General features: G+C 51.4%; 111 protein-coding genes, 1 pseudogene and 1 riboswitch (1 of these 113 only partly in view). Of the genes and pseudogenes, 27 read left to right on the top strand and 85 right to left on the bottom strand.

Going from position 1 to position 103,671, the window contains the following annotated elements; translation table 11 throughout:
* Window positions 1–1,043: transposase (locus tag IT084_RS05560; protein ID WP_243276769.1), on the top strand; the 1,043-nt coding region annotated here is incomplete at its 5' end.
* Window positions 1,044–1,525: 482 nt separating this feature from the next.
* A complete protein-coding gene (locus tag IT084_RS05555) occupies window positions 1,526–1,774 on the top strand; it encodes an HAD hydrolase family protein (protein ID WP_195711839.1) in 249 nt (82 codons plus the stop codon).
* 25 nt (window positions 1,775–1,799) lie between these two features.
* Here IT084_RS05555 and IT084_RS05550 read toward each other — a convergent pair whose 3' ends face one another.
* Complete coding sequence (locus IT084_RS05550) at window positions 1,800–2,861, bottom strand: hypothetical protein (protein ID WP_195711838.1); 1,062 nt, start codon at window positions 2,859–2,861, stop codon at window positions 1,800–1,802.
* Window positions 2,862–2,993: 132 nt separating this feature from the next.
* Here IT084_RS05550 and IT084_RS05545 point away from each other — a divergent pair, with 132 nt between their 5' ends.
* The 3 genes from IT084_RS05545 to IT084_RS05535 all read left to right on the top strand — a co-directional run bounded on the left by IT084_RS05545 (window position 2,994) and on the right by IT084_RS05535 (window position 5,446).
* On the top strand, window positions 2,994–4,151 hold the full coding sequence (locus IT084_RS05545; protein WP_195711837.1) for a (Fe-S)-binding protein: 1,158 nt from the start codon (window positions 2,994–2,996) through the stop codon (window positions 4,149–4,151).
* Window positions 4,152–4,370: 219 nt separating this feature from the next.
* Entirely contained in the window at window positions 4,371–4,646 is a 276-nt protein-coding gene (locus IT084_RS05540) for a transcriptional regulator (protein WP_195711836.1), read from the top strand.
* 119 nt (window positions 4,647–4,765) lie between these two features.
* On the top strand, window positions 4,766–5,446 hold the full coding sequence (locus tag IT084_RS05535) for a Crp/Fnr family transcriptional regulator (RefSeq protein ID WP_195711835.1): 681 nt from the start codon (window positions 4,766–4,768) through the stop codon (window positions 5,444–5,446).
* 315 nt (window positions 5,447–5,761) lie between these two features.
* On the opposite strand, the gene IT084_RS05530 is transcribed toward IT084_RS05535, so the two are convergent.
* The gene (locus IT084_RS05530; RefSeq protein ID WP_195711834.1) at window positions 5,762–6,346 is read right to left on the bottom strand and encodes a DUF5317 domain-containing protein; all 585 of its coding nucleotides are present in this window, start codon (window positions 6,344–6,346) and stop codon (window positions 5,762–5,764) included.
* Window positions 6,346–7,602, bottom strand: a complete 1,257-nt coding sequence (locus tag IT084_RS05525; RefSeq protein WP_195711833.1) for an HD-GYP domain-containing protein — start codon at window positions 7,600–7,602, stop codon at window positions 6,346–6,348. Before IT084_RS05525 ends, IT084_RS05530 begins: the two co-directional genes overlap by 1 nt.
* A gap of 546 nt (window positions 7,603–8,148) precedes the next feature.
* On the opposite strand from IT084_RS05525, the gene IT084_RS05520 reads away from it, so the two are divergent.
* From IT084_RS05520 to IT084_RS05500, 5 genes are all read left to right on the top strand, one after another.
* Entirely contained in the window at window positions 8,149–9,069 is a 921-nt protein-coding gene (locus IT084_RS05520; RefSeq protein WP_195711832.1) for an ABC transporter permease, read from the top strand.
* Between the two features lie 14 nt (window positions 9,070–9,083).
* Window positions 9,084–10,016, top strand: a complete 933-nt coding sequence (locus IT084_RS05515) for an ABC transporter permease (RefSeq protein WP_195711831.1) — start codon at window positions 9,084–9,086, stop codon at window positions 10,014–10,016.
* Window positions 10,017–10,028: 12 nt separating this feature from the next.
* Window positions 10,029–11,024 (top strand): ABC transporter ATP-binding protein, encoded by a 996-nt coding sequence (locus IT084_RS05510; RefSeq protein ID WP_195711830.1) that lies wholly within the window; start codon window positions 10,029–10,031, stop codon window positions 11,022–11,024.
* A 2-nt stretch (window positions 11,025–11,026) separates the two neighbouring features.
* On the top strand, window positions 11,027–12,022 hold the full coding sequence (locus tag IT084_RS05505; protein ID WP_195711829.1) for an ABC transporter ATP-binding protein: 996 nt from the start codon (window positions 11,027–11,029) through the stop codon (window positions 12,020–12,022).
* A 128-nt stretch (window positions 12,023–12,150) separates the two neighbouring features.
* Window positions 12,151–13,773, top strand: a complete 1,623-nt coding sequence (locus tag IT084_RS05500; RefSeq protein ID WP_195711828.1) for a peptide ABC transporter substrate-binding protein — start codon at window positions 12,151–12,153, stop codon at window positions 13,771–13,773.
* A 71-nt stretch (window positions 13,774–13,844) separates the two neighbouring features.
* On the opposite strand, the gene IT084_RS05495 is transcribed toward IT084_RS05500, so the two are convergent.
* The 7 genes from IT084_RS05495 to IT084_RS05465 all read right to left on the bottom strand — a co-directional run bounded on the left by IT084_RS05495 (window position 13,845) and on the right by IT084_RS05465 (window position 19,586).
* Window positions 13,845–14,465: a CoA pyrophosphatase gene (locus tag IT084_RS05495; protein WP_195711827.1), complete on the bottom strand. Its 621-nt coding sequence runs from the start codon at window positions 14,463–14,465 to the stop codon at window positions 13,845–13,847.
* Between the two features lie 82 nt (window positions 14,466–14,547).
* On the bottom strand, window positions 14,548–15,579 hold the full coding sequence (locus tag IT084_RS05490; RefSeq protein WP_195711826.1) for a hypothetical protein: 1,032 nt from the start codon (window positions 15,577–15,579) through the stop codon (window positions 14,548–14,550).
* 99 nt (window positions 15,580–15,678) lie between these two features.
* Window positions 15,679–15,831 (bottom strand): hypothetical protein, encoded by a 153-nt coding sequence (locus IT084_RS05485; RefSeq protein WP_195711825.1) that lies wholly within the window; start codon window positions 15,829–15,831, stop codon window positions 15,679–15,681.
* 47 nt (window positions 15,832–15,878) lie between these two features.
* A complete protein-coding gene (locus IT084_RS05480) occupies window positions 15,879–16,766 on the bottom strand; it encodes an MBL fold metallo-hydrolase (RefSeq protein ID WP_195711824.1) in 888 nt (295 codons plus the stop codon).
* 15 nt (window positions 16,767–16,781) lie between these two features.
* On the bottom strand, window positions 16,782–17,714 hold the full coding sequence (locus IT084_RS05475; RefSeq protein WP_195711823.1) for an MBL fold metallo-hydrolase: 933 nt from the start codon (window positions 17,712–17,714) through the stop codon (window positions 16,782–16,784).
* A 70-nt stretch (window positions 17,715–17,784) separates the two neighbouring features.
* Window positions 17,785–18,900, bottom strand: coding sequence for a Nif3-like dinuclear metal center hexameric protein (locus tag IT084_RS05470; RefSeq protein ID WP_195711822.1), 1,116 nt, complete (start codon window positions 18,898–18,900; stop codon window positions 17,785–17,787).
* Window positions 18,891–19,586 (bottom strand): class I SAM-dependent methyltransferase, encoded by a 696-nt coding sequence (locus IT084_RS05465; protein ID WP_195711821.1) that lies wholly within the window; start codon window positions 19,584–19,586, stop codon window positions 18,891–18,893. Before IT084_RS05465 ends, IT084_RS05470 begins: the two co-directional genes overlap by 10 nt.
* A 355-nt stretch (window positions 19,587–19,941) precedes the next feature.
* On the opposite strand from IT084_RS05465, the gene IT084_RS05460 reads away from it, so the two are divergent.
* Entirely contained in the window at window positions 19,942–20,382 is a 441-nt protein-coding gene (locus IT084_RS05460; protein ID WP_195711820.1) for a universal stress protein, read from the top strand.
* Window positions 20,383–20,499: 117 nt separating this feature from the next.
* Complete coding sequence (locus IT084_RS05455; protein WP_207744416.1) at window positions 20,500–21,882, top strand: FMN-binding glutamate synthase family protein; 1,383 nt, start codon at window positions 20,500–20,502, stop codon at window positions 21,880–21,882.
* Window positions 21,883–21,937: 55 nt separating this feature from the next.
* Here IT084_RS05455 and IT084_RS05450 read toward each other — a convergent pair whose 3' ends face one another.
* The 3 genes from IT084_RS05450 to IT084_RS05440 are packed head-to-tail and all read right to left on the bottom strand — an operon-like array spanning window position 21,938 to window position 22,879.
* The gene (locus tag IT084_RS05450) at window positions 21,938–22,384 is read right to left on the bottom strand and encodes a demethoxyubiquinone hydroxylase family protein (RefSeq protein WP_195711819.1); all 447 of its coding nucleotides are present in this window, start codon (window positions 22,382–22,384) and stop codon (window positions 21,938–21,940) included.
* Between the two features lie 13 nt (window positions 22,385–22,397).
* A complete protein-coding gene (locus IT084_RS05445) occupies window positions 22,398–22,676 on the bottom strand; it encodes a hypothetical protein (protein WP_243276768.1) in 279 nt (92 codons plus the stop codon).
* A complete protein-coding gene (locus IT084_RS05440; protein ID WP_195711817.1) occupies window positions 22,622–22,879 on the bottom strand; it encodes a nickel-dependent hydrogenase large subunit in 258 nt (85 codons plus the stop codon). The genes IT084_RS05445 and IT084_RS05440 overlap by 55 nt, the downstream gene beginning before the upstream one ends.
* A 103-nt stretch (window positions 22,880–22,982) precedes the next feature.
* Between IT084_RS05440 and IT084_RS05435 the strand changes: the two genes are divergently transcribed.
* The 5 genes from IT084_RS05435 to IT084_RS05415 all read left to right on the top strand — a co-directional run bounded on the left by IT084_RS05435 (window position 22,983) and on the right by IT084_RS05415 (window position 28,018).
* Window positions 22,983–24,605, top strand: a complete 1,623-nt coding sequence (locus tag IT084_RS05435) for a spore germination protein (RefSeq protein WP_195711816.1) — start codon at window positions 22,983–22,985, stop codon at window positions 24,603–24,605.
* Between the two features lie 14 nt (window positions 24,606–24,619).
* Window positions 24,620–25,717, top strand: coding sequence for an endospore germination permease (locus IT084_RS05430; RefSeq protein WP_195711815.1), 1,098 nt, complete (start codon window positions 24,620–24,622; stop codon window positions 25,715–25,717).
* Window positions 25,714–26,937: a Ger(x)C family spore germination protein gene (locus IT084_RS05425; protein WP_195711814.1), complete on the top strand. Its 1,224-nt coding sequence runs from the start codon at window positions 25,714–25,716 to the stop codon at window positions 26,935–26,937. Before IT084_RS05430 ends, IT084_RS05425 begins: the two co-directional genes overlap by 4 nt.
* A 55-nt stretch (window positions 26,938–26,992) precedes the next feature.
* Window positions 26,993–27,211, top strand: a complete 219-nt coding sequence (locus IT084_RS05420; RefSeq protein WP_195711813.1) for a hypothetical protein — start codon at window positions 26,993–26,995, stop codon at window positions 27,209–27,211.
* A gap of 180 nt (window positions 27,212–27,391) precedes the next feature.
* Window positions 27,392–28,018, top strand: coding sequence for a flavodoxin family protein (locus IT084_RS05415; protein WP_195711812.1), 627 nt, complete (start codon window positions 27,392–27,394; stop codon window positions 28,016–28,018).
* A gap of 82 nt (window positions 28,019–28,100) precedes the next feature.
* On the opposite strand, the gene IT084_RS05410 is transcribed toward IT084_RS05415, so the two are convergent.
* Entirely contained in the window at window positions 28,101–28,826 is a 726-nt protein-coding gene (locus IT084_RS05410) for a response regulator transcription factor (protein ID WP_195711811.1), read from the bottom strand.
* Window positions 28,827–28,853: 27 nt separating this feature from the next.
* Window positions 28,854–29,000, bottom strand: a complete 147-nt coding sequence (locus tag IT084_RS05405) for a hypothetical protein (RefSeq protein ID WP_195711810.1) — start codon at window positions 28,998–29,000, stop codon at window positions 28,854–28,856.
* A 406-nt stretch (window positions 29,001–29,406) separates the two neighbouring features.
* Here IT084_RS05405 and IT084_RS05400 point away from each other — a divergent pair, with 406 nt between their 5' ends.
* Together IT084_RS05400 and IT084_RS05395 are read left to right on the top strand one after the other, a co-directional pair.
* On the top strand, window positions 29,407–29,565 hold the full coding sequence (locus IT084_RS05400; protein ID WP_195711809.1) for a hypothetical protein: 159 nt from the start codon (window positions 29,407–29,409) through the stop codon (window positions 29,563–29,565).
* A gap of 208 nt (window positions 29,566–29,773) precedes the next feature.
* Window positions 29,774–30,253 (top strand): Druantia anti-phage system protein DruA, encoded by a 480-nt coding sequence (locus IT084_RS05395; RefSeq protein ID WP_195711808.1) that lies wholly within the window; start codon window positions 29,774–29,776, stop codon window positions 30,251–30,253.
* Here IT084_RS05395 and IT084_RS05390 read toward each other — a convergent pair.
* The 45 genes and pseudogenes from IT084_RS05390 to rimP form a co-directional block, all read right to left on the bottom strand.
* Complete coding sequence (locus IT084_RS05390) at window positions 30,230–30,886, bottom strand: zinc metallopeptidase (RefSeq protein WP_195711807.1); 657 nt, start codon at window positions 30,884–30,886, stop codon at window positions 30,230–30,232. The genes IT084_RS05395 and IT084_RS05390 overlap by 24 nt on opposite strands.
* 45 nt (window positions 30,887–30,931) lie before the next feature.
* Window positions 30,932–31,093: a hypothetical protein gene (locus IT084_RS05385; protein WP_195711806.1), complete on the bottom strand. Its 162-nt coding sequence runs from the start codon at window positions 31,091–31,093 to the stop codon at window positions 30,932–30,934.
* A 21-nt stretch (window positions 31,094–31,114) separates the two neighbouring features.
* Window positions 31,115–31,336 carry a hypothetical protein gene (locus IT084_RS05380; RefSeq protein ID WP_195711805.1) on the bottom strand — a complete coding sequence of 74 codons (222 nt, stop codon included), beginning with the start codon at window positions 31,334–31,336 and terminating at the stop codon, window positions 31,115–31,117.
* Window positions 31,320–31,781: a hypothetical protein gene (locus tag IT084_RS05375; RefSeq protein WP_195711804.1), complete on the bottom strand. Its 462-nt coding sequence runs from the start codon at window positions 31,779–31,781 to the stop codon at window positions 31,320–31,322. The genes IT084_RS05380 and IT084_RS05375 overlap by 17 nt, the downstream gene beginning before the upstream one ends.
* Complete coding sequence (locus tag IT084_RS05370) at window positions 31,733–32,494, bottom strand: ParB/RepB/Spo0J family partition protein (RefSeq protein WP_195711803.1); 762 nt, start codon at window positions 32,492–32,494, stop codon at window positions 31,733–31,735. Before IT084_RS05370 ends, IT084_RS05375 begins: the two co-directional genes overlap by 49 nt.
* 327 nt (window positions 32,495–32,821) lie before the next feature.
* The gene (locus IT084_RS05365) at window positions 32,822–33,286 is read right to left on the bottom strand and encodes a DIP1984 family protein (protein WP_195711802.1); all 465 of its coding nucleotides are present in this window, start codon (window positions 33,284–33,286) and stop codon (window positions 32,822–32,824) included.
* A 334-nt stretch (window positions 33,287–33,620) separates the two neighbouring features.
* Window positions 33,621–34,946, bottom strand: a complete 1,326-nt coding sequence (locus tag IT084_RS05360) for a transposase (RefSeq protein ID WP_195711801.1) — start codon at window positions 34,944–34,946, stop codon at window positions 33,621–33,623.
* 2 nt (window positions 34,947–34,948) lie between these two features.
* Window positions 34,949–35,350: an IS200/IS605 family transposase gene (tnpA, locus tag IT084_RS05355; RefSeq protein WP_195711800.1), complete on the bottom strand. Its 402-nt coding sequence runs from the start codon at window positions 35,348–35,350 to the stop codon at window positions 34,949–34,951.
* Window positions 35,351–35,640: 290 nt separating this feature from the next.
* Window positions 35,641–35,970, bottom strand: a complete 330-nt coding sequence (locus IT084_RS05350) for a hypothetical protein (protein ID WP_195711799.1) — start codon at window positions 35,968–35,970, stop codon at window positions 35,641–35,643.
* A gap of 42 nt (window positions 35,971–36,012) precedes the next feature.
* Complete coding sequence (locus IT084_RS05345; protein ID WP_195711798.1) at window positions 36,013–37,035, bottom strand: M23 family metallopeptidase; 1,023 nt, start codon at window positions 37,033–37,035, stop codon at window positions 36,013–36,015.
* A 181-nt stretch (window positions 37,036–37,216) separates the two neighbouring features.
* A complete protein-coding gene (locus IT084_RS05340; protein ID WP_195711797.1) occupies window positions 37,217–38,248 on the bottom strand; it encodes a stalk domain-containing protein in 1,032 nt (343 codons plus the stop codon).
* A 116-nt stretch (window positions 38,249–38,364) separates the two neighbouring features.
* Complete coding sequence (locus IT084_RS05335) at window positions 38,365–38,832, bottom strand: putative toxin-antitoxin system toxin component, PIN family (RefSeq protein WP_195711796.1); 468 nt, start codon at window positions 38,830–38,832, stop codon at window positions 38,365–38,367.
* The gene (locus tag IT084_RS05330; RefSeq protein ID WP_195711795.1) at window positions 38,783–38,959 is read right to left on the bottom strand and encodes a hypothetical protein; all 177 of its coding nucleotides are present in this window, start codon (window positions 38,957–38,959) and stop codon (window positions 38,783–38,785) included. The genes IT084_RS05335 and IT084_RS05330 overlap by 50 nt, the downstream gene beginning before the upstream one ends.
* An 860-nt stretch (window positions 38,960–39,819) precedes the next feature.
* Complete coding sequence (locus tag IT084_RS05325; protein ID WP_195711794.1) at window positions 39,820–40,119, bottom strand: hypothetical protein; 300 nt, start codon at window positions 40,117–40,119, stop codon at window positions 39,820–39,822.
* Window positions 40,109–40,702, bottom strand: a complete 594-nt coding sequence (locus IT084_RS05320; protein ID WP_195711793.1) for an AAA family ATPase — start codon at window positions 40,700–40,702, stop codon at window positions 40,109–40,111. The genes IT084_RS05325 and IT084_RS05320 overlap by 11 nt, the downstream gene beginning before the upstream one ends.
* A 172-nt stretch (window positions 40,703–40,874) precedes the next feature.
* Window positions 40,875–41,339 (bottom strand): annotated as a pseudogene (locus IT084_RS05315) (ClpP family protease); the annotation flags it as partial.
* Window positions 41,340–41,440: 101 nt separating this feature from the next.
* Entirely contained in the window at window positions 41,441–43,105 is a 1,665-nt protein-coding gene (locus IT084_RS05310; RefSeq protein ID WP_195711792.1) for a ribonuclease J, read from the bottom strand.
* 292 nt (window positions 43,106–43,397) lie between these two features.
* On the bottom strand, window positions 43,398–44,282 hold the full coding sequence (dapA, locus tag IT084_RS05305) for a 4-hydroxy-tetrahydrodipicolinate synthase (RefSeq protein WP_195711791.1): 885 nt from the start codon (window positions 44,280–44,282) through the stop codon (window positions 43,398–43,400).
* Between the two features lie 35 nt (window positions 44,283–44,317).
* The gene (gene dapG / locus IT084_RS05300; protein ID WP_195711790.1) at window positions 44,318–45,544 is read right to left on the bottom strand and encodes an aspartate kinase; all 1,227 of its coding nucleotides are present in this window, start codon (window positions 45,542–45,544) and stop codon (window positions 44,318–44,320) included.
* A 5-nt stretch (window positions 45,545–45,549) separates the two neighbouring features.
* Complete coding sequence (locus IT084_RS05295) at window positions 45,550–46,569, bottom strand: aspartate-semialdehyde dehydrogenase (RefSeq protein ID WP_195711789.1); 1,020 nt, start codon at window positions 46,567–46,569, stop codon at window positions 45,550–45,552.
* Between the two features lie 55 nt (window positions 46,570–46,624).
* Window positions 46,625–47,212, bottom strand: coding sequence for a dipicolinate synthase subunit B (locus IT084_RS05290; RefSeq protein ID WP_195711788.1), 588 nt, complete (start codon window positions 47,210–47,212; stop codon window positions 46,625–46,627).
* Between the two features lie 30 nt (window positions 47,213–47,242).
* Window positions 47,243–48,124 (bottom strand): dipicolinate synthase subunit DpsA, encoded by an 882-nt coding sequence (dpsA, locus tag IT084_RS05285; protein ID WP_195711787.1) that lies wholly within the window; start codon window positions 48,122–48,124, stop codon window positions 47,243–47,245.
* A 90-nt stretch (window positions 48,125–48,214) separates the two neighbouring features.
* Window positions 48,215–49,015, bottom strand: a complete 801-nt coding sequence (gene dapB / locus IT084_RS05280) for a 4-hydroxy-tetrahydrodipicolinate reductase (protein ID WP_195711786.1) — start codon at window positions 49,013–49,015, stop codon at window positions 48,215–48,217.
* A gap of 254 nt (window positions 49,016–49,269) precedes the next feature.
* The gene (locus IT084_RS05275; protein WP_195711785.1) at window positions 49,270–49,452 is read right to left on the bottom strand and encodes a hypothetical protein; all 183 of its coding nucleotides are present in this window, start codon (window positions 49,450–49,452) and stop codon (window positions 49,270–49,272) included.
* A gap of 32 nt (window positions 49,453–49,484) precedes the next feature.
* A complete protein-coding gene (locus IT084_RS05270; protein WP_195711784.1) occupies window positions 49,485–50,471 on the bottom strand; it encodes an SDH family Clp fold serine proteinase in 987 nt (328 codons plus the stop codon).
* Between the two features lie 330 nt (window positions 50,472–50,801).
* Window positions 50,802–51,071, bottom strand: coding sequence for a YlmC/YmxH family sporulation protein (locus tag IT084_RS05265; RefSeq protein ID WP_195711783.1), 270 nt, complete (start codon window positions 51,069–51,071; stop codon window positions 50,802–50,804).
* A 29-nt stretch (window positions 51,072–51,100) separates the two neighbouring features.
* Window positions 51,101–51,439, bottom strand: a complete 339-nt coding sequence (locus tag IT084_RS05260; protein ID WP_195711782.1) for a hypothetical protein — start codon at window positions 51,437–51,439, stop codon at window positions 51,101–51,103.
* Between the two features lie 494 nt (window positions 51,440–51,933).
* Window positions 51,934–52,383 (bottom strand): dUTP diphosphatase, encoded by a 450-nt coding sequence (gene dut / locus IT084_RS05255; RefSeq protein ID WP_195711781.1) that lies wholly within the window; start codon window positions 52,381–52,383, stop codon window positions 51,934–51,936.
* 18 nt (window positions 52,384–52,401) lie between these two features.
* Entirely contained in the window at window positions 52,402–53,658 is a 1,257-nt protein-coding gene (locus tag IT084_RS05250) for a pitrilysin family protein (RefSeq protein WP_195711780.1), read from the bottom strand.
* Window positions 53,659–53,697: 39 nt separating this feature from the next.
* Window positions 53,698–54,885, bottom strand: coding sequence for a D-alanyl-D-alanine carboxypeptidase family protein (locus IT084_RS05245; protein ID WP_195711779.1), 1,188 nt, complete (start codon window positions 54,883–54,885; stop codon window positions 53,698–53,700).
* A 57-nt stretch (window positions 54,886–54,942) separates the two neighbouring features.
* Entirely contained in the window at window positions 54,943–55,590 is a 648-nt protein-coding gene (locus IT084_RS05240; RefSeq protein WP_243276767.1) for a polysaccharide deacetylase family protein, read from the bottom strand.
* Between the two features lie 345 nt (window positions 55,591–55,935).
* Window positions 55,936–56,610, bottom strand: coding sequence for a hypothetical protein (locus tag IT084_RS05235; RefSeq protein WP_195711778.1), 675 nt, complete (start codon window positions 56,608–56,610; stop codon window positions 55,936–55,938).
* Between the two features lie 80 nt (window positions 56,611–56,690).
* Entirely contained in the window at window positions 56,691–58,919 is a 2,229-nt protein-coding gene (locus IT084_RS05230; RefSeq protein WP_195711777.1) for a polyribonucleotide nucleotidyltransferase, read from the bottom strand.
* A 223-nt stretch (window positions 58,920–59,142) separates the two neighbouring features.
* A complete protein-coding gene (gene rpsO / locus IT084_RS05225) occupies window positions 59,143–59,412 on the bottom strand; it encodes a 30S ribosomal protein S15 (protein ID WP_195711776.1) in 270 nt (89 codons plus the stop codon).
* A gap of 92 nt (window positions 59,413–59,504) precedes the next feature.
* Entirely contained in the window at window positions 59,505–59,726 is a 222-nt protein-coding gene (locus IT084_RS05220; RefSeq protein WP_195711865.1) for a hypothetical protein, read from the bottom strand.
* Between the two features lie 12 nt (window positions 59,727–59,738).
* On the bottom strand, window positions 59,739–59,966 hold the full coding sequence (locus tag IT084_RS05215; protein ID WP_195711775.1) for a hypothetical protein: 228 nt from the start codon (window positions 59,964–59,966) through the stop codon (window positions 59,739–59,741).
* 116 nt (window positions 59,967–60,082) lie between these two features.
* A complete protein-coding gene (locus tag IT084_RS05210) occupies window positions 60,083–61,021 on the bottom strand; it encodes a bifunctional riboflavin kinase/FAD synthetase (protein WP_195711773.1) in 939 nt (312 codons plus the stop codon).
* Window positions 61,022–61,047: 26 nt separating this feature from the next.
* Window positions 61,048–61,968, bottom strand: a complete 921-nt coding sequence (gene truB, locus IT084_RS05205) for a tRNA pseudouridine(55) synthase TruB (RefSeq protein ID WP_195711770.1) — start codon at window positions 61,966–61,968, stop codon at window positions 61,048–61,050.
* Window positions 61,965–62,951: a bifunctional oligoribonuclease/PAP phosphatase NrnA gene (locus tag IT084_RS05200; protein ID WP_195711768.1), complete on the bottom strand. Its 987-nt coding sequence runs from the start codon at window positions 62,949–62,951 to the stop codon at window positions 61,965–61,967. The genes truB and IT084_RS05200 overlap by 4 nt, the downstream gene beginning before the upstream one ends.
* Window positions 62,944–63,291, bottom strand: coding sequence for a 30S ribosome-binding factor RbfA (rbfA, locus tag IT084_RS05195; RefSeq protein ID WP_195711766.1), 348 nt, complete (start codon window positions 63,289–63,291; stop codon window positions 62,944–62,946). Before rbfA ends, IT084_RS05200 begins: the two co-directional genes overlap by 8 nt.
* A gap of 33 nt (window positions 63,292–63,324) precedes the next feature.
* Complete coding sequence (infB, locus tag IT084_RS05190) at window positions 63,325–66,000, bottom strand: translation initiation factor IF-2 (RefSeq protein WP_195711764.1); 2,676 nt, start codon at window positions 65,998–66,000, stop codon at window positions 63,325–63,327.
* 18 nt (window positions 66,001–66,018) lie between these two features.
* Window positions 66,019–66,345 (bottom strand): ribosomal L7Ae/L30e/S12e/Gadd45 family protein, encoded by a 327-nt coding sequence (locus IT084_RS05185; protein ID WP_195711762.1) that lies wholly within the window; start codon window positions 66,343–66,345, stop codon window positions 66,019–66,021.
* Entirely contained in the window at window positions 66,345–66,611 is a 267-nt protein-coding gene (gene rnpM, locus IT084_RS05180; protein WP_195711760.1) for an RNase P modulator RnpM, read from the bottom strand. Before rnpM ends, IT084_RS05185 begins: the two co-directional genes overlap by 1 nt.
* Before the next feature lie 11 nt (window positions 66,612–66,622).
* Entirely contained in the window at window positions 66,623–67,705 is a 1,083-nt protein-coding gene (gene nusA, locus IT084_RS05175; RefSeq protein WP_195711758.1) for a transcription termination factor NusA, read from the bottom strand.
* Between the two features lie 79 nt (window positions 67,706–67,784).
* Entirely contained in the window at window positions 67,785–68,249 is a 465-nt protein-coding gene (gene rimP, locus IT084_RS05170; RefSeq protein ID WP_195711757.1) for a ribosome maturation factor RimP, read from the bottom strand.
* A gap of 363 nt (window positions 68,250–68,612) precedes the next feature.
* Between rimP and ylbJ the strand changes: the two genes are divergently transcribed.
* From ylbJ to IT084_RS05155, 3 genes are all read left to right on the top strand, one after another.
* Complete coding sequence (gene ylbJ / locus IT084_RS05165; protein ID WP_195711756.1) at window positions 68,613–69,842, top strand: sporulation integral membrane protein YlbJ; 1,230 nt, start codon at window positions 68,613–68,615, stop codon at window positions 69,840–69,842.
* Between the two features lie 160 nt (window positions 69,843–70,002).
* A complete protein-coding gene (gene acs / locus IT084_RS05160; protein ID WP_195711755.1) occupies window positions 70,003–72,105 on the top strand; it encodes an acetate--CoA ligase alpha subunit in 2,103 nt (700 codons plus the stop codon).
* Window positions 72,106–72,115: 10 nt separating this feature from the next.
* Entirely contained in the window at window positions 72,116–73,168 is a 1,053-nt protein-coding gene (locus tag IT084_RS05155) for a phosphotransacetylase family protein (protein WP_195711754.1), read from the top strand.
* A 157-nt stretch (window positions 73,169–73,325) separates the two neighbouring features.
* On the opposite strand, the gene IT084_RS05150 is transcribed toward IT084_RS05155, so the two are convergent.
* Genes IT084_RS05150 through rsmD form a run of 3 tightly spaced genes read right to left on the bottom strand, consistent with a single transcriptional unit; the run spans window position 73,326 to window position 74,849 of the window.
* The gene (locus IT084_RS05150) at window positions 73,326–73,781 is read right to left on the bottom strand and encodes an ATPase (RefSeq protein ID WP_195711753.1); all 456 of its coding nucleotides are present in this window, start codon (window positions 73,779–73,781) and stop codon (window positions 73,326–73,328) included.
* 19 nt (window positions 73,782–73,800) lie between these two features.
* Window positions 73,801–74,283 carry a pantetheine-phosphate adenylyltransferase gene (gene coaD / locus IT084_RS05145; RefSeq protein WP_195711752.1) on the bottom strand — a complete coding sequence of 161 codons (483 nt, stop codon included), beginning with the start codon at window positions 74,281–74,283 and terminating at the stop codon, window positions 73,801–73,803.
* A complete protein-coding gene (gene rsmD, locus IT084_RS05140) occupies window positions 74,274–74,849 on the bottom strand; it encodes a 16S rRNA (guanine(966)-N(2))-methyltransferase RsmD (RefSeq protein ID WP_195711751.1) in 576 nt (191 codons plus the stop codon). Before rsmD ends, coaD begins: the two co-directional genes overlap by 10 nt.
* A 205-nt stretch (window positions 74,850–75,054) precedes the next feature.
* Here rsmD and gpr point away from each other — a divergent pair, with 205 nt between their 5' ends.
* On the top strand, window positions 75,055–76,008 hold the full coding sequence (gpr, locus tag IT084_RS05135; RefSeq protein ID WP_395879473.1) for a GPR endopeptidase: 954 nt from the start codon (window positions 75,055–75,057) through the stop codon (window positions 76,006–76,008).
* A gap of 134 nt (window positions 76,009–76,142) precedes the next feature.
* On the opposite strand, the gene IT084_RS05130 is transcribed toward gpr, so the two are convergent.
* Both IT084_RS05130 and recG read right to left on the bottom strand, forming a co-directional pair.
* Window positions 76,143–76,400, bottom strand: a complete 258-nt coding sequence (locus IT084_RS05130; RefSeq protein WP_195711750.1) for an alpha/beta-type small acid-soluble spore protein — start codon at window positions 76,398–76,400, stop codon at window positions 76,143–76,145.
* 511 nt (window positions 76,401–76,911) lie between these two features.
* Window positions 76,912–78,999 carry an ATP-dependent DNA helicase RecG gene (gene recG, locus IT084_RS05125; RefSeq protein ID WP_195711748.1) on the bottom strand — a complete coding sequence of 696 codons (2,088 nt, stop codon included), beginning with the start codon at window positions 78,997–78,999 and terminating at the stop codon, window positions 76,912–76,914.
* A gap of 106 nt (window positions 79,000–79,105) precedes the next feature.
* On the opposite strand from recG, the gene rpmB reads away from it, so the two are divergent.
* Entirely contained in the window at window positions 79,106–79,297 is a 192-nt protein-coding gene (rpmB, locus tag IT084_RS05120; protein WP_195711745.1) for a 50S ribosomal protein L28, read from the top strand.
* 58 nt (window positions 79,298–79,355) lie between these two features.
* Here rpmB and IT084_RS05115 read toward each other — a convergent pair whose 3' ends face one another.
* From IT084_RS05115 to ribD, 5 genes are all read right to left on the bottom strand, one after another.
* A complete protein-coding gene (locus tag IT084_RS05115; RefSeq protein WP_195711743.1) occupies window positions 79,356–80,396 on the bottom strand; it encodes a nicotinate phosphoribosyltransferase in 1,041 nt (346 codons plus the stop codon).
* Between the two features lie 30 nt (window positions 80,397–80,426).
* On the bottom strand, window positions 80,427–80,894 hold the full coding sequence (ribE, locus tag IT084_RS05110) for a 6,7-dimethyl-8-ribityllumazine synthase (protein ID WP_207744413.1): 468 nt from the start codon (window positions 80,892–80,894) through the stop codon (window positions 80,427–80,429).
* Window positions 80,895–81,225: 331 nt separating this feature from the next.
* A complete protein-coding gene (locus tag IT084_RS05105; RefSeq protein WP_207744412.1) occupies window positions 81,226–82,431 on the bottom strand; it encodes a bifunctional 3,4-dihydroxy-2-butanone-4-phosphate synthase/GTP cyclohydrolase II in 1,206 nt (401 codons plus the stop codon).
* Window positions 82,432–82,482: 51 nt separating this feature from the next.
* The gene (locus tag IT084_RS05100; protein ID WP_195711739.1) at window positions 82,483–83,145 is read right to left on the bottom strand and encodes a riboflavin synthase; all 663 of its coding nucleotides are present in this window, start codon (window positions 83,143–83,145) and stop codon (window positions 82,483–82,485) included.
* Window positions 83,146–83,147: 2 nt separating this feature from the next.
* On the bottom strand, window positions 83,148–84,260 hold the full coding sequence (gene ribD / locus IT084_RS05095) for a bifunctional diaminohydroxyphosphoribosylaminopyrimidine deaminase/5-amino-6-(5-phosphoribosylamino)uracil reductase RibD (protein WP_243276766.1): 1,113 nt from the start codon (window positions 84,258–84,260) through the stop codon (window positions 83,148–83,150).
* 115 nt (window positions 84,261–84,375) lie between these two features.
* Window positions 84,376–84,502: riboswitch (FMN riboswitch) on the bottom strand.
* Window positions 84,503–84,938: 436 nt separating this feature from the next.
* On the opposite strand from ribD, the gene IT084_RS05090 reads away from it, so the two are divergent.
* Genes IT084_RS05090 through IT084_RS05080 form a run of 3 tightly spaced genes read left to right on the top strand, consistent with a single transcriptional unit; the run spans window position 84,939 to window position 87,880 of the window.
* Entirely contained in the window at window positions 84,939–86,141 is a 1,203-nt protein-coding gene (locus IT084_RS05090; RefSeq protein ID WP_243276765.1) for a glycine betaine/L-proline ABC transporter ATP-binding protein, read from the top strand.
* Window positions 86,131–86,949, top strand: coding sequence for a proline/glycine betaine ABC transporter permease (locus IT084_RS05085; protein WP_195711737.1), 819 nt, complete (start codon window positions 86,131–86,133; stop codon window positions 86,947–86,949). The genes IT084_RS05090 and IT084_RS05085 overlap by 11 nt, the downstream gene beginning before the upstream one ends.
* A 52-nt stretch (window positions 86,950–87,001) precedes the next feature.
* Window positions 87,002–87,880, top strand: coding sequence for a glycine betaine ABC transporter substrate-binding protein (locus tag IT084_RS05080; protein WP_195711735.1), 879 nt, complete (start codon window positions 87,002–87,004; stop codon window positions 87,878–87,880).
* Window positions 87,881–87,940: 60 nt separating this feature from the next.
* Here IT084_RS05080 and IT084_RS05075 read toward each other — a convergent pair whose 3' ends face one another.
* The 15 genes from IT084_RS05075 to IT084_RS05005 form a co-directional block, all read right to left on the bottom strand.
* Window positions 87,941–88,645, bottom strand: coding sequence for a hypothetical protein (locus tag IT084_RS05075; RefSeq protein ID WP_195711733.1), 705 nt, complete (start codon window positions 88,643–88,645; stop codon window positions 87,941–87,943).
* Window positions 88,646–88,744: 99 nt separating this feature from the next.
* Window positions 88,745–89,470 (bottom strand): amino acid ABC transporter ATP-binding protein, encoded by a 726-nt coding sequence (locus IT084_RS05070; RefSeq protein ID WP_195711731.1) that lies wholly within the window; start codon window positions 89,468–89,470, stop codon window positions 88,745–88,747.
* Window positions 89,467–90,126, bottom strand: a complete 660-nt coding sequence (locus IT084_RS05065) for an amino acid ABC transporter permease (protein ID WP_395879471.1) — start codon at window positions 90,124–90,126, stop codon at window positions 89,467–89,469. The genes IT084_RS05070 and IT084_RS05065 overlap by 4 nt, the downstream gene beginning before the upstream one ends.
* Window positions 90,127–90,495: 369 nt before the next feature.
* The gene (locus IT084_RS05060; RefSeq protein ID WP_243276764.1) at window positions 90,496–91,296 is read right to left on the bottom strand and encodes an ABC transporter substrate-binding protein; all 801 of its coding nucleotides are present in this window, start codon (window positions 91,294–91,296) and stop codon (window positions 90,496–90,498) included.
* A gap of 574 nt (window positions 91,297–91,870) precedes the next feature.
* Window positions 91,871–93,820, bottom strand: a complete 1,950-nt coding sequence (locus tag IT084_RS05055; RefSeq protein ID WP_195711727.1) for an acetate--CoA ligase — start codon at window positions 93,818–93,820, stop codon at window positions 91,871–91,873.
* Window positions 93,821–94,296: 476 nt separating this feature from the next.
* Window positions 94,297–94,956 (bottom strand): TrkA C-terminal domain-containing protein, encoded by a 660-nt coding sequence (locus IT084_RS05050; RefSeq protein WP_195711725.1) that lies wholly within the window; start codon window positions 94,954–94,956, stop codon window positions 94,297–94,299.
* 106 nt (window positions 94,957–95,062) lie between these two features.
* Window positions 95,063–95,695, bottom strand: a complete 633-nt coding sequence (locus tag IT084_RS05045) for a CBS and ACT domain-containing protein (protein ID WP_195711724.1) — start codon at window positions 95,693–95,695, stop codon at window positions 95,063–95,065.
* A gap of 27 nt (window positions 95,696–95,722) precedes the next feature.
* Window positions 95,723–97,432, bottom strand: a complete 1,710-nt coding sequence (locus tag IT084_RS05040) for an ABC-ATPase domain-containing protein (RefSeq protein WP_195711718.1) — start codon at window positions 97,430–97,432, stop codon at window positions 95,723–95,725.
* A 73-nt stretch (window positions 97,433–97,505) separates the two neighbouring features.
* Window positions 97,506–97,919 (bottom strand): chemotaxis protein CheW, encoded by a 414-nt coding sequence (locus IT084_RS05035; protein WP_195711717.1) that lies wholly within the window; start codon window positions 97,917–97,919, stop codon window positions 97,506–97,508.
* 86 nt (window positions 97,920–98,005) lie between these two features.
* Window positions 98,006–98,137 (bottom strand): RCKP-type rubredoxin-like domain-containing protein, encoded by a 132-nt coding sequence (locus IT084_RS05030; RefSeq protein ID WP_195711716.1) that lies wholly within the window; start codon window positions 98,135–98,137, stop codon window positions 98,006–98,008.
* A gap of 56 nt (window positions 98,138–98,193) precedes the next feature.
* Entirely contained in the window at window positions 98,194–98,850 is a 657-nt protein-coding gene (gene rpe / locus IT084_RS05025) for a ribulose-phosphate 3-epimerase (protein ID WP_195711715.1), read from the bottom strand.
* Between the two features lie 3 nt (window positions 98,851–98,853).
* Window positions 98,854–99,723 (bottom strand): ribosome small subunit-dependent GTPase A, encoded by an 870-nt coding sequence (gene rsgA / locus IT084_RS05020; protein ID WP_195711714.1) that lies wholly within the window; start codon window positions 99,721–99,723, stop codon window positions 98,854–98,856.
* An 8-nt stretch (window positions 99,724–99,731) separates the two neighbouring features.
* Window positions 99,732–101,609: a Stk1 family PASTA domain-containing Ser/Thr kinase gene (gene pknB, locus IT084_RS05015; protein ID WP_195711712.1), complete on the bottom strand. Its 1,878-nt coding sequence runs from the start codon at window positions 101,607–101,609 to the stop codon at window positions 99,732–99,734.
* Window positions 101,610–101,721: 112 nt separating this feature from the next.
* Entirely contained in the window at window positions 101,722–103,104 is a 1,383-nt protein-coding gene (locus tag IT084_RS05010) for a penicillin-binding protein 2 (protein ID WP_195711711.1), read from the bottom strand.
* Window positions 103,094–103,671, bottom strand: partial view of an FtsW/RodA/SpoVE family cell cycle protein gene (locus IT084_RS05005; RefSeq protein ID WP_195711710.1) — the end only. 682 nt of this gene lie beyond the right edge of the window; the window shows 578 of its 1,260 coding nt (coding positions 683–1,260); its start codon lies off the right edge, out of view; its stop codon occupies window positions 103,094–103,096. The genes IT084_RS05010 and IT084_RS05005 overlap by 11 nt, the downstream gene beginning before the upstream one ends.

The raw sequence follows: 103,671 nt of genomic DNA, 5'->3' as shown, positions 1-103,671 counted from the left end.
AGAAGCTGGATTCTTCAAAGCCCGGTGTGGTTGAACGTTTGGTAAACAGGGTCTTAAAATATGATAATTCCAAGCTCCCTGATAACCTGGAAACTACTTTAAACCATATCCTAAAAGACGTTTTTGTTATGCCTTCCTTAGCCATGGGTATCCTTGGAGACCCTAATAGGCTTAATATCGCCGCTGATGGCACTTGTATGCCTACTCATGCTTCTTATTATGGCAAGAAAGTCTGCGATTGTAAGTTAAAACCCGGCGAACGCTGCGATTGCCCCCGCTTGTTCGCTGATCCCACTGCCTCCTGGGGCTGGGATAGTTACAATGAGTGTTATTTTTATGGCCATACTTTTCATGGCTTTACAGCTTGTGACTCATTCTACAGTTTACCTATCCATATTAAATGTGTTACTGGTGAGCGTCATGATTCTGTAACTGGTGTTTATGAGCTTAAAGAGATTGTAGATTTGTATCCAGAGTTAAGTTTCTATTCTGCTGCTTTTGACTCTGCTTATGATGCCATTCCATTTTATCTTCTTAATATGTATTATGGCATCAAACCCATTATTGATCTCAACTCCCGTTCTTCTAAGCCTGAGGCTGTAGATGAGCTTATTGAATTTGATAAAAACGGGATCCCTCACTGCAAGTGTTTAGGACACCAATTACGTAACTGGGGTCTGATGTCCAAGTCCTACAGACGAAAGTGGCTTTTCCCTGTACAGTGCGATTCCTGTGACAGGTGTCATGCTTATAGCGAGAAATCATTTTATACTAAAACAAGTGATAACCTCAGGTTCTTTACTCCTATCTTAAGAGGCTCGGATGAGTGGAAGCTACTGTACAAAAGACGTTCTACCACTGAAAGGACTTGGGACAGAATTAATAATGATTTTCATGCTGAGTCTGCTGTTATTTATTCTAAAGAACGTAGAATAGTTAGGGTTTTTCTTGGTGCATTCTGTTGTTTTGTTGATGCTTGGGCTTGCGAGAGCACCTTATCCATTACTGATATATTTCCTGCTCTTTCAGGGTTTGCTGCATAACTGGGATTAAACTGTATTATTTTTTATCCAAGCTATATTTATCTGTTTAGGCTTTTTTAAAATGTTTTTAAAAAGGTCTATTTGTCATGCGCTTTTTTAGGCTCTTGCTTACTATGCTTGCTTATCATTACAAGTCTCCCTATATATTACATTTGGGATTTATTGTTTATCGAATACACTCTTAGTTTCTGTATTTTGTAACCTAATTCCTTTAACCAAGTGAATAAAATATCAATCAGCAAAATAAAATCATTTTTATGTTATAATAACCAACTGGAATACTTCGTCAAGGGGAAAATCCTATTTTGTTACGGGGGAGTTTAACCGGAAGGCCACAAACGGGCTGAAACTAATCGCCTTCGACATGGACGGCACCATCACCGAAGTGCGGAGTTCGTGGGAATACCTGCACCGCCGACCGGGTATTTGGAACAGGCAGGCGGAAAAATACCAGGAGCGCTTTCTGGCTGGCGAAATCAGCTATGAAGAATTTTGAAAAAATCATGACCGAAACCGGCGCCTCCCCCCTGGAAACGGCAGCGGTAGGCGACAGCATCGGGGACCTGGAAATGTTTATGGAAGCAGGCCTGGCCATAGCCATCAACCCCAGCGTCAAAGACCTGGCTGTTTTACGGGCGAATGTACCCCGCCTGGTGACGGTGAAAGGCCTGGAAGAGGCCGCCGTTATCCTGGAAAATCATTTCGACCGCGGCCGGGCGGTAAGCTTATGATACTAAAACATGCAAAACGGCGGGCCTAAAACACTCTGAGCACTCCCAGGATTATTTCCAGCATGATCAGAAGCACAATGGCTACTTCCAGCCAAGTGGATCGGGCGGTTACGATCTCATCGCTGAGCATGGCATAATTCTGCTGAATCACCGCAATTTTGCGTTGAATGCTATCCATCCAGGCCCTGGTGCGAAACAAGGTCAGCGCGGCGGAATAAATACGGGCATAGTAAATATCTTCCGTCACCTTGACTGAATTTTGAATGCGCTCGGTGATATCGGTTACCTCGGTCACCAGTTCCATCAACCTGCCCATGATGCGCCGGTAATGCCTCAAGCGCATGTAACTGCCCACCTGTCCCACCCGTTCCAATTCTTCATACATTTCTTCCATTGCTTCTGAAAGCAAACCGTCGTAATAGCGCAACTCCAGGAGCTGACAATTGGCAAACTCCAGGAGATCGGGCAAATCGGTACTTCCCGAGGCATCGTAAACAAGGGCCGAATCCCAGGTAATGATAACCAAATCACCGGGGAAGTAAGAATAAGAATTTTGGAGCGTTTCCCGCCTCACCCAGTCGCTGAAAGGGCCTTCCTCCCCCAACAACAGCGGAAGCGGGTCCCAATCATTTTGCCAGTTGGTAAAGAAAAAAACCGTAAAGTCCTCTACAAAGTTCCCCGACCCCTTCCCCACCAGGGCCGGCAGCAAAGTGCACTTCAATTTATCCAGTTGCCTTACAAAAACTTGTTCGTAATCATCTTGTTTTTCCAGATCTATGGCCAGCCGGTAAACATCATCATAGGAAATATCCGGTCCCAAATTAAAGCACATTACAATACTTATAACACCCAGGTCATATACACGGGCGGAAAATGAGACTTTATATTCGGTCCCGCCGATGGCGATTGTATCGTCACCCAATTCCAGGCGAACCGGAGGATTTTTTATATGAATCGATTTCGGAGGAATGCGGGACAACCTTAGGCGCGAAGTAGTCCTTTCTACGGATAATATTTTCTCCACAGCCTCAAGGTTTATCTCATCCGCTACATCATACAGGCGGTAAAGCAATATGGCCGATTCCACTAAAATTCACTCCTTCCTATTAAATCATTTTTTATATTTTAAAAGCAGGATTTTGTTTCAAAATTGACGAAAGCTTTAATAAACTTTGTGCTCACTATAACTAAAGTTTGGCAAGGGAAGAGGAGGAGTATCATGTCAGAAGCCATTAACTATTTCGACGAGGTAAGGGAAATTGTCCGGGAGATGGGCGGCCAAGATATTACCACCTGCATGCAGTGCGGCCTTTGCAGCGGCTCCTGCCCCTGGGGAAGAATGGAAAAAGAAAGTCCGTTCAGCATTCGCCAGATGATCTACATGGGCCGGCTGGGGCTGGAAGGTTTTGAAAGTGACGATATACTGTACGCCTGCACCACCTGCGGACAATGTGTTGTGCGCTGCCCCCGCGGAGTCAATATAATCGATGTCGTACGCGCCATGCGTTCCGTTGTATGTGAAACCGGTGGGATTCCCAAAAACCTGAAAGCCGTACTGGGCAGCATCAACAGTAACAGTAACCCATGGTCCCAGGACAGCGAAAAACGCACTTCCTGGACCGCAGGGCTGGATATTCCCGTATTCAGCGATCACGAGTACCTGCTTTATGTCTGCTGCACCTCCGCCTTTGACGGTCGCAGCCAGAAAATCGCCCGCGCCATCGCCGCCACTTTACAAAAAGCGGGGGTCAGCTTCGGCATCATCGGCAACGAGGAGAAATGTTGCGGCGAAGCCGTGCGCAAGATTGGCGCCGAAGAGGAATTCAGCAACCTGGCCGAATCCAATATTGAACTGTTTAAAAGCAAAGGGGTTAAGAAAATTATTACCACTTCACCTCACTGTTATTACACGTTCAAAAACGAGTATCCTGCATTTGGAGGCGACTTCGAAGTAATTCATTACACCCAGCTGTTTGCCGAACTGTTGAAAGAAGGCAAGATCAAGCCCGTCAAAGGGATCAACAAAAAAGTCATCTACCACGAACCCTGCTATCTCGGCAGGCACAGCAAAGTTTTCGAGGCGCCGCGGGAACTTTTAAGCGCCATTCCGGAATTGCAATTCACAGAATTTGATAAAAACAAGGACGACAGCATGTGCTGCAGTGGAGGCGGTGCCCGCATCTGGATGGAAACCGAAGCGGGACTGCGCTTCTCGGACACCAAGGTCAAAGAAGCCATGACCAAGGAAGTCGACTTGCTGGTAACCGCTTGCCCGTATTGCATCGTGATGCTGGAAGACAGCCTGAAAAATATAGATAAGGACGAAAAGATGGCTGTCAAAGACATCAGCGAATTAATCAGCGAAAGTTTGGAGTAATTGGTCGGCGGTCACAGGCACCGGTCGCCTGAGTGAAACCTCAACTTCTTATAGAGTTTGCCTAAAAATTACCATGTAACTCTAAAAACTATAGCAAAACCTGAAAATTTTTTAAGCCCGGTTGAAAAAATGTTTCAACCGGGCTTTTTTGCTTATTAATCAAGCAAAAAGTGCGCATAATATTATCAAAATTAGTTAAATAGGAGGTCAAGGAAAAACATGGTTTCCACTACGAGTTTGGTTGATTTTCTACGCAAAGCGAACGAAAGATTGCCTGATGAAGCGCAAAGGGTGCTACAGGCGCTGCTGGAACAGGGCAGCATGAACAAAGAGGAACTTTCCCTCACCGCCAGGGTAAAACGGGCTGTATTGGACCATATTATCATGCAGTTGTACGCCCTTGGTTTGGTCGAAATTTCAACCGAGGGCAAGAGCAAAATCTGCAGTGTTACGAAACTGGGCGATGAATTTTACAGCCTGGTCAAGGCCGGATAATATTATCCGGCCTTTTCACTTATTCTTTTTATTCTTTGGTTATATTTATTGAACGCCGTGTTTTACAACCGTTAATATGTTATAATGTGCATTAAAAATGCTTGACCAAGGAGCGCGCAATGACGAATAACCTGCATTATCTCAAAAAGATTCCCCTTTTCGCCTATCTCAACGAAGACCAGCTGGCTGAAGTGGAAAAAGTCATCATTGAACGTAACTACCAAAAAGGGCGGATTATTTTCATGGAAGGTGAGCCGGGGGAAGCGGTGTTTTTCGTTAAATCCGGCAGGATCAAGGTAACCAAACAGACCGGCGATGGGCGCGAACATATTCTTCATTTCATCAATCCGGGCGAAGTATTTGCAGAGGTTGTCATGTTCGATAACGGCACCTACCCCGCCACCGCCGAAGTAATTGAAGATTGCACCGTTGGCTTGATCAGAAACGCCGACATGGAAAAAATTATCAGCAATAACCCGGGCATCGCCCTGGGATTGCTGAAAATCATGGCCCGCCGCCTGCGCATATCCCAACAGCAGTTAATTGAACTGGCGCTGCTGGATACCACCCGGCGGGCCGCCAGCATGCTTTTGTTTTTGGCCTCGGAACAAGGTAGACAGACCGAACAGGGGATTTTAATCGACATTTCATTGACCAACCAGGACCTGGCCAACCTGATCGGCACCTCAAGGGAGACCGCCAATCGCATTCTTAACGATTTTAAACGGCAAAAAGCCATTGAGGTTAAACGAGGCCAGGTGACCATACTGGATAAGTACAAGTTGAAGTCCTGGCTGTAATACACAAAATGCATAACCCTGCTAATTGAAGCAGGATTATGCATTTTGTACATTGACTCCTTTCACTTATTGGATTACCACCTGTTGCCTGCGATGCTACTCAGTATAAAAGCAGCTATTACCAGCACGGGAAACCAACGACGCATGCCTAATCCCTCCTAACGTTCTCTTATTTTTTTTTACTTACATAGCTCAATTATTATGTACTCATTTTTTTCAGCTGATTAGTTTACCACCTGTTGCCTGCGATGCTGCTCAGTATAAAAGCAGCTATTACCAGCACGGGAAACCAACGACGCATGCCTAATCCCTCCTTCAATAATTAAAGTATTTTTTTGAAACAGGATAATTATGATATTTTAAATAATAGGTGACAAAGATTATTGCCCCAATGGTAATCAGAACATCACCAATGCTAAACAATCTTGTCATCGGCACCCACTCAGGCATTAGAAATATATCGCTCAATATTGCCAGCTTTGTATCCGGGGAGGTTAAAACAAAACTGTTAACCGGCAATCCGGACTCTAATAATTTTAATTCGTCACCGGTGGATGTTAAGTGCGCAAACTTTGCATTAATAGGCATGTTACCACCATTTAGAATAATAACCAGCGCATTACAAATTAAACCCAGGCCCACAAGAGGCACACCACGCAAGGAATAATTAAAGCCAACAAATAAAACCACCATCAATAAAGATAAAACTCGCAAATATGGAATAATATTATGTGACAACCCGACAACTTGGTAAAGGTTTGAGATGCTAATAATTTTCAATGTTACCGCAATTAACACCAACCACGAACACTTAAACGAACAATATTTTAAATTTTCCAATTTACCTCCACTAATAATAACAATTAATGCTACCACTATTACTATGATCAGAAAAAACATTACTGATACCTCTCCCTAACCGCTTTTTCTCTTTCCCAAACTTCGATAAAAGCATCAACCACTTTCGGATCAAACTGCGTTCCGCTATTTTTTTTCAGCTCCAGAAAAGCCTTTTCTTCGGACATAGCCTTTCTATAAGGCCTGTCACTGGTCATGGCATCGAAGCTATCCGCAACGGCCAGAATACGGGCACCCAACGGTATGGAGTTTGCGTTTAATCCATGGGGATACCCACAACCGTCCATGCGTTCATGATGATACAACACAAAGGATAACAAGTTTTCGTACATTTCTAAGGAGGAAAGGATATTATAACCAATTTTCGGGTGATTCTTCATCTGCTTGTACTCAATATCAGTAAGAGGCGCCGGCTTAAGAAGAATATCATCACTGACACCTATCTTGCCCAAGTCATGCACCCGACCGGCCATAATTACATTTTCAATCTGCTCATACGGCAACCCCATCTGTCTGGCTATTTGCTCAGCGTACTTGGCTACCCTAAAAGAATGGCTGGCCGTATAAGGGTCCCGTCTATCCACAACATCAGCTAGCAGTTCTATCGTTGTTCTGGTTTGCTGTCGTAATTTTAAATAATTTTTAAAACTATTATGAGACAGGGCAAGTGGCGGCAAAATCAATATTATACTCCAGGGTTCATTGATGTATAAGATTACCATCAATAAACTTAATGGCGCCAGGGATGTCAGAAAAAGAACGTTCATCCCCAAATCCATTTTAATAATATCAATTAAAGCTATTTTAAGGGACAACGATACAATTATCGCCACGAGAGTAATATTGAAAATAACAAATGTAAGCGTTGTGAAAATGAAGGGGACAATATATTGGTTGACAGCTAAAATATGCTGATCTGTAGGACTTAACTTTTCATATACCATACCGGCCGCAAACAAACTGATTGAATATTGAGCAGTATTAAAAACCATCTTTTGCCAGCCCCGCCTGCCGATAATATCTGCAAGAGCACTGCCGACACTTGTAATAACAATGCTGCTCGAGGTCCCGTAGATCATTAACATAGCCAGGTTTATCGCAAATCCGACGGATACTTGTCCACCTTTCACATCAAACGGGACAGTTTTCATTTCTGCTATAACAAAAACCGCTATCCAGAACAAATAGACGTAAATATTATCAGGGTTTAGATTTTGAAAAGCAAAAGCTAGTATTACTAAACCCGCTAAAGATACACCTGTAAAATATAAATTAAATAAAATCTTGTGCCAATCCAAGATGTCTGCCTCCCAGCATGTCAGTGTTTTACAACCTTTGCTGCTTATTGATAATGCATTGATTGGTACTTTGGCAGCAGGTTAAAAACACCTGCCCTTACAATTATGTTTGGTGACATGGTTGTCTGGGTGGCATGAATAAAAAATATTATTTAAAAAAATCCCATTTCAACCTGTTCAAAACCCAATATTTTTGAGATAATAAAATTTTAAGCAATTATACCACCCTACCATGTCCAAAGCAAGCCATAAATTACCAACTAGCTATAAAATTTACGACAAATTTCTGAATTATCATACAGACAGGCAAATAATTCCTCGAACTAAGTCATTCAAATTAAAATTAAAACACATCAAACATATTTTTGGAGGTAAAATGCAAAAAATATGGAAATTGTTAAAAGAAGATTTTATGTACCAGTGTTAGACATTTAATATTGAATCACCTTTTTCTTCTCGATAATTTTTTGCGTTCATTTCATCCTGAAATAACGCTTTTATAACTTAACTGTTCAGATTACATTGGAGTTAAACAAGGGGAATGCAATGCTCACTTACATAGTAAAAAGACTGGCGACATCTATTATAACCATTTGGTTGATTATCACCATTACTTTTGCGCTCATGCACGCCATTCCCGGCGGGCCCTTCACCAGGGAAAAAGTTCTTCCCGAGCCGGTGAAAAAAAACATTGAAAAAAGGTATCACCTTAACGACCCGCTGTGGAAACAGTATATCGACTACTTAAAAAACCTGGCCCGGGGGGATCTGGGACCTTCCTTCAAATACCAGGGAGTTACGGTTAATAAAATCATTGCCGACGGTTTTCCCGTTTCAGCCCAGCTTGGTTTGGCCTCACTGGCCATTATGCTGCTCATCGGCCTTCCGGCGGGCATTATTTCCGCATTAAGGCAAAATAAGTGGCAGGACCACCTGGCCATGTTCCTCGCCACCCTGGGTGTAGCCATGCCCAATTTCGTCATCGCCACCCTGCTTATTTATTTCGTCGGGGTAAAGTTGGGGTGGCTCCCCACCTCCAGGTGGATCTCCTGGAAAAGCGTAATTATGCCGGCCATAGCCCTGGCAGGCTACTATACCGCCTACATCGCCCGCCTTACCCGTTCCAGTATGCTGGAAGTTTTACAGCAGGATTATATCCGTACCGCCAGGGCAAAGGGTTTGCCCGAGCGGGTAGTAGTGTACAAACACGCTTTAAAAAACGCTTTAATTCCCATTGTTACCTACCTGGGACCTTTAATTGCCGGAATATTGACGGGTTCCTTCGTCATCGAAAAAATATTCGCCATTCCCGGTTTGGGACAGCATTTTGTAACCAGCATCAGTAACAGGGATTATACCACAATCATGGGGGTAACTGTTTTTTACGCTACTTTGCTGGTGCTGATGAATTTCATCGTGGACGTTGTATATAGTTTTATCGACCCGCGCATCCGTCTCGGAAAATAGGAGGAAGAACCAGGATGGAAAAGCTGCCGGTATTCGGTATCAGTCCCGACAAATTCAAACCTTTGCCCGCCGGCATAAAAGAAACCATTAAGTCGACAAGGCAGGGCGAAACTTACTGGCAGGACGCCCGGCGCAGGTTAAAACAAAACAAACTGGCCATGCTCGGCTTGTATACAATTATTTTCATTATCCTGCTCGCCATCTTCGGGCCGGTTTTTTCACCCTACTCCTATTCAGATCAATTTCTCGACAAACAAGGGCTCGGGCCTTGCAAAGAGTTTTGGTTCGGAACCGATACCCTGGGCCGCGATTTATTTGTGCGGGTGCTTTACGGAGCTAGAATTTCGCTTGCCGTCGGCTTTGTGGCCAGTTTAATCAACCTTACCGTGGGCGTGATCTACGGCGGCATCGCCGGTCTCGCCGGGGGTAAAGTGGATAATATCATGATGCGCATCGTGGACATTTTTTACTCCATCCCCCTGATCCTTTACGTTATTTTATTAATGGTTTTAATCGGGCCCGGGCTAAAAAGCATTTTCATCGCTCTGGGCCTGGTATACTGGATGGACATGGCCCGGATCGTACGGGCCCAGGTGCTCAGCCTGAAAGAGCAGGAATTTGTCATGGCCGCGCGGGTCCTGGGCGCAGATTCCAAAAGGATCCTGTTCAGACACCTGATTCCCAATTGCATCGGCCCCATCATTATCACCATATCCATGAATATCCCCATGGCTATTTTCACCGAAGCTTTTTTAAGCTTTCTCGGCCTGGGCGTGGCGGTACCCATGGCCAGTTGGGGTGTGCTGGCTTCCGACGCGCTCCCGGCCATCAGGTCGTACCCGCACATACTTTTCTTCCCGGCCATGGCCATATCGATCACAATGCTGGCGTTCAACTTTTTAGGGGACGGGCTCAGGGACGCCCTGGATCCCCGCTTGAGAAAATAGGAAGGAGCGGCCATGAAAAATATACTGGAAGTCAAAGACTTGCACACCTCCTTCTTTACTCACCTGGGAGAGGTTAAAGCCGTCAACGGAGTCAGCTTTGCCGTCGGGCCGGGGGAAGTCATTGGCATAGTGGGGGAATCCGGTAGCGGCAAGAGCGTAACTTCTTTATCCATCATCAACCTGCTGCCCTTTCCCGGGAAAATAGTTGGTGGGTCAATTCTCTTTGCAGGAAAGGAACTGATCAACCTGCCGGAAAAAGAGATGCAAAAAATTAGGGGTAATGAAATCAGCATCATCTTTCAGGACCCCATGACATCCCTTAACCCCGTTTTCACCGTGGGGAACCAAATCATGGAACCGCTGGTGCGCCACCGGGGGTTGAGCCGTGACGAAGCCAGGCAAAAAGCAATTGAAATGCTGGCCATGGTGGGCATTCCCAGCCCGGAAAAAAGAATCAACCAGTACCCGCATGAATTCAGCGGCGGTATGAGACAGCGGGTCATGATCGCCATGGCTTTATGCTGCCGTCCCAAGCTGCTTATCGCCGACGAACCTACCACCGCCCTGGATGTAACCATCCAGGCCCAGATTATTGAACTGATGAAAGACCTGCGGGACAAAACCGGCACTTCCATAATCCTGATTACCCACGACCTGGGCGTGGTGGCCGAGGTTTGCAGCCGGGTGATTGTGATGTATGCCGGCTCAATTATTGAGCAGGGGAATCGAAGGGACATTTTTTACCGCCCCAGGCACCCCTATACCCGGGGGTTACTCAGGTCGGTTCCCGGTATCCGGGCAAAACAAAAGGAACGGCTCAAGCCCATCGACGGGCAACCGCCCGATTTGCTCAACACCGCCGCGGGCTGCCCTTTTTACCCGCGGTGCGAGCATGCCATGCTGATTTGCGCGGAAGAACGACCCTCTTACACGGAGTTTAGTTCGGCGCACAAGGCCGCCTGCTGGCTGTATCATCCCCTGGCGCCCCGGGTGGAAAGGAGTATTTGAATTTGAACCGGGAAGAAATTTTAGTGGAGGTATCTCATCTTAAAAAATATTTTGCGTCCCGTCCCGGGTTTTTCAGGAAACGCCAAACCGTCGTCAAAGCGGTGGATGATGTCAGCTTTCAGATCCACAGAGGGGAAACCCTGGGACTGGTGGGGGAAAGCGGTTGCGGTAAAACCACGGTGGGCCGGACCATTATCAGGCTTTATCCGGCAACGGCGGGCAAAATCGTCTACGCCGGCCTGGATATCACCAACTTCACCGAAAAGCAAATGTTTCCCCTCCGCAAAAAAATACAGATGATTTTCCAGGATCCCTACGCCTCCCTTAACGCGAGAATGACCGTCGGCGACATCATTGGCGAGCCGCTCGATATCCATGGCATTGCCGCGGGACGCCAGCGGAAAGAAATGATTATGGAACTTTTAAACAAGGTGGGATTGAGCCCCGAACACGCCAGCCGTTATCCCCACGAATTCAGCGGCGGGCAAAGGCAACGGATCGGCATTGCCAGGGCTATGGCGGTGGAACCGGAGTTTATTATCTGTGACGAACCGCTATCGGCCCTGGACGTATCCATCCAAGCCCAGGTGGTCAACCTTCTGGAAGACCTGCAAAGCAAGCTGGGGTTGACTTATTTATTTATTGCTCACGACCTGTCCATGGTTAAACACATATCCAACAGGATTGGAGTCATGTACCTTGGTAAACTGGTGGAACTGGCGTCCAGCAATGATCTATATCAAAACCCCTTGCACCCTTACACCAGGGCATTGTTATCGGCAATTCCCGTTCCGGATCCCGACACAGCGGATCAAAAGCAGCGCATTATTCTCGAGGGCGATGTCCCCAGCCCGATCAACCCGCCCGAAGGGTGCAGGTTCAGAACAAGGTGCCGCCATGCCCGGACCGGGTGCGGCGAGTCCACCCCGGAAATGAAGGAAGTGGAGCCAGGGCATTTCGTAGCCTGTTACCTGGCGCATGATGGATATTCCGGCTAATCTGTCGGAATATGTCATTAAACCGGCATCAAATCAAAAAAGAAAAAGAGAAGGAGAACTAAAGGAAATAAATAAATTTTAAAGAATTGTTTTACTGATAGATCGAGAAAAGGAGTTGTTTGTAAAGAATGAGGCGATTGTTGTTACTTTTGGCAGCACTCTCCCTGCTGGTGATCCTGGCAGCAGGATGCGGCGGTGCAAGCCAGGGCAAAGACACCGCCCAGGGTGAACTCAAGTTCATCCGGCACAACCACGGTGAGGAACCCGAATCCATCGACCCGGCCTTGAACACCACCGTTAACGGGGGTACCATAATCATTGCCTGTTTCGAAGGATTGACCTCGCTGAACGAAAAAGACGAACCTGTCCCCGGTGTGGCCGAGTCGTGGGATATATCCCCCGATAAAACAAAATACACCTTCCACCTCAGAAAAGACGCCAAGTGGTCGGACGGCAAACCGGTTACCGCCGGGGATTTCGCCTACGCCTGGAAGCGGGCCCTCAACCCCGATACCGCCGCCGAATACTGTTACCAATTGTTTTATATTAAAAACGCGCCCGAATTCAACGAGGGGAAAGCCAAAGCCGAGGACCTGGGGATCAAGGTTGTGGACGATTACACCCTGGAAGTTGAATTAAGCGCCCCCACCCCGTACTTTTTGAACCTGACCGCATTTCCCACCCTGTTCCCGGTGAGGCAGGATATCATTGAACAGTATGGCGACCAGTGGACATTAAAACCCGAAACATATATCGGTAACGGGCCTTTCAAGATGACTGAATGGCAGAGCAAGGACCATATGAAGTTCGTTAAAAATGAAAATTATTGGGACAAGGACAGGGTTAAAATCGACGGGATAATTGAAACCTTCATCGCTGAAGCAAGCACCATGCTGGCGGGTTACGAGGCCGGCGAACTGGACATCATTGACGACGTCCCGTTGAACGAAATCGATAACCTGAAGAAGACCGGCGAGTTCCACATGTTCAAACAGCTGGGCACGTATTATTATTGTTTCAACGTAACCAAGCCGCCCTTCGACAATCCCAAAGTAAGAAAGGCCTTCGCCCTGGCCATTGACCGGGAAGACATTACCACCAAAGTGAGAAAATCCGGCATCCCCGCAACCGCGTTCGTAGCCCCCGGAGTGCCCGACACTGCGGCGGGCAAGGATTTCCGCGAGGTGGGCGGCGCATTCTTCCCCGTTAAGGCTCAGCCAGAAGAAGCCAGGCGGCTGCTGGCCGAGGCGGGCTATCCCGACGGCAAGGGCCTGCCGGACGTGACCTTAATTTATAATAACAGCGAAGAGCATCAAATCATTGCCGAGGCTATCCTGGAAATGTGGAAAAAGAACCTGGGTATTGAAAACGTTACTGTTCAGAACCAGGAATGGGCCGTGTTCATCAATACCAGGCAAAACGGCGACTTCCAAATCGCCAGGCACGGCTGGATCGGTGATTATAACGACGCCATGACCTTCCTGGATTTGTTCACCACCGGCAACGGCAATAATGACGCCCATTGGAGCAACAAGCAATACGACGAGCTAATCAAACAGGCCCGCTTATCGACCGACGAGAAAGAGCGAATGAGGACTCTACACCAGGCGGAAAAAATGATCATGGAAGACGCCATCATGATTCCCATTTTGCATTACACGGAAAACTGCATGATCAAGCCATATGTAAAAGGGCTGGTTAAATCAATGCTTGGATTTACCTATTTTGACCGGGCCGAGATTGTCAAGTGATTAAAAGATAACAGAAAGAAACCCCTGCGTACCGGCAGGGGTTTCCCGTTCCAAATGGTAAAATAAAATGATCAGCTTTTAATTTTATTTATAAAGTGATGCAGAATAATGGCCGTAATGCCCCAGATGAAGTAATCACCGTACTCGTATATGTACGTTGGAAAAGACCAGCGTTTTTGCCATCCCCCGCCGTATCTCTCCGGCACCCTGTGCAGGGGAAAGTCTTCCCCGTAACGGGTCGCCACCTCGACATGGCTGACTTGGGGAGGGTTTTCCAGTAAATAGGCCAGGGGTACCGTGAACAGGCTTTCCACTTCTCCCCGGTTGGGAACAATGCGCTCGGGAAACAACACTTCCCCCACGTAAGGATAAACGACCACCCCCATGGGGGTGGTCAAAAAATCCAGCGGGGCTATAATCCGAATATCACCCGCTTTTAATCCCAGTTCCTCGGCAGCCTCCCGCAACGCAGCGGCGCCCGGGTTATCCAGTTCAACATCCTCCACCCTGCCGCCAGGAAAACATATTTCTCCCGGCTGTCTTTCCAGACGCCTGGATCTCACTTCAAACAATATTTCCATGCCGTTATCACCTTTGATTAACGGTAAAAGCACCGCCGAAACCAGGTAATTGTCCTTTCCCAGCAAATCCTGCTTAAGCCCGGCCAATTTTTTTAAAATCTCGTCCTTCAATTTTAATCACCGTTATTGATTATTCTATTGATTATTCTATAATATTTTATTCAAACCTGCCAGATGAGAAAACCTGTCAGTTTCAAGCCACCCCGTATTTCTCCCTTAACCGGGCAGCCACCCGGTTGACAACTTTAAACGCTCTCTCCACGGTGGCGGCACCGTCGGCGTTGACCAGGCAGCAGCGGGCCGGCGCCAGCCAAGCCCGGTCCAGGATGGTTTCCAGGTCAACGCCCCTTGAGGTCAGGTAACGCCAGTATTCTTCCAGTTTGGCGGTTAATGCGTCCACAGTGCAGGCGTCCAGTTCCTCAGTCAGTGTCGGCACTATCCCCCAGGAAATAATCGCGCCCCCCTCCAGGAAAGCTTTAATCTCTTCCACATAACGGGTGAAAATGTGCCCGTTGCCAAAAATGTCCACCGATAGAATATCCAAATCCAACCCGCTCAGCAAAAAGGACCAGTCCGGGTTGCCGCACAGGTGTACTCCGCGGTGCCCCTCCAGGGCGTCCAGAAACGCCTTGAAATCCTTTTTGGCCAGGTCACTGGGATAACCGGTAAACGAACCAAAAAGTATCTCCAGGCCGGGTTCATCCACCCAGACAAACGGCATGGGGTGAACTTCAAGCAGCTGGCGGTACTGCATATTAATCTTACGGGCAATGAAATCAAATAAAAAGGAGCGGATTTCATCGTTATAGATGATTGGCTTCATGTTTTCATCCACAATTTTCAACCCGAAACTCAGGGGCCCGATATTTTGCCCGCGCACCAGCTTGAACTTGCTTAAATCCTGTTCCAGAAAGGCATTGAAGGCCACGGAATATTTATCGGAGAGTTTAAAGGTGTGATCGTCCTCGCTCCGCACCGCGTAGTCGCCAAGCTCCTCGTAAAACCCATCCGTGTTCAACCAAATTCTTTGTTTGGCCAGGTCCAACCTGATGCCGGGAAAGTTCTCACTTACCTGTACGTACATATCCTCAAAAAAGCTGTACCTGGGAAGCTGCGGCCAGAAGGGTATATCCACGGATAAAGATACCCGCAGGGCCTCATCTATATCATTATGGGGCAAAATGCCCATGGCAGTAGTCAAACAATTGCCCGGTAATTTGTTCATGTTCACAATACCTCCCGGGGTAAAATTTTTATACATCCATTTTATCCCGCATTAGTAATGAAAATTGTGACAATAAACCCGTTATTGCTGTGATTATTGTCACACCCCCGGTGATTCAATCCCGGGCGCTGCAAAGGTACATCCCGATAAAGTGGGACAATCTTCTTGTTTCGTGGCGGGAAAAAACCAATCGTAATATAATGTCACCCGGTTAAAGGTTTCCGCCAGTTTGTCGATTTTGTATTCCCGCAACGGGAAAACCACCTTTCGAAAATGGTGCAAAGCGCGCGAAAAATTTGTTATGAGACACACTCGGTTTCCAGTGATCTTCTGGTTAAAATCTCGCAACAAAGACGGATATTTTGTTCCGAATAAATCAACAGATTTCCGGTGTAGTATTGTTCAAAAAGCAAACCGGCGGTGGCTTGAACGTCCAGGCCCCTGCGCCGCGCGTCGACCACGGTTTCCCGCAGCCGTTCCGCCTCGGCCCGGGCCAGGTCCAGGAACCGGCGCACCTGTTCCCGGCCCCGCACAATTTGCTCGTGCGCCCCGGCCAGAATTTGTACGGGTAACTCCCTCATCCGGTCAATGGTTTTAAGATAATCCCCGTACCCCGCAAAAAAAATGGGAAACAGGCGATTGTCACTGATGGGAAAACCGGCGGAGTCGGAACTGAACAGCACTTCTCCTCCGGGTAGATAGGCCATGATACTGCAAGGGCTGTGCCCCGGAGCATGGTAAAAGTAGAGCGTTACCCCCTGCCCCAGATCCCATTTTTCCCCGTCGTTAATCTCCCGGTCAATTTCCATGGTTTCCGCGGCGGGTCCGGGCGGTCCCTCCAGCAGCCCTTGCTCCCGCATCGCCCCGGTTACGGCGGCATCCTCCCGGAAAAAACGCGCCACAATTTTGGAGCGACGCAGCACCTTGCCCGCCTCCGCCGAACCCGCCACCCTGGCGTTCGGAAAAATTTTGCGCAGCCCCGGGATGCCGCAAACGTGGTCAAAATGGGCGTGCATGACCACCAGGTGGCCCACTTCGCCCGGGGAAACGGCGGTTTCCGCCTGTTTCGCCACCGCCGGCACCACCGCACTCACCCCACCCTCCAGGATTACCGCCGGGCCGGAGCCAACGGCGTAAAGGTAAAAGTGCCGGTTGCCCAGCACGGTAACATGATCAGCCAGCCGCATTCAAACCAACCCCCATCATTTGGCAATATATTTATCGCCCGCTTTCATTGCCCGGCCGGTCATTACCAGCCGCTCAAGGTGTTTTTCAACCATCAGGTAAGCCCACATGTATATCCACGGGTCCACCAGGTACTTTTTCCCGTAAATTGGACCCTCTCGGGTTACTTGTTCCACGGTGGCCGGTTCACGGATCATTTGTAAAATCCGCTCGTCCCTTTGATCAATCACATCCAGGTATTTTTCCAAGCGGGGTACGAATTCCTCCCTTGTTAAAACACCCTTTTCGTGTCCGGTAATGAAATGACGGGCTTCAAGATCAATCAACCTGCGGGCAGATGCCAAAAAAAGATCAATACTTCCGTCACTGCCGCCATACCACGGGCCGAATGGCGTCAAGTCAACATCCGGTGCATAGACTACACCTTGCTCCGGAAAATATAGATAACAAAAACCCCGGGTATGCCCGGGCGCACCGATCACTTCCGCCCTGGTGCGGCCGAAATCAAGCACCTCGCCGGGGCCATACTCCCGGTCCACCCTTGACGTGGAAAGCCACCATTCATGCCGGTTCATAGGCGAATAAGGTGACAAAGGAGTACGCGGATCGGCGACCCGCTCAATCCATTGTTCCACCCAGGCGGGCCCGTATACCTCGTACATGCCGAGGCGCCGTGCGATTTCCCATTTGTCCCGGAAACAATTAGCTTCCTCGGTATTAATCCAGATTTCCGCTTCATCGAATAAATAGTTAAGATAAATGTGGTCAAAATGGTAGTGGGTGTTAATCACCACATCCACCGGGGAATTTTGCTTTAAAGCCCGCATCTGCCGCTCCCCGGCACCAGGGTCCACCACCACTGTAACGTCATCCTCGATGAACAGGGTCGTACAGTAAGGAAATCGGCTGCCGTTATCGCCGACAATTAATTTTATTCTCTCAAAGTTCATGATTATCACCACATCCCCCTAATTGTTCCCCGGGCGTTGGAACTATCCATCCACTTGAACAAAGGACGGTCTAAATACAAACCCAGGCGTCCTTTTCCCACCGGGCAACGGTGATATCCACGCCCAGGCCCGCCTTTTCCAAGGCCCTGTCCAGACTATCTTTCAGCGCCGGCAGCACCACCCGCTCGGTGGCAAAATGGCCGGCGTCGATAAAATTCATGCCCGCAGCCAGCATGTCCCGGGCCGCATGGTAGCGCACGTCGCCGGTTACCAGCACGTCGGCGCCTTTTTGCCGGGCCAGGGGCCACAAATCGCCGCCGGAACCACCGCATACCGCCACCCGTTCCACCCTGGCTTCCGGATTCCCGCCGTAGCGCACACATTCCGCCCGTAAAACTTTTTTTACCGTCCCGGCAAATTCGGCCAGGGAAACAGCCCCCGGCAACACCCCCAACCGGCCCAACCCCCTGGGCGCGCCCTTGTTCTCCAGCGGGTACAGATCATAGGCCACTTCCTCGTAAGGATGCGCTTCCAGCATGGCTTTCACCACCCGCTCGCTATCTTCCCGCCTGATAATTGTCTCTATCCTTACTTCTTCCACCTGCTCCAGCTTCCCCACGGAGCCGATGAAGGGGCTGGCGCCCTCGCGGGGGCAAAAAGTGCCCGTGCCCCGCAGGTTAAAGGTACAATGGCTGTAATTACCGATCCAGCCCGCGCCCGCCCGGCCCAGGGCCTCGCGCACCTGCCCGGCGTAATCCACGGGTACGAATACAACCAGTTTCAACAACCTGCCGTAAGTGGGGTTCAAAACCCCGGTTTCCAGCAACCCCAGCGCCCGGGCCAGGGCGTCGTTCACCCCGCCGCCGGCGCTGTCCAGGTTGGTATGCGCCGCGTACACACCGATACCGGACCGGATCAGGCGGTAAACCAAGCCGCCGGCCGGCCCGTCGCTGCGTACGAATTTAATCCCCTTGAAAAACAACGGGTGGTGGCAGATAATCAACTGGACACCGCCGCTTTCCGCCTCTTCCACCACTTCCGGGGTCACGTCAAGGGCCAGCAAAACTTTACGCACCGGGGCGGCGGGATCACCCACCTGCCACCCGCTGTTGTCCCAGTCCTCGGCCAAACCGGGCGGTGCCAGCCTCTCCATGGCTTTAATAATATCACCTGCCCTTACCTCCACTGTTCCAACACCTCCTTGATTTTTTCCGCCTTCTGGCGCAGCCTGCCGGCCTTACATCCCGCCCCGTCACCCCTGGCTTTTGTGATTTCCTCCAGTACGGCTCTGATTTCCGACAACCTTTGCACCAAAAAATCGTGCAGCACCGGATCACGCTTTTCCAGCAGGCGCGGGCCCACTTCCAGTAAAAAATCATCCTTGATTATTTCCGCCCCCGGCTCGGCCACGATGACCACATAATAATGCCCGTCTTCGCAAACCATTTCCTCATCCGCCAGGCGCCAGCCATTTTCCAGCAGCCAGCGGCGCACCAGGGCGGTATCGCGCATGGGCTGGATAACCAGCCTCTTCAGCCGCTCCAGCACCGGCCGCCCATCGTCCAAAATGTTACATATGGTGCAGCCTCCCAAGCCCGCCAGCACAACAACGTCAACCTCGCCCGGCTTTAAAACCTTCAACCCGTCGCCGATCCGCAGGTCGATGGATTGCTCCAACCCGCGGGACCGCACATTGGCCTGCGCGGCTTCGTAAGGGCCCCGGTTGACGTCCCCCGCCACAACCCGGGAAGCCCTGCCCTCACCAATTAAGTGTATCGCCAAATACGCATGGTCGGTACCGATGTCCGCCACCACCGCCCCTTGCGGCACGTGCCCGGCAACCGCCGCCAGCCGTTTCGACAACCAGGCCATTTTCCAACCCCCGGCCAAATCAGCGTTATAGTATATTTTCCTCCGTTAATGATTATTTCCTTTAAGCAATAAAGATAAAATACGAATAGTTACCCATAGGATAGATACTCATGCCGCAAGCGCCACCAGCAGAAGGATGAAAATCACCCCAGTGGCAGCGATCCGGTGGCTTTCTGAAGCGAATGGGGTAACCTCTATGCGCCGGCCCAAGTGAAAATTTCGACATGTTAAAAAAACCGGACACAGGCGAAATCGGTCAAAACGCCCCAAATCCGTTGAAAAACCCAGCTCCGGGGAATAACATGTTGTTAAACAAAAACATTAAAAATTTTTATAAACCCTGGAGGTGATCTTGATGACCAGAATGCTGCTGGTGGTTAACGGCGCCGACTACTCGATAGAAGCGGTAAGGAAAGCGATATGGTTGTCCAAATGTGAGAACTCCCAAATGGATGTTCTTTATGTCAATCCCCCGTGCAACCAAATGTACCCCGATGTTCCCGGGCTTTGTTTCTGGATGCCGGACTGGGAATACAAAATGGTGACGGACAGATTGAGAAGCAGAGTGCTGGATGAAAAAATCATCCCCATTTTCAAGGAATCGGGCCTCGATCCCCAGATTATCGTGACCAGCCGGGATCAAGACGAAAAAATCAAGGAAATGAGTGAAGAGCATCATTATGATAAAATTTTCATCGCCAGCCCGTCGAAATATTGCCAAAAAGAAGAAAAGAGATGGTTCTGGTTCAGGGGCAAGACGCAGGAAATCCCCCACGGAACGGTTTGCTTAATTTAAAGACCCCCTTCTATTTACAGAAGGGGTTAATTGTTTTTTAAGGGCGCGCGCATGATCCCGAATATTTTTGGAATAATAGTTTTAGAAAAATATATATTCCAAGGAGAATTTTACAACTTGGGCAAGCGGAAAAAAAACAACCTTCCAGCCGGGCTTTTGAAAGCGGGCGCGGTAACGGCGGGCGCCGTATTGCTCGGGCGGTTGCTGGCGGGCCGCCTGGCGAAAAGTGTAACTACCCGTTTTATGACCGAGCCATATGAGGAAAACCTGTGGGAAGCTTTTTCAGCCGGTGCGCGAATAACACCCCAGGTAATCGTTGAAACCAACCTCCGAGCGGAACTGGGGAAAAAAATAAAGCGGCCCTTCGGCGGCCCCAAACAATTTCCCGATTTCAGCAACATCATGTTCAATGTCGCTCAGCTGGACACTTTCCCCACCCCCGAAAATGTAGAAGTGGACACTTCGGTGGTGCTGGGCAGGCGCGCCCGGCGCCCCCTGCGCCTGGCCATCCCCATCCTCGTCTCGGGAATGGCCTACGGCTTCGCTTTGAGCGACAAGGCCAAAGTTGCACTGGCCCGGGGCGCCGCCATGGCCGGAACAGCCACAAACACCGGTCACGGCCCCTACCTCCCCGAAGAGCGGAAAGCAGCCAAATACCTGATTATCCAGTACAACCGGGGCAACTGGTCCAAAGAACCGGAAATTTTACAAAGGGCAGATGCAGTTGAAATTCAGCTGGGACAAGGGGCGCTGGCGGGTACCGGGGAAACATTCAAGCAAGACAAAATGGAGCCCAAGTTGATCCGGCTGCTGGGACTAAAACCGGGAGAAGACGCCGTCGTTCACGCCCGGATGCCCGGAATTAAATCGCCCCGGGAACTGGGCAACTTGGTGGAGGAGATCAGGGAAATTACGGGAGGCGTGCCGGTGGGAGTAAAAATCGCGGCCGGCAATGACCTGGAAAAAGACCTGGCTTACATCCTGGAAGCGGGCGCGGATTTTGTGACGGTGGACGGCGCCCAGGGCGGCACCGCCGGCGCGGCGCCCATCCTGGAAGATGATTTCGGACTGCCCACCATTTATGCCTTATGCCGGGCCGCCCGTTTCCTCGAACAACAACAGGTGAAAGACAGGATCAGCCTAATCATCGGGGGCGGGCTTAAAACGCCGGGAGACTATTTAAAAGCCCTGGCCCTGGGCGCCGACGCCGTGGCCATCGGCACCATCGCCCTCTGGGCCATGACGCACACCCAGGTTTTTCATTCCCTGCCCTACGAACCCCCCGTCCAGGTGGTTTTCGAACTGGGCAAGGATAAACATAAGCTTGATGTCCAAAAGGGAGCCCGCAACCTGGCAGCATATCTGTTGTCGTCCGTAGAGGAAATGAAAATCGCCACCAGGGCTCTGGGCAAAAAAGCAACAGGCTCGGTAAACAGGGACGATCTATTTGCCATGGACGAACAAACGGCTCAAATTGCCGGCATCAGCCGCGCTTATTAACCGTTGCCCTATCTAGCGTCAATAACAAGGGATACCACCAGGTGTCCGCAAACAGTTAAAGCTGCTCCAGTTCCTTTAACTTGTTGGCGAACCAGGCCCTGTGCAAGTCTTCATCGATCAAATTGTTCCACAACACGTTGAAAAGTTTTTCGTCTCCGCCCACCCTGAGGATTAAATCCTTGTAGTCCTTCATAGCCTTTTCTTCCAGGGTGATATTAATCTTCAAGGCCATTTTGGGGCCCATGGCCCCTGATAAAAAGCCCGCCGTTTTACCCAGCAGGGGTGAAACAACGTCTCCCAGTTTGGTGGGCTCGAATCCCCTCTTTTTTATTTCCGCGACCATGTTATCCACGTGCTGCTGCTCAATGGCGGCAATTCTGGCAAAGGTTTTAGCCAGGTAGATGTCCTCCATGGCGTGGGCCTGGGCGATATACAGATCCACCTGGTTCAATTCCAGGCTATAAAACCAGTTTAGCTTGGCGATTAGCTCCCTTTGTTTCATCAATTACACCCCATCATGACCCGGCAAACATACTTTGCAAACATTCCCTGACCACCCCGGTAATTTCCGGCAGTTTCGCTTCAATCGCCGGGGAAAGTTCCAGGGAAAACGAGATTTCCCCCGGCTCCACACCGATAATAGTTACTCCGGACCGGGCGCTGTGAACAGCAGCCATTTCAAGGACATCCAGAAAATGAATTTCATACCGCAACCCCGGCACCGCCGCACCAGCCCGGTTTATCTCTTCCGGCTTGACCATATAGATAGTTCCGGGCGAACCGCCCCCCAGCATGCTGTCGACGGCAATAACATAACGGCATTTAAGCAATGTGCTCCAATAATCTTCACCCAGGAATAGGCGCCTTCCTTTTCCCGGTCAGGCACGGTCTCCCCCTGGTCGGGAGGCCGGGGGGCGCCCCGGTCCGCGTACCAGGCGTGGCTTAAATCCTCCCTGATCGCCCGCGGGTCCACTTTGTACACAACACCTAAAACCATCTTTCCCTCCACTCCAAGAAATATGTGTCGCTTGAAATAAATTCATAATTAGCCACCATTTGTGCAAAATAAATTTGAATTGTTTTTTAAAAGGGGTTGGCACATGATCTTATTCAAAAAGCCCAGGCGCCCCAAAGGCACAAATTCCCGGGCCAAGGATCAAAACCCGGCGGGCGGCAACCGGGAAACCACGGAACAACCCGTTCAAAACCTGCTCTTGAGCACGGATATCGAAAGCAATCTCAAGCAGCTTAAGGGAATTTTCAAGAACTGCAGCGATGTGGTTTTCCGGGAATTCCTTTTTGCCCAGCGGGAGCAGATCAAGCTGGCCCTGGTCTACACCGACGGGCTGGTGGACAAAACCCTGGTCAGCGAACAGATTATGAAGGCCCTGGCCCTAAATGTGCCCATGGCCACCGATAACATGGAAATTACCCGGAATAACGCCCTGCATTATGTAAAAATGAGGGGCCTGTGCGTCCATCAAGTGCAGGAAACCGGCAAAATACAGGACGTGGTGGATGCTGTTTTGTCCGGCGATACCGTTTTAATGGTAGACGGCCACGCCATCGCCCTGATCAACGGCAGCCGGGGATGGGAGGCCCGCTCCGTTGCAGATTCCATTACCGAAACGGTGGTACGGGGCCCCCGGGAATCCTTTGTGGAGACTTTGCGCATTAATACTTCCATGCTCCGGCGCAAAATCAAAAACCCCAACCTGAAAATCGAAACGCTTAAACTGGGGGAGGTTACCAAAACGGAATTGGCGCTGGTTTATATCAAGGGGATTGTCAACGAGGGCCTGGTGCATGAAGTAAAAGACAGATTGTCCAGGATTAAAATCGACGGGGTGCTGGAGTCGGGTTACATTGAAGAATTGATCCGGGACCACCCGTACTCCCCCTTTGCCACCATGGCTCACACCGACCGCCCGGACCGGGTGGCCGCCAATTTGCTGGAAGGACGGGTGGCTATTTTGGTGGACGGCACGCCGGTTGCATTAACCGTACCATACTTATTCATTGAAGCCATTCAAACCCCGGACGATTATTACGAGCAATTTCTTTTTGCCTCCGCGATCCGGGTACTGCGGGTCATCTTCCTGGTTATCGCGCTAACTCTGCCGTCGCTTTATATCGCCATAATATCTTTTCACCCGGAAATGCTGCCCACGCCGCTGCTCATGAGTATCGCCGCCCAGCGAGAAGCGGTGCCCTTCCCGGTCTTTGTAGAGGCGTTTTTCATGGAGGTGGCCTTTGAAATCATCCGGGAGGCCGGAATTCGCCTGCCCCGCCCCGTCGGCCAGGCGGTAAGCATCGTAGCCGCTTTGATCATCGGCCAGGCCGCGGTCCAGGCCGGGCTGGTGGCCGGAGCCACCATCATCGTCGTGGCTCTAACGGCCATGGCTTCCTTTACCGTCTATTACAGCGGCAGCATTACCCTGCGCCTGCTGCGGTTTCCCCTGATGTTCCTGTCCGCTTCCCTGGGGTTGCTCGGCCTCATCTCCGGCATTGTGATCATCGTGGTACATCTGGCCGGAATGCGTTCCTTCGGGGTGCCTTACCTGGCGCCGGTGGCTCCTACCATCCAAGGAGATTTAAAGGATAGCGCGGTGCGGTTACCCTGGTGGTCCATGCGCAGGCGGCCGCACCTTATCGGACAAAATGACCAGCGCCGGGAGATACCCGGATTAAAGCCTGAGCCTCCCCGGCCGGGCCGGCGATAGGGATGGTGATTTTTTTGGTTGAAAAGGGCAAAATTGACAGTACACAGGCCATACTTTTAAACATTACCATGATTTTTGCCACGGCGTTACTCAGCGTCCCCGCCATTACCGCCACCCACGCCAGGCAGGACGCGTGGCTATCTTCCCTGTTGGCCACTTTGCTGGCGCTGCCCGTAGCGTGGCTGACGGCAAAGCTTGCCTCCCTGTTCCCGGGGAAAATCCTGATTGAATACCCGGAGGCCATCCTGGGCCGGTGGGCGGGTAAAATCCTGGGCCTTTTATACTTGCTCTGGTTTATCCAGATTTGTTCCATTATGGTCAGAGAATTTGGCGATTTTATGGTAAACGCTTTCATACCCGAAACACCTATTGTTGTTGTGAACATTATTGCTATAGCCATCGCGGCTTATATCATCACCCAGGGTCTGGAGGTGATGGCCCGGGTGAACCAGGTGTTTCTGCCGCTGATCCTGTTTTCAATCGTGTTAATTTTTGTTCTGGCCACGCCTGAGATGGATTTACGAAGGCTTTTGCCGGTTTGGGAATCCGGCGCCATGCACATTTTCAAGGGCGCCCTGGCTCCGTTGGCCTGGTACGGGGAAATCAGCACCTTTGCCATGATTGTCCCCTTCCTGGTCCGGCCCGGAGAGGCACGGCGCATAGCTTTGATATCCGTTGTGGCGGTGGGATTGATTTTTGCTTTTCTGGTTGTGGGCAGCCTGGCAGTATTCGGTCCCGGCATCGCCGCCATGGCTTACCCGGTTTTAAATGTAACCAGGGTAATCAACATCGCCAACGTCATAGAACGAATGGATCCGTTTATTGTGGCCGTCTGGATCACCGGAGGGTATATTAAGATCGCTTTTTTCTATTACGTGATCGTGCTGGGCAGCGCCCGCTGGCTGAAGCTCTGTGATTTTCGGCCCCTGGTATTGCCGGTGGGGGTAATCCTGGCGGCCCTTTCGATTATGGCCGGGGATAACAGCCTGGAGATATTTCATTTTATCGGCGATGTCTGGCCTTTTTACGCCCTCTTTACCTTTGAGTTCGCAATTCCACTGGGTCTGCTGGTTATCGCGCTGTTCACGGGACGGGGGAAAGATAAACCATGATTAAAAAAATTTGCAGTCTTGTCCTGGTGGTTTTGCTTGTTTTGCAGGGAGGGTGTTGGGGCCGCAAAGAACTGGGCCAGTTGGCCATAGTTATGGCAGCGGGAGTTGACCGTGCCCCGGGCGGGGATATCCGGTTGACGGTCCAGCTAGCCAGGCCCCGGGCCTTTGGCGGCGGGGTGGAAAGGCCGTCAGGGGCACAGGAAAACAATGCCTGGGTAATTTCCGAGAACGGGGAAACGGTGCTTGATGCCCAGCGGAACCTGGAAAAAAGGGTCTCCCGCAGCATTTACTGGGGTCACAACGTGATCCTGGTTTTCGGTGAGGAACTGGCCCGGGAGGGCATCCGGCAGGCATTCAATTTTTTCACCCGCTCACCCACGGCCCGGGAAACCCTCTGGGTCATGGTGGCCCGGGGGAAGGCCGAGGACGTGTTAAACAGCCATTCCCAGTTGGAAAACACATCGGCCCAGTCCGCCGGGTCAATGCTCAGGATGAGAGTGGGTGAGCCGGTAATGTTGAAGGACTTGAGCATGATGCTGGCCAGTAAGGGCACCAACCCCGCGCTGCCCCGCGTCGAACTGACCGCGTCGGGCAGGCCGCAGGGTCCGGGAATGGTGGAAAACATTCCCCAGGGCTACAAAGGGGCACAACAACCACCTGTTGGAACCCATGCCGAAATCACCCTTACCGGCACAGGAATTTTTAAAGATGATAAACTGGTGGGCTGGCTGAACGTGCGCGAAACCAGAGGACTGCTCTGGCTCAAAGACGAAATAAAAAGAGGGGTGGTCACCGTTCCCTCTCCGGTCGAACCGGGTAAAAAAATATCCATCAATATCACCCGGGGTAATACCAGGGTGGAAGCTTTTTTCGACGGTGAAAGCGTCTGGTTTGATGTATGGATGAAAATGGAAGGCACTCTCTGGGAGCAACAATCAAAAGAAAAATTAACCAACCCGGTCATTTATAAGGCCATTGAAAAAGCAATGTCCAGGGAGATCGAAAACATAGCCAGGGGGGCTTTAAACAAGGCCCAGCTGGAATACGGGGTGGACATATTCGGCTTTGGGGAGGCATTCCACAGGAAATATAAACGGGAGTGGGCGTCAATGCAAAACCGCTGGAACGAGGTATTTGCCGGCGCCCAGGTCAATATTGCGGTCGAGGGCCGGATCCGGCGTACCGGTCTGACCACCAACAGGCTTTCCGAACCGCAATGAAATCCCCAAGGCACGCAAATTTTTTGAAACGTCATCAGACGGAGGTATTTCAACCATGGTCGTGTTGCTGGTGTTAGTGTTTTTGGGAATTATTTGGCTGGAAGTGCCGGGGCTGGTACGCAAAAAAATGTGGCGGGAGCTGGCGGCCTTTGCCGTATTTTTACTCATCGGCATGGCCCTGAGCATCCCGCAGGCGCTGGGAATCGAATTACCCAATCCCAACCGGCCCATTGAAGTATTGTTTAAGCCTTTGGCCGAGTGGATGCAAAAGTGACCATGGCAACCGGGTGATATTGTATGGAACAGGTTAAAATTTCCCCGTTGTAAGCGGCCATGGGCTTATATTTTGTCTAATAATTATAAATATTTATTCATCAGCTGTTTAGTTTAAGTTATTCGTTGTATAATGAATATGTGGCTTGAAAAACAATAAATGAATTAAGGAGGTTTGACCATGAAAATTATCGCCATCAACGGTAGTCACCGCAAAGGGAAAAATACAGCCACCCTGCTTAATGCCTTGCTGGAAGAAGCAACTGCGGGCGGCGCAACAACGGAGTTGTTGGAATTGACTGATTACAACATCAAGCACTGCCTGTCCTGCAACAAGTGCCTGGGGCGACCGCAGTGTTCCATTACAGACGACGACATGGCCGCCATCGGGGACAAGCTGCTGGCCGCCGACGGCATCGTGCTCGGTTCACCGGTTTACTGGGGCAACGTCACCGCACTGATGAAAAACTTCATGGACCGCACCCGCTACATGCACATGGTGAAAAACATGCTGGCCGGAAAAGTCGGCGCCGCCGTCACCAACGCCGGATTGCGCAACGGCGGCCAGGAAATGGCGCTACGAATCATGGAATCCTTCCTTGCCGCCCAGGGACTGCACGTGGTGGATTGCCGCAATCATGACGGTCCCATTATGTATTCCGGTGTGGCCGGTTCCCTGCTGGCCGACGTAAAGGACGGCAAGGTGGTCTGGCGTAAAAGCGTCCTGGAAGACGAGGCTGCCATGCTGGCGGCCAAGCAACTGGGCCGCAATATAGTCAAATTAATTAAAGCTCTGCGCAATAACTAAAGGTTAAAATTTTAATATCAATATATTGTGACGGCCGAAAAACAGACCAGCCCTGGTGTCTTTTTATAACCAGGGCTGGCTATTATTCCTGTTGATCGCCGCCAAGGATGCATTGGTATTCAAATTTATAACCCGTGCCCCATACCGTCTTTATATAGGTGGGTTTGGACGGGTTGTCCTCTATTTTTTCGCGTAGCCGGCGAATATGCACGTTTACCGTATTGTCATCACCTTCATATGTACTTTCCCAGATCACGTTTAAAAGGTGCGATTTGGTAAAAACCTGGTTGGGGTGAGAGGCCATCAACCACAACAACTCAAATTCCTTGGGGGTTAAATTGATGATTTTATCGCCGTTTTGCACCAGGCGCTTATTGTAATCAATAATTAACCGGTCAAATCTGAGCACCTTTTTGGTGCCCGGGTTCTCTTTTTCTTTAACCATTACACTGCGCCTCAATACCGCCTTGACGCGCAGGGACAATTCCATAGGGCTGAAGGGTTTGACCTGGTAGTCATCCACCCCCATGCGAAAGCCAACCACCCGGTCGATCTCTTCGCCGCGGGCGGACAACATAATCATGGGTACATCCAAAAACTCCTTTAACTTCTGCATCGTTTCAAAACCATCCATACCCGGCATCATTAAATCCAACACCACCAAATCGGGCCGGATCTCCCTGGCCATATCGAGCGCTTCAAAACCGTTGCCCGCGCAGTGCACTTCAAACCCTTCACTGGTCAGGGTATGCTTTAATATTTTTAACACCTTGGGGTCGTCATCCACCGCCAGAATTTTATGCGCCAACCAAATTCACCCCCAATAATCCCAGCTTTAGCAAGTTATTTCCATCCCATTTGTTGCTTCCTTGTCAAAAATACGACTATAAAGTATTACGCATCCAGCATAAGGTTTCCTTCTTTTAGAATGGCGCCCGGCACCCAAATTTTCCATCCATCCCAACTCTTCCTTCAGCTTCATTCAGACCTCGCCGTGCAAACACAACAAAAGCCCCCGGTTTTTCCGGAGGCTTTTCTCTTGGTGGGCGATGACGGTCTTGAACCATCGAGCCACCGGAAATGCGTATAATTAATACCAATTGGGAAAGGCCGGCGGCTATATTAATTTGTCCCGGATCCGGGGCCGGGTGAAATGCACCACATTGACACCCCGGGGGAAATATGCGGTTTGTAGTTGGGTGAGGTTTGAGGTGAAGGATAAGTTTCGACATTTCTTATGAAGTTGTCATTTCTCCGACAGAATATTAATATGACATCAGGTAACATAATGGAGGCATTTGAAATACTCTTCCCTTCCCTATTTATTACGCCCCTACCTCCTCCGTGGGGCGTTTTGCTTTGTATAAAAATGTAGGGCTGGGGATGCTATGGATGGAAAACGTCCCGTATATGCAGCCCCCGGCGTGCCTTGTGGTGTGCCGGGGGTGTGTTTCGTGGAGGCCCAGGATTCAGAGCCGGGTGAAGTTTACGACGTGGACGACGCGGGGGAATATGCGGGTTGTAGGTGGGTGGGGTTTGAATTATGAAATTTATATCAATTTGTTATTCTGAACATTTATATTGACAGTTTCCAACAAAAAACTTAAAGGCAAAATAAACATTTCATCTAATACTACAGCGTAATATAATTTAACTCTGGACAAAACCAACTTTACATGGTACAATAAACCTCAGGGTTCGGTGACGCAAACAAATCAAGCAAACAAATAATCAAATACCGAACACGTGGCAGATATGAACGATAACAATTTACTGAACACACGGCCACTGGTCGGAAAACTCAAGGATTATCTCCCGCTGAAAATCCGGTTGGTCAACAAGACACCCCTGGAGCCGGTGTGGGACCACATGGTACGAAAATACCATTACCTCGGCTACGAGAAAATGATAGGCCCCCGGGTAAAGCACCTGGTCTTCCATCAGGATACCCCCATAGCCGCTCTAAGCTATAACCGGGCAGCCATGCGGGTCGGCGTCCGGGACGCCTTCCTTGGGTGGACAGAGGAGCAAAAACGCAAATTGCTGCCTCATGTGGTCAACAACAACCGATTTCTTATTTTGCCGTGGGTCAAGATTCGAAACCTTGCCTCCCACTTACTTTCGCGCACCCTAAAACTGCTTTTTAGTGCAGACATAAAAACAAACCGCTCAAACAGCCAAAACAGCCCTGGGGAAAAATCAGGTAACAAGTTAACCACCCCAATCCAACCCTAATTGCCAGAAAATCCGCCCGCAGATCAAAAGAGCCAGCGAAAAGGATACGGGGAGCACTATGTGAGTTAAGCAATACGCCGCGAAATGAATACGAATCGCCAATTTTTCCGTCTTTCCCGGTGTTAGGCGGTCAAGCACCGTCCTCGCAAACCTTGTAGCTCCCAATTCATCGAACCAACTGTCAACAGTTCGTATCCCGAAAAGAGCTGCCATCGGCAAGGCAATTACCAACCATGCCGCTTCATCCCAGACAAACCCAACTACAAAACATAATAGAAGCCAGAGCATATAAAGGCCCCAGAAAACGGGTAATATTCTGGTTAGCAAGGACGGGCCACGAACAGCGTGCCCCGTTTCGTGAGCCGCCTGAAATACTGCGGCAAGATGTTTTTTGTCCTCGCCGTAGCTCAGGTGGATAGTTTTGTGTTTGAAATCGCACCGCCCGGCGGTCTTAGCTTCGCATACAACCCGGTAATTCAAGGCATTTTCTTTCAGCAAAGTATCGGCCAGTTCTTTACATCCAACCGGGAATAGGACTTTCCGCATTTCCCAATAACGGCTTATCCAGTGCAACAAAATAATCATCACTCCCCAGGGAAGTAAGCAAACGGCAATTAACAATAATTCTTTCACTGCGGCCACCCCTGTGTGAAATATTCGCCGCAGTGAATCTTTTTCCTACAGTTGGTTGACCAACAGCAACAAACTGTTGGTGATTGCGCATAATACAATCGTGCTGCCGGCCAGATACATCCCCTTCGCGTCGCTTCCCCTGAAATAGAGATAAAGCAACAGTGCCGTTAAAAAACAAATGTTGTTAACTGTAAAAATCACTAGCATTTTTCGTGCTCCTTGACATGCTCAGGGAACAAGAGCGTTAATATCCATTTGTTCCAGCGCCAGTTCCGGCTCCATCTCCATCATCAGCCCCATGGTGCTTCTCGATTTTCGGCAGCCACTTTTCAAGCAAAGCGTATTCTTCATGGGCATGATTAATTTCCAGAAAACTGTAATACGTGCGTTTGAAAAATCCGGGGGTGGAAAAGTTTTTGCGGACAGCAAATCGTCAAACAACGATTTCAATATAATCACCCCCTGCTTTCTTTTCCAGTGAAGCCATATCCCGCAGCTCACCGGCAATTTTCGTTAAAAGGTCGGCGCAGTCCATAATATCTTTATAGGCAACCGCATCCATAGAACGCCTCCCCATTTCGTAGCGCAATTTTATAATGTATCTGCCCATATCCTGTGACATCTTTGTTATAATATCTCGCACCCAGTAACGGTCTTTTTGTTCGATCTGCTCCCTGGTCAGGCCGAGCAGCTCCGATTCGGCCTGTTCTTTTTCCTTTTTTAAAGTTTTGATTGTCTGCTTGAGCGCCTCGTAATCATCAGGCACTTTCTCGATTACTTCCGGTGGGCGGGATTCCAGTTCGGCTATTTTCTTGTTTAATTCCACGATCTGCTCCTGGAGAAGTTTTATTCTGTTGTCCCTGTCGGCAATGTCCTTGCGCAGTTTTTCTTCCACCGCCTGATGAGCTTTTTTGTAGTTTTCATTTCTTTTGCGATAGCCTGGGCTTTCTCTAATTCTTTTTCCAGTTGTTCCTTCTCTTCAATTTTCTTTCGGAGTTCCTTTGTTTCAAATTGTTTTAAGTCGGAAATACTTTCGCCGTAAACGGCAAGCAACTGCTTCTGTGTTTCCGGGGTTAAGAAGGCCAGTTCGTAAGCCGCAGTGGTTCCCAGTTTGCCGGATTCGATCAGCGACTGGAGTTCGGGAATAAGGTCGTTGAGTTTGTCGAGCCGCCTCAATTGTTTTTCGTTCAGACCAATTAATTCGGACATTTTGTCCTGTTTTATAATGTTATTATTACCATTATTTGGCCTACCTCTTTTAACTCCATGTTTTTCCTTTAATGCCCGTACCAACCTTGCTACTTGCATGTCGTTCAGCTGTCGCCTTAACAAGTTGTCCTTGATAAACAATTCCACCGCCTCATCACTGTCCGGATCAACGTCCCTGATAACCACTGGTACGTGGGTCAGCCCCGCCTGTTGTGCCGCCTCCAGCCGCAGGTGGCCCGCCAGCACGGTGTAGTCGGGCGTTATGATTAACGGGTTAATTACCCCGTTCTCCCGTATATCCCGAACCAGCTCATTCCATAAATTTTCCGGCAGGGTATCAGGATAGTATTCTTTGTTTTTGGGATGAGGCTTTAGCAATTGAATGGGCACCTGGTTCACAAAATCACCTCCAAAAAAACAAAACCGGGCACACGTGTACCCGGTTTAACCCAAATATTTGACACAGAAGTCCCCCGCCTATAGGCGGTAGGTAGTTGACAAGTCTCCAACCCAAAATCTGTTAATAACCCTCTTTCCCTCCCTCACCGAAATTGTGCCAGCGCCAGGTAATACGCTTTACACAATACCTAATACGCATGTGCCCTGTGCCCTGTGCGCTTTAAACGCCAAGCCTGTTTTCAGAACAGACCGTTGTAAAATCCCGGATTACCCCTCCGGTTCAAGGGGACGCTCTCAGCAGCAATCTCGGTTACACCTAAAATTCGGTTATTCTTCTAGCATGTCCACGCTCCAATTCGCGGCCTGAATGGCCGCATCCAGCTCCCGGTAAGCCTTTGCGTACCCGTCGGCCTTTTTTCGCCAGAAGGCTACATCAACAGCAGGAACAAACTTTATCTCCGAACGCATTGTACGGTATTCCTTGCTGCCAGCTGCGGCGTCGGCCAGGTCCTTCGCCACCTCGCACTTAAGCTTTAATATATCCCTGCAAGCTATGGCTTCCATTAGCGTACGGCCATCCAATAGCTTAGCTACCATATTGGTGCGGTTAACGGCCACCGTTATCTTTTCCAGCCGGTCAGCCAGGTTCATAATCCGTTCCGCCAGTTCCGCCGGGTCCTCGGAAGGTTTATCACCTTCCTGCACCCGGGCGTCCGCAATGGCCCGCATGCGCAGGGCGTAAATTTCTTCCTTGATGCGCTTACGCTCAAGCAAAGCTTCCGCCAGCTTCATTTTATACTCTCCTCCTTAATATTAAACAGAAACTGCGTGATGAGAAAATTGAACCTCCCCTGACTGAAGTCAGAGGATTCCGGGTTTTACTTCCCGTGAACTTCGTGCCTGCCCCGGGTACGCGGTCGTAGAAGTCCCTGGGCCGTAGGCCCGACTGCATACCGACGGGAGATGGACCTGCCGCGTCGGATTACGCCGTATCTTACCGGGTGCAAGCAACTAGCGGGTTCGTGCCTTATCCACAATACCACCGTGTAGGTGGCATGGACGCCCCTCCGTTGCCGGAGAGGTCTTCCGGTTGGGATTGGAGCCCGCCCGGCGCGAGATAAAATTTTTATAAGCAGTGCTTGAGCCGGAACGCAGTCCCGATGCCCAAACCGCCCACAAAATCGGAATTTATGTCACGCACTCCGCAATTAGTACACTTCGCCAGGTCGACACCTTTAATTTCCTTCCCGTCCCGGCCCTTGTTGTACCGCTGGACGGTCAACATCCCGCAGTACGGGCACCGGGTGGAAGTGTTTTTGGCCGGTACCCGGCACGTGATTATACCTTCGTGTAGTGCCTTGTAGCGCGTGTACCGGAATATCCGGCCTTTGACCCAGTGGTTGAACTTCTGGTTAAGCCAGTGAGATTTGCTGCCCTTCGACGGCTTGAGGTCGCCTAAATACTCGAAAACGATGATTTTGGCCCTGTGAAGTTTAGCAAAATTTACGATTTCCCGGGATACCCGGTGAGCTATATCATCGTTCAGGTTGGATATCTTGTCCCACAGGTACTTTGCAAAGTGTTTCCCCTCGGGAATCGTCTTTGTCTGCATTTGCAAGTTGACTATCTTCTCCAGGTACCGCTTCCTAAGGTGGTTGTCCTTCGCGCCGGAGATAAACTTCGCCGCGTGGACCCTGCCGTTGGTATCCTGGATGGTCATCACCGCGTGGCGCTTCATTCCCAGATCGACCAGGCAGATTTTAAGAGATGGGTCTTTAACAAGCTTCTCAATTTTCTTCAGGTTCAGCCTCGCCACCCGCACAACCGGGACGTGCAGCTCCCAGCCGGTCGGTTTTTTCACCAGCATGGGAGAACCTGCGGCGTAATCCGGAGGGGCGACAAACGGCTGCAAGAGTGCGACTTTCCGGTAGGTGTAAAACCTGCCGGTGAACATTTTGAGCATTATATGGTGGGAATCTTCCCACTTGTACTCGGTGCCGTAGTAGGACAACCAGCAGTTGTCGTCCTCCGGATATTGCGGCGGACGCTCCGTAAACTCGATGGGTTTTTTCCCGGCGGCGATGCGCCTGGCATTCCTCTCTTCGTGCTTGCGCTTTCTTTCCTCCCACTTTTCGTAGCTGGTTCTCCATGCCAGGGCCTTGCCGTGGGCCTCGGCGATGGCGTTCCTTCGGAAGCCGGAGGGGAAATTGGGAAACTCTTCGTCGAAAGGATACTCCGGATTCGGGTTATCCTCCGTCCTGTGCGTCAAGTTTTCCGCCATCTTAAGCCACTGGCTGTGCCCGATTATCTCTTGATGTTCCTGAAACACCTGAAGATAATAATAAACCACCTGCCGGTACTGCGTAATAGTACAAGCGGCCTGTTCCTCCGCACTGGCCGGCATAAGCAGGTTGTACCGGAATGTTTTTGTGAACCCGCGCAGATGCGGCATTTTTAATCGCCTGCCTTTTGGCTTTCGATGTACTTCTTGACTGTCTCTTCGGAGATGTGCCCGACGGTACCCACATAGTAGGAAGGATTCCAGAGGTGCCCGCCCCAGAGCTGCTTTTTAAGCTCCGGGTGTTTTTTGAACAGGAACCTGGCCGAAACGCCCTTGAGGGCTTTAACCATGTCGGTAATCAGGTGGTTGGGCGTGGCGGTCACAAATAAATGCACGTGGTCGGGCATAACTTCCATCTGACCGATAGTGAAATTGTTGTCGCTGGCAATGTGTAAAAACAACTCCTTGAGGTCTTCTGCTATTTGACCAGTCAAAACAGGTTTCCGGTACTTGACACACCAAACAAAATGATAGCCGATCTGGAATACACTGTTGCGGTTACGTTGGAGTTCCATGATTAGTATTCCTCATTATTAAATGTTTCTTCTATTGTAACATATGCGTAATGGTAAGCAACGATAACCGAGGAAAAATTTAGCCGTGCCTAACTCCCCACTGAAGTGGGAAAAATGCGGCGCGGCTGATCTTCAACAGAAAATACGGCAGGATTCCCCCGCCTCTACAGGTGGCGGGGGGAATGCCTTGAACAACCAGCGTCGGCCACTGTTTTCCAGGAAAACCCTGTTGACTCCACTGCAAGCTGTAGGGCTTCAGCCCCAGCGGAGTATTGCTTGCTCCATTCCCCTCAACTGGCACCCCCGCCCTTGATAGAGCCGAATATACTCAAAATGAAGCCCTTGATAATACCTACTATTTCCAAAGGTTGATTGGTAAACATGTACATAATCGCCGCGCCCAACAAAATGCAAAACCCTGCGACCAGAATTTTTTTAGTTACCCCCAGGGCCGCCAGTACAAGGCCCGCCAGCAGGACTATTCCGGCCACAATAATTGACATGACCACCAGGGGCTCAGATAGGCCCTGACCAAATTGTATTGCTTTTTCTCCTGCGCTGTGAGTTGCGTTTACTATTTGCTCCGGTGGAATAGGCGTTACTTCGATAGTAAAAAGCATTAAATCACCCCCAAAATAATTAACCGGACATCGAAGGTCCGGTTATTTCAGAACTATTAGCGGATCAATGAATTGTGTTTTATTTTTACCTGCCCGCACTTCAAAGTGCAGGTGATCGCCGGTTGACCATCCCGTGCTGTCGGCTTTGGCTATAACCTGGCCTTTTTCAACTTCATCCCCGGGTGTAACTTTGTACGAAAGCAAATGGCCGTATAAAGTCCGGTATTTGCCGTGGTCTATGATAATACATTTCCCGTATGCGCCGTTATTCCCGACGAATATGACAATGCCGTCACCGGCCGAATGGACTTCAGCACCCCTCGGACAGGCGATGTCGATACCCGTGTGAAGTCTGTATTCCTTAGTAATCGGGTGGGCGCGGTACCCAAAAGGTGATTTTATAGGACCACGGAGCGGCCAGGCCAGTTCGCCGGAACCCTCGTAATACCCGGTTTCCGTGCTTCCGGTGATCTCCAGGGGAGAACTGGTGAGGTTGGCGTCAACATAATAGTTGTCATCAATGTTCATGGCCAATCTCAGTACCAGCTCAAATTCGATGTCTTTGGTCAATCCGTAGCTGGCGAGCAAATTTTTAAGGCGCTCATAGTAAGGCCCCTCTTTGTAATAATCTACTAACTGGGGTACGATTATCTTCGTGTAGCTGTCCTCATCTTCTTCCTCTATTACTTTCTGGTCCCACTGGTAGTGATGTTTGGCTTCATAGGTATCGGCATAAGTAAGGAGCCTTATGTTGTGAGTGTATTTTTCCGTATAAGTTTTGGCAACCCGTTTACCGTCCTCGTACTCGTACTCCGTCCATCTGTGGTAATAGTAAAGCTGAAAGTTCTGCCACTCGAGTTCGGGTTCCAGTTCAGTAAAGTGCTTTTCGGGTTCGGGTGTCCTGCCTCGTCCTTCTTCCGTTTCAGGCCCGTGTCTGCCGTGCACGATGGGGTCGCCCAGCACCCTGTCCAAAGCCCCCAGGAGCGCCCAGGGGACACGGTGCGGTTCAACCTGCTCGCGCTCGGCCACGATGTTGCTGCCTTTCTCCAGAACGGGAACCGCCATAAGGTAGCCGTCTTGTGTTCCCCCGGCGCACCGTTGTCCCAGGTGGAGGAACCTCTCCAGGTGGAATAGTAACCCGTACCAAACTGCTGGTGCACCAGTTGTTCCTAGGACGCCAAAGCCGTCCCGGCAAAGGGGACGGCCAGCAAAAGGGCCAGTATAAATAGTGTCAGCTTAAAGCGCATTATTTGTTCCCTCCCTGGTACAAGGGATTTTCGACAGCCAGTATGGTATCCGCCCAGTCTAAAAAGATGTGGCTGACCTTGGTAATGTCGGCGGTGGGCCAGTTGGAATATTTGTCCCTGCGGTCGTTAACCACGCTGTAACCGTATTCGTATTTATCATCAGTGGGGCCGGAGGATTCCCGCACCCGGAGCACGTCGCCGCCTTCATACAGCAAAACTCTACCACAACCGCCTTCCAGAGTGAAATACACATCATCCTTGGTCACCCGCATACCGTAGGTTTTTAAAGCTCCGTACCGTTCTTCGCCCAGCTGGTACACATTGCTGTTGAATTCTTCGTAGGTTAGCCAGTTAATTTTATACTCGGGGGTGAGGTACTTTGCCCAGGGATATTTTGTAATGGACTCACCCTTGCCGGTGAGGTCGATTACCTCTCCCGACGGCTGCTGTACCGGCGGGGTTACCGGCACTTCGCCTTTGATGTGCGCAACCACATCGCTAATATCCGGCCTCTCCGTGCCTTTAGGCCAGCACAGCACAATATTATGTTCCGGCAGCCATTCCACCTGGTAACCTAAAGCCTCGGCCACCCACCGGGCGGGTAGATGGGTGCGGCCCCATTTTACCTGCGAGGACACGTCCATGGCAATGGATTTACCGTTGCTCCTGATGGTTTTGCTGCCGACGGACAGTTCAACCACCGGGAAGCCGGGCTCGTCCAGCGTTACCCTGGGGCTTTCCCAGCCGACGTGTTCGTCGGTTACGCCCAAGGCGTTGCTAAGATAGCGCACCGGCACGAAAGTGCGGCCCTGTTCGACGAACGGTTTGGCGTCCATTTTGACGCCGGGGGTTTTGCCGTTGACGAAATACTGGTCGAGGCCGAGCACGAACACCACGCTTTTGACCAGGTTTTTTTGCTCGTCGTATACGTTAACCTGCTCGTCTGCGCTGGCATGGGTTATATACGGGAGATTGATGGTCAGCAGGGCAAGGGCCAGAATAAAGCCCACGAAAGCGAGAAATCTACGCAATGTTTATACACCTCCATGAAAAATTTGGTACTACTTATTAGACGCGCGAACAACTGTTTTGGTTCCGGTTATCACCCCCAAAAATAAAAAAAGCCGCTTTAGGCTTTATAAACTTGTTATGGCATTGGATACGCTATTTTAACCCAGCCAAAAAAATCTTTCGGTTTTCCAATAGGTATGCCATAAATATTTTTCAACTTCAACATATGTCGAACATCGCTTGATATAATGTATTCCGCATTTCCGGCTATGGCTGCCCACAAGAACGGATCGTCATCTCTGTCCGGTGAATGTGGTGGCCAATCATCCGGCATTTCCGGTACTTTGCCTTTTTGTCGGAGAACAAGGTCAAGTAAGTAATGCACTTCCGAAGCGGATACATCAGCCCTTTCGACATATCGACGAGCTAATCGGTCGATTATTTCGTGAGCCTCCAAGCGCATAAATTCGTTCCAGATAGGAACAAGATTGCCGGATAGCACAAAATTAAACAATGGTGTGGCCATGTAGAGTGAGGGAACAAGAATATTCGTATCAATAACGATTGGAACTGCGATTTTGCTTGATTTCACGATATACTTCATGGACATCCTTCTCTATTTCTTTTTGAGTAAAGCCGGCGGTTTTCATTTTTCTCGTAATTTTATTTGAAAGAAGGCGTGCTTTGTTTAAATCTTTTTCATTTTTATTGATTCTTTTTTCTGGAAGCATTATAATTCACCTACCTCTTTTTGTTTACTTAATATGGTATTGATTAGTTACCGCTCCGTAAAAAGGGAATCATCCTTATCTGCCCAAATGCTCTTTAATGCTTCGGCAGCCGCCTTTCTCCGGGCAATTTGTTTCCGTTTTAATAGGTTAACAAGACATATACCTTTTTTTAAAACAGTTTTGAGATTGTTTATTAACTTTTATCAAAATAAGATGTGTCTTTTTCCGCCCATATTCCAAGAAGTGCTCTGGCTGCCTTTAAACGGCGCTTTCTTCGCAATGCTTTTATGGGGGATAATGATTTTAAAATTACCTTGGTATTGTTTTTGTTGGACGTAACTGGTTTAGTCAACTTTAATATTACTCCCCCTTTCATGCTGCATTGAAAAAATTATCTCACGGTCTTTGCAATATTGTCAATTTATAGCTTACGGGAACAATTACTATCACCCCTTAAAAATAAAAAAGAGGCCACTTGTGCGCCTAACTTGACAGGATAAGTTATTGCATATAGATTAAGTACAGGAATACCATAACATACGGCGTAATGGCCTCGACCTGCCGAGGTCTTCGGTTGTGCCCTCTAAGCTGCTGCCACAGTTTAGAAAAAACGAGGGAGCGCGAGGGGGCTGTAATCCCCCTCAGTACTGTTATATATACCTAAAAAGAGAGAACCTTGCTAATAAAAGGCTCTCTCTTTTTAGGTATATATAAATGAATTTGGGGGAGGAGGTCACGCATGGGCATCGCTTTGGCTGGCTTGGCCTTTGTTGTTTTTTCACGCATAACAACCACCACGATTCCAACTTTCTGTAGCGACACTCCACTGCGGGGAATATTGGCACTTTGCTATTTTGGCATCATGTGGCTCTATTACTTTGATCAATTTTCATTGACCTCCCCTCATTGCAAGCGATGCCTTTTGCTTGGATTACTGATAACATTTCATGCACCGCCCGCTCGAATTCGAAAAACGCGGCTGCCAAACGCTGTTTGTTGTGTACTGAACTGCGCATTTTGGCCAGTGCTTCTTCGGCCTTATAAATTGCTTCACTCAAGGAAGGTTCCTTTTGTGCGGCTTTTTTTGCCGCTATAAGCACGGCCTCCGGGCCGTGGTTTTGAATTAAATCCATTAATTTTTTTCTGAAATCATTTTGCATGAGCAAGACTCCTTTGGGGTGATTTTGTTTTTTCTAACGCTAATTCGATTTCAGCCAGCCGCCCGTCCAAGGTTTCGCTTTTTAAAACAATCACCTGAACTCTCCCGCTTTCCTGCAGAAGTTTAACTTCCCGCCGGATGAACAGGTCTACTTCGATGTGCCGGTCTTTCAGCCGGAACCCGTCTTCGCCGGCCAATACTACCGGTGGGACATAAACCAGTAAATCGAGGTTTTTCCAGGCGTGGAGCCGGGCCTTAAAAATATAGCGGCTGGCTTCGCTTTTAAAATCCTGGTTATTACCCAGGTACAACTGCCAATACACGATGCTGTCCAGTGCGCTGCGGTCGGCAATGAAGCCACTGGGATATTTCATTTGTTCCGCAATCTGGCGCTCCAGTATCTCCCATTGGAAAGTTTTTGCCAGCCTCGGGTTGCGCAGAAGTTGGTTGCATTCCGTCAGACTCATTTCCGCCGCAACCAGGCGGGCCTGCTCGGTAATCAGGGGTAAACCTGTTCTGATGGATAATGCTTGTGCAAGGGTGGTTTTTCCGGTTCCGTGAGTTCCGGTTATGGCAATTCGCAATATGTAACACCTCCTGAAAAAAAAACCCCACCGTTAAGCGGGTTAACACGACGGGGCGATGAGTCCGCCGCCGCCACCTGCCCCAAACATGGCGGCTTCCGATAAAAAAACCCGCAAAGCCTTGATTTTTGCGGGTTGCCCATATTAATCTTGGGGGTAGCGACAAGGGGTCTATCGGGACCCCGATACTGTGACCGCCTCCCAGTACAACGGATACAGTGGGCTTGGACAGGCTGGCAATGATTTCCGCAATAGCCAGGCCCGCCTCCACATCTCCGCCGACCGTATTCAAAACGATTAAAACTCCTTCTACTTCAGGGCTCTGTTCCAGGGCGATCAACTGGGGAATTAAATGCTCGTACTTGGTTGTTTTATTTTGCGGCGGGAGCACAAGATGGCCCTCGATCTGGCCGACAATGGTCAGGCAATGGATATTGCTTTTCACCTCGGGCACCTGGGTAGCGCCCATTTCTTTAACCGACTCCAGGGCGCTTTTGGATTTTCCCGCAACCCTGGTTTTTTCCTTATTCGGCTCGCCATGCGGCTGTTCCGGCCGGTTTGGGTACGGATCGGGCTGGGATGGGGGTTGGTAAGGAAAGACACCGGGCACCTGGTCGAATGATTTGTAATAAGACATGCTGATCCTCCGTTCTTACTGCGATTTATCCTAAAAGTTCCCTTTTAGTATGTATAAAAACCAACAAAAAATACACAGGCCGGGCCTGTGTATTTTTGGCGTTAAATTTCCATGATGATAGGCAAAATCATTGGCCTTCTCCTGGTTTTCTCGTAAAGAAACTTGCTCAAATCGTCCCTGACAAGGGATTTAATCGACGACCATTCGGACATTTTCTTGGCGGAGCACTTTTCCAGCGCAACTTTAACCTTTTCCTTGGCTTCTTCCATCAATTCCTCCGATTCCCGGACATAGACAAATCCCCGGGAAACAATATCCGGACCGGAAATAATGAGCCCGCTATCCCGGCTGATGGTAACCACGACAATTAAAATTCCATCCTGTGCAAGTTGGCGGCGATCGCGCAAGACAATATTGCCTACGTCCCCCACGCCAAGACCGTCAACCAGCACCCGGCCAGCCGTCACCCTGCCGGCAAAACGCCCGCTGCGCCTGCTCAATTCAAGCACCTGGCCGTTTTCGGCTACGAATATATTAGATTCAGGTATACCCATATCCCGCGCCAGTTGCGCGTGTTTAATCAACATCCGGTATTCACCGTGCACCGGTATGAAAAACCTGGGCTTAACCAGGTTAATCATCAATTTCAATTCCTCCTGGCTGGGGTGACCGCTGACGTGAATGCCGGAAACCGCCTCGTAGATGACATTCGCACCCAGTTTAAACAGCTGATCGATAACCCGGGCCACCAGTTTTTCATTGCCCGGGATGGGAGTGGCGGAAATAATGATGGTGTCGCCGGGCATTACCTCCACCTGGCGATGGTCCCTACCGGCTATCCTGGTTAACGCGCTCATCGGCTCCCCCTGACTGCCCGTCGTCAGGTAGACCACCTGGTTCCTGGGCAGCCTGCCGGCTTCGTCAAGTTCAACCAGCACCCCGTCGGGAACCTTTAAATATCCCAATTCCCGGGCGATATTCACCACATTGACCATACTGCGCCCTACCACAGCCACTTTCCTTTTGTAACGGTGCGCCGTGGTGATGGCCTGCTGCAGTCTGTGTACATTGGAAGCAAAAGTGGCGATGATGATCCCTTCGGTTGCCTGTCTGAAACTGTCATCAAAGGTTTGTCCAACAACCCTTTCAGACATGGTGTATCCCGGTCTTTCCACATTGGTGCTATCACTAAGCAGGGCCAGCACGCCCTTTTCACCCAATTGGGCCAACCGGTGAAAATCGGTAACTTCTCCGTCCACGGGCGTAAGGTCGATTTTAAAGTCGCCTGTATGCACGATCACCCCCACCGGCGTTTCTATGGCCAGGGATACGGCATCGGGGATGCTGTGGGATACGCGAATAAACTCAATTTTAAATGGCCCAACCTGGATTACGTCCCGCGGTTTAACACAATTTAGCTTAACATCGTCAGCCAGGTGCCTCTCGCGCAATTTTTCCCGTAAAATACCGAGCGTCAATCGAGTGCCGTATACCGGTACGTTAATTTGTTGGAGCACATACGGCAGCGCCCCGATATGATCCTCATGGCCGTGCGTCAGAACGATGCCCCGTACGATATTTCTATTCTCAAGGAGATAAGAAACATCCGGAATTACCATGTCGATGCCCAATAAATCCTCTTCGGGAAACATCAGGCCGCAATCGATTACCAGAATATTTTCCCCGTATCTCACCACCATCATGTTCTTGCCGATCTCACCAAGACCCCCAAGGGGGATCAAAAAGATCTTAGGTTCACGCGCCATGTTACACCTCCCGCATATCAAGTATCGAAAAAGTAATCAGAATTCAGGTGAGAATTAGGAGAAGGCGGGAAAATATTCTGTTTTAAATAAAGCCGTTCAATAAACTTGCTTATACATTATACTTTATCCTATTGCCCTGAACAAGAAGGGTAAGCGAGTCTTTATTTTATCATAATCACAATCATAAATAAAATACCAAAGGAGCCTTTCAAGGCTCCCTTAGTGAAAAATTATTTTTTCAAAAGGCAATAGTTTTTGTCCCCGGCCGCTTTGGCGATTTGTATCCACCACGCTAAAGCAACTTGGCTTCCGCAAGTGCCTGCTTGATGGCTTCCTTTTCAGACTGGCTGGCTTCAACCAGAGGCAACCTGGGCCCGCCCACCTGCCAGCCTAGCATATTCAATGCCGCTTTAAGGGGCACCGGGTTCGAGGTGATAAACAACACTTTGAAAATGGGGAGCAGATTCCCGTGAATTTTGGCGGCCATGGTTACATTACCCGAATTAAAGGCATTGATCATTTCCTGGATCTGCGGGCCAATAATATGGGAAGCTACACTTACCACGCCCTTGCCGCCCAATGCCAGGATGGGCAGGGTCAATGAATCGTCGCCGCTATAAATAGCAAAGTGATCGGGCAAACTTCGCCGCAGTTCGCTTACCTGGTCAAGGCTCCCCGATGCTTCCTTGACAGCAATGATATTATCTATTTTAGACAGCCTGGCCACCGTTTGAGGCAAAAGATTAACCGCCGTGCGCCCGGGAACGTTGTACAACATCACGGGTAAATTCGTGCTCTGAGCCACGGTTTTAAAATGCTGGTACAACCCTTCCTGGGACGGTTTATTATAATACGGGCAAACCAGCATCACGCCGTCCGCTCCCACTTTTTCCGCCGCCTGAGTCAATTCCACGCTGGCAGCGGTATTGTTGCCGCCGGTTCCGGCAATAACCACTGCGTCCCCGCCTACTTCTTCCACCACCACACGAAACAGCTCGATCTTCTCTTCCTTGCTTAAAGTCGGTGACTCGCCGGTGGTGCCCGCTACAACCAGGCCGTCCGAACCCGACTGCACCAGATGGCGAGCCAGCTTTTTCACCTGCTCGTAATCAATCGTCATATCACTTTTAAAAGGAGTTACCATGGCCGTTAACACTCGCCCAAAATCAAATGCCAATTCTTTCACCTTCCTTTCAGGTTGACACTCACTATCTACTGGGCTAATTTAAATTGCCTGTGCAAGGCTCTGACAGCCTTTTCCATCTCCTCGCGTTTGACTAGCACCCAAACTGTTGTATGGGAGTCGTTGCACTGGAGAATTTGAATATCATCCTTTGTTAATGCTTCGACAATATCGGCGATTACCCCCGGAACCCCGGACATTCCCGCACCCACCGCCGAAACTTTGGCGCATCCCCTGATAACTTCCGGGACGTAACCCGTGTTTTCCAATACTTTGACCGCTTTTTCGGCGAGGTCGTCTTTAACGGTAAACAAAATCACTTCCGACAGTACATTGATAAAGTCAATGCTGATCCCGGCCAATGCCAGCGCTCTGAACATGCGCCGTTGTTGTTTTAAGCCCTCGGCGCCGGGGCTGATGCCAACCTTGAATTGGGCGATGCCCGAAATATACGTAATACCGGTGATGATTCGATCCTTGGTGATATCAATTGTCCCTTTATATACTTCCCCCGAGGTGGTAACCAGCGTACCGGGCGAATCCGTAAACGTCGAACGGACTCGCAGGGGGATGCCTTTTTGCATGGCGATTTCCACTGCCCTGGGGTGAACTACCTTGGCCCCTTCGTGGGCAAGATGACAAATTTCGTCATAAGTGATCACATCCAGGGCCCTGGCTTCTTCAACGATGCGCGGGTCCGCAGTCATAATCCCTTCCACGTCGGTGTAAATATCCACATAAGCGGCGTTTAACGCAACGCCCAGAGCCGCTGCGGTAGTATCGCTTCCCCCCCGGCCCAGCGTGGTTATTTCTCCGTCTTCCGTGGTTCCCTGGAACCCGGCTACCACCACGATATAACCTTCCTGCGCAAATTTCGTCACGTTTTGCGGTTGCACCTTTAAAATGCGCGCCTCGGTATATTTCTTATCCGTAATAATTCCCGCCTGGGCGCCGGTTAAAAAAACCGCCGGATAACCCTTGGCCTGAAGAGTTGCAGCCATGATCACCCCGGAAATAATTTCGCCGCAGGACATTAACAGATCCATTTCCCGTCCCGGCAGGTCCCGGTACGTTTGCTTCACCAAGTTAATCAAAGTATCGGTGGCGTAAGGATCGCCTTCCCGCCCGATAGCCGAAACCACCACTACGGGTACATAGCCCTCATCCTTGGCGGCGATGATTTTACCCGCCACCCTTTCCCTAAGTTCGGGAGAAACAAGCGATGTGCCTCCGAACTTAAGCACGATAAATTTCATCTACATTACCTCTTTCCAAGGCACCCGTATTTTATGACCAACTCCGCGATCTGTACCGCGTTGGTGGCAGCCCCCTTGCGAAGCTGGTCGGCCACCACCCACAGGTTCAACCCGTTGTCCAGGGAATTGTCTTCCCTGATTCTGCCCACAAAAACCTCATCCCGACCGGAGGTAAACAGCGGCATGGGATATCTTTTTTCGGCGGGGTCGTCTTCTACAATCACACCGGGGAATTTTGATAAAACTTCCCTGGCCTCATTGGCGGTCATTTTGCGTTTGGTCTCCACGTTAATTGATTCCGAGTGGCTCCTGTAAACAGGCACCCTAACGGTTGTCGCGGTAATGGCGATGGTATCATCTTGCAGGATTTTACGGGTTTCCTTAACCATTTTCCATTCTTCCTTGGTATAGTCCATCTCCTGGAAAACATCTATATGGGGAATCAGGTTAAAGGCAATTTGATACTGGAACTTGGACGGCGCAAACGTTTTACCCTCCAATACCGCCCCGGTTTGTTCGGTAAGCTCGGAAATACCCTCGGCACCCGCACCGCTGACCGCCTGGTAAGTTGACACTACCACGCGCTTAATGCCCGCAGCGTCGTAAATTGCCTTTAAGGGCACAACCATAATGATAGTTGAACAATTGGGGTTGGCTATAATCCCTTTGTGTTTTTTTACATCCTCCGGGTTGACTTCCGGTACCACCAGGGGTACTTCCGGGTCCAGGCGAAAATAACTGCTGTTATCGATCACCACGGCGCCTTTTTCGGCCGCCAGGGGGCCGAATTCCTTACTGGCCGCGCCGCCGGCAAATAAAGCAATATCCATACCTTCAAAGGAAGCCGGAGTGGTTTCCTCAACCTTGTAAGTTTTACCTTTGAAAACCATTTCCTTGCCGGCGGAACGGGAGGTGGCGCAGAGTTTCAACTCTCCAACCGGAAAATTACGCTCTTCAAGCACCTTCAATATTTCCTGTCCTACTGCTCCGGACGCACCCACAACGACTACTTTGTACTGAGCCAAAAATCTATCCCTCCAATACTATTACTATTCTTAATCTCCCGCCGGCACCCGCTTTTTAGTCGTAAGCTACCAGCACGGGCTGGATTTGTTTCCCCTGCAGGGCGTGTTCAATGGTATCCACCAACAAATTAATTTTGGCCTTTAATGAATTCGGTTTTTCGGCGGGATTATCCTGTCCAAAAGGCACCATGTAAATATTTTTAGCGTTTAACAGAACCCCTATGTTCTTGGCGTTTAAACCCAAGCCATCGTTGGTGGAAACGGCAAGCACCACCGGACGCTGATTGCGTAAATGGGCCTTTACGGCCATCAACACCGGTCCGTCGGTGATGGCATTGGCCAATTTGGCCAGGGTATTACCGGAACAGGGAGCCACCACCACGACGTCAAGCAATTTTTCCGGGCCGATGGGCTCGGCGCCGACGATACTTTTAATAATTTTTTGATTGGTAATTTCCGCAATCCGGTTTTTCCAGCGATCGGACGCGCCAAACCGCGTATCGGTTTCGTCAACGGATTCGCTAATTATAGGATACAAGACGGCGCCCTCATCAGCAACCCTTTTCATTTCCACCAGCACCTCATCAAGGGTACAGTGAGAGCCCGTTAAAGCAAATCCCACCTTGATACCCTTTAACTTCATCACAAGCACCTCCCGGGAAATCCGTAAAACTTAATGTTTTACCCTCTGCAACAAAATGCGCGGCACTACCTGAGCAAGTATCCTGCCAGCCGTCTTGGGCGCCACCTTACCCGGAAGACCGGGTGCCAGAATTGCTTTGACGCCTAATTCTTCCGCGCTGGCAAAATCAGTGCCGCCCGGAGCAGAAGCCAGGTCGATAATCAGGGTTGTTGATGGTACCTTTACTAAAACGTCTTTGTCAAGTACCGGTGCGGGGACGGTGTTGAAAATTACATCAACATCACTTAAACAGTTCATTAACTCGTTAAAATGAACCGCTTTGAGTCCCATGGCCACCGCTCTGGCCAATTGGGCCGGATCACGCGCCACTACCGTGGTCTGAGCATGCATTGCCGAAAGCAGCTGGGCCAGCGTCTGTCCGGTACGTCCAAAACCCAACACTATGGCTTTGCTGCCATGAATGGTGATCGGCATGCTTTCCATGGCCATTTGTACCGCCCCTTCCGCCGAAGGAATGGAATTAAGTATGGCCACTTCATCAAGTTTCATTAATTCCACCAGATCGAGACCAATGCTTTCCACCAGTTCACGTAAAGGCTTCCTGGCCATGCCAACCAGAACAGGGGACCCGGACGGCAACAATGCCAGCAGTTCCCCGGTTACCTTCAGCGGTCGTTCAAGATATGCCGAATGCAACTGCATATACTGGTTTACCCCAGGAACCGGTAAAATTAAAGCCTGAACTCCTGCCAAGCATTTTTCCGGTTCCCGACAGGGGATAATATTGCCACCGCTTACGGGTAAACCGAAGGTTTTTACCGTTGCGCCTGCGTCGGCCAGATGCTCAACTAATGTTACTTCCCTGGCGTCCCCGCCCATTACAGCCACAATCAGGCCTGTCAATTTTTGCATGGACGGCTAAACCCCTTCCTCAACCTTGTACTTACATCAATATATGAATCGCCGGTTTTAGAGGTGCTTGTATGAAGTTAGTGGGACAAACTATTCAAAGATAAGGTTTTCTAAACCATACACCACTCCCTCCAGGCGCATTACCGCGCGAATGGCGGTTAATACGCCGGGCATGAAAGACTCCCTGGATATGGAATCATGTCTAATGGTAAGCGTTTGACCTACATCTCCAAAAATTACCTCCTGGTGGGCGACAAAGCCCGGTAGCCTCACGCTGTGAATTCGAATTCCCCCGGGCATTCTACCTCCTCTTGAGCACTCGATTTTCTCCTCCTCCGCGGCCAAACCCTGCTGGAAATCACCCCGCCTTTGCAAAATAGCCTCGGCGGTCTTAATGGCTGTTCCGGAAGGAGCGTCCAGTTTTTGATCATGGTGTTTTTCAATGATCTCAACGTTGGGAAAATACTTGACCGCTTCCTGGGCGAATTTAATCATTAATAAAGCCCCAATCGCAAAATTTGGAGCTATAACGCATCCCAAACGCAATTTATCAGCGAGTTCCGATATCTCCTGCAAGTCCTCGGCGGACATGCCCGTAGTCCCCACAACCGGACGTACGCCGGCGCGCAAGGCGGTTTTTACATTATCCGCCACTGATTGAGGCCTGGTAAAATCAACCATCACCTGCGCCCCGGACAATGCAAGGGCCTCCGCAAGGTCAGCCGAAATTGTCACCCCAACTGGTTCACTTCCCAGCATGGAGCCGACATCCTGTCCAACATTTTGCACATCAATCGCGGAACACAGCTCGATATCATCAGCCCGCAAAACTGCTTTCAACACTTCCTGTCCCATTCGTCCAGAAACGCCACAAATCGCAACCTTAATCAAATTATTTACCGGTAATCACACAAGTTACCAGCTAAAAGCAACTTACTTGTTTAAGTTACCGGTATTGCCCCCCCTTCAAGCAATATTACTCCCCGGAAGAACCGAGCCGGGAAAAATATTAATACCAACTTAATTTAATTGTATATGGATTTTTACCCTTTATACTTCTCGTTTAAAGTTAATTTTCTTACATCTGTTTACTTATGTCAAGAATAAAACCTTTACTGGTTTTTTTAGTCCTCCTTTTGAAAGCTTTATCTTATATCCGCTGAACTGTCCTTTTCCTGGGGAACGATCAGGTTGCCGGCTTTTTTTGCAAACCCGTGAAAAAAATCCGCGGCGGGAACACCGGAATGTTCCGTTACCACGCAGTATTTCCTGCCCACTAGATTATAATTGATTTTAAACTCGCGGTCGTTTATATTTTCCGGAACCATACATGCACCCTCCCATCCTGTAGCTTTTTTAATTATACCGCCGGGCACCAGCCCTGTTTGTTAATATTGACATTAATTTGTCCAGTTTCGGGGTAATCTTTTCTTTCCACCACTCCGGAAAAAACAAAATAATCAGATCCAAACTCGGATTCCACCAGGCCGCTGGCAACCTTGAATTCGGTCCGGTTACCCCTCAATATTTCTCCGGGGTTAAAAGGCTCGGCCAGTTTCAACTCGGATGCTATATCCTCGTATAAAGCCCACATCAATGCGTTTAACTCGTCATCGGCGTAAATAACGGGTAAACCAATATCCTCAACCGCCTCCCGCCGGGCAATCATATGATTATGCGCATATAATTTTTCCGTCAGGTGATCAACAATATTTTGCACCTTTTCGTCGGAAAGCGTTTCCTTGCGCAGACCCAACATTTTATTGGCCAGGGACCGGATAAGCATCCAGTTCCTGTGCACATTTCCCAGCGCCAGGGGATGAATTTTTTCCGCCAGGAGTAAAAAAGCACGCGCAATGGCTTCCTCGTTATACAGGCCCATTTTTTGGGCAATCAGGGCCATATATGAGTAGACATCTTCAATATTGACGGGCAACCTGGCGGACGGGTTCGATGGATCCTGAGGATTAAAAGCGTTTATCACGCTGGGATCAATGGGCCCCAGTTCACCCATCTTACCCATGACGATTTCATCCGCCCCCAAGCATAACAATGTCCCGGCACTGTACGCGCGGAACGGCACCAGCACGCAAAAATGCTCCGTATATTCACGAAAAAGGTTGACCAGGCGCCAGGGGGTCAATACATCGCCTCCCCTGGTATAGATAAACAGGTCTATTGCCTGCCTGCGACCGATCATTTCCAGGTGCCTGTAAATGACCCGGACTACGTCGGGGGCAATTCTTGTGCTTACGTTTTCCCGGTCTCCCGTTATATATAACAATACAACCGACCCGCGCTTGCGACCGATTTTTTGCATGATGTCCAATCTTTGCGGCCGGGCCATAAATTACCTCCTTGGTTTTTCACTTATTATGGCCCAACCTGAAAAACTTTATCTAAAAAAAGCAAAAGAAAAAAATCAGTGCCCGGCAATCACTTAAAAAACTTAACCACCACCTGCTAAAGCAGGTGGGACTGGTATCGACTGAAAATCGACTTAAGCAGGAGTGCCGCAGACCCCCGACTTCAGCCGGGGGTAGTTGAACATTCTACCACTTCCCCAAAACCCCCGTTTTCAAACGGGGGTCAAGAAACAGATGCTAAAGCTTTCCGGCTGAAAACCGGAGGTTTTAGACCTGGCGGCTGGAAAATAAAAATCCGTGCCAAGACGGATTTAAGCCAAAAACTTGCCGAAACTTGGGGTAGCCTGGTCAAGCTCAACAATAATCACTTCCACCCCCACTTTTCTGACCGCTTCCCAGGGTATAACCAGTTCTTGCTTTTCGGCCCAGAAGTTCATGAAGCCCATTTTTCGAGGTAATACTATGGATTGTATTTGTCCCGTTTCCGCATCAATGGATAAGTCCGTTTCCCCTACGACGCCCAACCTTGCTCCATCATTGATGTTAATAATTTCTTTACCGGCCAGTTCGCCCAGTCTCACTTGGTTTAATCCTCCCTTACAGCATTAAATCAGCGGTATCTTTTCCCAACCCATAAACGAGTCGCAAACGGTTGGGCAATGGCCAGGGCAATTGAAATGGTGGCCAGAGGTTCGAGAGCAAAACCGCCGACATGCACGTATCTGGGCACGTCAAATTCCAGGAATGTTTGTACCAAGACCAGGGAAAGATAAATCCCTCCCGCTGTACCGACCAGGTTTACGATAGCTTGGGACAAAGGGGAGGACTTGGCCTCGCCAATGGCGTCCCAGTTTTTATCCCGCATTTGCTGCCACCTGATGCGTTCCCTCAAGGAAACGACGATTGATAAAAGTACTATTAAACAAAATAACAGTAGACTAAGTTTCATCTTATCACCCCCGTACCACATTTATATTTTAAAGATTGTAAAATATTCCTGAAACAAGCTGGTTTATCCCCAAAAAAAAAATAGACCCTAACTATCGCGTGTATAGCGGTATAGGCGTCTATCCTGAAAAATATTACCCGATACTCGTATCTGGCGCTCCGACGGTTTCTTCCGTTCGTTTCGCAACTGCATCTTTTTGGACGGAGTTGCTTGCGGTCAACGCTTGCAATCCCGCACTCAGCTGACCAGCTGAGTGCGGGACCAAACTACTACTTTACGCCCTAAAGGGTCAAAGACTTTTGGGACTATGACGGGCTAGGGACCGCATCCAGTGCTCCACTCCACTCACTCCAGAAAGCCGCCGGGTCGCCTGCCACTGTGGCGATTTTCATGTTGCCGATAATACCTCGTTAGTGGCAGAGATGTCTATCCTGTTAAAATGAACGCTTTTTTAACCCACCGGTGTCTCGTTGCTACACCAGGTTTTTAACGGCCTATCTACCGGTGGAACCGAAACCTTTTTCGCCGCGGGCCGAATGGGTCAATTCACCGGTAAATTCAATTTGGGCTCGGATTACCGGCACAAAAACAAGCTGCGCAATCCTATCGCCCGGCCTGATTTCGTATGGCTGTTCACCGTTATTTTGCACGGGGCAAATAATTTCACCTTTATAGTCGCTGTCAATCACCCCGACGGCATTGGCCAGGGCAATGCCATGCCTGGACGCCAGCCCGCTGCGCGGAAATACAAGACCGACAATGTTACGACCGGGTATGTCGACCGCAAGGCCGGTCGGAATCATGGCCCTTTCACCCGGTGCAATAACCAAAGGCCCTCGTAATGACGCTGCGAGATCAATTCCCGCCGCGCCAGCGGTAGCGTAATCAGGAGCGGGAATCACAGTTCCAATTTCCGGGTTAATCTTTTTAAATTTAATTATCATCGATGAAATTCCCCAAAGTTAGTTATTAAAAATCTCCTCAAGTACCTTCTCGTTTTCCCAGGGACCTACGCTGGCAAGGCAAAAATTATCCGGTTTTAGCATGGTCCTGGCAAGATCACGAATATCCTCGTCCGTTACCGCCATGATTCGGCGCACAATTTCTTCCGGCGGGATCACTTTGCCCAAGTACAGCTGGGATTTGCCCAACCGGCTCATCCGGGTGTTCACGTTCTCCATACTAAGTAACAAATTACCCTTGAGCTGGTCTTTCGCCCGCTGCAGCTCCGCAGGCCGCACGCCGTTGTTCTGGATATCGCGGATTTCCTTGATGATCAACTCCAGGGCTGCGGGGACATTTTTTTTACTCAACCCGGCGTAGATGCAAAAAAGCCCCGAGTCATGATAAGAGCTGTGATAGGAGAAAACCGAATACACCAGACCGCGTTGTTCTCTGATTTCCTGGAACAGGCGGGAGCTGAGCCCACCGCCCAAAATGGTATTGATAATTTGAAATACATAAATTTTTTCGTGGTCTATAGCCAATCCCGGCGTACCAAGGCAAATATGCACCTGTTCCGTATCTTTGGTTTTGCAAACCACTTGCCGGGCCGGTTCCGGAGTGGTATACAGGCGTTCCTTTTTCGCCCCGGTTAAATTTCCGAACGTGGCGGATAGGATACTCATCACCTGCTTGTGATCAAAATTGCCGGCCACGGTAACAATCATATTGCCGGGAGTGTAATATTTATGATAAAAGGACAGTAAGTCCTGCCTGGATAAGCTCCCCACCGTTCTTTCATCGCCGATGATCGGCCGGCCCAACGGATGCGCACGCCAGATGGTACTGGCAAAAATGTCGTGCACCAGTTCGTCCGGTGTATCCTCGTACATTTTAATCTCTTCCACGATCACATTCCGCTCCCGGTCGATGTCGGACGGGTCGAAGCGGGAATTTAAAACCATATCGCTTAACAAGTCCACTGCCAGAGGAAAATATTCATCCAGTAACCGGGCGTAGTAACAGGTGTATTCCTTCGTGGTGAAAGCATTTAACTGCCCGCCCACTGCGTCCAGTTCTTCTGCAATATCCTTGGCGCTGCGCCTGGTTGTACCCTTAAACATCAGGTGTTCGATAAAGTGAGATATCCCCGCCTGTTCGTCCCTTTCATCCCGCGAGCCAACGTCCACCCAAATCCCTACGGCAACTGAACGCACGTGTGGTATATGTTCCGTAAGCACCTTAAACCCGTTAGCCAGTTCGGCTACCTGTATCACACGGTTACCCCCCGTATCTATCTCATTCTCAACATCAACTTAAATTCTTGATTTTTGGTTAAAATCCTTGCAACCGGCGGTAAATTTATCACGCACTTTCCGCAACTCGTGATTTAATTTGTGAATTCCGGATAATTTATTTACACCGCACGCCGCCACAATATCTGCAGACCCTGCTTCATTTCCATTGATTAAAATATACATTTTCCCTACAGGTTGACCCTCTAAGACCGGTGCTTTCAAGGAGCGCCGCATTTGGACCTTCTTTTCTATCCGGTCCGTTCCGTCAGCGCGCATATTCAACATAACGGTGTCATCGATTTTCACGGGAACCGCATCCCTTTCACCATCCACAACCCGTACGCTGGAGTATATTTCCCCGGCATACGTCAATGTAACGGGTTTAAATTGTTCAAAACCGTAGTCCAAAAGCCGCCCGGCATCCTTAAACCGGTCATGGCCGTTAAGAATTACCGCAAGCAGACGCCTGTCCGCCTTACTGGCCGAGGCAATCAAGCATTTTCCCGCCGCCACGGTGGTACCCGTCTTAACCCCGTCGGCCCCCGGATATCTCCAGAGCAACTGATTGGTATTTTGCAGGTAATGAACCATGCCGTCCGAGCCTTCAATCATTTTCGAGCGCGTTTTGACAATCCGGTTGAAGGTCGGGTCATGCAGGGCGTAGCGGGCGATCAGGGCCAGATCTATAGCGGTGGAATAGTGGTCCGTCGCCGGCAAACCGTTGGTATTTTGAAATTTTGTGTTCCTGGCTCCAAGCAGCACCGCCTTTACGTTCATCAACAGGACAAAGGCCTTTTCCGACCCTGCCACGTGTTCGGCGATCGCCACGCACGCATCGTTGCCGGAACGGATCAGGGCGCCGTACAATAATTGCTCCAAGGTTAACTTTTCACCGGCCTTTATATGCATTGATGATTCGCCCACGGAGGCGGCCCGGGAACTTACCGTCACCGTGCCGTGTAAATCGGCGCCCCCCAGGGCGACAATCGCCGTCATCACCTTGGTGGTACTGGCCATCGGCCTCGGCTGCAGGTGGTTTCTGCAATATAAGACCTGGCCGTTGGTCACGTCCATCAACAACGCAGAATGAGCGCTGATTGCCGGCTCACGGGCAAATCCCGCCCAAGCTTGGTTGTATGGTGAACACAACAGGCAAAAACAAAAAAATAACGGCAGCACCGCAAAAACCATCTTTTTTAAACTCATTTACTCATCACCTCAGGCAACAAAACTGACTATCTGAATAAAATTTTCCCTGACCCTTCAGTTTTTATGATTAGATTGTTGCCTGAGCATATTTCCCACGGTTACCAATTCATATCCCTGGTCCCGTAACCCGTCAATGATGGCCGGTAAGGCTTGAACGGTGGGAGCTGTGGGGTGCATCAGCACAATGCCGCCGTTATGAGCCTTGTTAATGACTCTGTCCCTGACCACATCCGGACTGGGGCGCTGCCAGTCAATCGTGTCGATGCTCCACAATATCGTTTGGTAACCCATTTCCTCGGCCGCCTGCAGTACGGCCGGACCCCTCTCCCCGTATGGAGGAGCGTATAAAGCAGGTTTCTCCCCCGTCAGGTCCCGGATAATTTTTTCCGCCCTGGCGATATCACGTTTATTTGCTTCACGGGACAAATGATCCGGGTGCGGGTGGGAATATCCATGACTTCCAATTTCGTGACCTTGCAGGTAAATTTTTTTCACCAGTTCCGGAAATTTTTCCGCCCAAGTACCGCCAATGAAAAAAGTCATTTTTACATTTTTTTCTTCCAATATTTTCAGCATGCTGCCCACATACTCTTCTCCCCAGAAAATATTGCAGGTCAGTGCCATCGCTTTGATATCCTTGCTTCCCTGGTATACGGGTTCCGAAACGACGGGCGCATCCTTTTTCGAGGCTAATGATATCAAAACCAGTAACGCTGATAGCAAACAGAACCAAAATAAATACCATAAAATTCGGTACCGGCTGATAACCCAAATTATCCCGTACCCCTCCCCAGATTTATTTCTACAGTGGCGAAATGATGCAACCTAATTAACGTATATTCTCGTTTCGCCCCTTAAATGTTAATAAACCCGTTTTTTTCAGTAGCAGGTTTTAACAACTTAACCACCACCTGCTAAAGCAGGTGGGATTGGTATCGACTGAAAGTCGACTTAAGCATGAGTACCGCAAACTAAAGCACCGCCCCATGGCAGGCCGCCAAGAAACCCGCGGTTTCAAGGCGGTCGAATACCAATTCCAATCGCCGGTCAAGACCGCTCGAAGGCCACGACTTTGGCATGTCTCCACCAGAGTTCGGGCCGTTTGAAATCAACTCCATGGTCCAACCTGCAGAGAGACCACCTGTTTGGTTCCTTTAAAACCCTGCTGCGCCAGCCCGGGTATTCACCCCAGCTGGTACGGTCTTCCTCACCGATTAAAATATATGCCCGTATTGTTTCAGCAGCCCTGAAATCCCTGGTCCAATCTTCACCAGCCGGCATCCAGTTGCATATAACAAGCCGGGGCTGATACCTGGCGATTGCCTCCCGGTAGTTCATTTTTTGCGGTAAAAAGTCGCTGTTCAATACCCTTTCGGGCAACGGCTTTTTGTAATCATCCACCGCGATGATGTCAATACCCCTGTTACGCAGGGCCCTGGCCAGATCCCCGCTGCCGGCATTGACCTCTAAAACGGGTTTCAAGCCCAGCTGTTTTATTTCTTCCGCCAAGGCGTCATTAAATTCCCTGTTTAAAATCTGATCAATACCGAAGGCTTTGCAATAGGCCGCCAGCACGGATAGCCTGCAAATCACGGCATTTTCGCGCCAACTGGCCTCGGGATTATATTTATACGGGCAATCGGCGAAATTGTTTTTCAGCCACTTTTTCTCCTGGTTGATTTTTTCACGCAAGGTTTTATAACCAAATAGTTCCAGAGACATATTTACCTCCCGGAAGCAGAATTTCAAGTTTTATTTAATACAAAAAATAAAACCCCCAACATTGTTCGGGGCATTACATGTTAATTATGCCTGTTGTTGCTTACCCGGCGCTGTGAGGGGCGGTTTGAGCGGCGGTTTTCTCTGGTTTTTTCCCTGCCGTTTATTCCCTCGGGGGGCGGTGTGGCATCCTTTCTGGATAATTTTAACCGGCCCTGGTTATCGTAACCGATTACTTTAACCTCGATCATGTCTCCTTCTTTGACCACATCCTCTACCTTGCTCACCCGCTCATGGGCCAGCTGTGATATATGCACAAGACCTTCTTTACCCGGCAGACCCAGCACACCGGGAATTATCTCGACAAAACAACCGAAATCCGTAATCCGCACAACTTTGCCCAGGTAGATTTGACCGGTTTCCACGTCCCTGGTAATGGTTTGGATGATATCCAGGGCCCGCTTGCCCGCGTCGGGATTGACCGCGGCGATAAATACCCTGCCGTCATCCTCAATGTCGATATCTACTCCCGTTTCCTCAATAATTTTTTTAATGATTTTGCCTCCCGGACCGATAACTTCCCTGATCTTGTCCGGATCAATGACGGTGTGAATAATCCTGGGTGCATAAGGAGATAAATCAGGCCTCGGGCTGGCAATCACTTTGGTCATTTCGCCGAGGATATGCATTCGCCCTTCGTGGGCTTGGTTGAGCGCAACCTGCAAGATCTCCCTGTTGATCCCCGGAATCTTGATATCCATTTGCAGGGCGGTAACACCCTTGGCGGTACCCGCCACTTTAAAGTCCATATCGCCCAGGTGATCCTCAATCCCTTGGATATCGGTGAGAACGGCAAATTCATTTTCTTCCTTGATCAAACCCATGGCAACACCCGCCACGGGTGCCTTAATGGGAACGCCGGCGTCCATTAAAGCCAGGCAACTGGCGCAAACGCTGCCCATGGAAGTAGAGCCGTTGCTTTCCAGAACCTCGGAAACCAGCCGGATGGTGTAAGGGAATTTCTCTTCAGTTGGTATAAGCGGTTCCAGGGCACGCTCCGCCAGTGCACCATGACCGATCTCCCGCCTGCCCGGCGAACGCATCGGTTTGGTCTCACCGGTGCTGAAAGGCGGAAAATTATAGTGGTGCATAAACCGCTTGGATTCCTCTATCCCGAGGCCGTCCAGGATCTGTTCCTCGGAGATGGCGCCAAGCGTTACCGTGGATAAAACCTGCGTTTGCCCCCTGGTAAACAGGCCGGAGCCGTGAGTCCGCGGCAATATGCCGACCTCCACGGAAATAGGCCGAATTTCATTCAGAGCCCGGCCGTCGATCCGTACCCGGTCAACCAGTATATACCTGCGCATAATTTTCTTTTCCACGTTTTCCAACACATTAATTATAGCCTGGTCCTGTTCCGGGTAAGTTTCGATAAATTCGGCCAACAATTTTTCCTTCACTTCATCAAGCAAGGTTTCCCGTTCTTTCTTGCTAAGCTGCTTGACAATGCACTCCTGGATGGCATTCTTAATTTCATCCATGGCCCTTGCCGTAACGCTGCTCTCCAAATCCCCGGCTACTTCGGCCAGTACAGGCGTATACTTTTCTTTGGCCAGGTCCAGTTCCAGGGCTTCCCGCCTAAAGTCCCCGATGGCGTCAACGATTTCACGGACTTTGTCGTGGCCGAACATAATCGCTTCCAGCATCACTTCTTCGGGCACTTCCTTGGCGCCGGCTTCCACCATCATTACGGCGTCCCTGGTACCCGCAACCACCAGGTGCATGTCGCTTTTTTCAGATTCCGCCACATTGGGGTTAATGATGAACTGGTTTCCCACCCGACCCACGGTGACGGCTCCGATGGGACCGTTGAAAGGTATTTCCGAGATATGCAATGCGGCCGAAGCACCGACCATTGCCGCCATTTCCGGCGGGTTGTCCTGGTCCACGGATAAAACCAGCGCGATCACTTGTACCTCATTGCGCATTCCTTTAGGAAACAGCGGGCGAATCGGCCTGTCGATCAATCGGGAGGTGAGAGTGGCCTTTTCACTCGGGCGACCTTCCCTTTTGATAAATCCTCCCGGTATTTTTCCTACCGCGTATAGACGTTCTTCGTAGTCGCAGGTCAGCGGGAAGAAATCCAGTCCTTCCCTGATCCGCTTGGCCATTGTGGCGGTGACAAGGACCACGGTTTCCCCGTAGCGGACCAAAACCGACCCACTCGCTTGTTTGGCCATTTTGCCCGTTTCCAATTGCATAATTCTTCCGCCGATTTCAATTTCTTTTATTAATACTTTCTGCTGTTGCATATCAGGTCTTTATCCCGGTCTTAAAGATTCGGTAATTTAAAATTACCTGAAGCCAGACGGGTATACCTCCTTTCCGTCAAGGTTAATTTCCAGGCATAATTAGATTATAGCAACAAAATACTGTGATTCTACATATTTAGTATTATATCCTGCTTAAATTATAAAAAATACATGGCGTTAAGGCTGGATAACATAAAATGTAAAAAAGCGGGTATGACCCGCTTTATTTACGTAAACCAAGTTTTTCAATTAAAGCACGGTACCTGTTAAAATCTTTGTTTTTCAGGTAATTTAATAGAGCTCGGCGCTGGCCGACCATTTTTAATAACCCGCGCCTTGAATGATGATCTTTCTTATGGTTTTTTAAGTGCTCCGTAAGATGATCGATGCGTTTGGTAAGTATCGCTACCTGCACCTCAGGCGATCCGGTATCGGTTTCATGCAATTTGAAGCTGTCGATAACGGATTGTTTTTCATTTACCGATAAAGCCACGGTGCTCACCCCCTTATTATTTAATCGCTGCTAGCCAAGTTAATCGTTGGTGATAGACGCATTCCCTAGCTAACAGTTCATACCCAAAAGCTTTACTTGCCGATAATGGTAATAACCAACCGGCCCGCCGGAATATCCTTGGCTACAATATCAAACATACGCCCCGATCTGGCAAAAAAACCTCTGAACCGAGTTGCCGTAGGGATACGCCCTGGTATACCATTAGCGGCGTTGATGATATCGGCGGTGGTGATTTTATCCTGGCGAAAATCATGCAGCCGCTTACGAGCGTGCTCGGTAATAATTACTTTCATGTCCATTATATCTTAACTGGTTCCGGTCTGGCAAGAAAGTTCATCCTCTTCCTGTGCCAGAAATGCATACAGGGCGTCCTGAAAGGCTACGAGTTGGACATTTTCGATATCCGACTGCAGGTAAATTTTCTCCAGTTCCTTTTTTAAGTTTTGGAAATCCTCGCTAAGGCAAATCAGGGCAATATGATTAAGCCATTTTTTGATTTCTTCTTCCGGCGAATCAAACTTGGGTACCCCCATTACGAAACGTCTCCTTTCAATATATTTCGGGACGTTTACTGTAAAGGTACTGTGATATTGTAGCATAATCCGCCTTACAAGTAAACTTAATAAAATATATTAGGGCGGCTCGGAATTTATACTTGCCCGGAAGCATCCGCGCGGGCTTCATTGATATCCCTTTGAATCTGCTCAATTAATTCCCCGGCTGAATGAAATTTTTTTTCATCCCGCAACCGCCTTGTAAAGTAAACCCGGATGTTACTGCCGTACAAATTTCCCGAAAAATCAAGCAAATGCACCTCAATGGTCCGGTTGTAAGCCCTTCCGTGAAATGTCGGCTTGACTCCAATATTGGCCACACCCAGAAAAATATCTTTGCCTACTTTTACTTTAACCGAATACACGCCGTTGGCCGGGACCAGAATATTGCTTTCAACTTCTATGTTGGCGGTAGGAAAACCGAGGGTGTTGCCGCGCCTTTCCCCGTAAACCACTTCTCCCTCGATGAACGGGCAATAGCCGAGGTATTTTGCGGCCTCTACAATCTCTCCGTCGGCCAGTAAACTCCTGATCAAAGTACTGCTCACCGGCTGGCCATCTATAGTCACCGGTTTAATAACTTTAACCTCAAAACCGAGGTTTTTACCGTACTCTATCATTAATTCGGGCGTACCCCTGCCCATATGTCCAAAAGTATAATTGTAACCCACAAAAACGGCACGCACCCCCAGATGCCGGTGCAAAACAGTAACAATAAAATCTTCCGGGCTCATCCGGGCAAAATCAAGGGTAAAAGGTACCCAAATCAAAACCTCAATCCCCAGGTCCGCGAACATTTTTCGCTTTACATCCCGCGACAGGATCATCGGAGGCACCTCTTTGGGTTTTAGAACCTCCATGGGGTGGGGTACAAAGGTAAATACGGCCGGTATGCCGCCAACTTCCCGGGACCTTGCTACCAGGTCACCGATTAATTTCTGATGCCCCAGGTGTAGCCCGTCAAAATTGCCCAAACCAACAACAAGATTATTGTGTTTTTCTTTTAACCCCAACCAGTTGCTATATATTTGCACCGCTGAATAACCTCCACATAATATGCTTAAACCAAAACCTTAACCGGTTGAATTATGTAATGGCCGGGCTTATCAACATCATGACCGACCCTGGCCAGGGCCAGCAAACCTTCATGCCCTTCCAAGCAGGCCATCTGACCGGCAGAAAGCTTGTTTTCCACGGCGGCTCCGGGCAAAATTATACTATTCCCGTGTTGCACAGCGGATGCAAAATTTTCCTCCAGAAAAACCCGGGGTAAATGTTCCAGAGCTCTCTGGACCGGTATCAAGGCATTTTCCAGGGAACCGGCATCCAGAAGTTCTTTGAGATATTCCAATGTCACAGAGTCCTCCAGTTTAAAATTACCTGCCCGGGTACGCAACAAAAAAGACATGTATGCGCCGCAACCCAGTTTTTCGCCCACGTCATGACAAACGGTCCTGACATATGTTCCCGCGGAACAATGAATATCAATCAATGCCCTTGGCAAGCCGGACCGGTCATGGTAAAAATCAACAAGTGCGATTTTATATATGTAAACAGCGCGGGGCTTCCTTTCCACTTCTATCCCCGCCCTGGCCAATTCGTATAATTTTTTACCCCGGTATTTGATGGCCGAAGTCATGGGAGGTACCTGCTCGATTCGACCGGCAAAGTACTGCAGGCAATGCTCAACGTCGTTCACAGTTAGGCTTCCTGCACCGGCGGTCCCAACCACATCGCCGAAAGCATCCTGCGTAGTGGTGGTCAAGCCAAAGGCCACCTCCGCTCTGTAGCTCTTATCACCGGGCAGGTACTGAACAATCCGCGTCGCTTTCCCCAGGCAAACCGGCAGTACGCCGGCGGCCCCGGGATCCAGTGTGCCGGTATGACCAACTTTTTTTTGGCCGGAAAGCCCCCTAATGAAATTTACAACATCGTGACTGGTCATACCGGGCGGTTTTAACACATTGATAATACCGTTCATTTACTCCAATCCCTCAGGGCAATCAGTGCGGCTTCATATACCCGCTGTTGTATTTCATTCAGGTCGCCTTCCATGATGCAGCCTGCCGCCCGGGAATGGCCACCACCGCCAAAGAGGGAGGCCAGTTTGTTGACATCCAAATAATATTTGGAGCGAAAACTAATCTTATATTTATTATTTTCCATTTCCTTAAAAAACAAGGCCAATTCAACGCCTTTGATCATTCTGGGATAATTGATCAACCCATCCACATGCTCATCACTGGCATGCAACCTGTTTAGCGTATCCCTGCTGATAGACATCCACGATACTCTTCCACAAGGGCTGATGTTCAGGGTTTTTAGAACCTCCCTCAGAACCAGCATGCTCACCAGCGGTTTCTCTTCATAAAGCAGCTTATTGATGCGCGCGGCCGGTATGCCCAATTTCATCAATTCGGCCACCTGCAAATGCGTTTTCGGGCCGGTATTATCATAACGGAACGAGCCCGTGTCGGTTATAATGGCCACGTAAAGGCAAGATCCCATCTCAACGTCAATTTTCACGGGAAGCAATTTTAAGAGGTCGTAAATAATCTCGCCCGCGGCCCCTGCTTCCGGATCGTTCAGGTAGATATGTCCAAAAACAAAAGCGCCGGCGTGATGATCTACGGTGATAACACGCCCGGCCCGGTGCAGCAAATCCTTGAAATGACCCAGCCTATCCGGCACTGAGCAATCAACGGAAACAAAAACGTCAAACTCGTCCTGTTCCTTAACTTCCAGGCGTATTTCATCCGCTCCGGGCAGAAAGGAATATACTTCCGGCACCGGGCCGGGGCTTAATAACACCACGTCCTTACCCAACTTCTGCAAGGCCCGGCCGAGGGCCAGCACGGACCCCAGGCAATCACCGTCAGGCATAACATGCCCGCATACGGCCACTCTTTGGGAGTGGCATAAAGCGTCAGCGGCCGCGGAAAGCAATTTCTCCCGGTCATCCATTTGAACTTTTAACCTCTTCTATCAGTTCAATCACCCTGGCCCCGTGCGCCATTGATTCATCAAGTTTGAAAGAAATCTCGGGTACATGCCTTAACCTGATGCGCCGGCCCAACTCCGTCCGAATAAATCCCTGCGCTTTTTTTAAGGCGGTCATGGTCAAATCCCGTTCCTCGTCTTTGCCGTACACACTGACATAGATTTTGGCGTATTTCAAGTCACTGGAAACATCCACGCCGGTAATCGTAGCAAAGCCGATGCGCGGGTCCTTCAATTCCTCCCTTAATAGATCGGACATTTCTTTTTTAATGGCCTCGGCCAATCTTTCCGGCCGGTGGGACATGTTAATCCCCCCCTTTGCATGTGGTTTATCCAATCACGCCAGTTCCCGTTTAACCGCTTCCATGATAAAAGCCTCGATCTGGTCTCCTTCCCTGATGTCATTAAATTTTTCCACGGTCATACCGCATTCGTACCCCTGTGCAACTTCACGGGCGTCATCTTTAAAACGTTTCAGAGATTCAAGAACACCTTCGTGAATAACAATACCGTCGCGAATCACCCTCACCCCGGCATCCCTGGTTATCTTGCCTTCGGTGACATAGCACCCGGCTATGGTTCCTACTTTGGATACCTTGAATGTCTTCCTAACTTCAGCCCGTCCGAGGGTAACCTCTTTATATTCGGGATCCAGCAAGCCGCTCATGGCCGCCTTGATATCCTCAATGGCGTCGTAAATAACGCGATACAGCCGGATGTCCACTTTTTCCGTTTCAATAGCTTTCCGGGCATTAACGTCCGGGCGGACATTGAATCCAATAACAATGGCGTTTGATGCCGACGCCAGCATAATATCCGTCTCGGTTATCGCCCCCACGCCGCCGTGAATGACGTTAACCCTGACCTCATCCGTACTGATTTGCTGCAGCGCCTGCTTGACCGCCTCCACTGAGCCCTGAACATCGGCCTTGATGATAATATTGAGTTCCTTGACCTGGCCTTCCTGTATTTGAGTGAACAGGTCATCAAGCGATACCCTTGGCGCGGCTATCCTCAGTTCTTCTTCACGTTTTTTGACCTGCCGCTCGCTAATAATTTGCCTGCCCAGTTTTTCATCTTCCACGGCAAAGAACAGTTCACCCGCGGGCGGAACCTCGGAAAATCCCAGCACTTCCACCGGCATGGACGGACCGGCTTTTTTCACCCGGCGGCCGGTGTGGTCCATCATGGCCCGGACCTTGCCGTAAGCCACGCCGGCAATGATGAAATCACCGACCCGCAAAGTTCCGTTTTGCACCAGAACCGTGGCCACCGGCCCCCTGCCTTTATCCAACTCGGCCTCAATCACCGTTCCCCGGGCCGGCCTGTTGGGATTGGCTTTGTATTCCCCGATTTCGGCGACAAGCAGAATCATTTCCAGTAGTTCATCAAGATTTCTTTTTTCCTTGGCGGATACTTCGACAAAAATTGTATCCCCGCCCCATTCCTCGGCAACAAGGTTATATTCCGTCAGCTGTCGTTTAACCTTTTCCGGGTCGGCCTCTGGTTTGTCAATTTTATTTACGGCCACAATAATAGGTACTTCGGCCGCCCGGGCATGGTTAATCGCCTCTACGGTTTGCGGCATTACCCCGTCATCGGCCGCGACAACCAGCACAGCGATATCAGTGACCTTGGCCCCCCTGGCGCGCATAGCGGTAAAAGCTTCATGACCCGGTGTGTCCACAAAGGTAATCTTTTTGCCCTTGTGTTCCACCTGGTATGCACCGATATGCTGGGTGATACCCCCCGCTTCCTGGGCCGTAACGTTGCTGTGGCGGATGGCGTCAAGCAGCGAGGTTTTTCCATGGTCGACATGGCCCATAATAGTAACCACGCACGGCCTGGGCTGCAAAGATGCCGGGTCATCCTCCGGTTCCTGCAGCAGCAACGCTTCCTTATCCATTTCGACCTTGACTTGAACCTCAAAGCCCAACTCGTTGGCGACAAGGGTGGCTGTATCGGCATCGATTTCCTGGTTGATAGTGGCAATAACCCCGAGTTCCATCAATTTCTTGATTACCTCGGAAGAGCTCACGGCCATTTTTTCCGCCAGTGATTTAACGGTAATAGTCTCGCCAATGGAAATTGGTTTTTTCTCCCGCACGGCAGCAGGCTCGATATGCTCCTGGTGTTCCGTTCTCTTCTTCTGTCCTTTGCCGCCTTTCTTGTAGGCAACCTGCTTGTCGATTCGGTCTTCCCTGTCGAAATCCTTTTCAAATCTGGATTTGCTTTCCTTTTCTTTGAAAGCCTGCTTTTCAAATTGTTTAACCCGTTCCTGGGCTTTAGTCTTTTCCAAAGCTTTAATTTTATCCGGCTTGCCCTTCTCCGCCGATTTCAGCCTGCCACCTGCGCGGGGCACCGGCGAAACATTTTTGGCACCGCCCGCAAAGGGTTTCTGGTTCTTCGGTGGTTTGACGGCATCGTTTTTCCGTTCGGCCAAAGCCCTATCGGCAGTTTTAGCCCGTTCCTGGGACAAAACGGCCGCCTTTTGTTCCGGTTGGGCACCGGCGACGGGCTCGGGTTCAGGCGGCTGAACCGGACGAACCGGAGGCGCCTGTTTTGGTTGGTCCTGGTTGCCGGGGGCGCCTTTCTGGTTGACCCCGGGCTGGGCGCCCTGTTTTTTTTGCAACGCGGCTCCGCCCCTCGCTCCGCCGCCGGCAAGCGTGCGTAAAGGCTTTTCGGTAAACCTGCGGTCCGGCGGCCTGGCAGGAACCCGGTCCACCAACCCGGGGCCCCGGTCCTGGCGATGACGCCGCTTGCGCTGGGCTCCACCCTGCCTACCCGGCTCTTTTCCGCTGCGGGTCTGCACCTGCTCGCCTTCCGGCGCTCTGTTTTTAACATCAGCGGCTTTAGGTTTGCCGTAATGGTTTTTAATTCGTTCTATTTCCTCATCTTCCAAGGTGCTCATATGTGACCTGACATTGATACCCATTTGGTGCAGTTGCTGCAATATTTCCTTACTTTCTATGTTAAGCTCTTTAGCCAGTTCGTGGACACGTTTTTTTACCATGCAATCACCTCCGAATGTTTAGGACATACATAAGCCGGCCTCTCCCCTTTCCATCGCTCCGGCAATACCCCGGGCTAGCTGTTCGTCCGTAATCGCTGCCACAGTACGAGGTGCTTTTCCTAATAAAGTTCCCAGTTCGTTCTTTGAAGCGTAGTAGAAAACAGGGATGTCCTTTTCCTTAGCCAACTGCAAAAAATTATCTTGTGTGCGTTTAGCCGCATCGCGAGTTAAAATTAATAGTTTAACTTCATTTTTCAGGATACTGTTCCGAACGGCGGTGTCGCCGCTAACCACCTTTCCGGCGCGCCTGCACAGGCCAAGCATATGAGCAACCCCGCCGGCCATCACCGGTTCATCCTCTCCATTAAATCATTTTTAATTTCCTGGGCGATGGGCTGCTTTAATGCCTTTTCCAGCCTTTTACCCTTCAAGGCCTTTTCCAGGCATTCCGGGCTATGACAGATGTACGCGCCACGTCCGGAACGTTTGCCGGTGGAATCTATTTCAATTGTATCCTCCGGTGTTCTCACGACTCTGATCAATTCCTTTTTGGGCTTCATCTCCTGGCAGCCCAGGCACATTCGCTGCGGAACCTTTCTAACCTTCGGCAAGTTTATACCCCCTATTCCATAAACTCCTCGGAGAATAAATCAGCATAGTCGGGATATAACTCAGCCATCTGGCTTTCGCTTTTGATATCTATTTTCCAACCCGTCAGTTTCGCCGCCAGGCGAGCGTTTTGCCCCTCTTTGCCGATGGCCAGCGAAAGCTGATAATCGGGCACGATCACCCTGGCCACCTTTTCATCCTCCCAGACCTCCACCGCCACAACCTTGGCCGGGCTCAGCGAGCTGGCGATAAACTTTGAAGGGTCGGGGTCCCACTTAATAATATCAATTTTTTCTCCGTTGAGTTCATTTACAATGGCCTGCACGCGCATCCCCTTGGGACCGACGCACGCTCCCACCGGGTCCACGTTTTCGTCCCTGGAGTATACAGCTATTTTAGACCGGTATCCTGCCTCCCGGGCCACGTTTTTCAGTTCCACCACCCCTTCCTGCAACTCGGGCACCTCCAGCTCAAAGAGCCTTTTCAAGAGTCCCGGATGGGTGCGGGAAACAAATATTTGCGGACCCTTGGTGGTTTTTCTAACCTCAATAATATAAACTTTGATCCGGTCGCCCTGTGCATAGGTTTCACCCGGCATCTGTTCGGCCGGGGTAAGAATGGCCTCGGTTTTACCCAGCTCAATAAACACGTTTTTCTGTTCAATACGCTGCACTATTCCAGTGACAATGTCACCGTCCCGGTTGGCAAACTCTTCATAAATAATATTACGCTCCGCCTCCCGGATGCGTTGCACCACCACCTGCTTGGCGGTCTGGGCCGCAATCCGGCCGAAATCTTTCGGCGTAACCTCCGTTTCCACCACGTCATCCAACTCGTAACGGGGATCGATGGCCTTTGCCTCGGCAAGGGATATTTCCAGGCGCGGGTCCTCAACCTTTTCAGTGACGCTGCGCTGGGCGTAAACTTTACAATCGCCCGTTTCCCGGTCGATATGCACCTTGGCGTTTTGCAGCGATCCAAAATTTCTTTTATATGCCGAAAGCAACGCTGCTTCAATTGCTTCCAGTAAAACGTCGACCGAAATTCCCTTTTCCTTTTCCAGATCCCTGAGAGCCTCCAAAAACTCGGTATTCATTTACCGTTTCCCTCCAAAATTACATTGCCTCAACAAATTTGGAACCATAACGTATACCGCACCCCTTCCCCGCACCTATTCAATCAATCATGGGCACCAAGCGGGCCGAAGCAACCTGTTCCATTGGTATTTCCACATCATTGCCCCCGGTTTCCAGGATAATGGCATGGGAGCTCGCCGTAATTAACTTGCCTTTAAATTTACGCTTGCCATTAACCGGTACATAAGTGGTTACATTTACCTCTTTACCGGCAAACCGTTCAAAATCGGCCAGCTTTTTAAGCGGCCTGTCCAGACCCGGCGACGATACTTCCAGATAATATGATTGCGGGATGGGGTCTTTTTCATCAAGCAGCGGGTCAATTCTTTCAGAAACGCTCTGGCAATCCTCCAGCCCAACACCACCCGGCTGATCAATAAAAATTCTTAAAATCCACCGGCCTCCTTCTTTCAAGTATTGTATATCGACAAGCTCAATGCCCATGTCATCTAGAACCGGAGATATAATTTCCTCTATTTCCTGTACCACTTTGCTCTTTTTCACCGTTATCCCCCCGGTAATTATAGTAACAAGCGTGCCACTGATTTGTGGTTTTTCCATTAGTATAAGACGAAAGAGTGGGTATTACCCACTCCTTCAGCAATGATCTCATCCGGGAAAAACGTGGCTGCAAAAATAATTTTGCAAACGCACAAAAAAACAGCATTAAACTAAAATTTATTGTACCATAAAAGATAAAACTTGACAAGGTGCCACTAGACTCAAGTGAGTCTAAGAACCGCCCGCAGGTTACACGGCGCTAAACTATTGTAATTTTTCTCCGGGCATCTGATTAGAATTAATACGAGATGCGCTGGTCTTAAATAACTTTCAACCTTTCAACACCTGGCACCAGAGGTGAAGGAGATGGTACGCAAAAAGAAAGACCTGCTCACCTTGCTGTGGACCTTGCTGGCCGTATGTTTTGTGCTGGCCATGATCAACCAGCCAAGGGTGGTTTACCAGGGGGCAACCACCGGGCTCATAACCTGGTGGGAAATTGTGTTTCCGTCTTTGCTGCCGTTTTTCATTGCCTCGGAGATTTTAATGAAGCTGGGTCTGGTGCGCTTTATGGGGGTGCTGCTGGAACCGGTGATGCGCCCCCTGTTCAACGTGCCGGGTGCCGGGGGATTCGTCATGGTCATCGGGTTCACCAGCGGTTTTCCCATCGGCAGCATGGTTACCGCCCAGCTGCGCAAACAGGGTTTATGCACCAGGGTGGAAGCCGAGCGGCTGATGAGCTTCACCAACAACTCCAGTCCCTTATTCATGTTGACCGCCGTAGCGGTGGGCATGTTTAAACAACCGGAGCTGGGGATCGTCATCGCGGGCGCCCACTACCTGGCCAACATCTGCCTGGGGTTTTGCCTGCGTTTTTATGGCCGAAACGACCGGGAATACAGCTGCGCGGTGCACGGACAAGAATGGTCGCTAAAGCAGGCTTTTCACGCCCTGCTGGAGCACCAGCGACGGGAAAGCCCGGCGCTCGGGAAATTGCTGGGCGAAGCTGTATCCTCTTCAGTCAATAAACTAATCAACATCGGCGGTTTTATTATTTTATTCGCCGTCATCATCAGACTTTTCAATGAAGCCGGCATTATCGACCTGATCGCCTCGGGAATCGGCCTGTTGCTCGTCCCCCTGGGCTTTTCGCCGGAGATATTAAACGCGCTGGCCAGCGGTTTTTTCGAAATGACCATTGGAACTAAAATCGCATCCGAGGCCGCAACAACCCAGCTGCAAAGTTTGATGGCGGTGGGCATGATCCTGGGCTGGAGCGGGCTGTCCATTCACGCCCAGGTGGCCAGCATGATCGCCGGAACGGACATCAGTATGAAACCTTTCATATTCTCCCGCATTGCCCACGCCTTGCTGGCGGCCTGTTTCACCTGGCTGTTCTACAGACCGGCAACCGTCTCCGGCGCCGCGGCCCTGCCGGTCGTCGCCCCGCTGATCAATTCTTGCAATTGCTCTACGCCGGCTGTAATCGCCGTTTACCTGTCGGTTATGGTTTTATTGCTCTTAATGCTGGTTTTGATTTCGCTAATTATACAACTGTTCCTAATGGCATTACGGTTGGTGTCACGGGTGTTTTAATTCCGGTTGCGCTATGCAACCGGATTTTTTACGTTTATTCCGCCAGAACCGGAAACTTTCTATTTTTGGTGCCGGGAGCCGGTTTAATACATTTTCCGGCCCCTTGCGGGAAAGCATAACACAAACTGGCGTTAATCAAGTTTGCTAAGAAGGTGAAAAAATGACCGACCTGACCGGTTTTTTCAATCCCGGTTCCGTAGCCGTCGCGGGCGCTTCCAAAACACCCGGGAAAATCGGTAACGCCATTGTTAAAAATATTATCAGCAGCGGTTATGCCGGTAAAATATATCCCGTCAACCCCAAAGCGGAAGAAATTGAGGGCCTGACCTGTTACCCGGATATCAAGTCCATCGGCGAGCCGGTGGACCTGGTGGTGGTGGCGGTCCCCGCCGCCAAAACCATCGACCTGGCCCGGGAGTGCGGTGAGAACGGCGTCAAACACCTTGTGGTAATTACCGCAGGGTTCAAGGAAGTGGGCAAACAAGGCCTGGAACTGGAAAAAAAGCTGGTGGAAATCTGCCGCACATACGGCATGGGCATGCTCGGCCCCAACTGCGTGGGAATGATGAACACCCACGCACCACTAAACGCTTCTTTTTCCGCCACCTACCCGCCCGGGACGGGAGATATTACCTTTATTTCCCAGAGCGGGGCCATGCTGGTGGCCATCCTGGACTGGAGTGTCAAAACCGGGCTGAGTTTCAACAAGGTCATCAGCCTGGGCAACAAGGCTTATCTTACCGAGGCTCACTTTATCGAGGCCGCGGCAAAGGATCCCACTACCAGGGTAATTCTCTGTTACATTGAGGACGTGGCCAACGGCGAGCATTTTTTGGAAGCGGCCGAAGCGGCAACCAGGGAAAAGCCGGTAATCATACTTAAATCCGGCACCAGCCAGGCCGGCGCCAGGGCCGCCTCTTCGCACACCGGGGCGCTGGCGGGCAGCGACCTGGCTTATGAAACCGCCTTCCGCCAGTGCGGGGTTATCCGCGCCCGGAGCATGCCGGAACTGTTTGACCTGGCTGTTGCCTTTTCCGAACAGCCGGTGCCGCCGAACCGCAACGTCGCCGTGGTTACCAACGCCGGAGGCCCTGGCATTGTGGCCACCGACGCAATAGAGAACCAGGGCCTCGCCATGGCCAAGTTTTCCAAGGAAACAATCGACGAGCTCCGCCAAAATCTCCCGGCGGAATCAAATATTTATAACCCGGTGGATGTGCTGGGCGACGCCGGGGCGGACCGTTACCGGGTGGCCCTGGAAAAGGTGTTGGCCGACCCGTCCGTGGGCAGCGTGGTGGTGCTCGTTTGCCCCACGGCGGTCACCGACCCGCTGCCTACCGCCCGGGCTATCGTGGACTTGCACCGGCAATACCCGGAAAAACCCGTCCTGGCCGCGTATATGGGCGGCCCGATACTGGCCCCGGGCGCCGAACTGCTTTCCCAAGAAGGCATTCCCTGTTTTACCTTTCCCGAGCCGGCCATCAGGGCTATCAGCGGCATGAGCCGTTACGCCGAGTTCAAGGAACCGGGTTATGACAAGGACGAAACCGGAACCGACGGCGACCGGGAAACAGTGTCCGGCATATTTGATCATGTCAGGCAAGACGGGCGCCTGGTTTTACTCGGCAGCGAGGCCTACCGCGTGGTGGCGGCCTACGGGGTGCCGGCGGCGCCGGTGGAGCTGGCCACCTCCCCCGAAGAGGCGGTGGAACTGGCCGAAAAAGTCGGTTATCCCGTCGTGCTCAAAGTGGCCTCCCCGAAAATATTGCATAAAACCGATGTGGGCGGGGTTAAAATCGGGCTGGAGGACGCCGGGGAAGTCAGCCGTGGATACATTGAAATCAATGAAAACATCCAGCGCTATTTGCCCGGTGTGGTTATCCACGGCATAGAGGTTCAAAAAATGATGCCCAAGGGCACGGAACTCATCGTAGGCATGTCCAGAGATATCCAGTTCGGGCCGTTGATCGCCTTCGGACTGGGCGGCATTTACGTCAATTTGCTTAAAGATGTGAGTTTCCGCCTGGCCCGCAGGCTGACGCGCCGGGAAATAAAACAAATGCTGGCCGAAACCAAAGCGTACACGTTGCTTAAAGGTTACCGGGGGGAAAAACCCGCCGATATCGACGCAATAGTCGATATTATCTCCAGGACGGCCCGCCTGGTTACCGATTTTCCCGAAATTACCGAAATGGACATCAACCCGGTATTTGCATATACAAAGGGCGCCTCGGCCCTGGACATTAAAATAACAATATCGTGAGGTGTTGATAATGAAAAACTTGTTTGTTCTGGGAAGGGCGGGCAGCGGCAAAACCGCCGTTGCCGTGGGCCTGGCGCTTAAATTCAAGGAAATGGGCTATAAAGTGGCCTACTTCAAACCGGTGGCCAATTTATGGGGCACAGGCGAGAAAAAGGACGAAGATGCCCTGTTGATGAAACATGTGCTGGACATGCCCCAAAACCATGACGATATTGTTCCCCACATAGCGGGGCCCTCGTACCTTTCCACCTACCGGTACAATGAAACCATGGACCGGCTGCTGGCCGCCCACGAAAAAATATCGGCCGGTGCCGATATCGTCATCACCGGCGGGGCCGGTCATCCTTACATGATGTCGACCCTGGGACTGGACGCGGCCACCCTGGCCCGCAGGCTGAACGCGGCGATTATGTACATCATTAAGATCAAGAACGATTTCAGCCTGGACGAAGCCGTCTTTATGAACAACTATTTTACCGGGCAGAACATTACTACAATCGGCAATATTTTCAACAACGTCCCCCGCCCGCTGCTGGCCAAAACTGAAGGAATATACAAACAGAGGCTTGCCGACAGGGGCTACCGCACCCTGGGCATCATTCCGGCCCGGGCCGGCTTTGCCAATCCGACGGTGGCCGAGTGTTACGAGGCGCTTGGCGGGGAAATACTTACCGGCGAGGATAAAATGGACCGCCCCGTGGAGGACCTCATCATCGGCGCCATGACCATCGAAAGCGCCCTGGGGTACCTGCGCAGGTCTCCCAACAAAGCCTTCGTCACCGGCGGCGACCGGGCCGAACTGGCCCTGGCGGCGTTGGAAACCAGCACCTCGGTGCTGATCCTGACCGGCGGGCTGTACCCGGACGTGAAGGTAATCGCCAGGGCGTCCGAAAAAGGCGTGCCCATCCTGCTGGTGCATTATGACACTTATACCACTATTGAAAAACTGGCGGAAGTTTCCCGGCATATCCGACCGGGCGACCGGAAAGCGATTAACACCGCCAAAGAAAACATCGACAAGTATGTCAACTGGCAGGAGATTGTGGACCAGCTGAAAAAGTAGGAATAAATTTGCTGCCAGGCTGGTGAAATCTTCCGCTCAAAAACAATTACAGCACCCCTTATAACCTAACCAATAGGGGGTGCTGTAAAACTATTACCGTATATAAAAACGCTTCTCACTCAATAAGTAAAATCCGGGCATTCTTCCATGATGCTGCTTATTTCCCTTGCTTCATACCTTTTAATTCGTTCCTGCCTTCCTGGATCTGGGTCATAATCCGGCCCAGTTGTTCCTCCAGCCCGGCCAGTATTTCATCAGCATAATCCCTGGCGCCCTGTTTGATTTGCATGGCCACCTCTTCAGCCCGTTGTTGGATTTCCATGGCCCTTTCCTGGGCTTTTCGAGTGATTTCGGATTCATCGGCCCTTTTTTCCAACTGTTTCTCGGCGTCCTCAATAATGCGCAGGGCTTCCCGCTTGGAATCGGTGATCACCTTTTCCCTTTCTTGAATGACCCACCTGGCCTGGCGCAATTCCTCCGGCATGGATGTCCTGATGCGGTCGAGATAATCCAGCAACCTGTCCTCATCCACCAGAACACGCCTGGTCATGGGAACTTTGGGACTTCTTTCAATCAATTCCTCCAGTTCATTCAGAATATTAAACAACTCCACAAAAGATCCCCCCCGCCCCTTATCGGTTCTTGAATTTTTCCCGTAATCTCTCCGCAACAACCGGTGGCACCATATCCTTGACGCAGCCGCCGAAAGAGGCGACTTCTTTGACCGCGCTGGAGCTGATAAAAGAATATTCCGCCCTGGTCATCAGAAAAACCGTTTCCACCGAAGTCTGCAATTTTTTATTGGTCAGCGCCATCATAAATTCGTTTTCGAAATCGGAAATGGCCCGGAGACCCCTGATGATGGCCTGGGCCTCATTTTTCTTGGCAAAATTAACGGTTAACCCGTTAAAAGCGTCAACTATAACATTATAAAAAGGCTGCGTCACCTCTTTAAGCATGTCCATCCGTTCCTCAACGGAAAAAAGCGGTTGTTTACCCGGGTTTAAAGATACTGCAACAATTAATCTATCAAACAGGATCGCCGCACGCTCAATGATATCGAGATGTCCGTTGGTGACCGGGTCAAAGCTGCCCGGGTAAACGGCTATTCGCAATTTTTGTCCTCCTCCGCAATGGGTTTATAAAAAGCAAGCGCTGTATCCCCGTACTTTTCACGGCGCGCCAGCGTAAAGACCCCCGCTTGTTCGGGGACAGCCTCACCGGCGCCGGTTTCCAGGATAAAAATTCCGTTCTGGTGCAACACCGGGTACTTGTTTAACATATTCAATGTTTGACCCGCCAGTCCCTGCCGGTAAGGAGGGTCCGCAAAAATAATATTAAAAATATAATTTTTCCGGCACATCCATCTTAATGCGCTTTCCACGTCGCGCCGGATAATTTCGGCGCCCGCCCCCAGGCCGGTTAGTTGTAGATTTTCCCTTAAAACATCCACTACCCGCGGGTCGTTTTCCACAAAAACTGTTTTGCAGGCACCGCGGCTGAGAGCTTCAATACCCACTCCGCCCGTTCCGGCATACAGGTCGGCAAAGCAACTCCCCGGCACCAGGTTGGTGATGATATTAAACAGCGATTCCTTGACCCGGTCTGAAGTGGGTCTAACCGGCAGTTTTCCGGGTGATTTAAGTCGCCTTTTCTTTGCAATTCCGGCAATAACCCGCAAAAATTTTCCTTCCTTTCCACTTTAAACAGCATAATTATATCATAAACAGGCTTAAAAAATCGATTAATACCTTGCCCGGATTATTTTTTAAGTAAAAAAATGTGCATATTAATCCAATCAGGGGTAAATAAATAATATTATTAAACATGTTAAATACTAATTTATGTGATCTTATCAGACCAAACAGCTTGCAGAGGTGATTTTTCTGGACCGTAAATTCCTGCAAACCATGGGTGTCAACCTCGACCTGGCCCTGGAGGCCAGGGAAATCATCCGGGGCGAAACCGGGCAAGAAGTTCCGGGCGTGCGAGTTGATAAAGAAACTTACGACCATGCCACGGTCACCATTGTACATATCGAAGATGAAAACGCCCAGTCGATGATGGGCAAGCCGGTGGGCAAATACATTACCATCGAAGCGCCGGTGATCAGGGAAAACAACCCGGCCGCCCACCGGGAAGTGGCGGAAGTGCTCGCGGAACAGCTTAAAAAAATGTTAAATAACTTATCCATGGAAGCGAATGTACTGGTCGTCGGGCTGGGCAACTGGAATGCTACCCCGGATGCGCTCGGCCCCAAGGTGGTGAATAAGTGCCTGGTAACCAGGCATTTATTCCAATACGCTCCACAAGAATTACAGGGCGGTATGCGCCCGGTCAGCGCCATTGCCCCCGGAGTACTGGGTATAACCGGCATTGAAACCTCGGAAATCATCAGGGGCGTGGTGGATAAAACCAAACCGCAGCTGGTTATCGCCATAGATTCACTGGCGGCGCGCAGCGTCGACCGCATCGCCACCACCATCCAGCTGGCCGATACCGGTATCAATCCCGGCTCGGGAATCGGCAACAAGAGGTCGGGAATCAACGAAGAAACCATGGGAGTAAAAGTAATCGCCATCGGGTGCCCCACGGTAACACACGCAGCTATAATCGCCCAGGACGCCATCGAGAAATATATCAAGAGCACCACCGGCTGGGCCGGAGACCCCACCGAAGCCGTCAAGCAAGTGCTGGAACCGTTTGGAGGCAACCTCACGGTGACCCCCAAGGAAATCGACACCTTAATCGAGGACGTCTCGCATATTGTCTCCGGCGGCATTTCCATGGCCTTGCACCCGGGCGTTGACCCGGAAGATTACGCATATTACCTCCATTAATGCTTTATAAAAGCAAAAACAAGCGGCCTGTTAACCGCTTGTTGGCAAAGCCCCCCGCCAGGCAACTCTGCATTAACACCTGCTTCGAACAGTTACCTGACAGGGGCTTTGTAAACCCAACATTATATTATTTATTAAGGAGTCGGTTGTTTATTGGTAACTTGCGGGGTAGGAGGCACGGTCCCCTGGGCCAGGCTTTGTTCATAGGCGGCAATCATTTTCCGCACCATGTTACCGCCGATTGCACCGTTAACCCGGGAAGGCAGGTCGCCCATGTATCCTCCCTGGGGAACCTGGATGCCCAGCTCGGCAGCGGTTTCCCACTTGAATTGTTCCATGGCCTGAGAAGCCTGGGGGATCAGCTTTCTATTCCTGGTTTGTCCTTGTGCCACTTAATTTCACCTCCTTTTTATTTAACTGAGTCTAGTATTAATCTTTTTAAAAGCTTTTATGTGAGGTACTTTTTTCACCGATTGGTTCGGGTATAAATTGAACCAAGAAAAAACCTGCGCTATCAAAGCAATTCCATGGATAACGCAGGTTTGTCGGGCTGTTGTCAAAACCTTTTTTATTTACCATATAATTTGTCAAACAGTTTCTGAAAAAATTTAACTGGTACTCGTATCTGACGATCCGGCAGTTTCTTCCTTTCGTTTCGCAATTTTACTCTTGTGGCTGAAGCAGCTATTAATCAGCGCTTGCTACAAACAGCCCAACTACTTCTTCACGCCCTAAGGGGTCATGGCTCTGGGGATATGACGGTATCATTGGGGACATACCTCCGACCCCAAAGCTTTGCCCTAAAGAGGAGGTGTGTCCCCTGACCGCTATTCCGCATCCAGTGCTCCACTCACTCCAGAAATCCGCCTGATCGCCATGCAATTCGTGCGGCATTAGTGTCTGTCAACAAATATGAAAATAGTTTTCTTTAACACGATCCATGTCACGGAGGTATAGCTTAAGGGGCAGGTTATCCCCGGAGCCGAGCTCCGGGTCGGACTCCACCAACTCCAACGCGCGGCGCCTGGCCGCCTGCATTATTTCCCGGTCGCGGACCAGGTCGGCCAGCTTAAACTCGGGCAGGCCGGACTGCTTCACACCGGCCATGTCACCCGGCCCCCGAATCTGCAAATCCCTTTCCGCAAGATAAAAACCGTCCTGGCTGGCTTTCATGGCCTTGATGCGCTCCGCCGCCTCCCTGGAGCGCAGGCGGGCGGCCAGGATGCAATGCGATTGCTCGCTGCCCCGCCCCACCCTGCCCCTGAGCTGGTGCAACTGCGCCAACCCAAACCGGTCGGCGTCAATAATAACCATTACGGTGGCGTTGGGCACATCCACCCCAACCTCAATTACCGTGGTACTTACCAATACATCGATGCGCCCGGCCCGGAATTCCCGCATTACCCGGTCCTTTTCGCCGCTTTTCATCCGCCCGTGCAACAGCGCCACCCGGCAGTCCCGCAGCTCGCGCTCGGACAGCCTCCGGTGCAGTTCCTCCGCCGCCTGCAAATCCATTTTTTCCGATTCCTCCACCAGCGGGCAGACCACGTAAGCCTGACGGCCCGTTTTAACCTGCCCGGCCACAAAATTATATACCCTGGGCAGTTCTTCGGGGGCAACGTAATAAGTGCGCACGGGCCGCCGCCCGGGGGGCAGGCCGTCGATCACCGACACATCCAGATCACCGTAAACGGTCATGGACAGAGTGCGCGGTATGGGCGTAGCCGTCATAATCAGCACGTCCGGGCGCACGCCCTTTTCCTGCAGTATCGCTCGCTGTCTGACCCCGAAGCGATGCTGCTCGTCGATCACCACCACGGCCAGCTTTTGAAAAATCACGTCCTCTTGTAACAGCGCCTGGGTGCCCACCACGATGGGCAGGCGGCCGGAAACAATATCCTCCAGCATGGCCGCCCGCTCCCTTCCCGGCATCCCGCCGCTCAGCAAACCCACCCGCACGCCCAGGGATTCCAGCGCCCCGGACAGGGACAGGTAATGCTGTTCCGCCAGCACCTCGGTGGGCGCCATGAAAGCCCCCTGCAAGCCGCTTTCCACCGCCCTGAGCAGGGTCAAAACAGCAACCACCGTTTTACCGGAACCCACATCACCCTGCAGCAACCTGTGCATGGGGTATGGGCTGTCCATATCGGATACAATTTCCCCGACCACCCTTTGCTGCGCCCCGGTCAGTTTGAAGCCGAGACCGGCCAGGTAACGATTTCTCAGTTGATCACCCGCTACGTAACGGTGGTTTTTTTTCATCCGGGTAAAATTTTTACGCAACAGGGCCAGCCGCAGTTGGAACAAAAACAACTCTTCAAAAATAAACCTTCGCCGCGCCTGTTCCGCCCGGGCACGGTTATCAGGGAAATGTATTTGCTCCAATGCCTCCGGCAAAGGCATCAGGTTTTCGGCCGTGATCAGCCGGCCGGGTAAAAATTCCCGGTAAGACTCCCGCCATTGCCCCAGCGCCTCGTATACAAACGTCCTGAGCATCCGCTGGGTTATTCCCGACGTGGCAGGATAAACCGGCACGATTCTTCCCGTATGCAACATTGTACCTTCGCCGCTCATCACCTCGTAATCGTGCACCTGCACCTGGACGGCACCGTATCCCCGGTCCAATTTACCGCTGAGCAGCAATTCCACACCGGGCTTGACGGTTTTTTTTACGTGCGGCTGGTTGAACCACACCGCGTAAAAAATGCCCCGCCGGCATTCCAGTGCCGCCCTGGTTACGGTCAGTTTCTTACGGGGGCTGGTTTCCTGGACGTTCAGCGCCCGGCCCAAAACCGTTATCATTTCACCGTCGGCCCGGTCGAAGGGTGAAACCGGACGGCTGCGGTCCATGTATTCCCGGGGAAAGTGGTACAACAGGTCGTGCACCGTATGTATTTTCAACCTGGCCAGTTGCTCCGCCCGGCGAGGTCCGATCTTTTTCACGTATTTCACCGGGACGTTAAAAGGATTACCGGTTTGCGTGGTACTCATTGCGCGTTCTCTCCAAAACTAATTTCTTGGCAAAATCAAGCTTTTGTTGCGCCGCTTGCGGAGATCTGATAAAATATAAAAGTGTTGTGAAAAGGAGGTGTATACCTTGGCCAGGAGATGCGAAATTTGCGGCAAAGGGGTAGCCGTCGGTATGAAAGTAAGCCACTCCCACATCCGCACCAAAAAAGTTTGGGCGCCCAACCTGCAAAGGGTTAAGGCCATGATCAACGGCACACCTCGCAGGATTATGGTTTGCACCAGGTGCCTGCGCAGCGGAAAGGTGCAGCGGGCCATATAATAATTTGATATATTAAATGAAAGCAAAACAAAACGGCACTAAGCCGTTTTTTGCTTTGCTATAAAATTTTCTCCAGGCCGGCCGTCCGGGTCAGTCCCGGTATCCGCCCGCGCTTGGCCACCGGGCTGCCGTTCACTTCCTTGATGTCCATGGTCATGTCAATGGCCGGGGCGCCGGAAATGTAACTGCCCACACCAAACGCGTCCGCCCCCGCCTCGATCAATAGCGGGATGCGTTCCGGTGTAATTCCGCCGGATACGAGAATTTTCACCTGCGGGAAACCGGCCTGACACAGGCGGGCCTTCACCTCGCGCACCAGGCCCGGGGTAACCCCGCCCCGTTCGCTGGGCGTATCCAGCCTTACGCCTTGCAGCTTCTCTCCCAGTGCCTCCGCCACCCGCAGCGACTCCTCGGCTTCATCCTTGAAAGTATCCACCAGGATGATCACCGGCGCATCCGGCGGCATGATTTGCTGGTAAACGCGGGCCACCTGCACCGTGTCCCCCACGATCAACATTACCGCATGGGGCACCGTCCCCGATGGCTCCTGCCCGGCCAGCTTGGCCCCCAGAATGCAGCTGGCGCCGTCCGCTCCGCCCAGGATGGCCGCCCTTTCCATGACCGGCGCCACCGCCGGGTGCACGTGCCGGGCGCCGAAACAAACCACCCTTTTATCCCCCGCCGCCTCCCGGCATCGCCTGGCCGCCGTGGCCCAGCCGCTGGAACTGGCCAGGATACCCAGCAGGGCCGTTTCGTAAATTCCGAAATCGTCATAGGCGCCGGAAATGCGCATGACAACATCCTTTTCCTTGAATTCCGCCCCTTCGGGCAAAGCCCAGGCTTCCACCGGCAGGCCGCCCAGGAGATTCTTCACCTCCGCCACACCGGCAAGGATGCCCGGCCTGCCGGCAAAAACTTCCACCGTAACGGGAGTGCGCTCAAGTCCCATGTGGCGCAACAATTCCCTGGTGCGTATAAAATAGATATCAGTAGTTAACCCGGTGGTAATTTCCTCATGGGTGGCGGAAAACAGCCGCCCCTCCGGCGCCGCCTTATATGCCGCCACCTCCGCCAGGGTTTGCAGGGTTTTCTTGTTCATGTAATCCTCCCACAATTCTGCTATGCCCGTTTATACCAGGGCTTTAACCAGGTTGGCCATTTCTATGGCGGTTACCGCCGCGTCCCAACCCTTGTTTCCGGCTTTGGTTCCCGCCCGCTCAATGGCCTGTTCGATGGTATCCGCGGTAATCACTCCGAATATAACGGGTTTGCCGGTATCCAGGCCCACCTTGGCAATGCCCTTGGAGACTTCCGCGGCAACATAGTCAAAATGAGGCGTAGCCCCGCGGATAACAGCGCCCAGGCAAATCACCGCGTCATAGCGGGCCATTTCCACCATCCGCCGGGCCACCATGGGGATTTCAAAGGCCCCGGGAACCCAGGCCACCTCAACGTCCTGTTCCGCCACGCCATGGCGAAGCAGGGCGTCCAGCGCGCCCGAGAGCAGCTTCTGGGTGATGAATTCGTTAAAACGCCCCACAACGATACCGAATTTCAGGCCTTCTCCCACCAGGTGGCCTTCAAAGTGTTTCACCAATCAAATCCTCTCCTCCAAATTTTATCTACCTAGTTACTCCTGAAAAACTTAAATTAAGCAGGGCTTCGTGTTAATTGGAGGGTTGCATACGAGCTTAATTCAAAGAACGAGCGAGCCCGAGGATAAGCGCCGGTGCATGTTCGAGCGCCCGCAGGGCGCGAGTTCTCCGGCGCCCGAGGTAAAATATCAGTTTGCCCGCAATGGCTCTGAAACAAGTTACTATTGCGGTAAAGTGTTGCGAGCCATTGCCGTCCGAGTTAGCAACCCGGAAATTAACACGAAATCCCAACGCGGACTTTTTCAGGGGGAACTACCTAGACTGTGCCAGACGCTACTTCTCCACGACGGAAAGCAGGTGGCCCAGTTTGCGCTTTTTGGTGCTGAGGTAGAACTTGTTGTCTTTGCCGGGGCTTATCTCTATCGGTACCCGGCCCACCACTTTCAAACCGTGCCCTTCCAGGCCGGCGATTTTTCTCGGGTTATTGGTCATCAGCCGGATTTTACTTAATCCAAGATCGGCCAAAATCTGGGCGCCGATACCGTAATCGCGGAGATCGGCCGGGAACCCCAGTGCCTCGTTGGCCTCAACCGTATCTTTCCCCTCGTCCTGCAGCTTGTATGCCCTGATCTTGTTGGTGAGGCCGATTCCCCGGCCTTCCTGCCGCATGTAAAGCAGCACGCCCACGCCTTCGCGCTCGATCATTTCCAGGGCCCGGGCCAGTTGATCGCCGCAGTCGCAGCGGGACGACCCGAAAACATCACCGGTCAGGCATTCGGAGTGCACCCTCACCAGCGGCGCTTCCACGCTGGACAAATCACCCTTGACCAGGGCAATGTGCTCTTTTTTGTCCAATAAACTTTCGTAAGCGATGGCCGTAAACCTGCCGTACTTGGTGGGCAGCTTGGCCGATTCCACCCGCCGGATCAATTTCTCATGGCGGCGCCGGTACTTGATGAGATCGGCAATGGTGATCATCTTCAAGCCATGGGTTTTGCAGAACTCGATCAACTCGGGCACCCTGGCCATGGTGCCGTCGTCTTTCATAATTTCGCAGATTACGCCGGCGGGGTACATGCCGGCCAGCCGGGTTAAATCCACCGCCGCCTCGGTGTGCCCGGCGCGCCGCAGAACACCGCCCTCCTTGGCCCGGAGCGGAAAAATATGCCCCGGCCGCCTGAGGTCCTCGGGTCTGGTGTTGGGGTCGAGAATAGCCCGTACGGTGGCCGCCCGCTCGTGGGCCGAAATGCCGGTGGTGGTCTCCTTGTAATCCACGGACACGGTGAACGCCGTGCCGTGCGGGTCGGTATTATGAGTAACCATGGCCGGCAAGTCCAGTTCGTCGAGCCTGGACCCGACAATGGGCATGCAGATCAAACCCCTGCCGTAAGTGGCCATAAATGTGATGGCCTCCGGGGTTACTTTTTCCGCGGCCATGATCAGGTCTCCCTCGTTTTCCCTGTCCTCGTCGTCAACTACGACCAGCATTTTACCTTGTCGGATATCCTCGATGGCCTCTTCAATGGTGCTGAAAATCATATTGATCCTTCCTTCCTTTTCAGTCATCGTTCGATTGGCGATCCGGCGTATTTATATAAAACCATTCTCGGCCAGTAACTCAACGGTAACACCACGGGACCTTGCTTTTTTCACTTCTTTCCTATCCCTCGCCCCCATCCAGCGCTCCACGTATTTGCCGATCAAGTCCCCTTCCAGGTTGACCCGGTCGCCCGGTTTTTTTTCCCCCAGGACCGTGGCGTGGGCGGTATGGGGAATCAGGGACACCTGAAAAGTGCCCTCGTCGAAATCAACCACCGTCAGGCTGGTCCCGTCGATGGCCACCGAACCTTTCTTGATGATGTAGCGCATAACCTCATCCGGCGCGGCGATGGTAATCAGGGTGGCTATATCATGTTTTTCCCTTTTTACGATCGTGCCCACGCCGTCGATATGACCGCTGACCAGGTGCCCGCCAAGCCGGTCGCCCAGCCTCAAAGCCCGTTCCAGGTTAACCCGGTCGCCCGGTTGCAGTTCGCCCAGATTGGTTTTGGCCAGTGTTTCGGCCATGACGTCGGCGGTAAACGCGCCCCTGTCAAAGGTTGTCACCGTAAGGCAAACCCCGTTGACGGCGATGCTGTCGCCAATCTCCATGTCCTCCATAATCCGTTGGGCGCTTATTTTCAACCGGGCGGAGTCCGCTCCCCGGCGCAGGGATATAATTTGTCCTTTTTCCTCCACAAGTCCCGTAAACATGCCTAACCACCCCGTTTAACCAGGTAACCCTCGATACAGATATCTTTCCCGTACCGGTTTATAGAGATGTGATCAATCTCCGGGGCGTCCCGCAACAATGATACGCCTTCGCCCCCCACCGGTCCCGGCGCCCCGTCCCCACCTATTATTTTGGGGGCGACAAACCAGTAAACCTTGTCCACCAGGTTATGCTTAATGAAGGAACCATTGACCCGGGCGCCCCCTTCCACCAGCAGGCTGGTAATTTCCCGCCGTCCCAGTTCCCGCAGCAGCGCCGCCAGGTCAACCCCGTTGGCGTCGCCCGGCATTTCCATGATTTCGGCGCCGTTCTCCTGAAGCAACCGCACATTTTCCCGCGGCGCGCCGGGCGTGGTGACAATAATGGTGGGCGCCTCCGAAACCTGGTTGATCACCCTGGCATGACAGGGCGTCCGGGCGCGGGAATCCAGGATCACCCGCACAGGGTCCTTCCCTTCGCCTTGCGTCAACCTGGTAGTCAGGGAAGGATCATCGGCCAGCACGGTGCCGACCCCGGCCAGGATGGCGTCATACCTGTCGCGCAGGCGATGAACGAACTCCCTGGACTCGGGCCCGGTAATCCACCGGGATTCCCCGCCGGCGGTGGCAATTTTGCCGTCCAGGCTCATGGCGGTTTTCATCACCACGAAAGGCAGGCCGGTGGTAATGTACTTGATGAACACTTCGTTCAAACGCCGGGCTTCCTGTTCCAGCACGCCGCATTCCACCTGCAGCCCCGCCTCTTTTAGCCTTTGGGCGCCCTTGCCGGCAACCAGCGGGTTGGGGTCGGTCATGGCCATAACCACCCGGCTGACGCCCGCGCCAATCACCGCTTCGGTGCAGGGCCCGGTACGGCCGTGGTGACAGCAGGGCTCCAGCGTAACATATAACGTCGCGCCCCGGGCGGCGGACCCGGCTTCCCGCAGGGCATGCACCTCGGCGTGCGGGGTCCCCGCCCGCGCGTGATAGCCCCGGCCGACCACCCGGCCGTCGCGCACCACCACCGCCCCCACCATGGGGTTGGGGCTGGTGCGCCCCATCGCTTTGGCCGCAAGGTCCAGGGCCATCTGCATGTAATAAAGGTCTTCCGCGTGCAAAAATCCACCTTCCTTGCCTTAACGTCGAAAAGCCCTGAAGAAATAATCTCTTCAGGGCAATATCAAACAACAGCATAACTACCGCTTAAGGCGCGGTAACAACGCCTTGCCTAACACCAACCTTCTCCCATCCAGACTTTACTGTCGGCTCCGGAATTGCACCGGATCAACCCTTGCGGGCTCGCGGGCTTGGAACAATACTCACCGCCGGTACGGAATTTCACCTGTCCCTGAAGGTTTATATATTTTTTATGTTAATTATAGTTACATGTAAAAGGAGTGTCAATATTAATACTTGGAAAAGTGTACAGGAAAAATCCTGGACAAGTAATCTATCATTTAGTACAATGATCATGTGACAACTTAACATTAACACTTAAATTGCCTGCATATTTGTAATCACTTCACAAGATGTCTTATCTTAAAAAATTAAAGCAAAAATGGATTAGTATGTAATAAAAAATAATAATTTAACAGCAAAACCGGTACTTGTATCTGGCGATCCGGTGGTTTCTCCGATCTCTTCACAATTATCTTCGTAATGGTAAAGTTACTGTTTGTTAACGTTTACAAAACCCTACCGGAGCAATACTTTACGCCCTTTCAGGGTCAGGACTTTCGGGACTATGACGAGTTTTCTCACATGCCAGCGATTGGTATGAAAGAAGGTGATATTCATTGAGTAAAATCATCGTGGAAAATCTGGTTAAAATTTTCGGAGATCACCCCGCCCGCGCCTTAAAAATGCTTCAGGAAGGCAAAAGCAAGGAGGAAATCCTTAAGACAACCAAACACACCGTTGGTGTTTATAATGTTTCCTTCCAGGTCGAAGCGGGGGAAACCTTTGTGTTAATGGGTTTATCCGGCAGCGGCAAGTCCACCCTGCTCCGTTGCCTTAACCGTTTAATCGAGCCCACCAGCGGCAGGGTGCTGATTGACGGCGAAGATATAACCGGCATGGATGAAAACAAATTGCGGGAAATTCGTCGAAAAAAGCTCGGCATGGTTTTCCAGCGTTTTGCCCTGTTTCCGCATCGCACCGTAGTGGACAACGTGGCATACGGACTGGAGATTCAAGGAATCAACAAAGAAGAAAGGCTGGAAAAAGCCCGCCGGGTGCTGGAAGTTGTGGGCCTCAAGGAATGGGAGAACAGTATGCCCAACCAGCTGAGCGGCGGTATGCAGCAACGGGTGGGACTGGCCCGGGCACTGGCCAGTGACCCGGATATTCTCTTGATGGATGAGGCGTTCAGCGCCCTCGACCCCCTAATCAGAAAGGGAATGCAGGATGAGTTGCTGGCGCTGCAGGCATCACTGAACAAAACCATTATTTTTGTAACCCATGACCTGGACGAAGCTCTGAAAATCGGCGACCGCATCGCCCTGATGAAAGACGGGGCCATTATTCAGATCGGCACTCCCGAGGAAATTCTCACCAACCCGGCCAATGAATACGTGGAAAAGTTCGTTGAAGACGTGGATATTTCCAAAGTGCTCACAGCCGAGGGCGTAATGAAAAAGCCCGATGTCGTCGCAACCACCAAGGACGGCCCCCGGACGGCCCTACGCCGGATGAAGGAAAACGGCATCTCCAGCATTTTCGTGCTTTCCCGGGACAGGCAACTGGTGGGGTTGGTTATGGCCGAAGACGCTCTTCAGGCTATCGAAGAACACAAGGAAACCCTGGAAGATATCATTATCCGGGATACCCCACGTGTAGCCCCGGAAACCCCGCTAACCGACCTGATTCCCATGGTAGCAGGGGCCAGGTATCCCATCGCAGTCGTTGACGAACAAAACTTCCTGAAAGGAATTATTGTCAGGGGGTCCGTGCTGGCCGGCATGGTGCGAAAGGGGGAAAACAAACAAGGTGCTGCCTAAAATTCCGATCGGGTACTGGGTAGACCTACTGGTAAGGTGGGCCACTGACAACCTCACCCCGCTGTTTAACGCCATTGTCCTGGTTATCGACTCCATCGTGAGTACCTTCGGTTTTATCCTGATGACCCCACCCGCTTGGATAATCATCATCCTGTCCCTACCGCTGGTATGGTTTTTAGCCGGCCGGAAAACCGCGATCGGCACGGCACTGGGCTTGCTTTTGATTTATGACCTGGGAATCTGGGAACCATCCATGAATACGCTGGCCATGGTTATTTCCGCCACCATTGTGGCTCTGATCACCGGCATACCCCTGGGGATCTGGACGGCCCGCAGTGATACGGTGCATAAAGTCGTAATGCCAATCCTGGATTTTATGCAAACCATGCCACCGTTTGTCTACCTTATTCCGGCAGTGTTTTTTTTCGATATCGGCACCGTACCGGGTTTGGTGGCCACGGTGGTATTCGCCATGCCGCCGGCCATCCGGCTTACCGGCCTGGGTATCCGGCAGGTCCCCGTCGAGCTGGTTGAAGCAGCCGAAGCATTTGGTTCCACCCCGGCTCAAAAGTTGGTAAAGGTTCAACTACCGGTAGCCATGCCCACCATCATGGCCGGCGTCAACCAGTGCATTATGCTTTCCCTTTCCATGGTGGTCATCGCGGCCATGATCGGCGCTGGCGGCCTGGGTTCCGAAGTGTTGCGCGGCATCCAGCGCCTGGACGTGCCTACGGGCTTTGAAGGCGGGCTGGCCATTGTCATCATTGCCATTATTCTGGACCGGATCACGCAAAGTTTTACAACATAGAAAAAAATAGTAGCTCCGGTTGGAAAAAATTATTATTAAGGAGGAGGATATTGTGAAAAAACTGTTCAAGGGGCTATCCATCCTGGCCGTAGTGGCTCTGCTGGCAGCGGCGGTGTTCGGGTGTGCCGGAGGTGGCGGGAAAGGCAAAATTGTGGGGATTGAACCCGGAGCGGGTATCATGAAGGCCACCGAAAAAGCCATCGAGGATTATAACCTGGATTTCGAGCTCCAGGAAAGCAGCAGCGCCGCAATGGCCGCCTCTCTGAAGAAAGCCATTGACGCCAAAGAGTGGATTGTTGTCACCGGCTGGACGCCCCACTGGAAGTTTGCCAAGTGGGACCTCAAATACCTTGAAGACCCCAAGGGAGTTTACGGCGGTGAGGAGCACATCGCCACCATCGCGCGCAAAGGACTGAAGGAAGACAATCCCGTGGCCTATGAAATGCTTGACAACTTCTACTGGGCCCCCGCCGACATGGAAGCCGTGATGTTGGACATCCAGAACGGCATGACACCCGACGAAGCAGCTCAAAAATGGATCAAGGAAAACCAGGACAAGGTAAACGAGTGGATCCCGAAAGGCAAGGAAACCGGCAACAGCGGCAAGGTGACCCTGGGTTACGTGGAATGGGATTCCGAAATCGCCAGCACCCACGTGGTGAAAAACGTTTTGGAGAATATGGGTTTTGAAGTTGAACCGGTCGCCGTGGACGCCGGGGTAATGTGGACCGGCATCGGCAAGGGTGATTTTGACGCCATCGTATCGGCCTGGTTGCCCGGTACGCACGCTGATTACTACGACAAGGTCAAGGACCAGGTGGACAATCTGGGTCCCAACCTGGAAGGTGCCAAAATCGGCCTGGTGGTACCCACCTACGTGACCATAAATTCAATTGAAGAATTAAACGAAGTCAAGGACAAATTTAAATAATGATTATTTCAAACAGGGTGACCCGCTGGTCGCCCTGTTTTACTTTATTGGGGAAACTTTTCACGCTATCTCCGGCTTGCTGATGGAGCACCTGTACTTGTGCAAGTCGGAAATAACCCCGTTGATGCGATCAATGGTGGCTTTATATTTCCAGTAATCACCGGCTTGGGTGCACCTGTTCAGGCTGCCGTACAAGACACTTAAACGCAAATGCAGCCGCCTGGGCAAAAGGGCCACGTCCGCGCCCATCTTGTGCCAGGCCTCGGTGACAAATATGGAACCACCGCGGGACTCGCCGGCATACCCGGGCAATTCACCTTTCCCCGTGGTGATATTATTGATGATGGCCCGGTTTTTCTTTAGTTCCTCCAACAACTCATCAATTACAAACAGCCTTTTATCAGTTACTTCCTGAACCCTGACCGTCTGGTAATACCATACCGTAACAATTACGCCGAAAAGGGTCAACAGGCCGCCCAGCGCAGCCTCATTAAAGCCACGAGCAAACTCGGCCGTATTGACCTGTTCACCCAGGGCGTCGAACAGAAGGGGAAAGTTCCCCGACAGCCAGTTCCAGTTGGCCATGATCACAATGAGCTCCCTGTTTAAGGATAAAATCACCCAGATGATAAACGGGCTGAATATGATAACCAGGCAAATGATAATCTTTTTAATGCACTTGATCATTTTCCGGGCGATCCGGTTGAACAGAGCCTGTAAAGTCTTTGATGGTCGTACCGTTCCAAACCGGGTGCAATCGTTCAAATCGCAACCACCTCGTGCAATTCAATGAAAAAGCCACCGTGATGATTGGTACCGGCGGCTTTGTTATTATCCCTCTAAAAGTACTTTTTTATCCTGTACTCAATTCAAAACCTGGGCCAAAAACTCCCGGGTGCGCTCGTGGCGCGGGTTGTTAAATATTTCGCACGGGGGACCTTCCTCAACAATCCTGCCGTCATCCATGAAAAACACCCGGTCCGCCACTTCCTTGGCAAAACCCATCTCGTGGGTGACCACCACCATCGTCATGCCTTCCCCGGCCAACTCCTTCATGACTAGCAATACCTCCCCCACCAGTTCCGGGTCCAACGCCGATGTGGGTTCGTCAAACAACATGATTTTGGGGTTCATGGCCAGAGCCCGGGCAATGGCCACCCGCTGTTTTTGGCCGCCGGAAAGCTGGCAGGGGTAAACACCCGCCTTATCCGACAGGCCCACTTTTTCCAGGAGATACGAGGCCGTTTCCATCGCCTCCTGCCTGGGCATTTTTTTTACAAAAATGGGTGCCTCGATCACGTTTTCCAGCACCGTCTTATGCGGAAACAGGTTGAAATGCTGAAAAACCATCCCCACGTCCTGGCGTATTTTATTCAAGTCATCCTTTTTGGGATCTATGTTTTTGCCCATAATCTCCACCCGGCCGCTGTCGTTCAATTCCAAAAAATTTATACATCTTAAAAGCGTACTTTTTCCGGAGCCGCTGGCCCCTATCAAAACAACCACCTTGCTTTTATCCACAGCAAAATCGACATCCTTTAAAACATGCAGCGAACCAAAATATTTGTTCAGACCCTTTATTTTTATCACTTGGCATCCCCCCCGTTCTCAACGTTTAATTTCAGTTCCAACTTATTAACCAGGAAAGTAAATATGATCACCAGCACCAAGTAATAAAATCCCGCCACCAGGTAGGTTTCGAAGGGCTGAAAGTTTTCCGCCTGGGCGTAAAGGGCCGTGCCGTATATTTCAGCTACCCCGAGATAGGCCACCAGGGAGGAATCTTTGAGGCCGATGATAAACTGGTTGCCCAGGGGCGGGATGGCCCGCTTGAAGGCCTGGGGCAGAATAATGCGCCGCATGGCCAACGGATAACTCATACCCAGCGAACGGGCGGCCTCCATCTGCCCCCGGTCAATGGACTGAATGGCGCCGCGAAATATTTCGGCAATGTAGGCCCCGGCGTGGATGGCCAGCGCCAGGGAGCCCGCCCAGAAAGCGGGGAGAACCACAATTTTGATAATGCCAAAATACAGAAACATCAACTGTACGATCAGCGGCGTGCCCCGGATAACGGTGATATATAACTGGGCGATGCCGTACAGCACGCGGTTGCCGGATATTTTGAAAAACGCAAAAACCAGACCGATCAACATAGCCAGTAATAGCGACACAAAGGTCAGTTTTAATGTAACTGTCGTTGCTTGCATAAAAGCTGCGGCGTTTTCCATGAATATTTCATAGATTGCTGTCATTCCGTCACCTCTACTTGTTATAACTATCTAAAGCTGTGGTATTGCCCAACACTCACTCCAATGCTTCGCGCCGACAGCACCACGGCTTGCTTCGGACCGGATTAGCGGCGCTGCAAAGGCGGCATGATATATTTTCATATTTTTGACATATTGACATTAAAGCTTAACTTATTTAAATCGCAAATTGCTAATTAGCCGCTGGTTTCGCGCCGCTATCCGGTTACCCGAAACTTCGCCGGGTGCTGTTACCGGCGCTACGCAAGTCGTTCGCTTATGGGCAATACCACAGCAGTCAATTGTTTAAGTATGGCTAAACAAGCCAGGGGTACGTTAAAAAAAACGCACCCCAGCCAATATAACTTACTCGCCAAGAATACTGCGGCCGAACCACTTGTTGCTGATTTCCTCGTAGGTACCGTCCTCGATCATTTCTTCCAGGGCGGCGTTGATTTTGTTCAGCAGTTCGGTGTCGCCCTTTTTAACGGGAATGGCCATTTCGTCCACCCACAGCGGTTCGCCCACATCTTTAATCTCCAGCCCGTCCTTCATAGCCCGAAAACCGACCATCTGATCGGTGATGACGGCGTCAATGCGACCGGTGGTCAGGTCCTGCAGGGCAACGACGTCGCTGTCATAGCCGATAACCTTGTCCTCACCGGTGTACTCGAGGGCCACGTCCCGGAAGGTACTGGCCTTTACGACACCAATTTTCTTACCTTTGATATCGTCCGCGCTCTTTATGGTATCGTTGCCGGCGCTGACAAATACCTGGGCGCCCGAGCGGTAATAGGGCCGTGAAAAGTCAACCTGTTCTTTACGATCCTCCGTTATGGCCATACTGCCGATAATGGCGTCGTATTTACCTGCCTTCAAGCCCTGGATGATGGTTTCCCAGGGGTTGGTCACCGGGTTTGGCTCCATACCCATGCGCCTGGCAATTTCAGCGCCGATTTCCACATCAAACCCGACCAGCTTGCCGCCTTCCCTATAATTAAAGGGCTTATACAGCCCGCTCATGGCGTAAGTAAACTTGGCTTTTTCTTTTTCCGCCTGTTCACCGCCATCACCGGCTGAGCCCGCGTTGCCGCCGCAACCCACGGCCGCCAGCATCATCGCAGCGATCATGGCCACTATAACAACCAACCAACCTATTTTTTTCAAATCACCATCTCCTTTGCATTTTGTTTTTTAAATAACTGGCAAACGGTTGAATAACAGGGTTTGATAAAAACTTTCACCTCCCAAGGTAATTAAATCTAGTATTAACACCGTCAACCAGATTATAATATGAAACAAGTAAGTTGTTGCCAACTCTATTTATTAAAAAAGTTGTCGGATTGAATAAAAAAATAAACTCTTTAAATTTTAAATTTTTTTTATACAAAATATTATATTGAACCCCGGCAAAATTGTAAACGTCCTCTTTAAGCCCGGATTCGCCTTTACGGCTTAACCCATAAATTCATATCCTCCTATCTTCCGCCTAGGCAATTATTTAAAAATCGCCCACGCAGATATAATCGTGGTTATCGATATCTCGTTCCACCTCCGCCCTGAACTCCAGTTCGCCGGGCCGGCCGCGTTTTCCGCAAGCCGGTGAATTTGGCTAGAAAAAGCGCGGGAAAAATTATTATTTTCAACCCATCGGCTCGTGAGATTTGCCGGGCAAATTAGGGAATCCCCCCGTAATCATAGGGGGGATTCCTGAAACCCACATTATTAAATACTTATCAAGTTATTCGGTTTTCATCTTGGCGATGGCGTCTTTGATTTCGGAGATGGACGCCTCTTCCTCGATGGTTGACAGATCGCCCAGGTCCTTGCCGAGCCAGAGGGTTTTCATTACCCGCCGCATAATCTTGCCGCTGCGGGTCTTGGGCAGCGATCCCACAAACTGGATGTCCCGCATCACCACAATAGCTCCCATGGTGTTGCGCACGTGGGCGATCAGCTCTTTTTTCATTTCCTCGGAGGGCTCGTAGCCCTGCCTGAGCACCACGAAGGCGCAGGCCACTTCGCCCCTCAAGTCATCAGGCACACCGGATACGCCGGCCTCCACCACCGCCGGGTGCGAGATCAGGGCGCTTTCCACTTCCACGGTACCGATGCGGTGAGCGGCAATTTTGATCACCTCGTCGGAGCGACCGGCAAAGAAAATATAGCCGTCCTCGTCAAAGTAAGCCGCATCGCCGCAAAGATACTTGCCCTTGGTGGAGGGCAGGCGCTCCCAGTAATTGTACAGGTAGCCTTCCGGATCGCCCCACAGGGTGGAAACAAGGCCCGGGAACGGCTTTTTGATGACCACGACGCCCTTTTCACCGGGCGGCAGGGGCTGGCCGTCCTTTTCATCCAGCACCTCGGCCACCACACCGGGCACCGGAATATGCGCCGAGCCCGGCTTGATGGGGATCATCCCCAGGCCGTACGGGTTGGCGAAAATGGGGCCGGAGGTCTCGGTTTGCCACATGTGGTCCATAACCGGAATCCTGTTTTCGAAGACCTGTTCCTGCAGCCAGGACCAGGCGGGCGGGTTTAAAACTTCCCCGGCGCAGAAAATCCTTTCCACCGAGCTGAGATCGTGCTTGCGCGCCTCTTCGATGCCCAAACGCATCAGACCGCGCACCCCGGTGGGCGACAGCCACAGCGCGGTGGCCTTATTCCGCGAAGCCACGCTCCACCACATATCCTTGCGGGGGTAATCGGGCGTGCCCTCGTACAGAACAGTGGTGCAGCCGGTGAGCAGCGGGCAGTAAACGTTGTAGCTATGTCCCACAATCCAGCCGATGTCGGAGGTGCAGAACCAGACGTCGCTGTCCCGGAGGCCGTAGATCCATTTACCCATGCTGTAAACGTAAATCTGGTAACCGCCGTGCTTTTGTACCGTCACCTTGGGTTTGGCGGTGGTCCCGGAAGTGGGCAGCAGGAACAGCGGGTCATTGGAATCCATAATTTCATACGCGTCGCTTTGTCCCTCGCCGCCGGCCAGAAACTCATCCCAATAGATATCCCGCCCGGGCGTCATGGGGTATTCCCGCTCGGTACTCTTTCTCAGCATAACCACTTTTTCAATGGAACCCCCGGGACATTTGGCAATCCCTTCATCCACAATGGGCTTGAGCTCTACGGGTTTGCCCCGCCTGGAACCCTCGTCCTGGGTAAGAACATACCTGGCGCCTGATATTTGCAAGCGGTCCGCCACGGCATTGGAGGAAAAGCCGGCGAAAATAACCACGTGAATGGCTCCAACGCGGGCACAGGCCAGCATGGAAGCCACGGACTCGATCCCGGTGGGCATGTAAATGGCCACCCGGTCTCCCTTCTTAACTCCCATGCCTCGCAATGCCCTGGTATATTGTTTTACCAAATCAAAAAGCTGGGCGTAAGTAACCGTTCTGATTTCGCCCGTTTCACCGGACTCCGCCACTATGGCCGCCCGGCCCGCCCGGCCTTTTTCGATATTATAATCCAGGCAATTGTAACTAATATTCGTTTGTCCACCGATGAACCACTGGAAGGTGGGATAATCCCAGTTAAATACCTTATCCCATTTTTTAAACCACTTGATTTCGCTCATGGCCTGCTCGGCGGCGTGGCCCCAGAATCCCTCGGTATCCTCGGCCGCCCAGTTGATGAAATTTTTGACATGTGGTGGAATTAAGCCCGTACCTGCTCTGTTATAATCCATACTCAGCCATTCCTCCCCTTTAAAGTTTATTCAAGATAGCTTGATGTATATCAGCTAGCTGGTCAGTTAACACACCCGTAAAGGGTAAAAAATTACACCCACTGTTTTTCGAATTTTCTAAATTGGACTTTAATTCATTCTATTATAATCCTGCTGGTATCACAAGGATTTTACTGCTGGATTGCAAAAAATCATCTCTAAACGGTAATTTACACCGTTAAAGTACCCTATGGGCACCCGCCGCCGGAATAAACGGACAAAAAAAGAGCCCCTTAATTAATTATGATAGGGGCCCCCTATTTATGTCATTCCCGAGCCGTTTCCTGATCTTTAGCCGCTGTAAGCTCCTCTTCCCGTTCTCCGGCCTTGCGCCCGGCTGTTTTTTGGTAATCCCGAGCCTTTTTTTCAAGGTCCTTGAAACCCATTACCATACCTCCTTAGGTATTTGGAGGTATTATTGCCGGAAATATTACAGTTTATACATTGATTTCCTGCCCGGGAACGGGTTCATTTCCGGTAACCAGTTGATACACCATCCTGGCCGAGTCGTGAGTACCGACAACCATAAGCACGTCCCCGGCCTGCAGGGTGGTTTTGGCCTCAGGTGACAGGATTTCGTGGCCGTTGCGATAAATGGAAAGCACCGTAGCTCCCGTCCGGGCCCTGAAATCCGCTTCAGCCAGCGATTTTCCCAGCAGAGGTGAACTGGGTGGTACGGTAATTTCCTCCAGTTTTTGCAGCCGCCCGGCCATCTTAAAGGTATAATCCAGAAGCTGGTTGGTAAGCCTGTCGATTTCGGTGTTCAATTTTTCCCTTTCCCGCAGCAGGTCGGAAAGCCGTTCCTGGATATCCAGCAATACTTTTTTCTGGTTATAATCCGCCAGGTACTCACGGGCAGCCCGGTCTGATTTTACCACCACGCCCACACCAGGCATCACATCGACTATGTCCCGTTCCTGAAGAAGCGTCAGCGCTCGCCGGATGGTTTCCGGTGAAACATTGTATTTGCCGGCCAGCGTGGAACGGCCGAATATCTTTTGCCCGATCCGGTATTCACCGCGCACTATCCGGGTGGCTATATCCACGGCAATAGTAACATACCTGGCTAAATGGACTTGGGGTTGATTTTCTTGCATCCGTTTTCCCTACCTTATTTTTAATTATATTTTTACACCACACCCGGTACTCCATTCCGTTTTCGGAAAATGACCGGATCGCCCTTTACATTTTTAATCCAATTAGTTAGTTGCTATAAAGAACGCGGATACCACGCGCGGTTAAATCGTTAATCAAATCATCCACGCCGGCCGCCCTGAGCCTGAGCATAACCTGAACGGTGTTATCCTCTTTTTCCCGGCAGGCCACCCCCAGTACATTCAAACCGTACTCTTTCACCACCTGAAGCACGTCGGCCAAAGCACCCACCTTGTTTTCCATTTCCAGTACCAACCTGACCCCCGCCTTATGCAGGCCGAAAATACGGATTAACGCGTCGAATACGTCGGTCTGCGTGATAATCCCCTTCAGCTGGTCGTCTTCCACCACCAGCAGGCAGCGAATGCCGTGTTCGCGCATTTTCAGAGCAGCCTCTTCGATGGTGCAGGAAGGTTCCACAGTAACAGGCTCTTTGACCAGTACATCCTTGACGGTCATTTTGGACAGCAGGTAATTCATTTCAAATACGCTGAGGGTGGAAGCAGGCGAAGGCGTAACGGTAAGCAATTCCAGCTCGGTAATCAACCCGGCCAGTTTACCGCGGTTCATTACCGGCAGCTGGTGAATCTTTCTTTTTCGCATCGTATTGAGAGCTTCCAATACCGGGGTATCCACCGGGATGGTTATGGGCGACGTGCTCATGTAATCCTTTACAAACATGCGCAATTCCTCCAGGCCTTATAGTTGTTATTTTTGAGCTACTTTGAGCCCCCTGTAACGGTTAAACGCCGCTGCAATTTCATACTTCCGGGGTAGCGCCATATCCCCCGGGTGCTGCCCTTTAAAGGGCGAAACGACTTCCAATCCCCCCTTCTCTATATCATGCAGCACCGCCTGGATCACCTGCATCAACGTGGTCTTGCCGTCTATGTACCTGAGTGCCGCGTACTTGATGATGGCGGCCAGCGCGGCGGTTTGACTGTTGTCCACCAATTGTTCCACGTTTTGCAGATCTATGTTGTCACGGCCCAGTTGAATATCATTTAGCCCCCTGGCTTTTACTTTATCCCCCTGCAAGCGAAAAGCCTCGGGCAGCGGGATGCGCTCCCGCACCGTGGTAAGCGGACATGCGGTTTCCCGCCTTCGCCCGCCCCGGGTGGCGGCGGCGATTTCCCGGGCGCGGGCGGTAACGTCGCGGGGCAGGTAATTTTGCATCATAATTACCCGGTCCGCCACCTCGAAATAGTCCCCGGAACCGCCAACCACCAGAATGGTGGAGATATTAAAATTATCCAGTAAATCCCGCACGGTGTCAATAAAGGGGGTAATCGGTTCCATTTCCTTGGCGACCAGCTGCTGCATCCTGCCGTCCCTGATCATAAAGTTGGTGGCGCTGGTGTCCTCGTCCAACAAGAGCAGGGAAGTGCCCGTTTCCAGCGCCTCCACGATGTTGGCGGCCTGGGAAGTGCTGCCGCTGGCGTTGGCGGTGGAAAAATTGCGCGTGTCCCGGCCAAAGGGCAGGTTATTGATGAACCCGCTGATATCCACACCGGCCACGCTGCGCCCGTCTTCCGCCCTGATCTTCACGGCGTCGGCCACGGTGATGACCAGTTCCCTGCCGTCGCCCGGCAGGTGGTTGTATACGCCCCGTTCAATGGCCCGCAGCAAGGTGGACTTTCCATGGTAGCCGCCCCCCACGATCAGGGTGACGCCCCGCGGAATGCCCATGCCGGTAACTTCACCCCGGTGGGGCAAAGATATGGAAACAGAATATTCCGGGGGCGATTGAAACGGAATTACGTTTTTCCCCTTTAAAGGCAGGTCGCTGACACCGCTTTCCCGGGGCAGCACCGAACCGTCCGCCACGAAGGCCACCAGGCCCATCTCCGAAAGCTTTTTGCGCAGCGCTTCCTGGTCCTCGGCCAGTTCTACGTGTTCCCGCAGTTTTTCCCGGTCCAGGTTCCTAAAAATCAGGGTTTTTTTAACTATTTCAGGCACGTGTTCCATGAATATTTCCACGGCTTCACGGGCCATCACCGTTCTTCCCCGGGCCGGCAGGCCGATCACAAACCGCGCTTCCACGTATTCATCGTTTACAACCATGGAGGTCCGCTCCAGCACTTCCTGCCCGCATCGATCAATGGCAATGACACCGCTTGAGCCCGTGCCCTTCCTTTCCGAGCACGTCCGGGCCAGGGCACCGAAGCGCCTGGTCAAAAAATCCTGCAGCGCCACCCTCGCCGGGCGGGTTGCATAATACTTGCCGGGAAAACCGGCAATATCCCGGGGCACCCTGGCCCGCACCCGGCTGGGCGGGGCAAAGGGGTCGCTCTGCACGTGATCGACAAAAAGGGTGAAAAAATCGTATTTATACGCTCCGGCCAGGGATTTATATGCTCCGTATCCTTTATGGTCGATGCTGGTGATTTTTTGTCGTAAATCTTGGCTGGATTGCACGCCAAATCCCCCATACCCTAATTTGTGTTACGAAAAAGCCGGTTTTCCGATCCCCGGATCACCGGCCACAGCTTTAAATTACTTTTTCCAGGTTGAGCAGAAGCCAGAGTTCCTCACCTTTTTTAATCACACCCTTGAGGTAATCCACGTTGTCACCGGCCACCGACGGCGGTTCAACCTCATCACCGGTATATCTGCCCACTTCCTGCACGTTATCCACAATCATGCCTATTTTTTGCCCGTTGTATTCAACCACAATGATCCGCGACGTTTCGTCGTATTCCTTAACGGGAAGGCCCAGCCGGCGATTAAGGTTGATCACCGGAACAATATTTCCCCGGAGATTGATAATCCCCTCCACAAATTCCTTTGTATTGGGAACCTTGGTAATGTCGGTCATGCGGATAATTTCCTGGGTTTCCTGAATCGGTAGGGCGTATAATTGACCGGCCAGCTCGAAGATGACCAGTTGACCCTCACTTTGCACCGTAAACCACCTGCTTTCGTTTAATTTTAAACGATTATATTAAACGATCAAGCAGTATTTTCCTCTTTCCCATCCAAGAACCGGCATTATTTTTTGTCTTTTTTCTCCACGGGCTGCTTTTCCAGGCTTTCCCTGGGAGCATTGCAGGATTTGCATTTACCGGGCTTGCAGCGCCCTTCCACAATAGCCCCGCAGGATTGACATTTCCAAACGGCCATAAATTTTAACCTCCAATCCTGAATAATATTTGCAACTTTTTAAAAACAGAATCGTTTTAACCGCGGGCCGCTTCCCTGAGCCGCCGCACCGCAGCCGCGGGATCACCGGCCCCGAAAACGGCCGAACCCGCCACCAGCACCCCGGCTCCGGCCCGGACTGCGCCGGGTGCGGTTTCAGCGTTGATTCCACCGTCAACCTCCAGCAGCACCTCGGGTTTCTCCTTCTCCAACAACGTTTTAACTTGTCTTATTTTCGGCAACATCCCCGTAATGAATTCCTGCCCCCCGAACCCCGGGTTGACGGTCATCACCAGCACCAGGTCCAGGAGGGGCAAAACATACTCGAGCCCCTCGGGCGTGGTGGCGGGGTTGAAAGCCAGGCCTGCCCTCTTGCCCGCCTGCTTGATTGCCTGCAGCGTCCGGTGCAAGTGGGGACAAGTTTCCGCGTGCACCGTAATAATATCGGCGCCCGCTGCGGCAAAATCGTTAATATACCGGTCGGGGTTTTCAATCATCAGGTGCACGTCAAAAACCATGTCCGAGAGGGGACGCACAGCTTCCACCACCAGGGGGCCAATGGTTATGTTGGGTACAAAATGCCCGTCCATCACGTCGATATGTAAAAATTCCGCGCCGGCGCTTTCAACTGCCCGCACCTGCTCGCCGAGTGCCGCAAAATTTGCCGACAGGATTGATGGAGCGATTTTTACCAATGTTTAATGTCTCCTTTCCGCTTCCATTACTTCTTCCAACAGCTCGAGATAATGCTCGTAGCGCAACAGGGAAATCCGCCCGTCCTCCACAGCATCCTTGACCGCACACCCCGGCTCGCGATAATGAAGGCAGCCGGTAAACCTGCACCGCGGCGCATAGTCGTCAAATTCAGGGTAATAACCGGGAAGTTCCTCGCGGCGGACCGGTGGCAGGTACATGCTGGAAAAGCCCGGCGTATCCGCCACCAGCCCCCCCGCCGCCAGGGGAATCAGCTCAACATGCCTGGTAGTATGCCTGCCCCGCTTCAACTTGCGGCTGATTTCACCAGTTTTTAACTTCAGCCCGGGTTGCAATGCGTTGAGCAGGCTGGATTTGCCCACCCCGGACGGGCCGGCCAGCACGGAAATGCGCTCCTTGAGAAGTTCCCTTAAATCATCAATGTTGGTGCCCTTTTGGGCGCTGACCCGGAGTAATGGGTACCCTGTGGGCTCATAGTGCCGCAGTATATCGAGCTCGCCGGCGGCTGCCAGGTCAATTTTATTAAAACAAATTACGGGCTCGATTCCGGCCGCCCGGGCTTGCAGTAGAAAACGGTCCAGCAGCATCGTGTTCGGCCTGGGGTCGTTTATGGAAAAAACAATCACGGCCTGGTCGACGTTGGCCACGGGAGGTCTGACCAGTTCCGACGCCCGGGGTAAAATATCCTCCACCACGCCCTCGCCTTCACCGGCCGGGTTGACGCGCACCCGGTCGCCCACCAGCACCTGCCCGTGCCGCCGGCGAATTTTGCCCCTGATGACGCATTTTAAAATGCGGTCCCCGGTCTGAACAAAATAAAATCCACCGTAGGCCTTGATGATTATTCCAACCATAAAACCACCTATTGGGGCAATTCCTCTTCCATAATCAGCTTGCCGTCAATAAACACCTGCACCACGCCATGCCCGGTATAAGTTATCCTCTGATTGATTTTATCACCGTAAGTATGGGAATCGGAATACTGCACACTCCTGCCTTCCAGGTCATTCACCACTATCTCCACCAGGTGGGCCCGCCCGTCGTTTGGTATTTCATCTTTGATCTTGACAACGGCCCCTCTTTCCACCGGACCGGGGGCGCTGTTCAGCACAACGGTGATTGCCGTTCCCTCCTCAACCTCGGTGTTGGGATCCGGGATCTGCCCGATGATTTGGTTCCGGAAATAATTCGGGTTGAAACTATACTTTATATCTTTTTCGTTAAGCACAAGGTTCAAATCTTTTAAAATCTCCCGGGCTTCTTCGAGGGTCTTTCCGGTGAGATCGGGCACAACCTGCATCTTTGGCTCCGGCCCCATACTAATGGTAAACTGCACCGTCGATCCCTTGGGCACACTCTCCCCCGCGGCCGGGGACTGCTTGAAAACCCGGCCCGGTTCCATCTCGGGATGGTAGTCTTCCGCGGGCTGGGCCGGCACCAGGCCGGCCGCCCTGAGTTTGTATTCCGCGTCGGAAACCGTTAAACCGTACAGGTCGGGCACCTTGCGCAACTCCACCCCTTTACTGACCGTCAGGGTAATCACCCGGGGCGGTTTAACCTTGGGTTTTTCCGGGCCATAGTCCTGGGCGATGACGATTCCCGGTTCCTCATCGCTGTATCTTTCCACGGTTTTAACCTCCAGCCCGAGGGCTTCCAATTCGGCTTTGGCCTGCTCAACGGGTTTTCCGATCACGTCCGGCACTGTAATTTCGGGTACATTTAAATAATAATTATAAAACCCGTAGACTCCACCGGCCAAAAGCCCGGCCAGCAGGACCAGCACGGCCACCCATACCCACCTGCGTGACCTCGCCGCGCCGGCTTCAGATACGGCGTCCGCTTTCATTTCTTCCGTCTCCGGTCTGGCAGCAGCCGCCCTCCGGGCGATCTCTCCGGCGGGGATGACCACCGTGGCCTGTGATGTGTCGTCAAAGGCCATTTCCAGGTGGCGGGCCAGTTCCCCGGCGCTCTGGTAACGGTGCCGGGGGTCCTTTTCAATGGCGCGCATAACCACCGCGGCCAGTTCTTCGGGTACCTCGGGATTCACCTCGTTCACCGGCCGGGGTGTTTCCTGCACGTGTTTCAGGGCAACGGCGATAGGAGTATCGCCGCTGTACGGGTGCCGGCCGGTGAGCATTTCATATAACAGGATCCCGACGGCGTAGATATCGGACCTGGCGGTGGCGGTTTCACCCCGGACCTGTTCCGGGCTCAAGTAATGCACCGATCCCATGATGGTGTCCGTCCGGGTTATAGTGGCGGCGGTGGCCTCCAGGGCGATTCCGAAATCCGTCAGCTTGGCGCGCCCTTCTTCCGTGACCAGGATATTATGCGGTTTGACATCCCTGTGGACGATGTTGTTCTGGTGGGCGTGTTCCAGGGCTTCACAAACCTGGACTGTAAAACGCACGGCCTCTTCGGGTGAAAGGGGGCCGCGTTTTTTGATGATTACCTTCAGGTTGTCTCCGGGCACATATTCCATCACCAGGTAATGCACGCCGTCTTCCTGGCCCACGTCGTGGATGTTGACTATATTCGGGTGGGACAGGCTGGCCACAGCCTGGGCCTCCCGGCGGAAACGCCGGATGAAATCTTCGTCCGAGGTGAATTCCGGACGCAAAACCTTGATTGTAACCAGGCGGTTCAGGTAAGTGTCCTTGCCCTTGTAGACGATGGCCATCCCGCCCCCGCCCAGTTTTTCCAGTATTTCATACCTGTTTCCCAGCATTTTGCCGATCATAAAACATTCACCTCGGATATTTGGTACTATCCCTAACTGCGCTGCTCTTGTTTATTGGGCGCTCCGGCGGTTTCGCTCCATTCCTTTCACAATTCCACTCTCCGGGCCGGAGCTATAACCGGTCAAGTGCCCGGCGGATGATTTCCCGGGCAATGGGCGCGGCGTTGGCACCACCGGACCCCGCGTTTTCAACCAGTACGGCCACCGCTACCCGGGGGGCCTCCGCGGGCGCAAAGGCCACAAACCAGGCGTGGGGCTCGCCGTGCGGGTTTTCCGCCGAGCCGGTTTTGCCGGCCACCGTCACGCCGGGCAGCGCCGCCGACCGGCCCGTGCCCTCCCTGACAACGGCAATCATTGCTTCCTTCAAGACCCCGGCCACGGCCGGGTCCATGGCCCGGAGCCACACCTCCGGTTTATACTTCCTTCCGCCGCCTTCCGGGCTATAGTAACCCGCCACGAGGTAAGGCTTCATGATCACCCCGTCGTTGGCCACGGCGCAGGCCAACAGGGCCGCCTGCAACGGGCTGATCAGTATTTCGCCCTGCCCGATGGCAGTTGAGGCAACGGCCGGGTCGTCCATTTTACCGGCCGGCGGAATGCTGCCTTCATACACAGGCAGGGGGAAATCCGGTTTAACTCCCACCCCGAACTCCCGGGCCACCCGGGTAAGTTTTTGCGGCCCCAGGGCCAGCCCGTAGCGGCCGAAAGCCACGTTACATGATTTAGCAAAGGCATCCTGGAAATCAACCATTCCATGCGCCGCGTAGTCCCGCAGGGTAAAACCGCCAACAGCCAGCCTGCCCGTACAGTTGATCGTCTTCTCCGTTATACCCGGCGCCCCGGCCAGCACGCCCGCCGCCGTAACAATTTTAAACACCGAGCCGGGCGGGTAGGCCCCCTGGGCGGCCCTGTTTAAAAGGGGTGATCCGGCGCGGTTCAGGTAATCCGTCACCCTGTTCGGGTCGTAGTCCGGGTAACTGGCCATGGCCAGCACTTCCCCGGTGGCCGGGTTGATCGCCACAGCGGCCCCCTTTTTGCCCCGCAGCAAGCCGGCCGTGAATTGCTGCAGGTCGGCGTCGATGGTCAGGATCACATTGTTTCCCGTTGCGGGCTGGCCCAGGATGCGGTTAAATAAATTGGAAAGCTTATTATCATTTTCCAGACCCAACAACACCGGGGCCTGGGATTTTTCCAGCCCGGCGGAACCGTACCGGCTCGAATAATAGCCGATAATGTGAGCGGCGGCGGCGCCCAGCGGGTATTCCCTGGTATAGCCCCGTTCGGCCGGCACGCTGCGGGCCAGTACGCGGCCGTTTCGGTCCAGGATGTCCCCCCGCTTGATGATGTTTTCCCGGGCGGAAACCCGGGGGTCAACCGGGCCGGTCCCGGTGCCGGTGATATGGGCGATATATGGCGGTATCGCGGCCAGGTACAGGCAGATGGCCGCCAGCCCGGCCAGGATAAAGTAAGCCAGCCTGCGAACGTTAGCTTTCATCTGACACGGTTCCGCCGGATATATTCAGCAACATGCCCGCCAGGATAAAGTTTGCCACCAGCGAACTCCCCCCGTAACTAATAAATGGCAGGGTAATCCCCGTCATGGGCAATAATTTGGTTACCCCCGCGATGATAATGAGTACCTGCAGGCCAAGCAGGGCCGTAAAACCGGCCGCCATAATTTCGGAATAATCATCCCGCGACGCCAGTGATATCTTAAAGCCGCGATAGACCAGGATCATGAACAACATCAGGATTCCCGCACCGCCCAGCAACCCGGTTTCCTCGCAAATGGCGGAAAAGATAAAATCGGTGTGTACCGCCGGAATAAAACCGGGATAACCGGCTCCCAGGCCCGTCCCGAAGATGCCCCCCGCGTTGATGGCGTAGAGTGACTGGATGATCTGGTACCCCGCACCCTGGGCCGATGCCCAAGGGTTGAGCCAGATGGTTACCCGTGTATGCACGTGGCTCACCGCCATATATGCGGCGGCCGCTCCACCCAGGAACAGGAGCAATCCCAGGGCCACATAAACCACCCTGGACGTGGCCACGTAAACCATGG

This window comes from Desulfallas sp. Bu1-1 (assembly GCF_015594625.1).
In the GTDB taxonomy this organism is placed as follows: Bacteria; Bacillota; Desulfotomaculia; order Desulfotomaculales; family Desulfallaceae; genus JADNRQ01.
The sequence above is the reverse complement of the archived record's forward strand: the minus strand, read 5'-3'. Positions and strand labels throughout refer to the sequence as shown.

Excerpts from the sequence above, each read along its gene's own strand:
- IT084_RS05555 (WP_195711839.1), top strand. The coding sequence starts at position 1,526 with ATGAAGAATTTTGAAAAAATCATGACCGAAACCGGCGCCTCCCCCCTG.
- IT084_RS05545 (WP_195711837.1), top strand. The coding sequence starts at position 2,994 with ATGTCAGAAGCCATTAACTATTTCGACGAGGTAAGGGAAATTGTCCGG.
- IT084_RS05540 (WP_195711836.1), top strand. The coding sequence starts at position 4,371 with ATGGTTTCCACTACGAGTTTGGTTGATTTTCTACGCAAAGCGAACGAA.
- IT084_RS05535 (WP_195711835.1), top strand. The coding sequence starts at position 4,766 with ATGACGAATAACCTGCATTATCTCAAAAAGATTCCCCTTTTCGCCTAT.
- IT084_RS05530 (WP_195711834.1), bottom strand. The coding sequence starts at position 6,346 with ATGTTTTTTCTGATCATAGTAATAGTGGTAGCATTAATTGTTATTATT.
- IT084_RS05520 (WP_195711832.1), top strand. The coding sequence starts at position 8,149 with ATGCTCACTTACATAGTAAAAAGACTGGCGACATCTATTATAACCATT.
- IT084_RS05515 (WP_195711831.1), top strand. The coding sequence starts at position 9,084 with ATGGAAAAGCTGCCGGTATTCGGTATCAGTCCCGACAAATTCAAACCT.
- IT084_RS05510 (WP_195711830.1), top strand. The coding sequence starts at position 10,029 with ATGAAAAATATACTGGAAGTCAAAGACTTGCACACCTCCTTCTTTACT.
- IT084_RS05500 (WP_195711828.1), top strand. The coding sequence starts at position 12,151 with ATGAGGCGATTGTTGTTACTTTTGGCAGCACTCTCCCTGCTGGTGATC.
- IT084_RS05490 (WP_195711826.1), bottom strand. The coding sequence starts at position 15,579 with ATGAACAAATTACCGGGCAATTGTTTGACTACTGCCATGGGCATTTTG.
- IT084_RS05480 (WP_195711824.1), bottom strand. The coding sequence starts at position 16,766 with ATGCGGCTGGCTGATCATGTTACCGTGCTGGGCAACCGGCACTTTTAC.
- IT084_RS05475 (WP_195711823.1), bottom strand. The coding sequence starts at position 17,714 with ATGAACTTTGAGAGAATAAAATTAATTGTCGGCGATAACGGCAGCCGA.
- IT084_RS05465 (WP_195711821.1), bottom strand. The coding sequence starts at position 19,586 with ATGGCCTGGTTGTCGAAACGGCTGGCGGCGGTTGCCGGGCACGTGCCG.
- IT084_RS05460 (WP_195711820.1), top strand. The coding sequence starts at position 19,942 with ATGACCAGAATGCTGCTGGTGGTTAACGGCGCCGACTACTCGATAGAA.
- IT084_RS05450 (WP_195711819.1), bottom strand. The coding sequence starts at position 22,384 with ATGAAACAAAGGGAGCTAATCGCCAAGCTAAACTGGTTTTATAGCCTG.
- IT084_RS05445 (WP_243276768.1), bottom strand. The coding sequence starts at position 22,676 with ATGCTGGGGGGCGGTTCGCCCGGAACTATCTATATGGTCAAGCCGGAA.
- IT084_RS05440 (WP_195711817.1), bottom strand. The coding sequence starts at position 22,879 with ATGGTTTTAGGTGTTGTGTACAAAGTGGACCCGCGGGCGATCAGGGAG.
- IT084_RS05435 (WP_195711816.1), top strand. The coding sequence starts at position 22,983 with ATGATCTTATTCAAAAAGCCCAGGCGCCCCAAAGGCACAAATTCCCGG.
- IT084_RS05425 (WP_195711814.1), top strand. The coding sequence starts at position 25,714 with ATGATTAAAAAAATTTGCAGTCTTGTCCTGGTGGTTTTGCTTGTTTTG.
- IT084_RS05420 (WP_195711813.1), top strand. The coding sequence starts at position 26,993 with ATGGTCGTGTTGCTGGTGTTAGTGTTTTTGGGAATTATTTGGCTGGAA.
- IT084_RS05415 (WP_195711812.1), top strand. The coding sequence starts at position 27,392 with ATGAAAATTATCGCCATCAACGGTAGTCACCGCAAAGGGAAAAATACA.
- IT084_RS05405 (WP_195711810.1), bottom strand. The coding sequence starts at position 29,000 with ATGAAGCTGAAGGAAGAGTTGGGATGGATGGAAAATTTGGGTGCCGGG.
- IT084_RS05400 (WP_195711809.1), top strand. The coding sequence starts at position 29,407 with ATGGATGGAAAACGTCCCGTATATGCAGCCCCCGGCGTGCCTTGTGGT.
- IT084_RS05395 (WP_195711808.1), top strand. The coding sequence starts at position 29,774 with ATGAACGATAACAATTTACTGAACACACGGCCACTGGTCGGAAAACTC.
- IT084_RS05385 (WP_195711806.1), bottom strand. The coding sequence starts at position 31,093 with ATGCTAGTGATTTTTACAGTTAACAACATTTGTTTTTTAACGGCACTG.
- IT084_RS05365 (WP_195711802.1), bottom strand. The coding sequence starts at position 33,286 with ATGAAGCTGGCGGAAGCTTTGCTTGAGCGTAAGCGCATCAAGGAAGAA.
- IT084_RS05360 (WP_195711801.1), bottom strand. The coding sequence starts at position 34,946 with ATGCCGCATCTGCGCGGGTTCACAAAAACATTCCGGTACAACCTGCTT.
- tnpA (WP_195711800.1), bottom strand. The coding sequence starts at position 35,350 with ATGGAACTCCAACGTAACCGCAACAGTGTATTCCAGATCGGCTATCAT.
- IT084_RS05350 (WP_195711799.1), bottom strand. The coding sequence starts at position 35,970 with ATGCTTTTTACTATCGAAGTAACGCCTATTCCACCGGAGCAAATAGTA.
- IT084_RS05345 (WP_195711798.1), bottom strand. The coding sequence starts at position 37,035 with ATGGCGGTTCCCGTTCTGGAGAAAGGCAGCAACATCGTGGCCGAGCGC.
- IT084_RS05335 (WP_195711796.1), bottom strand. The coding sequence starts at position 38,832 with ATGAAGTATATCGTGAAATCAAGCAAAATCGCAGTTCCAATCGTTATT.
- IT084_RS05330 (WP_195711795.1), bottom strand. The coding sequence starts at position 38,959 with ATGCTTCCAGAAAAAAGAATCAATAAAAATGAAAAAGATTTAAACAAA.
- IT084_RS05325 (WP_195711794.1), bottom strand. The coding sequence starts at position 40,119 with ATGCAAAATGATTTCAGAAAAAAATTAATGGATTTAATTCAAAACCAC.
- IT084_RS05310 (WP_195711792.1), bottom strand. The coding sequence starts at position 43,105 with ATGGCGCGTGAACCTAAGATCTTTTTGATCCCCCTTGGGGGTCTTGGT.
- dapG (WP_195711790.1), bottom strand. The coding sequence starts at position 45,544 with ATGAAATTTATCGTGCTTAAGTTCGGAGGCACATCGCTTGTTTCTCCC.
- IT084_RS05290 (WP_195711788.1), bottom strand. The coding sequence starts at position 47,212 with ATGAAGTTAAAGGGTATCAAGGTGGGATTTGCTTTAACGGGCTCTCAC.
- dpsA (WP_195711787.1), bottom strand. The coding sequence starts at position 48,124 with ATGCAAAAATTGACAGGCCTGATTGTGGCTGTAATGGGCGGGGACGCC.
- IT084_RS05275 (WP_195711785.1), bottom strand. The coding sequence starts at position 49,452 with ATGGTTCCGGAAAATATAAACGACCGCGAGTTTAAAATCAATTATAAT.
- IT084_RS05270 (WP_195711784.1), bottom strand. The coding sequence starts at position 50,471 with ATGGCCCGGCCGCAAAGATTGGACATCATGCAAAAAATCGGTCGCAAG.
- IT084_RS05260 (WP_195711782.1), bottom strand. The coding sequence starts at position 51,439 with ATGAAACTTAGTCTACTGTTATTTTGTTTAATAGTACTTTTATCAATC.
- dut (WP_195711781.1), bottom strand. The coding sequence starts at position 52,383 with ATGATAATTAAATTTAAAAAGATTAACCCGGAAATTGGAACTGTGATT.
- IT084_RS05245 (WP_195711779.1), bottom strand. The coding sequence starts at position 54,885 with ATGAGTTTAAAAAAGATGGTTTTTGCGGTGCTGCCGTTATTTTTTTGT.
- IT084_RS05235 (WP_195711778.1), bottom strand. The coding sequence starts at position 56,610 with ATGTCTCTGGAACTATTTGGTTATAAAACCTTGCGTGAAAAAATCAAC.
- IT084_RS05230 (WP_195711777.1), bottom strand. The coding sequence starts at position 58,919 with ATGCAACAGCAGAAAGTATTAATAAAAGAAATTGAAATCGGCGGAAGA.
- IT084_RS05220 (WP_195711865.1), bottom strand. The coding sequence starts at position 59,726 with ATGAAAGTAATTATTACCGAGCACGCTCGTAAGCGGCTGCATGATTTT.
- IT084_RS05215 (WP_195711775.1), bottom strand. The coding sequence starts at position 59,966 with ATGGGGGTACCCAAGTTTGATTCGCCGGAAGAAGAAATCAAAAAATGG.
- truB (WP_195711770.1), bottom strand. The coding sequence starts at position 61,968 with ATGAACGGTATTATCAATGTGTTAAAACCGCCCGGTATGACCAGTCAC.
- IT084_RS05200 (WP_195711768.1), bottom strand. The coding sequence starts at position 62,951 with ATGGATGACCGGGAGAAATTGCTTTCCGCGGCCGCTGACGCTTTATGC.
- rbfA (WP_195711766.1), bottom strand. The coding sequence starts at position 63,291 with ATGTCCCACCGGCCGGAAAGATTGGCCGAGGCCATTAAAAAAGAAATG.
- infB (WP_195711764.1), bottom strand. The coding sequence starts at position 66,000 with ATGGTAAAAAAACGTGTCCACGAACTGGCTAAAGAGCTTAACATAGAA.
- IT084_RS05185 (WP_195711762.1), bottom strand. The coding sequence starts at position 66,345 with ATGGCCGGCGGGGTTGCTCATATGCTTGGCCTGTGCAGGCGCGCCGGA.
- nusA (WP_195711758.1), bottom strand. The coding sequence starts at position 67,705 with ATGAATACCGAGTTTTTGGAGGCTCTCAGGGATCTGGAAAAGGAAAAG.
- ylbJ (WP_195711756.1), top strand. The coding sequence starts at position 68,613 with ATGGTACGCAAAAAGAAAGACCTGCTCACCTTGCTGTGGACCTTGCTG.
- acs (WP_195711755.1), top strand. The coding sequence starts at position 70,003 with ATGACCGACCTGACCGGTTTTTTCAATCCCGGTTCCGTAGCCGTCGCG.
- IT084_RS05155 (WP_195711754.1), top strand. The coding sequence starts at position 72,116 with ATGAAAAACTTGTTTGTTCTGGGAAGGGCGGGCAGCGGCAAAACCGCC.
- recG (WP_195711748.1), bottom strand. The coding sequence starts at position 78,999 with ATGAGTACCACGCAAACCGGTAATCCTTTTAACGTCCCGGTGAAATAC.
- IT084_RS05115 (WP_195711743.1), bottom strand. The coding sequence starts at position 80,396 with ATGAACAAGAAAACCCTGCAAACCCTGGCGGAGGTGGCGGCATATAAG.
- IT084_RS05105 (WP_207744412.1), bottom strand. The coding sequence starts at position 82,431 with ATGATTTTCAGCACCATTGAAGAGGCCATCGAGGATATCCGACAAGGT.
- IT084_RS05100 (WP_195711739.1), bottom strand. The coding sequence starts at position 83,145 with ATGTTTACGGGACTTGTGGAGGAAAAAGGACAAATTATATCCCTGCGC.
- IT084_RS05055 (WP_195711727.1), bottom strand. The coding sequence starts at position 93,820 with ATGGATTATAACAGAGCAGGTACGGGCTTAATTCCACCACATGTCAAA.
- IT084_RS05050 (WP_195711725.1), bottom strand. The coding sequence starts at position 94,956 with ATGCAAGAAAATCAACCCCAAGTCCATTTAGCCAGGTATGTTACTATT.
- IT084_RS05045 (WP_195711724.1), bottom strand. The coding sequence starts at position 95,695 with ATGTTTGTAAAGGATTACATGAGCACGTCGCCCATAACCATCCCGGTG.
- IT084_RS05030 (WP_195711716.1), bottom strand. The coding sequence starts at position 98,137 with ATGGCCGTTTGGAAATGTCAATCCTGCGGGGCTATTGTGGAAGGGCGC.
- rsgA (WP_195711714.1), bottom strand. The coding sequence starts at position 99,723 with ATGGTTGGAATAATCATCAAGGCCTACGGTGGATTTTATTTTGTTCAG.
- pknB (WP_195711712.1), bottom strand. The coding sequence starts at position 101,609 with ATGATCGGCAAAATGCTGGGAAACAGGTATGAAATACTGGAAAAACTG.
- IT084_RS05010 (WP_195711711.1), bottom strand. The coding sequence starts at position 103,104 with ATGAAAGCTAACGTTCGCAGGCTGGCTTACTTTATCCTGGCCGGGCTG.